The sequence below is a fragment of the Bacillus sp. ISL-46 genome, assembly GCF_018613205.1.
In genome coordinates this window covers 1-115,343 of record NZ_JAGGQR010000045.1, presented here as the reverse complement: position 1 = coordinate 115,343, position 115,343 = coordinate 1, and the positions used below count along the sequence as shown (strand labels likewise).

Genomic DNA, 115,343 nt, shown 5'->3' with positions numbered 1-115,343 from the left:
AAATAGCGGAGCAAACTTCCAACGACACCGCCCAATCCAACTAAGAAATAAATCATAGCACACACCCCTAAACATTTTCCTTTTTATTATTATCAACTTTGAACGGTTAGGATAGTTTTTTACAAAAATGGCAACCTAATTGTAGTACTTTGACAAAGGAGTGTTAATACAACATGAGAATCAGCTTTCTCGTCATTGCCACCCTCGTTTCGAGTCTTTATTTAACAGGTTGTGCAAAGAATAATATCGATGATGATATAGCAACCCGTCAACGAAATACAAATGAAATAACTAGAGTGAATTTTAATAACCCTAATCAGGTCGGACCAGCTATTTCAAGTGCAGATACTAGTGATCCGGAATTAGATCGCAACAGAAATTATAACACTATTACCAATGGACGTAATAATAAACATGTTGGAAGCAATCAATCCAATACAAGAGTAGCGGACACAGCTGCTGATAAAGTAATCAACTTAACTGAAGTAGACAACGCAACTGTCATTATAAACGATAATAATGCTTATGTTGCGGCTAAATTGGACGTTTCATCTCGTAATGAATTGACTTCAGCTATTAAAGAAAAGATTGCTCGAGCAGTTAAATCTGTTGATCGGAACATTGACAATGTTTATATTTCTGTTAACCCTGATTTTTATGATCGAATGAATGCTTATTCAAGAGATATTCGAAATGGAAGACCGGTTTCAGGTTTTATCGATGAGTTTTCCGATACCATCCGCAGAGTGTTTCCTAATGCGAAGTAATATAAAGTGGGACGGGAAGTAAAATGCCTGGCAAATTGACCAGGCATCTTACTCTTCACTGCAGTTTCAATTTAAGCTCAGTTCTTACATTGTCCCATTCATGACAAAGGATACTAAAAAAGACCGTGTCCCTAGTGTATCCATCGGAAATAATCCGATCTTTTCGTAATATTCCTTCCTTTACTGCTCCAATTCTAGCAATAGCTTGCTGGGACCTTTCATTTCGAGAGTCTGTTTTTAATTGAATACGCGTGAGGTTCCAATTTTCAAAGGCATACCTTAATAACAGGAATTTACATTCTGTATTTACCTTTGTCCGCCATACATCTGGGTGATACCATGTCGAACCAATTTCAGCACTTTTATGTCGAGGGGATATGTCTAAGAATCGGGTGCTGCCAATCACTTGATTTTCGTTATTTACAACGGTGAAAGTGTATTCTGATCCATTTTCTCTAGCTTTCAATGCTGCTTTAATCATTTGTTCCATTTCATTTTTCGATCGAACCTTGGTCGCCATATACGTCCAAATTTCATCTGGTTTGGCCGCTTCCCATAAGCCCTCTAAATGGTCCATACTGATTGGAATCAAATTTACATTTTCCCCTTGTAACGAAAAAAGGTTGTTCCACAATTTATCCATTATTTAATATCTCCCCTTTATTTGCCGTATCTTTACCACTTTTTCCATATGAAAAGACTGCGGGCTATGCTCCACAGTCCTGTTTATCTATACATCTTGGAAATATTCCTTGTAGAAGCCGCCTACTTTTCCAGTATTGTCAATAATGTAATAAAATTCTTCAGTCTCATTTTTCACATCATAGACTTTCCCAGCCGTTAAGGCGTTATTGACAAGGTATTTTTTTGCATCCGTGTGAACGCATTTTATTTTTTTTACTGTTTCACGATCACGCCATGATAGATGAATCATTGTTGCCACCGTTCCTTTCGATCAATGTCCAATTTCTAGTATAATCAATCGGGCCGGTTCTGTGCAACCATATCATGCGTCAATTCCAAAAGTATTAGTTTTTTATTTTCACCAATTCTAATATAATCTGATATTAATTTAAGAAATTTGAACTTTTTTCAAATTTTATTAATTTTGGGTTCTCAAAAAGACTGAAAACCATTACAATTATAAAAACTGAATATTCAATCCATTTACCAAGGAGGCATTCATAAAAAATGAAAATTATGAGTAATGAGCAATTGGTTGTTTCGTATCGGGATGCATTAAAGTCTGACAAAGAAAAAGAATGGATTAAGATCTTAAAGGATGAAATCAAACGGCGTGGTTTAAAACCATTTAAAAATCGTTAGCATAAACCCCATGAAAAAACCGCTGAAAGGATTCAGCGGTTTTTCAATAATAAAATTATCTTCATTTAACTTACAGCATGTATTTATTCAAGATCTCGATTGGAAATAATCTAAATTAAAGTTGGTTATTTAACTCTCTAATAGGCCGAAAGCCAAACCCCTTAAGTTTTGAAGCAATTTTGTCTGCTGCATCAACAGGGTGTTCTGCAGATATTTCAAAGAATTCCCCTTCATACTCTTGTTTTGCATGGTCATAGCGTGGATCATAATAATGTTCAAGTAAAATTCGAATCATATCAGGATAATTAAGATCTGTTAACGTTTGGATGAGTGATTTTTTAATGTCTGGATCTTTAACACGTCTTAACACCTTTTCAATACCATCAGAAATCTTTTCGAAATACCAGGGTTCTTCCTTGTATGGCTGCACATACTCGGCGACAAGATGCTTTACCCGTTGATTAATGGGGGTATTGAGATTGATGTTAATACCTTGCATTCTTTTATCCATTAATTCTTCAGTTTGAACAGCTTTTCCAATTCTTTTGCTTTCCGCTTCAACCAGAAAATAATCAGCATCTTTTATTTCTTGGAGACCTTTAAATAGAAGGGAGTCAAATGTTTTTTGGTTATGACCGTCACCAAGACCAATCGTTCCAAATATCGAACCGCGATGTCCCGCCATCTCTTCAAGGTCTAAGATTGGATATCCCTTCTTTTTCAATATCTTTAATACCTCTGTTTTACCAACACCGGTCAGTCCGTGGAGGACGACTGCTTTGTTAGGAAGCATTGTAGGCAATTGTTCAAGAATATAGTGGCGGTATGCTTTATAACCGCCTACGAGTCGCCAAGAATAAATTCCGGCAAACTCTAAAAATGTAACCACTGCCTTACTTCGCATTCCACCACGCCAGCAATGGATAATAAGTTCCGTATCGTCTGAAACGCATTTTTTTATTGTTTGAAGGAGTTCAGGAATTTTAGGCGCGACAATTTCCATTGCCTTCCATTTCGCAATCGCCGCCCCTTCTTGTTTGTAAATGGTTCCGATTATTTGTCGTTCCTCATTTGTAAATAAGGGAACATTAATTGCTCCCGGAATTGCGCCATCTTTAAACTCGATCGGTGAGCGTATATCAATGATAACTGGGTTCTTTGTCGTAAAAAGTTCTTCAACCGTCATTTCCTTCATATCATCTACGCTCCTTGTAAAAGTAATATTATCTGAAAAATAACATATCTAATGAAAACCAAACAAAACTTCCACAACGGGAAGTTTCAGATAAGTAAACATCATGGGAATTTATTTTCTTAATAAAGTATAAACACCATTATACAGGAAATATCACTAGCTATCAAGAAGCTGGGAATTACTGCTTGTTGTCAATATTTTTTCTACTAGTGAAATGGTGTACCTGTTAAATTTTCTACGGCATGACAAAACTTATTCCAATTTCCCGGAAAGCTCTCGGTTCCTTCACTCTCATAGACTTTACCTTTTGTTATAAGCTTAATAGACCAGTATTTTCCTTCAATAATTATTCCGTCTTCACTTCGATAGGTTGGCTTCCATTCCCAGATATTTAAACTATACAATTCTCTTTTAAATTCCTCGAGGTCCCCAGGAACATCAGCTTGAAAATCTGAAAAGGGCTGATAATTCTCTTTATTTCTCCATATCAAAGCAGCAAACCGATTTTTAACGAAATGAACTCGGACTTGATAAGATATCCCTCCAAAGCCTTCGAGAGATGCTATTAATGAAACTGGATATTTTTCTGGATGGATAGAAATTCTTCCGCCGTTAACTCGAAATAAATCCCTTTTCCTTTTAACAATAGACCTAATATGTGCAGGTAGGATTGGTTTTTCGCGATTTGTAACAAGAACCTGATTTACCTCATTGCAAATTGCCGGAATCGGTAATGGTCCTTTTTCTTCTAAAATAGAAAGTATCGTTTCATAAACCCTCATAATCCCTCATCCTTAATTAATGCTGTTTAGTTTAACCGCTTAAACACAGTTGTTTCAAAAAACAATTCCGTAAACTAAATTATATTGATTATAGAGGATTCACGCAGTAACAAATGACACAAACTATTAAAAAGTCTACTCTCACAATCGAGAGTAGACTTTTTACCTATACGATCTTTGATTTTGGTTTGAAGACTGACATCAACTTTTCCATCTCGGACAAATTTTGACTGTTAAATAAATCGACAATTTTACTGCCGACAATAACTCCATCACAGTATTTTGTTAGGTCCGTTATTTGTTCTTTATTTGATATGCCGAAGCCAGCCAAGACGGGAATCGGACTTACATCTTTTACAGATTTTAAAAATTGATTCAATTCCGAATCATATTCATTTCTTGCCCCTGTAATCCCCTTAATTGTAACCGTGTATAAAAATCCCTTGCCCTTGCTTGAAATCGTTTTGATCCGCTCCATTGGTGTTGTCAGCGTTACGAGTCGAATCAACTCAATTTCTGCTTCCTCAAGATGTGGCGTAATGATTTCCTCTTCTTCTATTGGCAAATCGGGAATAATACACCCATCCACACCAGCCATACGAATATCTCGGACAAATTCCTCTATTCCATAGGAATAAATGGGATTTAAGTAGGTCATGAGGAGGATTGGAACTGACACATCCTTTCGCGCTTTTCCTAGTTCTGCAATAATCCCCTTTAAGGTTGTTCCATTTTCAAGCGCCCTAATTCCAGCTCGTTGAATGGTTGGTCCATCTGCCACAGGGTCTGAAAACGGAACCCCAACTTCAATCGCAGTTGCACCAAATTTCTCCAACAGTGTTAGACGTTCAACCAAACATTCCAGCCCACCATCCCCGGCCATTATGTAGGGAACAAAAGCTTTTGTATTATTTTCTTTTAAAGCCGTAAAAGTTTTTTCAAAACGGTTCATTTCTTATCTCTCCTCTCTCAGCCGTGTTTTCACGGTATCCACATCTTTATCTCCGCGTCCTGATAGGCAAACAACAATCTTTTTTGTTTCATCCATTTTTGCAGCTAGTTTTACTGCAAAGGCAATTGCATGGGCACTCTCTAATGCGGGGATGATCCCTTCAAGCTTCGATAAGAGCTGAAATGCGTCTAGCGCTTCTTTATCGGTAATCGATTGATATGATGCTCGACCAATGTCATGCAAATAGCTGTGTTCCGGTCCTACGCCTGGATAATCAAGACCTGCCGAAATGGAATGGGCTTCTTGAACTTGACCATCTTGATCTTGTAATAGATACATTAGTGCGCCATGTAGTACACCTGGACTTCCCTTTGTTAAGGAAGCCGCATGATACTCTGTATCTACACCCTGTCCAGCAGCTTCCACGCCATAAAGACTAACCATCTCATCCTCGATAAATGGATGGAACATCCCCATCGCATTGCTCCCGCCGCCAATACAGGCAACCACTGCATCCGGAAGCGCCCCTTCGCTTAATTGGAATTGTTGTTTTGTTTCTTTGCCAATAACACTTTGAAAATCTCTGACCATTTGCGGAAATGGATGTGGTCCCATTACAGATCCTAATAGATAGTGGGTATCATCTACATTTTCAACCCAGTATCTTAAGGCTTCGTTTACGGCATCTTTTAATGTTGCACTACCAGATGTAACACTGACGACCTTTGCACCCAGCAATTCCATTCGAAAAACATTTAATGCCTGCCTTTTGATGTCCTCCTCACCCATAAACACGATACAATCAAGATTTAATAAGGCACAAACGGTTGCCGTTGCTACACCATGCTGACCTGCACCGGTTTCAGCTACAATTTTTTTCTTTCCCATACGTACCGCTAGTAGTGCCTGCCCAATCGCATTGTTAATTTTATGGGCGCCAGTATGGTTTAAATCTTCTCTTTTCAGAAAAATCTTAGCCCCGCCCGCGTGTTTCGTCAGGTTATCTGCATAATACAATGGGGTTTCTCTCCCCACATAGTCTTTTAACAATTTTCGAATTTCCGCTTGAAAGGAAGGATCCTTTTTGGCGCTTTCATAGGCTTCACCAAGTTCAATTACTGCTTTCATTAATGTTTCCGGGACAAATCTTCCCCCGAAAATGCCGAAGTGGCCTTTCTCATTTGGCAATGTATATGTGTTCATTCCCTTTACCTCCCTACAGGTGTGCTTTTGGCTATTTCAATAAATGTTTGAATCTTACTTAAATCCTTTTTCCCATCGGTTTCTACCCCTGAGCTAACATCCACCATATATGGCCTAATAATTTTTATCGCTTCTTCAACATTGTCTGCATGCAACCCGCCAGCTAGGATGACTTTTTGGCTATTAATCAAGTGAGGATTGACCTCATTCCAATTAAACACCGTTCCATTTCCGCCTCTGTATTTTCCTTTGGGACTGTCGAGTAAAATAAAGTCACTTGGAAAATCAGCCAATGCTTCTAAGCTTTCATTTCCTTGAAAACTGATTGACTTAATGACAGGCAAGGAAAGCGATTCACTGAATGATGCTGTTTCATCTCCGTGTAACTGGATATGTGTCAGGCCCACAGCGGCAGCGATTCTTTCGATATCTGCTTTTGTTTCATTAACAAAAACACCGATCTTAAACACCTCTTTAGGTATCTTAGCAATTATCTCACGTGCTTTCTCAATCGAGATCCTGCGCTTACTTTCTGCAAAAACAAACCCAATAGCATCAGCACCATATTGAGCCGCCGCAACCCCTGTTTCAACATCAGTAATTCCACAAATTTTTACTTTCATCTATTTACACCTTCATTAAGCGGCAAGCGAAAGTCTATAAAGGATTGTTTCACATTTGCACTTTTCATTAATGCTTCTCCCACTAAAATCCCATTCGCTCCTGCATTTCTAACACGTGCAACATCCTCTTGGTGATGGATCCCGCTTTCACTAATGAGATACGCACCAGTGCTTTTTACAATGGAAGCTAATGTCTCTGTCACCTCAAGTGAAACATGAAAGGTTTTTAAGTCGCGATTATTTACTCCAATCAGCTTTGCACCTGTCTTAAGTGCACTCTCCAATTCCTTCTGATTATGAACCTCCACCAGTACCTCCAAGCCTAAGTTCTTAGCATATTGAAGGAGTTCAACCAATCTCTGATCGTCTAATGCAGCTACAATCAGTAAAATGATATCCGCCCCATTGGAAGAAGCAAGATTTATTTGCAATTCATCAATGATAAAGTCTTTACAGAGAATCGGCAGATTTACCTTGCTCCGAACAGCTCTTAAATCGGAGAAAGAGCCCTTAAAAAAGGTTTGGTCTGTTAGTACAGAAATAGCAGAAGCTCCATATTCTTCATATAACCCCGCCTGATAGGAAGGCTCAATCATGTTATTAATGATTCCTTTTGAAGGAGATGCTCGCTTAAATTCAGATATAATCGATATTTGTTCTGCTGTTTTCAGTTTTTGAATTAAAGATCTTTTCGACTGATTTGTACCTTCGAATAGTTGGTTTCCCTCTCGAAGGAAGAGAACTTCTTTTTTCTTTTGGTCAATGATTTTATCTAAGATTGTTGCCACTTATATCGCCTCTTTCTGACCCGCTGCTTGAGATTTTTCAATCAAAGTAGTTAATTTTTCATAAGCAGCACCAGAGTCAATGATTTCTTTCGCAACATTGATCCCATCCTGAATGGAGTTTGCCTTACCTGCTGTATAAATTCCTAGTCCGGAATTAAGTAAAACCGTATCACGGTAAGCACCCTTTTCCCCTTTTAACACATTGATTAATATTTCAGCATTTTCCTTAGAGTCTCCACCCTTAATACAGCTGTTATCATATTGTGGGAGATTGACTTCTTCTGGGAGAAATGATTGATTAGCAATTTTCCCATCCTCTAAAATAGTTAAATAATTTTCCCCCTGAAGTGAAGCTTCATCCATGAAACCTGCGCCATTAATAACAATAGCCCGCTTGCGTCCTAACTTCAAAAGAACTTCAGCAAACACATTCAATAAATCTCTCCGATACACACCCAACAATTGATAGTCCAACTCAATCGGATTGGTAAGTGGTCCGATAAAGTTAAAAATGGTTGGTATCTTCAATTGTTTTCGAACTGTCATGACTTTCTTTAACTTTGGATGAACGTTTGGGGCGAATAAGAAGGATAATCCTATTTCCTGAAGAATTTCTTCTGTTCTTTCTGCGGAAAGATTTAAATGGATTCCTAAGTATTCCAGCACGTCCGCACTACCCGTTTTGCTCGAAACACTTCGATTGCCATGCTTGGCAACAGGAATTCCAGCACCAGCAATAACAAAAGCAGACGTAGTACTCACATTAAAACTGGAGGATCCGTCCCCTCCTGTTCCACAATTATCAAGAACGCCTGAAATTTTCTCATTAAATTTCAGCGTATTTGCCTTCATTGCTTTTACAATCCCCGTAATTTCTTCAACTGTTTCTCCTTTAGATTTCAATCCCATTAAAAAGGCAGCAATTTCAGATTCGGAAACCTCCTCACCCAAAATGAAATGCACGGCTTCTTTCATCTGGTTTTCAGAAAATGATTCACGTTTAGCTAATTGGAGTAAATAATTCTTCACTTTTATTCATCCTCTCTATCTCATATAAAAAGTTTTTTAGGATTTGTTTACCTGATGGAGTACCAATCGACTCCGGATGAAACTGAAGACCGAAAACGGGATATTGACGATGTTTTATGGCCATGATTTCCTGGTCATCATCAGAATGTGCAATACACTCAAGTTCCTCCGGAATACTACTCTTCTCAATAATTAATGAATGATAGCGCATCACTTCTAATGGGTTGGGAAGACCGTTAAATAATCCATCGCTCCGATGTGAAATCAATGATGTTTTACCATGTTTGATAAGGGCTGCTCTTTGAATCTCCCCACCGAAAGCTGCACCAATGGCTTGATGGCCGAGACAGATTCCTAAAATAGGGATTTTATTATAAAATGTTTGAATCAATTCGATACAAATTCCTGCATCCTCTGGCTTCCCTGGTCCTGGGGAAAGAATAATGGCTTTAGGATTTAAATCTCTGATTTGGTCCATGCTTAATTGGTTATTTCGTAAAACCGTAATTTGTTCACCTAATTCCCCTAGATACTGATAAAGGTTGAATGTGAACGAGTCAAAATTATCAATCAGTAAAATCATTTCTCACCCTCCAAGAAAGAATTAAGTTTATTTATTGTCTCTTGATATTCGGACTCTGGATTTGAGTCATAAACGATACCAGCCCCTGCCTGAATATATGCTGAACCCTCTTTTAAAATCATAGTTCGGATGGCAAGGGCAAAATCCATATTTCCGTCTGCTGATAAATAACCAACAGCCCCTGAATATAACCCTCGTTTTGATTTTTCCAAGGAGTTAATAATCTCCATAGCCCGAACCTTCGGGGCTCCTGAAACAGTCCCAGCGGGCAGACAGGCCGCGAGGGCATCTATTGCTGTTTTATCAGCATTTAAATGCCCGCTTACTTCAGAGACAAGATGCATCACATGCCGGTATTTTTCTACCGCCATATACTTATCTACTTGAACGGAACCAAAATTGCAGATCTTGCCGAGATCATTTCTGCCAAGGTCAACAAGCATCTTATGCTCAGCAAGTTCTTTTTCATCATTTTTTAATTCTTTTTCAATCAACAAATCTTCATCGTTTGTTTTTCCCCGTCTTTTGGTCCCTGCAATTGGGTTTGAAATAACTGTGTTGGCTCTTGTTTTAATTAAACTTTCAGGGGATGATCCAATAACGGTATAAGCATCAAAATCAATATAAAACATATAAGGAGTAGGATTATTCGCACGATGTTTACGATAAAGCGATAATGGTTCTCCGTTAAATGTTGATTTCATTCGTCTCGAAAGGACTACTTGAAATATATCACCTGCTAAAATATGCTCCTTCGCCATTTCTACATTTTTGATAAAGGCTTCTTTGTTTGTTTCGGATTCAAACCCTGAGAAATAAAATGGCTCCTCTGCTGGGTAGAAGGTAGGCTGTTTTAGCTCCTCTATCCTTTGATTGATTCTTTTTTCAATTAAAGCGGTATCGCTCTCCTTGACTAAAGGGCAACCACAAATCAAGACCTTGTCTTCAAGATGATCAAAGATAATAACTTCTTCATAAAACATTAAGTGTACATCCGGCATTTCCATTCCGTTTGAATATTCATCTCCAATTACTTCATATTGTCTGATAATGTCATACCCCACGTACCCGACCGCGCCTCCAATAAACGGAAAGGGAAACTCTTCAAAACCCATGGGTGGTATAAGTTTTTTTAATACTTCGAGAGGGTTGCCTTTTAAAACTTTCTTGTCTCCATTCCGCTGAATAATCTCATTATTATCTCCCCTTGAAATAAGTTCGAAAGCTGGGTCTGCACCAATAAATGAATATCGCCCAGAGTCATTGTACTTATGAGAACTTTCCAATAGGAACTTCTTTTTCCCGCTAATTTTTTGTAATATGGAGATGGGTGTAAGCGTGTCTCCTTCGATCTCGTTTATGAAATAACCACTTTTAATTTTCATATTTCGACTCCTTTCAAATAAGAAAAGCGCAAGCGCCTGTTAAGCGGCGTATGGACTGGAGCACTTTGACTGAGATAAAGGAAACACGGAGAGCGTTAGCGATCCGATGTTGACTTATCGTAGCGAAAAGGGCGAAGTACACTAGCCGCTAGGCGCTGAAGCTAGACAGTAATCTAAGTTCAAATTTTTATACTTTTTATTTTAAATAAAAAAAAATCGTCCTCTATATGCGCAATTAATTACGCATATAGAGGACGATTCTATGGTCGTGGTGCCACCTCCATTTGAAGCAGTGGATAAAACCTGCTTCCTCTTCAGATACGGAACAATCCGTTCGATATCCTATCCTTTTAACGGTGGAGTTCCGTGCATCCCTACTCTTACTTCAAGATGCCTCTCACAAGTCCATTCCACAAATCCTTTCTTATCGGGCTCCCACCTACCCCGACTCTCTTGGAAGAAATAAATTAGTGTACTCCTCTTGCTCAACGAGTTAATTATTTAACTTTCGTGTTGTTTGACTTTATCCTACGCAAATTCCAAGTGAAAGTCAAGTGAAAGATTTAGAAAATTTCAAATTAATTCTTTTCCATTTAAAGGATGCCTTAACTAGGGTTTTTTGCTGTGATTAAGCGAATAGTAATAATAGCAAATCATGAAGGCGGGATTGAAGATTAATGGAACATATTGAACATTTAAGCCAAAATCCAAAAGCTGTGAAAAAGAAACAATCTGCAGCCGGACAAAAGCGGTCCAATGAGATATCTAATCAAAAGTGGGCAATCATCTCACTGTCTTCCATTCCTTTAGTCATGACATTGGGAAATTCAATGTTAATACCAGTTCTACCTTCAATGGAAAAAAAATTATCAATTTCATCTTTTCAAACAAGTATGATAATTACTGTTTATTCGATTGTCGCCATTTTTTTAATACCTGTCGCAGGATACCTATCAGATCATATTGGTCGAAAAAAGGTCATTATCCCCAGTCTCATCATTGCCGGTATTGGCGGTCTAATTTCAGGATTTGCCTCATGGAAACTTGATGATGCCTATTGGATTATTTTAGCTGGCAGAGCACTGCAAGGGGTCGGAGCAGCAGGGGCGGCTCCTATTGTCATGCCATTGGTTGGTGATATGTTTAATAACGAAGATGATGTTAGTTGTTGTTTGGGTCTCATTGAAACATCCAATACGTTTGGGAAAGTATTAAGTCCTATTTTAGGGGCTTTTCTAGCGGGATTCATATGGTTTTTGCCGTTTTTTTCATTCCCTGTATTTTGTGCCATTTCCGTGGTAATGATCATATTTCTGGTCAAATGTCCAAAAACAACCGAGAAACCAATTCCTTTCAAAGAGTTTTTCATCAACGTGAAAAAAACCTTTACTGAAAAGGGCCGTTGGCTATACGGTATCTTTTTTATTGGTGGAATACTCATGCTAGTCCTTTTTGGGATTTTATTTTATCTTTCGGAAATTTTTGAAAAAGAATACAACATTAAGGATATTAAAAAGGGATTTTTTCTTGCATTACCACTAGGAGCACTTTGTCTATCCTCGTTTATAAGCGGTAAGGTGATTAAGAAAAATAAAATATTGATGAAATGGATCACGTTTGCTGGAATTGTCGCAACAGCCGTATCCATTGGTGCACTATGGTTTTCGATTAAGCTTTGGTACATGATTACCATGTTTCTTATTAGCGGAATTGGAATCGGTGCAGGCCTTCCATGTCTAGACGCTTTAATTACCGAAGGCGTTGAAAAAGAAGAAAGAGGAACCATTTCATCAATTTATAGTTCAATGAGGTTTATTGGAGTTGCTGCTGGACCTCCGATTATTGCATTGTTATTAAAGCATGCGATCCATTGGATTTTTATCCTCTTAGGCAGTCTAAGTATCATTGCTGCACTTGTCGCATTAATGGCCATAAAACCCAATGCACAAGGACAAAAGAGCTGAGGAATCCCTCAGCTCTTTCATTTTGTAATTATTTCACTGGTTTTTTTAAGAAACCGATTAATAGTGCTGATACAACTGATCCAACTAAAATAGCTAGTGCGTAAAGAAGGGCTCCATTTTCAACCAATGGGACTACAAATATTCCACCGTGTGGTGCGCGGAGACCAATTCCGAACGACATTGACAGTGCACCTGCGATAGCTGAACCAGCCATAACGGAAGGAATGACACGCAATGGGTCAGCTGCAGCAAAAGGGATCGCCCCTTCGGTAATGAAGGATAATCCCATTACATAACATGCTTTACCAGCATCTCTGTCTTGGTCATTAAATTTATTTTTGAAGAATGTCGTTGCAAGAGCAATTGCTAGCGGCGGTACCATACCTGCAGCCATAATCGCTGCCATTGGCTCATAAACACCACTCGCTAATAAACCTGTTCCAAATACATAGGCAGCCTTGTTAACTGGCCCCCCCATATCAAACGACATCATAAGACCTAGCACAATACCTAATAAAACTGCATTACCTGTCCCAAGACCTGTCAACCAATCAGCAATTGTTCCATTTAACCATGCAACTGGTTTATTCACTACATAAAGCATGATGAATCCTGTGATGGCAATTCCAAAAAGAGGGTACAGTAAGATACTCTTAATACCTTCTAAAGATCTAGGCAGTCCGGCAAATACTTTTTTCAGAAGAAGGACAACATAACCTGCGAGAAAACCAGCAACTAAACCGCCAAGGAAGCCTGCTCCGCCACTTGCCGCCATCATACCGCCAACCATACCTGGAGCAAAACCTGGACGATCTGCAATACTTAGAGCAATAAACCCTGCTAAAACAGGAACAATGAGTCCAAATGCGTTTCCGCCGCCAATCGTCATTAATGCTTCTGAGATCTGGTTATAGGATGGATCATCAGGCTTAAATGAGTTATAACCAAACATAAAGCAAATCGCAATAAGAATTCCACCGCCGACAACAAATGGAAGCATATTAGAAACACCATTCATTAGGTGCTTATAAAAGCCTGTACGTGACCCTTTTTGATCAGATCCCTTTTCACTTTGTCCGCCATTTCCTCGAAAAATAGGTGCATCCTGCTTTAGCGCTTTGTCAATTAATTGTTCTGGGCGACGAATTCCTTCTGCTACTGCTGCTTGAATGACATGCTTGCCGTTGAATCGTTCCATTTCCACATTGATATCTGCAGCAATAATGACTGCTGTTGCATTTTCAATTTCTTCCTTGGTCAAAATATTTTTTGCACCGCCAGAACCATTGGTTTCAACCTTTATATCTACACCCATTTCAGATGCTTTTGCTTTTAAGGAGTCGGCGGCCATATAGGTATGTGCAATACCAGTTGGACATCCTGTAACAGCAACAATTGAATTCTTTTTACTTATTGTAACTGTTTCTTGTTTTTCCTCTTTATCATTTCGGTTAATGGTGTCAATGATTTCTTCAGGAGTGGTTGCCTTTAGAAGATCGTATCGAACTTCCGCTTTCATTAACAAACCAGAGAGTCGAGCTAATGCTTCTAAATGTGTATTATTCGCACCATCTGGAGCAGCAATCATAAAAAATAGATGTGCCGGTTTACCGTCCAATGATTCATAATTAACACCTGCAGCTGATTTACCAAAGACAATAGCGGCTTCTTTCACTACTTTTGTTTTAGCATGCGGGATTGCGATCCCATCCCCAATTCCAGTTGTACTTTGCTCTTCACGCTTTAGAATCGCTGCTTTAAATTCATCACGGTCGGATATTTTCCCCGCATTAAAAAGTACATCAACCAGCTGATTAATCGTGGCTTCTTTTTCATTGCCTTCAATATTTAATAGAATCGTATTCTTTGATAACAATTCAGTAATTTTCATGGTTTTCTCTCCCTTAACGAATCTCTTTTATATGAACTTGTGGAAGGAGTTCTTCTACTTTTTCCTTGGTACATAAACCTAGTGAAAAGGCTGTTGCACTTCCTGACGCTACACTGTAACGAAAAGCTTCTTCAATATTTCTGGTCCGCACATAGGTAGCCAGGAAACCTGCGACCATTGAGTCCCCAGCACCAACTGAATTTTTCACTTCCCCTTTTGGAACCTCCGCCAAAAGTGTTTTTCCGTTAGTAATCAGGATCGCTCCAGCACCTGCAAGCGAAACTATAACATTTTTTGCCCCCATTTCCACGAGCTTTTTGCCATATGGGATGACTTCAGCAGGGCTTGTAATGGTGGTATCAAATAATTCCCCAAGTTCATGATGATTCGGTTTGATTAAAAATGGCTGATAAGCAAGAACCTTTTTTAATAAATCACCTTCAGCATCAACAACAAATTCTGCTCCACTTTCACTGCAAATTTTCACTAATTCCTCATAGGTTGTTTTAGGTAAGCTAGAAGGGATACTTCCAGCTAGGACTAATAGATCATCTGCTCCTAATTGGTGAATTTTTTGTTTAAGAAGTTTGAAGTTTTGTTCTGAAATATTTGGACCCTTGGCATTAATTTCTGACTCTTGACCGGTTTTAAGCTTTATATTGATTCGAGTATCTTCATCAACCTGAACAAAGTCTGTATCAATTTTTTCATCATGAAGATATCGCTCAATATAAGCACCAGTAAATCCACCAATAAATCCAAGTGCCTTACTTTTGGTACCAAATTGGTTTAATACCGTTGAGACATTTATCCCTTTTCCACCAGGAAACTTCGCCTCATTTACAGTTCGATTTAATTCTCCTAGCTCAAAGCTCTCTAATTTGACTATATAGTCCACTGAAGGGTTTAAAGTTAATGTGTATATCATGATGTCACTACCTTTATTGTTGTTCTATTTACATATTGCTTCTGTGTTTCGTCATCTACATCATTAGTGATAATAGTTGCTTCATGGATATCAACAATTTTGGCAAACGAGATTTCAGAAAACTTTGTATTATCTGCTAAAACATAGTTCTCTCTTGAAAGAGAAATTGCTTTTTGCTTCACCATTGCTTCCTCCTGGTCTGGAGTTGTAAATCCAAATTGTGGATGGATGCCATTAACACCTATGAAACATTTATCAAAACGGTAGAGGTCTAAACCGGCTAATGCTCCCCTTCCGATGAAAGCATTTGTATTCGGCTTCGCCAAACCGCCAATTAAATAAGTCGAAATGCCTTTATCTAATAATGGCTTTAAATGCATTAATCCATTCGTGACAACAACGATCTCCTTTAATGGCAGGAATTCAATCATTTCAATCACAGTGGACCCAGCATCAAGATAAATACAATCACCTTCCTCCACTAAATTCGCTGCAAATTGAGCAACCAATCGTTTTTCTTGAAGGTTTTTGGAGGATTTCTCAATCATACTTGGCTCTTGAAGTTTCCCCTGTAATCTTGAGGCACCTCCATGGATCCTCTTAAGAAATTTTTGGTCTTCTAGCAAAGAGAGGTCTCTGCGAATTGTTGACTCCGAAGACTCGGTTAACTCCATAATTTCATTAATTTTAATAACATTCTTATCTTTTAACAATTGTAGTATGATTCGATGACGTTCTGGTGTTAACAAGTCATCACCACCTATTTTTTTATTCTTCTTAAGTACATAATACTGAAAACGATTGCAAAAATCAATCATTTTCTTTCAAAATCATTCATAAATTGAATGATTTTGAACGTTATTTGAATTTTTCTACAATACATAATATATCAACTTAAAAAACAAAACTTTTCTGCTCTATAATATTTATGTATCATTTTGAAATATTGCTGGTGTGGTTTAATGGTAGAATGTCAGCTTCCCAAGCTGACGGCGGGGGTTCGAATCTCATCTTCTCCTCCATACATATTCTTTCAAAAAACTCGATGTTTTATCGTGTTTATATTAATATAAAAACCGCCAGAAATAATTTCTGGCGGTTTTTGCATGTTCCTTATTGATAAGGACTTAACCATTCAGGGTCCCTATTAATACATAGAGGACATTTTTCCCTTGCAAACTGAAAGGTAGAAAAGGACTGCCCACAATCTATGCATTTTTTTGTATGAAGAGGTTCGCCTGTATCCCTTATTTTCTTTATTTCTGGTATTATTTGAATTGCATTTTCTAAACAAATATTGGAACAATCTGTACAGTTTACACACTTTTCGCTTTTAATTTGTAAAAATGAGTCTTTTAAACTAAACACTTTTTGCGAACATAATGAAAGGTCGGGATCATATAACATGTTTCGGTAATTTCTCCCCCTGACACATGCCCTAAGTGGCGGTGTTGATAAATCGCCGTTTTCTTGCGTATCAGTACTTACCCGAACGACCATTCCATCCTTGACATGGGCTTTAATGACACAGCGACCTCCACAATTATTAATACTGCATGTTGAAACAATTTTCTCAGTACCTTTGGCACTCACTGTTTTTGTCTCTTCTTTACGATCAATGAGCATCTTTGTTCCAATTCCTCCGGCAAGAACAGGAATTCCAATTGCCCCGGACCATTTCAAAAAAGTTCGCCGCTGCATTTTATTGGATAAAAGATCCTTCAAATTATTCTTATCTGACATCGGGTAATGCCTCCTTTACTTCTTGTAAAGTAGTCAAATCAAAAGTTAATAAGTCTTCGAGAAGCATGGCTGCCCCCAGGTATAACTGGCTATTTGTATGTTCAATAATTCGTTTACAAAAATAGGGAACCCATATGGTTAAATGTTTTTCAAGAAAGTGTATCTGACGTGAAATTAATTCAACAATTCTATCAGTCATAGTTTCTTGTAAACTTAAATCGGCAAGAAAAAGCATAAATTCCAATTCGAGTAAAAGGTGATCATCAGGCTCATTATTCTCGTTTTTATATTGTAGTCCAAAGAGATGGTATTGCTCCCTGATTTGATAGTTCCATTCCTCAAATAGCAATTGCTCTCTGCTCCGATAATAAGACTCCCACGGTGGCGCTACCAGCTGCCCTGGTCCAATAAAAAGGCGTTGATATTCTTCATACTCCCTGTTGATTTGCTCATCCGTCATGTGGTCAAAAAAGTTCCAAAGTATTTTTCCACCATCATGAATTTCTTCTAATTCCCGTAAGTTACCATTGTTTCGTATTTCAAATAATAACTCGCCATTAGAAGGCACCAAAAATAGCAAATGGAGGAGCTGATAATATTTTTTCCTTGATAAGAAAAATGGCTGTAACTGAATATGTATTCGCACTGTCGTTGTTGTCATCTATTCTCTCTCCTTGATTGTGAAACATTTCACATGTTTATTTATAACCTGTCGCCCACTTTTCCTATAGCACATTTGTTTTTTACAGTTATATCTTACCTTATTCCTGCAATATAATAATCCCATTTATGGAATAATTCACATTTATTTCAAAATGGTTTGAAATTATTATGTAAAATTAACACTATTCGAGAAAAATATTAATAACAATGCTACTTCTAGTTTTTCTTGTTGATTTAAATATGTGTATAATAATTAGGATGAATAATTTGAAGAGGATGATACACTTGAACATTACTGGACACTCAGTTGAAAAATTGGAAGATCCATTCGGTTTATTATCAGGTGACCGATATGAGTTTTTCTTAGATCTTGATGTAGATGAAGAGGATGAGCTTTATTCGGATAAAGGGATTGGCCTAAGGGCCATTTTCGTCAGCGACGAAAATGGTGACAAAATAACCAACTTTTATCTTTATGAACAAGGGAGCGAAAAGGTGCTTGACTTTGATCTAGAAGAAGATGAAGAAGAACTGGTCCTTGCCTATTGTAAAGATAACGCAAAAGAATAATAAAAAGGCAGGGAGAAATGAAACCTCCCTGCTGACAATTTGATCACATAAAATTCTTACTATGATTGTGAATTACTTGCAATTCTTTAGTACTTTCAGTCATTTCACTTTTGCAGATCGGACATAGTGGCACATCAGTGCTTTTAAAATTGTCGCGAATCCAGCATTTACAAGTCTCTGAACTACATACCCAAATTTTAGTTTCTTCTAATTTGATTTCCTCATCATTTTTTCTACCAAACGCCAAAACGATCACCCCTTGTAATTAGTGCATGACTGTTTTTAAATACTTAGTTTGCTAGCTAAATAATATGGAAAATATCAAATACATCATTTAGCAGTATCCTGTTGACTTTTAAACTATTCTAATTGTGTATAAATCATATATATAAAAGGTGATGCTTAATCATGGTGCATCACCTTTTTTTAAAAGAATTAAACTGTTTGAACGTTAGAAGCTTGTGGTCCGCGAGCGCCTTCAACGATTTCAAAAGAAACTGATTGGCCCTCTTCTAAAGTTTTGAAGCCTTCTGATTGGATAGCTGAGAAGTGTACGAATACATCTTGACCGCCTTCAGCTTCAATAAATCCAAATCCTTTTTCTGCATTAAACCATTTAACTTTACCGTTGTTCATGGAAAAACCCCCAAAATATAGTTCACTTTTAATTTATCCTACATTTAAAAAAATAAAAAAGACGCACTAACACGTTTGGGCAATAGACATCACCCACTTTTTCGTGCAGTTACGACTACTTAAACCAATAAATATTTAACTAACTTAAAAGCGTACCTTTATTTTAACTCATTTCGGCTATTCAGTCAACAAAATTTCAAAAACTAGGAAATTCAGTGAATATATATCAGTTAAAAATATAATAGTTTCCTATCACTCACCAGCAATCAGATTTTTTACGTTGCGGTGAATTGTATTCCAAGAGCAATGAACCCCAAATTGAGTTCATAGCTCTTTATTGAAATTATCTTGTAAAAATATTTCCATGAAATTGACAGTAAATTTCTGTAGATCCGCTTCCATGCCAATGTAATCAAGAGTATTAACCGGTTCTTTATCAGGTTTTGGCCGGAAATCTGCAATACTTTTGCCTTTGGCATTACCAAATTCCTCTACTCTTACTCTTCTCGGGATATATTTTACGAAATCCGGTTCCGTTAATGCCATTAACGGGACCACATCATGTAGTGGTGCACCCTTAATTCCCGGCACATTCTTCTGATAGGCTTTATAGTAATAATCAAAGGCTGGTTTTAATAATGGTTTAAAGGGTGTCGGGCTGTTTTTGCTAAGGAAGTCAATAATATCAGGAGTTATGATTGCTTTATTTGTTATGTTTAAAGGAAAAAGATGAATATTATGAGCTTTTTCCATAACGGTATCTGCCGCAATTGGATCCACATAAAAATTCGCCTCAGCTTCAGCAGAAATATTTCCAGGGACCAAAAAAGCCCCTCCCATAATATAAAATGAGTTTACTCCCTTTAATGCGTCATTCCCATATAAGATAAACATCAATGCTAACTCAGTCAATCTTCCGACAGAAACAATCACAAGGTTTCCTTTATATTGAGTAACAATTTCAAGAATTTTGTTAATATCATAAACTTTTACATTCTGGATCGTATCTGGAGGCTTGATTGGTCCTAATCCCTCTTTGCCATGTATCTCTGGGTAAAACACTATTGATTCACCTGATATTGGTCCTGCTGCACCCGCTATGATTGGAATATCTGCTCTCCCACCTAAAGTTAACAGGTAAGCTGTATTCTTAACCGATTTTTCTTTCGGTGTATTTCCATAACCACTGACAATACCAACTAGGTTTATTTTCGGATTAAGTAAGGCATACATGATCGCAAACGAATCATCGATACCAGGATCAGCAATCATGAGCACATTATAAGCCATAGCCTCTCCTCCATTTTTCCAATTTTCTATATTTATTAAAATTATGCAAAGAAAATGGTTGAAAGAACATGAATAACCGACCCGAGAGAATTCGAATCGGTCGTTAGCAAATTTCTTAGATTATGCTTCCTTTTTGATTCTTGTTGCTGCTTTCTTTCTAGGAGCTGCGGCTTTTTTGGGTTTTGTGCGATCAATTGATGCCTGTAATGCTGCCATTAAGTCAGTGACATTTGACGCTACTTCCTTCGTTGCCGCTGATACAGTTTCTTGTCCACTTCTTTTAGACTCAATCAATTCCAACAATGCAGTCCGGTATTCATCAGTGTATTTTTCCGGCTCAAAATCTGTTGTTAATTGATCAATCAGTAAGATAGCAGTGTCTAATTCTCTTTTCGTCACTTTGTCTTCTGAAGGTACACTAGGTACATCACCGGCTTTACGAACTTCATCAGGATAATGAATTGTTTCCATGACTAAGACATTTTCATATACACGTATAACGGCTAATTGCTCCTTTGATCGAATGATGATTTTGGCAAGTCCAACTTTTTGAGACTCCATCAAGGCCTTTCGAAGCAAGGAATAGGCTTTTCCGCCCCCCTCACTGGGAGACATATAGTAGCTTCTATCATAATAGATCGGATCAATTTGTTCCATTTTTACAAAATCAATAATTTCGACCGCTTTCTCTTCGTTTTCTTTTCTTAACTTTTCGAGTTCTTCATTATCAAGAACAACAAATTTCCCTTTTGTATATTCATATGCCTTAACGATATCCTCCGGCTTCACTTCTTCTTCACAAACAGAACAAACCTTTTCATATTTAATCGGGGCATGACATTTGTTATGCAGGGTTCGAAGCTTTATATCTTTATCTTCTGTCGCCGTATGGAGCTTGATTGGAATGTTTACAAGTCCAAAGCTAATACTGCCCTTCCACATCGTATGCATCGTTTAATTCTCCAATCTTTTTGTTATTATTGTACGTCACCAAAACAATCACATTCCTAAAAACATATGGAAAAGGATGAATTCGACGATAATTAAACAAAATAAACTAAAAAAGAAGGGAGTTTTTAAGATGAAACCGATGCTGCCAAGTCTTACATTTGATCTACCAGTTCATCCTGATTGGTTCTATGAAGTTAAATATGATGGATTTCGCGCTATTTTGGAATGGGATTCACAAGGAATTAAACTGACCAGCAGAAACGGAAAGTCACTTCTCTCCCAATTTCCAGAAATAAAGGAATTTTTGTTAAAACATGAAAAACAATTCAAACCCTACATACCTCTTCAATTAGATGGGGAGCTCGTTTCATTAGAAAACACGCATAAAGCTAATTTCTCAATGATTCAAGTCCGAGGCCGATTAAAATCGGAACGAAAAATTAACGAACAAGCTAGCAAGTCTCCATGCCGCTTGATGGTATTTGATGTGCTTGTGATGACCGGAAAAGCATTACATTCCCTTGTTTTCCATAAACGGAAGAAGGAACTCATCAAACTGTTTCAAAAAATCGGATTGGAATTGGAGGCTGACCCCTATGATGAACAATTACTTCAGCTTGTCCAGGCTCATGATGATTTTGATTTGTTATGGGAAAAGGTTGTTTTAAATGATGGGGAAGGAATTATTGCTAAACACAAGAATAGTCTGTGGGAAGAAGGAAAACGTTCCTTACAATGGTTGAAATATAAAAATTGGAAATATGTAAGCTGTTTTATTAATGCTTATGATAAAACAAATGGTTATTTTTACGTAAGTGTCTATAAGGAAAATAAGATCCATCCTATCGGCCAGGTACTTTTCGGCTTTAAACCGGAGGAAAAACAAGCTTTGCAACAGACAATTAAACAAAATATGCTCCGTGAAGATGCACAAATGATTATTGTTGAACCTGCCATTTGTATAGAAGTAAAATATTTAGAACTCTATGAAAATCAGCTGCGTGAGCCCCATTTTGATCGGTTTCGCTTTGATTTAGAACCATCCCTATGTACATACGATCGTTTTATTTTCGCACAAAAGAACCTGCCAGAAGACTTAGATATTACCCATCCTGATAAACCTCTTTGGGAAAAACTTTCCATACGGAAAGCCGATTATATCCTGTACTTACGAGAAATATCACCGTATATGCTGCCATTATTAAAAGACCGCTTATTAACAGTCATCCGCTTTCCACACGGGATGTTCGGAGAAGCATTTTATCAAAAAAACTGTCCAGATTATGCTCCTGAATTTGTGCAGACACATTCAGCCGAGGGGATTGACTATATTCTTTGCAATAATCTAAAAACACTCGTTTGGCTTGGTAACCAATTAGCGATTGAGTTCCACGTGCCATTTCAAACCATTCATAGCAAGGGACCCAGTGAAATTGTCTTTGATTTAGACCCGCCTTCCATCGGCCACTTTCAATTGGCGATAAAAGCAGCACTTCTAATCAAAGAAGTCCTCGATCAATTAAATTTAATAGGTTTCATAAAAACCTCTGGGAACAAGGGGCTGCAAATTTACATCCCGCTACCCGAAAATGAATATTCTTACGATGATACCAGGTTATTTACAAGCTTTGTCGCTGAGTATTTAATTTCCAAGGATCCTGACTCCTTCACGATTGAGAGGATGAAAAAAAAGCGGGGGAACAGGCTATACGTTGACTATGTGCAACATAGCGAAGGAAAAACGATTGTTGCACCCTATTCGATGCGAGGAAACGAACATGCAGGTGTTGCCACCCCCCTTTATTGGGAGGAAGTAAATGAAAAGCTCGAGCTAGTATCGTTTAACATGGAAAATGCGATCAAGCGAGTTCGCCAGCAAGGTGATCCCTTTTCAAATTACTTTCAAACAAAATCAATCCAGGCGTTTGCACCTGTCTTAGAGATCCTAAAAAAAGGTACCAAAAAAGGATAGGAGAGCCCTATCCTTTTATTCGGTCTTCGAGATACCTTTTTGCTTCTGATTGTAACTTCTCATAAGAAGTCTGTTCCATCAATTCCGTTTTCGAAGTGACAGTAAACGCTCCTTGCTCGAGATCAACATTGACTGTCGCATTATAAAGATAGGTAGCATTTCCGATCAAGTCAATTGTGTATTTCCCCTCGCTTTCGTGGACTACACACTGGACTCTTCCACCATTATTATAAACATTAACAACTTTTTCGAACTCATTTAATTCTTGTAAACAAGTGACTAGCGTGGAGGCAGACATTGCAGTACCACAGGCATTCGTAAAACCAACACCACGTTCAAAGGTTCTAACATAAATTGAACCAGGTTGCAAGTGTTTAACAAAACTTACATTGACGCCGTCAGGAAACAAATCATTGGGACCATTCACCTTTTCACTAAGTTGTTTTTGGAGGTCACCTTTGAGTTGTTCCGCTTCAACAATGGCGATTAAATGCGGATTCGGTACTGCAAGAGCTGTGAACCTTAAATCCCCTGAAAGTTTTTCAATTCTTTCATTATAAAGAGTTGGTTTATTTAAATTTAATGGAAGAGCTTTTAATTCAAACAGGACCGGTGAAATTTCCACTTGGTAGGTGTTGATATCTTGTAAAAGGTCGTTTTGTTTGCTTACCTTCAGATTTGCTTTCATCGTTTCAATCACAGCGCTATTTCGCCCTTGATGTTCGCAAACATATCTAGCCACAAGACGAAGTCCATTTCCACACATTGAAGCTTCCGACCCGTCAGAGTTAAATACACGCATTCTACCATCTGCATTTTCGCTTTGCATAACGAAAAGAATCCCATCAGCACCTAAATCGGATTGACGGTTACACAATAACTTCGCGAGGTCCGCTCGTTCACTTTCCGTAAAAGCATATCCATTCGATTTTTCGTCGATTATTAGAAAGTCATTTCCCGAACCATGGCCTTTAATTAAATTGATTTGCATCGTAAAACCCCCACAAAATTGATAAACATGTTTTATTTATCATATCACTCAATGTTCATGAGGGAAACTGTCGATACTTCTATCTTTCGATAAAATATTCGTTAACTATAAATGACATTCGGAGAAGCTTGTCCTCCTCTGATAAAGTCTCCCTTAGTGAAAGGACTGGTGTATTAGGTTCTGGAAACAGTGGACTCCATTCAACCGGCATCCATCCCCTGCGAAGCCGTCCGTCCGGAAGGTCATTTTTGTTTATTACTTGCTCATCCATAAAAGTATATGACCCTTCTACAGCACCTATAAACCTGCCTTTCGAATCTAGTAATTCCTTCTTATTTGTTCTCCAATCTAGTTTCCTTTTTTCAAAGCAGCCTAAATAATGCCTTTTATGGTCAAATACCTCAATCTTTTTGCCATTAACCTTAAAATATCCGATGGCATCGTTATCTAAATTATAGAGAGCATAAATTTTCGTAATCCTAAGCTTCTTTAAGCCCTGGTTATGAAACCTTTTAATCATCCCTGCTAGATGCCCGTCAGGAAAATAGAGTAGAAGGCGTGGGGAGTTTGTGTTCAGAAATAAGACAAGTAAATGTCGTGTTTCAAATAAAGACTCCCCAATGCGCTTTGAATTTGCCATATTTCTGTCAATGGATATCGACTGCCTTATTCTAAAAAGATAGATTTGAAAACAAATCAAGCTATAAATCAGGAAAGGTATAGTTAATATCATTATTTCTTTGTTTTTAATAATAGAAAGATTGCCAGCAACTATCATAACAGCTGGAATCAGAGCAGCAATACTACCATTTAAGTTCAAATGAGCCGTATCCCGGTAATATTCATTTATTTTCATCTAGAAAACTCCTTATCAATTCCTCTAGTCTTAGTTTATTTACTATTCGTCTAAAAAATGATAGGAGATTTCGATTATAGAACAAAAAAGAAGGGACTAGTTGGTCCCTTCTCTTAATCCTTAATATAGTTAATTATCGAAGACATTGCCGACCTCGCATCCTTGTAGCCTTGATTGTATAGTTCTTCTAATCTTTGCGGGTTCCGTTCCATTCTACCGACCTTCAATGGCTGTGTGGGGCGGATAATCAAAACATTTCCTTTTTTCTCTTCCTTTTCTAGGTATTCGACTGTTTCATTATAAATTTCGTATCGGTTTCTGAGTGACTGTTGCAAACCCTTATATTCTGGATACTTACGATCAACAAGAAAATGAAATTTCGATGGCTTTTTCAAATAACCTTGATTTCTGGTTAAGATGACAATATTTTTTAAAAATCCATCCTGCTGTGCTTTCTTGATTGGGATAGGGTCGCTAATACCACCATCAAGTAATATTTTATCTTTAAAACGTACTTCAGGTGCAATAAACGGTAACGAACTGGAGGCACGCAACACAGTTAAAAGGTCATTTCCGTATTCTTGTTTTTTAAAATAAACAGGTTCTCCTGTGTGACAATCGGTCGTTCCAACGACAAATTCAGAAGGACTATTATAAAATATATCATAATGATATGGAACATGTTTATTTGGAATTTCATCAAAAATAAAATCCATGCCAAAAAATTGCCGATTTCGAAAATAATTTCTCCATGAAATGTATCTTGGGTCAGAAGCATATTCAATCGTAACGGTTTTATTTCTCCCTTTTTGCTCCGACAAATAAGAGGCAGCATTACATGCACCTGCAGAAACCCCTATTACATAAGGAAAAAATAACTGAGATTCTAAAAAGTATTCAAGGATGCCAGCAGTATACACCCCACGCATTCCTCCACCTTCTAGTACCAAACCGACTTGATTTTCCATGTTGCTTCTCCCTTTCATTGATAACATTAACCGTGATAGTTAATTGTCATTATAGTCCTTCTCTATTCATTTACAAAATGATATGACTTTGTTAAGAGGCTAGCTCTTGGATAAATAAGAAACAGGTAGTCCGCCTGTTTGGTTTCTTCTAAATAACTTTATTTTACATTTGGCCCAAAAAATCCTTTAAAACCCGACAATTTTTTTTGCCGGGTCCATTTCTCAAGATTATTTAATTAGCCTAAAAATTAACGGAAATCGATATTCATTTCCTTCAAAGGCTTTGATTGCTGCAATAATGGTGAATACAAAGAGCATTACGCCTAATATCGCTAGTGCTACAAAACCAATTAAGATGAGTGTTAATAATCCGCTAACAAAAAAGTAAACTGTATAGGAAATCAAAAAGTTAAAGTATTCCCTGCCGTGATAATCAATGAATGATGACTCATCCTTTTTTATTAACCAGATAACTAGCGGTGCGATTACTGGGAAAAATATACTTAACACATAAATACCAGCAGCAAACAACCTTTCATCTTGATTAACCATTTTCTATTCCCCCATTGGAATATATTTTTTACATTCATTAATATTTACGCCAATGGTTTTAAAAGGTTTCGTATCATTGAAAAAATTTATAGGATCAAACTTCTCCCTAGGCACGTAAATTGGTAAAATTAATAAAATAACTATTATCAACGTGCAGAAAGGTTTTATTATGACAAAAATACTTTTAAAAAACGCAACGGTATATCCAATTTCATCAGAACCAATCCATCACTGTGATGTCCTAATTGAAGCAGGGAAAATTAAAAAATTAGGCAAAAATTTAACGACAGACTTAAAAGTAGAAATAATCGATTGTGAGGATTTATTTCTTTTACCGGGCTTTATTGATGTTCATACTCACTTAGGTCTTTATGATGAAGGAACTGGCTGGGCTGGGAATGATGCAAATGAAACAGTCGAAGCCCTCACGCCCCATATTCGGGCAATTGATGGTGTTTATCCATTGGACCCAGCGTTCTCTGATGCCGTCAAAAGCGGCATTACAACTGTCCATGTCATGCCGGGAAGCGCCAACGTCATTGGCGGTACAACTTCAGTCATTAAAACTACTGGTAAAAATATAAAAAAAATGATTATCCAAGAAGTTTCAGGCTTAAAAATAGCCTTAGGGGAAAATCCAAAAAGAATTCATAGCCATGGGAATAATGATTCCATTACACGGATGGGGATTATGGGGATGCTAAGAGAAGCCTTCTACAAAGCCATCCATGCGGATAATCCCGAGGAGCCTAGAATTACTCCTATCGTGAAGGCCTTAAAAAGAGAAATTCCCGTAAGAATTCATGCTCATCGTGCGGACGATATTATTTCAGCGCTTCGTTTTGCAGAAGAGTTTAATCTGGATTTACGTATTGAGCACTGTACTGAAGGGCATTTAATAGCCAGTGAATTATCTGGAATGGGTTTAAAGGTTTCTGTAGGACCTACATTGACACGAAGGTCCAAGGTAGAATTAAAAAATAAAACATGGAAAACCTATCAAGAACTGACGAATCATGGTGTTGAAGTATCAATTATTACCGACCATCCTTATACACCAATTCAATACTTAAATATTTGTGCGAGCCTTGCTGTTCGAGAAGGATTATCCGAGAAAAAAGCACTAGAAGGAATCACCATATTACCAGCCAAAAATTTAAAAATAGACAATACCGTCGGAAGTATCGAAGAGGGTAAGGACGCAGATTTAGTGCTTTGGAGCCATCACCCATTCCATTACTTAGCAAAGCCAAAGTGGACGATGATTGGCGGTGAAATGATCTATCAATAAAGATAGATTAATGTTGAAAATTGGTAAAAAATATTATCGAAAAATACACAAAAAACCTATTTATTTTTTGGCTTTTTTCTTGTATTATACTGTAAGTGAAATGTTTTAGACCTGAATACTTTGGGGGTTTACGAACACAATTTGTTAACAAAAAAATGATATAGGGAAGGCAAATGGTGCGCCACCAGTTTTACTGGTCCTAGTGGGTTCGATTCCCACCCCGAAATTTTTTAGTAATTTTATAAAAAATTTCGAGGGTGGGCCGCTTCTTTTGACATGGGATCGGAATGCCCTAATGGAGGGATTTTCATGCTTAAAAAACGTGATCTTCATGACAGCCACACATTGTACGAATTAATGACGCACCCTGATGTCTTCCCTTTTGTACGCCAAAAAGCTGATTCTTATGAAGAATTTTTATTTATGACAAAACAAACCATAGAATCCGAAGAACGCGGTGAATTAATTTCACGGACCATTCTCGATGAATGGGGAGTGCCTATCGGAACAATTAATCTATTTGATATTGAGGACAACGCTGGTTTTTTAGGAACATGGCTTGGCAAGCCCTACCATGGCAAGGGGTATAATAGCCCGGCTAAGGATGCCTTTTTTCAAGAACTTTTTTATGAAACGGGAATTGAGACAGTTTTTATGCGCATCCGCAAGGTTAATATTCGCTCAATAAAAGCTGCTGAAAAACTTCCTTATGTAATAAAAGCAAATGAAAGTAGAAAATCTATTTATGAGCAATTAAACGCAAATGGTGAAGTATATGATTTATATGAGATTCCAAAGGATCAATACACCTTTTACCTTATGCGAAACGGTGCTGTTCAATCAGACGATTCACAATTGCTGGAGGCATAAAAAAAACAATCGGCCCTCGCCGATTGTTTTTATTTAGTTTTCAAGGAAAGAAATCTTCTTATTATTCCGTTAAATTTTGTTCCATGCTTTCGTTTACGTCATTAAGACCCATTTGGAGCAAAAATTCATCTAATTCCTCATTCGTCAATGTTTCAAAGCGGCCATCATGAAAAAATACTTGGGTTTGATTAGGGTTAATTCTGTTCATGTTAAAACTCATTTTCTTTGCTCCTTTCATAGATGATTATTTTCTATTGTCCACAAAAGAAGCTGTTTTCATTCCTGAAAATCAAATAGTTCAAAAAATTATACTAATTCTTAAGTACTTTACCTAATACGTCAAGTCCACCTGTGACAGGTATTATACTCCCAGTAATTAAATCGGATTTTTCATCCGTAAGGAAGGCAATTACTCTGGCAATATCTTCTCCTGTTCCTTGCCTTCCAATGGGGCGATCACCCATTGCTGCTATAGCATCCCCGATATTACTATCTTTCCATTCATTTATTATATCACCCGGACAAACCATATTAGCGGTTATCCCATGTTCTGCTTCTTCAATTGCAATTGTCCTTGTAAGTGACGCTACTCCTGTCTTCGCTGCAGCAAACGCAGAACGAAATATCCAACCTGGTGCGGTTTCGACTCGGTCATATCCGATTGTAATAATTCTTCCCCATTTTTGGTTTCGCATCGAAGGAATAATAAGTTTTGACAAATAAAATACAGCACTTAAGTTCCCTTGTAATATATAGTTCCATTCATCGAAGGAATAGTCTGTCAGCTTCTTTCTTTCATGTATGTATGGACCTGCATTATGAACTAAAACATCCACGGTTGAAAATTCAGCAAGGGATTCATCGACAATTCGGATACAATCCTCCATGTTCGAGACATCACCTTGAATCGCAATGTTATGCGTTCCATAATATTTAGTCAATTGGTTTGCTAAAGAAATAGCTTCTGCTTTACTATTACGATAGTTAATGACTAACTGATACCCATTTTCCGCGAGATATAAAGCAGTTTTTTTGCCAATACCAGAAGCTCCCCCCGTAATCAAAGCCGTTTTCTTTTTCACAAATCATTACCTCTCAATGTTTAGAATTTCTCTCTTAACTATATGTTAAAAAGAAACAATTATTTATGCAAATTTTAGTTCCATCTCTATAGTGAAAACTTGTTCCTCTGTAAAGGATGTAAGTTTTAATAACGAATGGGCAAATATTGGCATAGGATAAGATAGCTACAAAAGGTGGAAAGGATGAGACCATTGTTCCCTTGGGATAAATTTCCTTTTGATAACGATATGAAGGATAAGATAACAAAAATGAAGCCTGAAGAAATCAATAACTATGTTCAGGATATTATGGGGAAAATCATGCCCGCTAACATGAAAGGTGTGATGAACCCTCAAGAGATGTTTAAGGGTTTCCAATCGTCGGTATCCCCGCAGGAGCCAACGAGGAGTATATTGAATTCAACGGCCTTTGAGACCCATGATTTTGTGTATATTAGAATTCCAATCAAAAAAGAGGAATGGGTTAAACAGCTCCGTATTTTTCATACATCTAATCAACTAATTGTTGAGCATATTCCACAACATGAAGATAAACACACGATCATCCTTCCTGCAATTGTAAAAAAGAAGGGGGCAACTGCTACCTTCAAGGATCATATGCTTGAGGTGAAAATCCCTAAAAATGTTGATATGCAGTTTTCTCAAATTGATGTTACTGAAATTTCATGAACGTCATTAGAGTAAAGGACAGCCAATTTTTCTGTCCCTTAAATTTAATGACTTTCATCTTTCATCTTCATTCCATCCATGGAGTTTTTGGTGTTGGGATCCTCAGGTGCACTTGGGGTCCCAATGGTAAATTCTTTTTTAGGCATATTATGCATATCTCTTGCTGTAACGTGAGAAATGATATAATAAGTACCTTCTTGTGAGAAGGATCTTTCTAAGCGATATATTCCTTTTTCAGCATGCTTAATTTCTACCTTTTCATGCTTGTCATCCTTTGAACGCCAGATCTCAAAAATAACCTCAGCATCCTTCACTTGATCATTCCCCTGAGTAACCTTCGCTTCAAATGTAATCGGTTGATTCATTTTGCCTGGGTCCGGGTTAATGGATAACTCTACTTCTACCATTTGCGGTAGATTATCGGCTTGTTCTTTTTTATTACTGCACGAAATAACAATACTTAAACATAGAACAGTCACCAAAAAAACGAAAAGCTTTTTCAAGGTTCCTCTCTCCTAACATAATTCTTCCATTACTTCATTATGAATTTTAATTAACAATAGCTTGGCTTCTAGAGAAATCGTAGAATTAATCACTCTTTTGATTGCAGAATAGTATTTCTCATACATGTTTTTCCGGATCCTCGGGTGTGAGTTTTCATCTTGAAGCTCCCTTTTTATCGCTTCGACTAGGGTCACTTCACTACCTTTTCCTTCAGTTTCTAGTATACGATTATTCCAAATCTGCCGATATTCCTCTAGTAATTCATCGAAGGACACTCTTTCTTTCGACAAACAATCCCTCCCCTTTTATGTCTTCACTTGCATTGTTACATATTTACTAACACTATTGCAAAAAATACAATTTAACAAGTCAAAGAAAGGAGAAACCTTATGTCTACCCCTTATAAATGTCCAAATTGCAAAACGAATCGAAGCCGCTTTAATGTTATTCAACAAGTTTCCCAATCTGTTAAACTTGACCCTCAATCGGGAGCAGTAATCCGAGAGTATGGTGAAAATGATTTAGAACCCTTCCACCTCCCTTACAATGGACCAGAATTTCGAGTCCAATGCGGTGCCTGTGGTTTAATTGAGGATGAACGTACGTTTATCAAATTTGGCGAACAGCCGATATAATCTTCTTTACAAAAAAACATCCTAATTATTGGGTTGTCCAGTAATTAGGATGTTTTTTTTGTTTAGTGAAGATTATTTTCTTTTAGAAAATCCTTTGAATCCACTTTCCAAGCATCAATTGGTGAAAATCTTACCAGATGAATATCCCCTCTAAAGGATTGCCCGCCCCTGTTTTTTATAAACCAATCAATTTCGATGGGGACATCTAAACTAATTTCCTCGGTTAAATCCTCTGCTGGCAAAAGCTCCATTCGAGCAATTCTAACACTTTCTACATTCCCTAAAATCGGCTTCCAGTTTATTTTTTGTAAAGAAGCTTGGGAAGTAATCCGAACATCCTGCTGCTTCAATCCTGCAACATAGGCATTTATGACCTCATAGGGATTCGCCTTTCCTAAATACTGATTTAATTTGCCAGAAGCCTTCAAAACCATGAGCATATGTGATAAGTCCATTGAGTTGGTGCGATGAGTGGTACTCCCATAAAAATGAATACAAAAGTGACCTGGAAAGCTATTCGCTAATGCTCCAGCACCATGCGGCATTCCATGCATCGAGCCCGCTATCCATTGATCATTATGAATAACAATAATAGCTCGGCGTTTCCAACTCCATTTACCCCCGTATATTCTTTTCATTACCTTCGTGTCTTTTGTGGTTAATGGCTGTACATCCGCATGGTGGCTTCCCGCTCGTCGTTGCACCTTGAACTTTCTTCCCGTTTCCACGTCCATTACCGTAAATTTTGTGTACTTTGGCAGGATTTGATTAACTTCTTTCCAATTTAACATCTCAATTTTATAGCTGATTGTTGATGCTGCTTTTACCCCTTGGCCATTTAGGAGGATAAGAATTAACATTAAAAAAATGACTACCCTCTTCATCGTATCCTCCTTTTACAAAAAACTTTGCTACATTAAAAGAGTTACCTGAAGAGGAAATTATCATTCATTCAATCATGGTATTTTTCTTACTTTTCAAGATTTTCTAATTGTGTTTCAATCCCATTCCAATTTATACCTTCACCAATAAACACAAGGTTTAATCGCATATTCATGTCTTCTTTTAGATAAATCGGCATGCCATAAGAAAACTGAAATAAAAAAGGCAGGTCCGAATGATCAAACTTAACATAGCCCTTTATACGGTAAATTGTATCTGGTAATCGTTTTAAGAAATTCTCAAATTCAGCATGGCTAATGGCAGTTTTAAATTGATAAACAAATGTCGTTAAATTTATAGTTACTCGTTGTGACTCTTTCTTTTCCTTTTCAAAGGATACAGAAAGCTTTCTCAGCTGTTCAGTTGGCACCTGTGAATAATTAGTAAGAAGGCATCTTGCATTTGAATTAATGGATTGAATCTCGAATATTATCTTTGCTTGCTCATTCTCTTTTAATTCATTCATTTTGTTGATAATAATGAAGTCAGCATGCCTTACTTGCTCAAGGATCAATTGCTGAAGCTGGGGACTTAAGGATTTTCTTTCCATCCATCTCTTGCCATCGACTGTTGTTAGGATCCCTTTAATCAATAATTTATCTGCAAACAATGGGGAAAGGATCGCATCCAAAACCTCCACAGGATGGGCAGCACCGGTTGTTTCGATATAGATCACTTCTGGTTTTTCATCTAATAATAATCCTTGCAACTGGGCTTCAAGTTTGTCTTGGATGGAGCAGCAAATACATCCTCCTAACAATTCTTTTAAGGAAACATCCTCACCCTCAACTGCATCAGAGTCTATCGAGACCTTACCTAATTCATTCATCATGACAGCTGTTTTTCTTCCTAACCTTTGTTCATCTTCTAACAATCGTTTTAAAAGGGTGGTTTTCCCGCTTCCCAAAAATCCTGATAAAATATAAACCTCAGCTTTTTTCATCCTCAATTTCCTTTCAATGGTATTAATTGTACTCTAAAAAAATGACCCAACTCCGGGGAGTCGGGTTACTTTTTTTATTATTTCATTGTTCCCTTTAATACTTTAATCGCCTCTTGCATTTGTGTATCACTTGTTTTTATTTTGTCCCTTAATAACTCCATTAGTTTCATGGTGGAATCACCTTTTAAAATACCATTGACTGGGAGTTTTTGAGCTTTTTGGAAGGCAGTAACGGCATCTTGTGTCTTTTGATCGAAAAATCCATCTGTCCGACCTGGATCATACCCAATCGCTTTGAGCATTTTTTGGGCAGTTTGTACTTCCGTAGATGATGTAGATAGTTTCAGTTCCTTATCGGGATTAATAATTGTTAGAGTTGCATATTCAGGCAGGGCTACTGCTACATCAGGATTTATCCCCTTTTTATGAATCCAATTCCCGTTTGGTGTCAACCATTTCGCCGTGGTGAATTTAAGATTTGAGCCATCCTTGAAGTCTGAAGCAGTCTGGACTGTTCCCTTACCAAAAGACTTCTCTCCGACTAGCTTAACACCAGCAGATTCTTTTACAGCTGCAGCAAGAATTTCTGACGCACTGGCACTACCTTTATCAATTAAAACAACCAAAGGAAGATTTGGGTTCCCTTCATTTTGCGAAGGATATTCCTTAATCTTTCCCTTTCGGTCTTCTACTTTTAAAATAAGTTTCCCTTTTGGAACGAACATGCTCGAAATCGAGATGGCTTGGTCCAATAAACCTCCTGGATTTTGTCGCAAGTCTAATACTAGACCCTTCATTCCTTTCTTATTCAAGTCATTCAAGGTCTCAACTAGTTCCTTAGACGTATTACTGGAAAAGCTCGTAATTTGAACTTTAGCAACCCCGTCTCCAACCATTTCACCGTAAACAGTTTCAATTGGTATCTCATCACGGATAATTGGCACAGTCATTGGAGCTGCTGTACCAGGGCGTTGGACAGACAACTCAACCTTTGTACCCTTTTTCCCACGAATCAGCGTTACTGCTTGAGTAGAATTCATCCCTTGGAGGCTTTTTCCATTCACGGACATAATCATGTCATTTGGTTTTAAACCAGCTTTTTCTGCAGGAGATCCTTTTATTGGAGACACAATCACGATGTGCCCATCCTTTTCCTGAATTTCAGCGCCAATCCCTTCAAAAGATGAAGAAATGCTGCCATGAAAGCTTTCTGCTTCTTCATTACTCATATAGTCTGAATAGGGATCATCCAGCGACTCCACCATCCCATTTATTGCACCATTAATGACCTTTTTTTGATCAATATCCTTAAAATAACCACTTTTCAATGTATCATATGCTTCATAAAGTTTATCAAATTCTGGTCTTTCTGTTCCAACTGTAACGACCTTATCTTCTCCAAATGCTAGGGCAAACGTTGTAATTCCTGCAGATAGAAACACAACCATAAACAACAGCATGATAAAATGGAATTTTTTTAAACGTATGTGTCCTGATTTGTTTGCTGATCCTTGCTCTTGTTCAACGTTTGCTTCTTCCGCTTTGATCTGTTCAATTTTCTCGTCTTTCAAATCCTTCACCACTTTCATTAACCATAAAAATAAGAAATGATCCAGCGAAAATTTTCTTATTAGGTGCTCGATGGATTTCCAAATTTTCAAAAGCTATTATCAGATACTTTTAAAAAATAACCCTTAGTGATTAGAATAACATCTTTCGTATAAAATTAACAAAGAAAAGTTAATGAAATTATAATAAGATCACAAATAAATTTTCACAATAAACGGCACCTACCAAATGGTAAGTGCCGTTTATTTTTATCCTACATCATAACCTTGATCTTCGACGGCTTCTTTAAGCTTCCCAACTGAGGCTTTACTTAAATCATGACCAACCATAACCTTGCCATCTTTTAATGAAACATTAACTTCCGTTACACCTTCTAAATTGAGAAGTGCTGTTTTCACTGCCTTTTCACAATGTCCGCATGTCATTCCTGTAACCTGTAATGTTGTTTTCTCCATGAAAATTACCTCACTTTACATTTATATTTTAACTCGCTTCAAACGAAGGGCGTTAGACACTACTGATACTGAACTAAACGCCATGGCTGCACCAGCAACCCAAGGGGCTAACAAGCCAAGTGCCGCAATTGGAATCCCCCCTGAATTATAAACAAGCGCCCAAAAGAGGTTTTGGCGAATATTTTGCATCGTTAATTTACTTAAACCCATTGCCTTTGGAATCAAGGTTAATTCCCCGCCAAGAATCGTTATATCAGCAGCTTCAATCGCTACATCAGTACCCGTACCTATTGCAATCCCTATATCAGCTACGACAAGGGCTGGTGCATCATTTATTCCATCGCCAACCATGGCCACTTTTAGACCTTGCAGCTGTAGTTCTTTGACATGATTGGCCTTTTCCTCGGGAAGGACTTCTGCAATAACATTAGTAATGCCGACTTGATTCGCAATAGCTTTAGCCGTACGTTCATTATCACCAGTTAACATAAACACTTTAATACCTAATTGGTTTAATTGCTGTACCGCCATTTTAGCTGTCTCTTTTACTGTATCGGCAACAGCAACTACACCCATAATAGTGGAATTTATGGCAATAAACATAGCTGTTTTCCCTTCGTTCTCCAATCGGGTTAGGTCTTGGTCTCCCGTAATGCTGGGAATATTTTTTAGAGCCATAAGTTTACTGGTGCCTACAAATATTTCATCATCGCCTATTTTTGCTTCAATTCCATAACCAGGTACTGCCTTAAACCGTTTGACAGGCAGGGTACTTGATCTTTTTTCAACCCCATATTTTACGATTGCTTCGGCAAGTGGATGTTCAGAAGACTTTTCTGCTGAAACGAGGTATTGGAGTACTTTTTTCTCGTCCTGATAGGCTATAAAATCTGTAACTGTAGGATGTCCTTTTGTAATCGTGCCGGTTTTATCAAGGACGATTGCATTAATTTTATGGGCTGCTTCTAAATGCTCTCCACCTTTAAAAAGAATCCCCATTTCAGCTCCTTTACCTGTACCCACCATGATAGATGTTGGAGTGGCTAGTCCTAACGCACATGGACAAGCTATAACAAGAACAGCAATCGCTGTTTCTAATGCGGAAGGGAAATCTCCAGGATTCACAAAAAAGTACCAAATTAAAAAAGTAAACATTGAGATTGCAACCACAACAGGCACAAAATAACCTGAAATTGTATCTGCTACCCGTTGGATTGGGGCTTTGCTGCCTTGGGCTTCTTCGACAATTTTAATTATTCCAGCAAGTGCTGTGTCTTTGCCAATCTTCATTGCTTTTATGGTCAGGGTGCCATTCTTATTGATCGTTGAACCAATGACATTGTCCCCAACAGATTTTTCCACTGGGATTGACTCACCGGTTATCATTGCTTCATCAACAGAAGATTGCCCTAAGGTTACTATTCCATCGACAGGAATTTTTTCCCCTGGCTTAACTAATAAGTAGTCAGAAACTTTCACTTCCTCAATTGGAATTTGAAGCTCCTTACCTTCTCTTAGTACAGTGGCTTCTTTTGCTTGGAGACTTAACAACTTCGATATGGCAAGCGTTGTTTTCCCTTTGGCCATCGTTTCAAATAATTTCCCTAATAGAATTAAAGTAATCAGTACAGCACTTGTTTCAAAATATAGATGTGGCATATAGTTAGTGTTACCAATTGTTTTCAATCCTTCAGCAAAGCTATAAAAATATGCTGCTGATGTTCCTAACGAGACAAGGACATCCATATTAGCACTTTTATTTTTCAGGGCCTTAAAAGCACCCATATAAAACTGACCACCTATATAAAATTGCACAGGCGTTGCCAATAGTAATTGAAACCATGGATTCATCAAAAAATGTGGCATTGGTAAACCAAAATCAACAGGCAAATGGGAAAGCATCGTATATAGAAGCGGTATTGACAGAATTACCGACAGAAGAAATATACGTTTTTTCTGTTTAATTTCCGCATCTTTATGCTGCTGTTTGGTATCCCTTTGAACCTTTTCTGTTGCTTCATAACCAAGATTTTCTATTTTAGTAATAATATCATTACTTGAAACCAGTTCTGTATCGAAAGAAATAGCTGCACTTTCCATTGCCAAATTGACATTTGCCTCAACACTGTCCATTTTATTGAGGACTTTCTCGATTCTCGTTGAACAGGCTGCACAGGTCATTCCAGAAATGTCTAATTTGAGCTGCTCTTTCATTTGGATCACCTCTTTTATATACTATACCCCCGCAGTGTATATTTGGTCAAAGGATTTTTACCGAAAATAATACTAGATTTAATTTAAGCCTAATTTTGAAGTCTTTCGATGATTTTTGTCACAGAGGAGTTTTGTTTTTTATTTATTCTCCTTTTTGGTAGTGAGTTCCTGTTAATTACTAAAATAAAAAGCCTCATCCTATTTGGAAAAGGCTCCTGTTGATTATTCTTTTATCGCTGCTTCTAAAGCTACTTCTATCATATCGTTAAAGGTTAATTGTCTTTCTTCGGCTGTTGTTTCTTCACCTGTTAAGATGTGATCACTAACTGTTAGAACGGAAAGTGCTTTCCGATCAAATTTAGCGGCTAATGTATAAAGGGCGGTGGTCTCCATTTCGATCGCCAGGATTTGATATTTAGCCCATTTTTCAAGTTCAGCGTTATCATTATAGAATGAATCTGCTGTAAAAATATTTCCTACTTTCAAGTTAAGTCCTTTTGCCACCCCTGCATCATATGCCTTACGAAGTAAATCAAAGTTTGCTGTAGGGGCAAAATCGACATGACCAAACGTTAAACGATTCATATTTGAGTCGGTTGAGCTTGTCATTGCCAAAATGACATCACGAACCTTTACATCTTTTTGAATGGCTCCACATGTTCCAACACGAATTAGATTTTGGACATTATAGCTTTGCATAAGTTCATTAATATAAATAGAAATGGAAGGAACACCCATTCCAGTTCCTTGTACAGAAATTCTTTTTCCTTTATACGTCCCAGTAAATCCGAACATATTACGAACTTCGTTGTAACATTTTGCATCATCTAGAAATGTTTCTGCAATATATTTTGCCCGAAGCGGGTCCCCTGGCAGTAATACTGTTTCAGCAATTTCGTTTTCCTTCGCACCAATATGTACACTCATCTATATTCCTCCAATCAATAACTACAGCCGTATTAAAACTGTTTCATTGACAATATATCATATACAATTTCTAATGAGAAACTCTGCAATGAAACAGACATGAATTTATTATTTTGTGGGAAGCTATTTTTAAGATTGGAGGGAGATCATTCATGGGTAAAAAACATCGAAGCCGCACCAATTCACCGAAGAAAAATAATCACATCCCTGCTGAGGCCATTGTGGCTGAACATGAGGCACATGCAAAAGAGCACAATGCAACTGGTGGAAGAAAGCACTGAGCTAAAAAAACCTAAGGAATATTGTCCTTAGGTTTTTAGTTTACAGAAGAACTATTCTGTTAATAGGAAACCAACCACCAGGTTTTAATTGATAATAATGCTGTCCTCCCCTGCCTTCGTCAATTAACACAATATCCCCTGTTGAAAGAAATCTGCCTTGATAATCTGCAGGGATTCTGTCAGTAACATTAAAGCGGCTGAAAGTTTCCTCTAAGCATTGCACTCGGCTATTTGCTGGAATAGTGGTCCGAAAAACCTCTTTATGCCCTTTATTTTCACGGTATTTTGGAGTTTGAAAGATCGTCACATCATATTGTATACATGCTCTTTTTGTTAATACTTTGATCATCATATACCTCCAATTATTAGTATTAATTGCTTATTCTAATAATTAGCGATGGACATTGTCGATTCCTTCTTGAAATTCCCGCTATTTTTGTCGAATTGCACTTTTTTATCCAGCAAAGATGATTTTTATCGAATCAAGCGTTTCAATATACATAAAAACAATAGGACCAAAATGGCCCTATTGTCAGGATTTTATGAATATCGTTGAATTACACTTTGAATTTTTTGTTGTAAATTCGGGATATCTGCATTTGAAACTGACAAGCGTACATTGGTCTCATCTGCACCCATTGCCTCTGAAAACAATCCTGATAGCCCTCTTGCCCGACGGTCCACTTGGAACATGATATCAAGCATGCCATTTCCAGACGGGAAGAAAACTACTTCTAGTTCATCTAATCTGCCACGAAATAAACCTGCAGTAGGTACAAACTCAAATTCTTGAACAAACGGTAAACGTCCCCGTAATCGCCGCGGTGCTTCTTCACAATCGGCTTCTCGAATCTTAAATCCTAAATTATCAATAGCATTAAACACAGCAGACATAAGTGAGTTAGGGACAACTTTTAGATAATCTTTATCGCTTGGGTCCACACCGCCTTTAATATCTAGACCGGTAGTTACCCAAATCTTTGACCTGCCAATGGAAAGCGGCGTATCCAAAGGAAGTTGAAAGGAAAATGGAAGGTCTTTTTTCTCATTTGCACGAATGACAAAAGGAGTAGTTAATCGAAACTTTTCGATCGCAGCAGTGACGGTATACTTTTTGTCATCTGACTCTCTTAAATAGGTGGTATTTAAGGTGAGATAAATCTCATCAACCTGCTGATCGATCTTGCCTCCTTTAATTTCAACTACTCCGTTAACAGTCTCCCCCGGCATATAAGTATCTTTTTCAAGCTTTGTGTCCACTGCTGCTGACCCAATTCCTACGCTGGCAAATACTTTGTTAAAAAATGACATTTTTTCTCCCCCTAGATTAAGTACAAATTTATTATTTCAGCTCTTATTTGGGCACAGTTTTCATATGCTGGTTCAATCTGTAAGAGCTTTCTAATTATGTGTTTGGCCTGATTCGAAATTTCCAATTCCTCTTCCCAGCTTTTTTCCTGTTTGTGTTGTGGAAAAGTAAAATTTGAATACAGCAAAAACAATAGGAAATGTCCCAATCCATAAAAATCCGCTTGGCAGTTAACCTCTTTACGGATATTGTTTTCCTTTGTTGTCTGAACTGCTGTTTCAAGATTAAGATGTCTTCCTAACCCTAAATCAATTAGCCTAATCTTAGCACCATCCGAAATGACATTTGGGATTCGGATATCTCTGTGGATTATTTTATGATTGTGCAGATATTCAATCGGATTTAGTAATTCATAGACGATTTGAAAAGCTTCTTTTTCAGAGACTTTCTTTCCTTCAGCAAAAATAAGCTGTTCAAAGTTCATCCCCTCAATAAATTCCATTGTGTAAAAAGGAATGTTGTTAAAGGTACCACCCTCAAAATATCTTGGAAAACCAGGATGTTCAATCGAACTTAACAGTTCTTTCTCATATTCAAAGTCAATTCGACCTGATTGCGTTAATCTTTTATGGAGTCGCAAGGCTTTTAGAACCTTTTTTTGCTTTGATTCCAGATCATATACCAAGTAACTATGACCGTAACCACCTGCTCCGAGATGTCTAATGACCTTGTATCGATCAGCGATGAGCTTATCATTTGGGAACAGTTGTTCAAATAAATTGGAAAATAGGAATGCAATTCTTTTTATCATGAGAAGGGCACCTTGCTAGCTGCTAAAAAAACTTCTACTTTTATACTTCTTTTTATAATGATGATGTCCTAGGTTGTTGTGCTTATAATGATTTCTTCTCTTCCAGGCATCACTTGAAGAGCTATAATGATGGTGATTGTGAAGCTTACTTTTGAAAATTAATTTAAGGATTTTTTTTAACAATTCTTTCCCCTCCTTAGCTTCGTAAACATTCATACGTTTAGAAAAAATAAAGGTTTCATGATTAGCGAAATTTATTAAATATGATGATCCAATGTACTTTGGCTAAAGGTTTTTTTAACGAGAACAACAAAAAGCGAGCACCGAATGCTCGTCTTCTGTATTAATCTATATTAAAAGGAAAAGACTATTTCCTTCTATTTGATTAATTAATTTTTTATTCATCCTCTTCTTCTTCGTCGATAATACTCTTCTCAATTAAATATTCGAAAGTTATGTCTGCAATTTCCTCTAATTCTTCTTCACTAGGAACGTATCCCCTTTTTACAAGCTCATGAAAGAAAAATTCGGCAATCTCTTCAGTATCAATAAATACTTCAATTTCTCTCATAGCATCGCCCCCTTTTTAGAGAATGTATGATGTACATGGCCTTTTCATGCTATTTACTTTTAGGACCTAACTGAATATCCATTTCCAAAGTGAACGAGGATTTATTAACCCTTTAAATTTCAATAAGAGATAAGTCTTTTTTGGATTGGACAAGCATAGGATGAATGAAAAGAACTTTCCCTGAGGTGATATGATGTTAAATTTACAATTAAAATTAGAGGCATGGATAAATGATGTTAATCGGGAGGATGGTCTCACCCTCCAAACATTTGAGAAGATTCTAGATGTTATGTTTTTTCTTATTAAATGGGCTGGTATCCCGTTTGTTGTTTATTTACTATTTGAAATTTCGAGGTGGTAGTTTCTTTCTTAGACGTGACTCTTGCCATCGTTACTGACAAGACTTTCTAATTTCCTAAGAATCACACGCATTACTTGATAATATTCCTGATCCTGAAACATTTCATATAAAATCCGGTAATCATTAAATATGTCCAATAAGTTGTCAATTAATTCCTTTTTTTCCTTTTTGCGTTCAATTTCTTCGAATTCTGCTTTTCTAATAATGTTCTGGACTTTTGGATTATCGACTGCCTTTTCCTGCTTATTCACTAAGTATAGGAGACCCAGTTTTTGAATAAATGTGTCAGCATTTTCAGCATCTGCAACAAGTGTCAATTCTTCTTCACCAGCTTCAAGCCATTCACCATCACTTACCCTTGATAGCTCATAAATGACATCTTCCCAGGCATCTTCTTTATAGCGCCAAATTTCTGTACGGAAGCCTACAACTTTAAACAAGTCTGCACCATAACCGCTTACTTGAACTAAATCGCCGAAGAAAAAACTATATTCGATGTCAATTTGTTCTTGTTCCATTACAACGCCATCGAATTCTGATAGTAATTGTAAGGCGGATTCAATGAATAATCCGTCACTTTTGTTTACTTCATATACATACTTCCCGTCTAGCCACTTTACATCTGTTACCTTGCCAACTGTTCCATAGATTGTAATCACGACCGTATCACCGATCTTATACTTCGGTTTTTTTCTATTTCCCATTTCCTCCCATCCTCTCAATAATAAGTCGTGAATTTTGATTACAATAGTATATGCGCCGTTTAAATAAAAGCGCATGTGAATTGTAAAATGAAAAAATCGCCTCATTTCTGAGACGATCACATTGTTCTATATTTTGCTTTCAGTAATCAAATATTGCTGCCATGCCTCATCAAAAACGGACATTGATTCTAAGTATTGACCATTCAGTTCTAGATAAGAACTTAACTCATGATAGTCCTCGGAAGTTTTCGGAAAACTATGATCTAAATAGGCATGATTGGCAAAGTCACTAATAGCATCCTTTGGAGCAGGATGCCTATATTTCATTAAAAAATGATAAAATGATTTAATCATATATAAACGCCTTCCTCATCCAGATTCACTCTATATGTATTTCTTATGAAATACTATAACGGATACTAAGGTAAGCGTCCAGCGTTTAGAAATACCATAAAGCATAAAAGCAGCCTACAATTGAGGCTGCTTTTATTATGATGAAAAGTCAAAGTAATTTTTCTTTAATAACCTTGGAACCGCCATTAACTCTTCGAAGCTGACCACTTTTCCAATCAGTTTACAATCAATTAAATACAACTGATTCTCTATTTCTTTTACAATTGGTTCGCTTTGATAAATCATTGCACAATCAGTGCAGGAAAAGGTGGGGGTTTCCGAGATTTCAATCGCTCGCGTCCCATCTGGAAGCTCCCAAAAAACTGAAGTGGTTATTCTTTCTACATTTGTGCTTGAACACCATTCACATACGGTTTCCAATTACACTCCTCCTATTCCTTCAACGTCTCGGCTGATGTTCCATCCGTTTTTGTTTCCTGACTACCTGCTTCTTTTTGAGACAATGCTTTAAATTTCTTATCCTTTAATTCATCCCGTTTGCTGCGCTTATCCTTTAACGTCGTGTGTGCCGGGTCTTGGTAATAATCCTTACGGCGATTTAACCTTGTTAATCCCTCTGGAACAAGGTTAAAGTGTTGATCATTCATAATACCTGAGATTCCTGTAAGAGACCTTTTCGCTTCCATATCAGGGTAAACCTCTTGAAAATAACCCTCTGCCCTTCCAGGCACATAATTTTCTGGCTCTGGGTATGAGGTGATTACGCCTTCAAAATTCCGAAGGACCACTTTCTCTGGACTTTGCGAGATCAAGTAATTCGGCTGAAGGGCAATTTTACCCCCTCCACCTGGTGCATCGACGACAAAGGTCGGTACGGCATAGCCAGAAGTATGTCCGCGAAGCCCCTCGATAATTTCAAGTCCTTTGGAAACAGGTGCCCTGAAATGACCAATCCCTTCAGATAAGTCACATTGATAAATGTAGTAAGGCCGGACGCGAATTTTGACAAGATCATGCATTAGTTTTTTCATGATTGGCACACTGTCATTGATTCCTGCAAGGATCACAGATTGGTTACCAACTGGAACACCGGCATTGGCAAGCATTTCGCAAGCCCTTTTTGAGTCCTCGGTAATTTCGATCGAAGTATTAAAATGAGTGTTCAGCCAAATTGGATGATATTTTTTCAAGATATTACAAAGGTTTTCGGTAATTCGCTGCGGGAACACAACAGGTGCTCTTGTCCCAATCCGGATAATTTCAACATGATCAATTTCCCTCAGGTTTTTAAGGATATATTCCAAAATATTATCATTAATCAGCAGGCCGTCCCCGCCAGAAATTAATACATCTCTTACCTGAGGGGTTTGCCTGATATATGAAATAGCTGCATCAAGCTGCTTCTTCGGAACACCCATGCCTATTTGCCCTGAAAAACGTCGCCTTGTACAGTAGCGGCAATACATCGAACACTGATTGGTAACAAGAAAGAGGACCCGGTCTGGATAGCGGTGCGTTAACCCAGGGACAGGTGAATCTTCATCCTCATATAATGGGTCCTCCAGATCATATTTAGTTTTATAAATCTCCTTCGAAATAGGCACAGACTGCATTCTGATCGGACAACGTGGATCATCAGGGTTCATTAAGGAAGCATAATATGGTGTAATATTTAAGGGGATGGTTTTTGTAGAAATTCTTACACCCTCCTCTTCATCTGGAGTTAAATGGATCACCTTTTTTAAATCATCTAACGTACGGATCGTATTCGTTAGTTGCCAAAGCCAATCGTTCCACTGCACTGAAGTAACATCTTTCCAAAGTTCTATATCTTTCCAATCCCTTAGTGGTTTATATAAAAATTGTTTCACTGTAAGTTCCTCCCATCTTGCTTCACTAAAATAATATGCAAGATATGTGCCAATGTCATAAAAAGGCTTAGAACTTACTCTTTTAGTTTTTTGCAAAAAAAAAAGCCGAAAACTCGGCAGCTTAGTCTATTATTTTTTTCAGTTTATATTGTAAGGTTTGCCTAGGAATCTCTAAAAGCTTCGCTGCTTGGTTAATGTTCCCTTCAGATAATTCAAGGGCATTCAAAATTAGATCCTTCTCTAATGTTTCAATATTTTTCCTTAATGATAGACTTTCCATTTCTACATTATTAGTTGTGGTTGTGCTTGGAAGATGTCTTAACATGTTTGGTAAATCGTTATACTTCAACTGCTTTTCTTCACACACATTCATCATGTATTCAATCGTATGTTTCAGTTCCCTTACGTTACCAGGCCATGGATAATTCATAAAGAATAGCTCAAGCTTCTTCTCATATCCGCTAATATTTTTATAGAGTTTTTGATTAAATTCCTTGATAAAATGATCTGCTAAAAAAAGAATATCTTCTTTTCTTTCTCTTAAAGGGATGAGCGAAAAGGTAAATACATTTAATCGGTAGTAAAGGTCCGCACGAAGCGTTTGCTCTTGAAGGGCCTTGCTTGGATTGACATTCATGGCTGCAATTACGCGCACATTCACAGAAACACTATGCGAACTTCCCACTCTTCTTACCATTCCATCCTCCAAAACCCGTAATAACTTCGCTTGAAGTTCTATTGGCATCGTATGTAATTCATCAAGGAATAGCGTTCCGCCATCTGCAAATTCAAATAACCCTTTGCGGTCCAATGCCCCCGTATAGCTTCCTTTAGCCGTGCCAAACAGGATACTTTCTAACAGTGTTTCAGGGATGGCAGCACAATTTTGAGCAATAAACGGTTCAGATGAGCGAAGGGATTCATGATGCACTCCTTGAACAAATAATTCTTTCCCTGTTCCAGACTCGCCGTAGACGAGAATAGGGGAATCCGATTTCGCCAGTTTCTTAGCCTCATTTTTGATGCTCTGAAAGGGTGGATTAACCGTCAATAGATCGTTTAATGTATAGTTTACTTGCCTGTTTACCTTCTTTTTACTGCTTTTCTTTAAACCCTTTTGTAAATCTAATAGTCGTTCAGCAAGTAGTTTCATTCGGGAATAATCTTTCGCTATTTCAACCGCGCCAATAATTTCTTCCCCGAGAAAGATTGGCAGGGTTGTATTGATGGTATCAATTCTTGTCCCATGCAAATTCATATAAACCTGTGTTTGGTTGTAGATCGGCTTTCCCGTTTTAACTACTTTTAGCAAAGTACTGGACTCTTCCGTTAGGGAGGGAAATGCGTCAATTAAATGCTTTCCCTGCACTTCCTTCATTTCCATCCCATCGTGCTTTGCTGCCACTTCATTATAAAAAATTGTCTTTCCCTCAGTATTGACCACATGAATTCCTTCATCAATCCCTTTTAGTATGGCTGTCAGAACTTCTTGCGTTAAAGCGGTTAACTGAACCATTTGATTCACCTGCCCATCCTTCCAATTTAACAAGGTGCCGAAAAATTGGCACGGTAAGCCGAAATTTTAGCAGTTTGCCAGATTCTTTACCCACATATTCATATTTTCAAGCTTGTCATAGATAAAGCAATTATTCATCAGCCTGCCCCGATACGAATATCCCAGCTGAAATAAAACAGCATTCATCCCAAAGGATAACGATCTAGCAATCGAATAGGCACAAAAGATTCCCTTCCTTTTCAACTCACCTTCAAGTTCCTGAAGAATAATTTTCATAAGCCCATATTTCCGATGTTCAGATAATGTTGCACAATCCGTTAATTCTGCATTTTTATAAAAAGAATTCACTTCGGCTGAAGCTGCACTGACTATTTTTCCTTGAAGGAAAAAAGCGTAATAGATGGTCCCATCCTTGATGGTCTTTTTTATATATTCCGGTTTATGCAAAGGGGTTGGGTAAATTTGAAACACTTGCCTGTATAGTACCGCAAGTTCCACAGCACTGCTCTCGTCGACCTTTCGTAATTCATATTCCTTTGGTGGATATCCTTTCTGAATGGACGTATCTAATTGATATATACTATTGACCATCCCGTCTTCGGTCACCCAATGATCATTTTTCTTCCGGTCTGGCGTGTAATACTTTGAAAAAAAATGGGCATCTGAGCCAAGAAAATAGCGATCAACAACAGCCTCTGGCTGAAGACCCTTTTCCAAGAAACTAAGAAAGTCTTCACTTCTGACTTTGACAATTAACTTTTCAGCCTTGTGCTTTGCTGCGAGCTCTTCCGCTCGCTCAATTAGCAATTTTGTATTTCCACGATAATCATCCACACGAATACGTTTATTAAATGGATCAAGATATATTTCAAGGAAATAGCCGTTTTCCTCTAGAAAAATAGTGGATGCCGTTTGATTCATCGAGTTCACCCCATCGGTAAATGATAATTTCTCTAGCATTCTCAAAAAAATGTCTGGCCTAGATTAGCCAGACATTCCCACTAGGTCGGTATAAATCAATTATAGCAATTCTTTTGATCAATAAATGGAAAAAATCTGATGTCTACTCTGCCGCCTCACACCATTTTAATAAAGTAAGGGCAATAATCTCACTTGCGATAAACATATCTTCGAGAACAATATGCTCATTGGCGTCATGTGCTGTTTCTGTTATCCCAGGTCCGAAAATGACCACGGGAGTATTACCAATATTAGAAAGGATACCGCCGTCTGTTCCCCAAGGGCTTGCCTCGATGATAGGACTACTACCCTTTACTTCTATAAAACTCTTTGTCAATTCATTCATTAATGGATGGTCATTTTCAAGACTTCCTGGCAGCCACCTGCCGCCAAACCATTCTATCTTAAGAGGATTTTCCCTGAGCCACTCATCATTTTCACTTATTTCTCTCAAGCAAGCTTCCATTTCAAGTTGTGCTGATTGAATCGTTTCTTCCGGAGAAACTCCCATTCTCCCCTCAATAGTTGCGGTGTCAGGCACCGAAGAAGGCCATTCGCCGCTTGAAAGCTTTCCGATATTAATTGGAATAGGAATGGGGATTTTTTCAAAGAGAGGGTCAGTAATCCTAGCATTTCTATCGTTCTCTAACTGTTGTAATCTTTGAATGACTACTAGTGCTTTTTCAATTGCGCTTACACCTTTATACCTGGTTCCTCCATGGGCTGCTCTGCCTTTTACGGTAATTCTGAACCACATTGAGCCCTGCTGCTTCGGGAATATCTTCAAATTGGTCGGTTCTGGAATAATTGCCCCATCCGCATGGTAACCTCTAAGAACGGCTGCTAGGGTACCAGCTCCGCCGCTTTCTTCTTCAATGACACTTTGAAAAATAACATCCCCTTTTAGTTTAATACCATTTGCAATTAAGGACTCAATCGCCATTATCAGGGCAGCATTCCCACCCTTCATATCCGTCGCGCCTCTTCCATAAAGCTTGCCACACTCAATAGTCCCGCTAAATGGGTCATGTTTCCAGCTTAATTCATCCCCAACTGGGACCACGTCAATATGACCATTTAAAATCATCGATTTGCCGCCGCCTGTACCTTTTAACACAGCTACTAGGTTAGGATTCCCGCCGAAGTTCTGACGGTCACAACAATAAGCAGAGTGGGATTTTAATTCATCACCACCGATTTCCCAAATATCGAGTGTTAATCCTAACTGTCTGCATTTTTCAATTATAATCGCCTGGGTACTACTTTCGTTTCCCCGAGTGCTGTTTTCTCGGACGAGAATTTGTAAAAGTCTTGCCCCTCGCGCTCGATTCTCTTTTATCCATTGTTTTATGCGCATTTCATTATTGTCCAAACAATTCACTCCTTTTAGAAATGATTCAGCTTAATACGGAATCATACGAACAGTTTCCCGTATCTTAAATTCGCACCCGGTTTTGTTGACAACAGTTTCTAAACTGTAGGGCGCAAACAATTCTGTTAATAGTAAACCTTCTTCAGATACACTGAAAACAGCTAGATCAGTGATAATTAAATCGACACAGGCTGATGATGTTAATGGTAACGTGCATGATGTGACAATTTTGGGTCTACCTTGTTTATCACAATGATTCATGACAACAATGACTTTCTTAGCTTTTTGAGCAAGTTCCATCGCTCCGCCCATCCCTGGAACCTTCTTTCCTGGGACTATCCAGTTAGCAAGGTCGCCCTTTTTACTGACCTCTAGCGATCCTAAAATCGTTATATCCACTCTGCCCCGGCGAATCATTCCAAAAGAGATTCCACTATCACAATAAGATCCGCCCTTGTTTAGCGTGACTGGAAAACCTCCTGCATTACATAAGTTTTCATCTTCTTCTCCCTTTACTGGGGTAGGTCCCATGCCGGTAATGCCGTTTTCAGCGTGAAACATCACATTTGTCTCGGTTGATAGATGGTTCGGAACGAGCGATGGAATCCCAATTCCAAGGTTGACAACCATTCCCGTTTGAATTTCCTCTGCAGCCCTTTTAGCCATTTGATTTCTCATATCTACTGCCATGCCCATTTCCAATTCACCCCCTTAGATGGAATGACATAATCTACAAACACTCCTGGCGTAATGATGGCATCGGGGTCAAGACTACCAAGCGGGACAATTTCCTCTACTTCTGCTATCGTGATATCCCCTGCCATAGCAACGAGCGGATTTGTATTGCGGGCACTTTTGTCATAAATTAAATTCCCATACTCATCTGCCTTTTTCGCATAAACAATCGACACCTCAGCCGTTAAAGCTGTTTCAACAAGAAACTTCTTATCTCCTAGAGTAAAAAATGGTTTGTTTTTCGTAACCATTTCATTGTCTGTACCGATATCTGACAATATCGCTGGCAGGCCAACACCTCCCGCACGTATTCTTTCTGCTAATATTCCCTGCGGTGAAAACTCTACCTCCAGCTTTCCCTCATGCATGAACTGTCCAGCAAAGGGATTGGAGCCAATATGAGAAGCAATTACTTTCGCTGCCCTTTGTTGACTGACTAATTTCCCTATGCCAATTTGCGGGAATCCCGTGTCGTTCCCAATCAAAGTAATATTACGAACTCCTTTTTCAAGAATACCTTCGATTAATGCCGGTGGAGAGCCGACCCCGCCAAACCCGCCAAACATCAATGTCATTCCGTCATGAAAATATTCCATAACAGCTGCTAAGGTTGTAATTTTTCTGAATGGATTTTCCATTTACATCACCCCTTCCCTTCATTCAATTGGTTAGAAAGATCTTCAAATGTTTCTTTTAATAAGTGGACCAATTCCTCCATTTCTTTTTGAGTGATAGTAAGAGGAGGAGAAATAATAATAGAGTCTCCGTTTATCCCATCAATGCCAGCACCAGCTGGATAAACAAGCAGTCCTTTTTCCTTTGCAAGAGCTACAATCCTTTGTGTAATCTGGGCGTTTCTAGGGTAGGGTGTTTTGGATTCTACTTGTTGGACAAACTCTATTCCCAGTAACAGCCCTTTGCCGCGGATATCACCAATAAACGTGAAAAGTGGTTTTAATCCTTCAAGTTGTGCTCTTAAATAGGCACCTTTACTTTCAACCTCCTGCATAATATTGTTTTGTTCTAAATATTCGAGAACAGCTAAGGCAGTTGCACAAGCCTGTGGATTGGCACTTAAGGTATGTCCGCTCATGACCACCTTTGTTCCTGCCATTATCGGCTCGATGACTTTTTCGGTTGCAATAGCAGCTGCAATCGGTGCGTAGCCTGCACCCATCCCTTTTCCTAATGCGACAATATCAGGATTGATTCCCCACTGTTCACTCGCAAGCATTGTGCCAGTCCTGCCACACCCAGTCATGACTTCATCAGCGATAAAAAGAATGTCATAATCCTCACAGATTTTCTTTATGACCTTGTAGTAATCTTTTGGCGGGGCAATTGCTCCGCCTGCAGCTCCGATGACGGGTTCTGCGATAAAAGCGGCGATTTGTTCGGCGCCAATCCGCTTAATAGCTGTTTCTAATTCATGGGCACATAAATAGCCACAGTTAGGTGCCTCGAGGTTATAAGGGCAACGGTAGCAATACGGGGGATTAATGACAGGGAAATCCTCTAAAAGTGGAACAAATCTTGCTCTCCTCCCTGTATGACCTGACATCGAAAGCGCACCTAGGGTAATCCCGTGGTAGCTTACCCATCTTGATAAAACCTTGGTTTTCGTTTGAACACCCTTTTCCTGCCAATATTGAATCGCCATTTTCATGGCCGTTTCAGTTGCTTCAGAACCGCTGTTAACGAAAAAACACCAATTGAGATCTCCTGACAGCATGTTTGCAATTTTTTTCGCTAAATTTTCAGCAGCTTCACTCGTAAATTGTGATCGATACACAAACGAAACTTTTTTTGCTTGTTCATCCATTGCTTCAATAATCTCTGTTACACCATGACCAATATTGGCAGTTACAGCGCCGGAAGCAGCATCTAAATACCTTTTTCCATCCATATCAAATAAATAAATTCCTTTGCCGTAGTCAATCACAGGGTAAATGTCATCGAGTATTGGCTTTATTAGAAACGAATGATCCATATGGAAACACTTCCTTATTAAATTAGGCAGGCCTTATAGAAATTGTATGAACTTTTACTTTTCAAGATGATTAATATAAAATTACTTTTAGAATTACAGAAGGAAAGGATCCTATGAACACAATAAAAAAAATAAAGTTAAAAACGAAAGATATTTCAACCATTCAATTAATCGTTATTTTTTATTTATCCGCATTAATCGTTTCTACTCTTTTATTAAAAATCCCAATGGCTCACCGTCCAAATGTTTCGCTAAGTTTTATTGATGCGATGTTTACCTCTGCTAGTGCGATCAGTGTAACCGGTTTAAGTGTCATTTCAATTAAGGATACCTTTAGTAACTTTGGAATCTTTCTCTTATGCTTAATTCTGCAATTGGGAGGCTTAGGGGTTATGTCCTTAAGTACATTCCTATGGATTATGCTGGGTAAAAAAGTAGGCTTAAAAGAAAGACAACTGATTATGATTGATCAAAATCAATCCAACTTGGCTGGTTTGGTCCAGCTGGCAAAACGGATCCTGATTATCTTTATTTCGTTTGAATTTGTGGGGGGAATTATCTTAGGGATTCGCTTTTTAAACTATTTCGAAAGCCCATTGTCTGCTTTTAAACATGGATTTTTTTCATCCATCAGCGCCACTACCAATGCGGGATTCGATCTGACGGATGCGTCACTCAGTCCATATAGTGAGGATTATTTTGTTCAGACGATAATAATTTTGTTGATGATTGTTGGGGCAATTGGCTTTCCCGTGATGGTTGAGGTTTTTGAATTCTTTTTAAACCTAAATCGAAGGAAGAAATTTCATTTCACCTTATATACTAAGTTAACCACGATAACGTTTGTCCTCCTTACCATAGTAGGTGCATTTTTGATTTACTGTTTTGATAGTCAACACTTTTTTTCTGATAAAAATTGGCATGAATCCTTTTTCTACTCTTTATTTAATTCCGTAACAACTAAAAGTGCTGGATTAGCAACAATGGATATCAATGATTTTACTCCGAGTAACCAACTTTTCCTGTCGATATTAATGTTTATTGGCGGTTCACCGAGTAGTGCGAGCGGGGGCATACGAACCACCACGTTTGCCATCGTTATTTTAGCGATCATATTTTACGCACAAGGAAAAAGCTCGATCAAAATCTTTAGACGTGAACTGCTAAGTGAGGATGTCCTTAAATCATTTATCGTGATCGCGACCGGAGCATTTTTATGTTTGTTCTCCATTTTAATCCTATCGATTACAGAACATGGCACTGTGATAGAGGTTATTTTCGAAGTATCTTCTGCTTTTGGCACCAATGGATTATCATTGGGCTTAACACCACGACTTACTACCTTTGGACAAATACTCATCATTATCCTGATGTTTATTGGAAGAGTAGGCATTGTTACCTGTTTACTTATCTTAAGAGGCAAAGGCAGCAAGGAAAAGTTCAACTACCCGAAAGAAAAAGTAACGATTGGGTAAGGCATTAAGTGGAGGAGTAAAAATCCCCCTCATGATGCAGTTCATGCGGACAGCTATCTGAAGAATTAGGCCTTTCTTGTCCTCATGGGGCCTTCATGCGGACAAATAAAAAAAGTATTTGCAAGTTTCGCACACTCCAAAAAAAATAACCCGCAAAAATTTGCGGGTTAGACAAGAATGGTTTCCTGTGTTCGTTCAGTTTTTGCTTTTTTTATAATGTCTCGAGCAATCCAGACGCCGCATGCACTTGCTTGTGCAAGACCACGGGTAATCCCCGCTCCATCGCCACCGACATAAAGTCCGCTGATTTCCGATTCAAAACGGTCGTTTAAGCGTGGTCGCGCCGAATAGAACTTAGCCTCAACACCGTAGAACAAGGTATGCTCTGAAGCAAGTCCTGGTGTCACCTGATTCAACGCCTCGGTCATTTCTATTAAGCTTTTTAATGTATTATAGGGAAGAACTAACCCAAGATCACCGGGGACAGCCTCTTTTAATGTCGGCTCAAGGAAACCTTCCTTAACCCTTTTTGCAGTAGATCTTCTGCCCTTTAAAATATCTCCGTATTTTTGGACGATTAGTCCGCCATTTGAAAGGCTGTTTGCTAAGCGGGAAATTTCATGTGCATACTCATTCGGCTTATCAAATGGATCTGAAAACGTATGGGAAACAAGTAAGGCAAAGTTTGTGTTCGGACTGCCAAGTTTCGGATCTTTATAGGCATGTCCGTTGGCAAGCATAATCCCGGAATGATTTTCAACCACCACATGCCCAGATGGGTTACTGCAAAATGTTCGTACAGTTGTCCCAACCGATGTATTAAAAATAAATTTCCCTTCATACAAATGCTCATTGATTTCCTGCATGACAATATTGGATGTTTCAACACGAACACCTATATCTACTTGGTTACTTATCATGTGTAATCTGCGCGATTTTAAGATACCAGAAAGCCATTTAGAGCCATCTCGGCCTGGTGTAATGACCACCTTATCCGCATAAATATTTTGGTCCCCTTTTAGATTAATTCCTTTCACCACAAGCCCATCTGTTGTTTTTTCAGTTATTAAATCCACAACTTCTGTTTTATAAGACATTTCAATCTTTGTCTTTAAGTATTCGTAGATACTTTTCATGATTTCAAGATTTTGTTCAGTCCCTAGATGGCGTACCTGTGCACGTAACAACTTTAATCCAGCAGCATAACCGCGGCGTTCGATGTTTTTTACTTCATCTGTTAATGGGTCAGTAATGCTCGTGGTTGCACCATGCTGTAAGTTGATTTCATCAACATAACGAATTAACTCAACTACCTGAGAATCCGGAAGATAATCTGTCATCCAGCCGCCAAATTCACTTGTGATATTAAACTTTCCGTCCGAATAAGCACCTGCTCCACCAAAACCATTTGTAATCGAACATGCAGGAAGACACCCAGCAAATTCTTTTCTCCCAGCTGCCGGTGGACATTTCTCAATTTTCTTTTGTAAAATCGGGCAATTTCTCCGATAAATATCATGTCCTTTATCCACTAATAGAACCTTTGCGTTCGGCATTTTTAGTGTCAGTTCATAGCAGGCAAATATCCCTGCAGGGCCAGCACCCACTACTATCACATCATATCTCGTATCCATTGTCCAATTACCTCCAAAGTCATTTTACTCAACATTTGTAAATATATCAGACTATTTTTGTCTCGTCAACAATAAATACGAACTATTTATCAAAAAAATATTCCATCGTTCGGATTTCACTCGTTTGTCAGAAAATTATATAAAATAGAAACGGCTGACTCGTTTTGAGTCAGCCTTTATTTCATAATTTAATAGCCCCAGCTTGCCCCGATAATGATTAATAAGATAAACAGGACAACAATTAACGCAAATCCACTGCCGATTCCGCAACCTCCTACAGGGTATGCAGGGTAACCACAACCACCATGTCCGTAATACATACACTTCACTCCTCACGAAATTGTTTCTTAACACTGTTACTTTATGTAGTAGGTACTTGACCCGTATGTGCATTCGCCTATATTATGTAATACAATGATAAAAATTGTAGGTGAAACGATGAAATCCATTTTGAAAAACTTTATTAACGGTATTTTAACAATTGTTCCTATCATCCTTGTGATCTATGTCATTTACAAAACGTTTCTATTCTTAGACGGTTTACTAGGTAACACACTGAAGCCTTATTTAAAGGAAGATTATATCCCTGGGATTGGCTTACTAACAACCATCATTTTAATTACTGTTTTAGGCTGGCTATCTACGAAATATATATCGGGGAAAATCATCCGCTTGATCGATATTCTTCTAGACAAGATTCCAGTTGTCAAAACCATCTATTCTGTTATTAAAGACACCGTCCAATCCTTTCTTGGCGAGAAAAAATCTTTCTCTAAGGTCGCCCTGGTTGTTATCCCAGGAACAGAAATGCGCAGCCTGGGGTTTATTACTTCTGAACAATTAGAGGAATTTTATTCTCCTCTAAAGGACCATGTGGCTGTCTATATCCCGCAAACATTCCAGGTGGCCGGGTTTACCTTTCTTATACCAAAGGAACAAGTAGAAATTATCGACGTCAAACCCGAGGAAGCAATGAAATTTGTCTTATCGGGCGGAATGACTTCAAGCTCAAAACAAAAGGTAAAATAAAAAAGCCGCAATCGCGGCTTTTTATTTTTCTCCGAAAAGTTTCGTGAATTCCTCGTATCCTTCCTTTTCGAGTTCATCTTTTGGAATAAATCGTAACGCAGCAGAGTTGATACAATAACGCAATCCAGTTGGGTCTGGTCCGTCATTAAAGACGTGACCTAAATGGGAATCGGCTGATTTACTCCTTACTTCTGTCCGAGTCATATAATGACTGAAATCAGCTTTTTCAATCACTTCTTCGTCTTGAATCGGTTTAGTGAAGCTTGGCCAGCCGCAGCCGGCATCGAATTTATCCAACGAACTAAACAGCGGCTTCCCAGAAACAAGATCTACATAAATCCCCTCTCTCGTTTCATTCCAATATTCATTTCGAAACGGGGGTTCTGTGCCATTATTTTGTGTGACTTCATACTGGATCGGTGTTAATTCCTTTGTTAACTGTTCTACATCCTTATTTTTCATTTTTCTCCCCCCAATGACTTTGAATAAAGCCGGCGCGACCCGAGCCTACATGATAGGATTCATAATGGGTCCGATTTTTCTTATAGTACTGTTGATGATATTCTTCAGCCGGATAAAAGGTCTGTGCTGGCAAGATTGGTGTAACAATCGGTTTGTGAAAACGGCCGCTTTCTTGTAGTTCTTGCTTGGATTGTTCGGCAAGCCTTTTTTGTGTGCCATCATGGTAGAAAATTGCCGTTTGATACGATTGCCCTCGATCATAGAATTGGCCGCCCGGGTCGGTTGGGTCAATTTGCTGCCAAAATAACTCCAATAGTTTTTCATAAGGAAAAATCTCTGGATCATAGGTGATTTGGACGGCTTCAAAATGGCCCGTAGTATCCGTACAAACTTGTTGATATGTCGGGTTTTCTACGGTTCCCCCTGTATAGCCTGAAATAACACTTTTAATTCCGGGCTGTTCATCAAATGGTTTCACCATACACCAAAAACAGCCGCCGGCAAACGTTGCAACTTGATTTGTTTTTTCCAAGTTCCCACACCCCTTTAACTTTATTTCACTTTGAGTATGAGTATACAGAATGTTTTAGGAAAAATAAAATCTCTTGACTGAAAGAAGGGCGGAGTCCTCTAAACGCTGGGCCTGGAGCTAGACAATAATAAAAGGCTAAACAAGTCACGGTCGACATCGACCTAACTTGTTCAGCCTTTCCTATTTTAATAGCTCTTTCGCTGCTTCATCTGTTTGTTTATATTTTTCCATTGTTTTTTAACTTCTGCTTGTGCACGTTTATCAGCTTTCCTTTCGATAAACGCCAACTCCTTTTGCAGCTTGTTGTAGCTTGCCAGCCGCTCAGCCGCAACCACTCCTTCTTCAATTGCCTTCACCACAGCACAGCCGGGCTCATTCTTATGCTGACAATCTCGGTAGCGACACTGGGTAGCTAATTCTTCAATTTCTGAAAAGGTCTCTGTTAAACCGTCTGAGCTTTCCCAAAGCTGCAGTTCCCTCATTCCTGGGGTATCAATCAAAACACTGCCATTCGGGAGAAGGATTAGTTCACGGTGGGTAGTTGTATGACGCCCTTTATCATCTGCCATTCGAATATCCTGAACTAGCTGTTTCTCCTCACCTAAGAGACGATTCGTTAAAGTCGATTTCCCAACCCCTGAAGAACCAAGCAAGGCAATTGTTTTTCCTGGCTTCAAGAAAGGTCCTAGTTCCTCAAATCCGGTCATCGTTTCGGCACTTACTGCAATAACTGGAACCCCACCAAAGCTAATCGCTTCAACCTCAGCCAGCATATTATCGAGATCCTGACAAAGGTCTGCCTTACTTAAAACAATAACTGGGTTTGCCCCACTTTCCCAAGCAAGCAAAAGGTAGCGTTCGATTCTTCTTAGATTCAAATCTTCATTCAGTGAATTTACGAGAAAGACAGTGTCGACATTGGTCGCAATGATTTGCTCTTGTGCGGTAAGACCAGCTGATTTTCTCGAGAACTTACTTTTTCGCGGCATGATGGCCAAAATGGTGCCTTTTCCTTCGTTACTCCTCGGCATTAGCGCAACCCAATCACCTACAGCTGGGAAGTCCTCTCTGTTAAGGGCATTGAAGCTAAACCTGCCCGATACCTCACATAATAATTCACCCTGTTCTGTCCACACCCTATACACTCGTTTGTGCTCGAGTGCCACACGGCCAAGAATCATCTCATCATTTGTATTTAATTTATGAAAATCATTTTTTACAGTTTCATTTAAACCCATTGCTTCTAAATTCATCTTTATTCCTCCAGCGAATCATTATTTTTTCATAATAAAAAACCATAGGCACACACAGCCCATGGTTTTATTCGCATAATGGAATATAGGGTACAAAGGGTCCCTAACAGGAAAATCTTTGGGCTGTGCAAACAACAATATTCAAATTACGGTTTGGAATCATCGATTCAATTGCCATTGCACTTCACCCACTTTCAATCATATTTGTTATCAGTATATGTGTAATATTCCCATTTGTAAATAAAAAATGAAAAATTTCCAAATTACTGCGATATAAGTTAGACACCTACCTATTTAAGCTTGAATAAATTATGGTGTAATCCATTAGATAGGAGTTGATAAAATGTCCGAGAAAAGAACTCATTCCGATTATCTTCAAAAAGCGGCGATGTATGAATTGTTAGCTCAATTTTATAAATACTCATTTCCAAACTTACACATGCAGTATTATTTAAAACATATAAAATACATGAATAAAGCGATGAACTTCATGCGTACCAATTCCCAACCAATACAATTACAAGCGAAGGTGCGTTTCCTTCACACCTCCCCAGATTCCCCGAACATTGATATTTATATAGACGGGAAACGAGTGATAAGGGACTTACCATTTAAAAAGGTAAGTATGATTCTGTCATTACCTGCTGGAAAACATCATATTGACATTTACCCAACGGGAAACATGGTGGACAGCGTTTTAAATAAAACGATTACTGTTGAACCTGGAAAATCCTATACACTTGCTGCAATTGACTCTGTTAAGAAATTGCGCCTGCTCGTGTTTCAGAATCAACCATCAGTACCAAGAAATGAATCGAAGGTTCGCTTTATCCACTTATCACCAGATACTTCGCCACTAGATATTGCAGTCAAAGACCGAGATGTGATTTTCCCAAATGTTTCTTATAAGCAGGCAACCCAATATTTAGGGTTAACACCGATGACAGTCGATTTGGAAGCAAGGGCAACTGGCAGTAAGACCATACTTCTACCCCTGCCGAAGGTTCAATTTATGGCGAATGAAAGCTACACAATTGTTTTTATTGGCTTAGCCAATGGTCAACCAGAATTCCAATTCATCACTATCAAGGAATAAAAAACAGGTGCCTCCTAGTGATGAGGCGCCTATTTCACTGGTACTAAAATCGTAAAGGTAATATCATCCTTCTTTAAATCAAATATATCTGCCTTTATTCTTATATCACTTTTTTGTTTTAACTGTTGCATATTAACATAAATAAGTTTATCTTTAGGTCTTATGTCGACTCCCTTTGGAATCTTATAATTTTTGCTAATAAAATTTAGGACGTACGAAATGGGGAGATGTAAACTGCCGATTGTCATTGATTTCTGACTTAAAACCAAATCACCATTTTCAAGTGCCTTAGGCTCGAAGGTTAACCTCATATTCAATTCCTCACTAAAGAAGGGCAAGGTACCATATAATTCAACCTCATCTCCCAAAATGATTCGATAATCAATCGGTGAATCAGCGGCCTCTTCCTTTAAATAATGATTGATGAGTTTATTTAAATCATTCTTATTTGAATTAACATGAAAGGAAACATGTTCACCCATTGGCACATTCAATTTGCTCGTTTGCCGGCCATCCGACGGGAACATGACCAGCGACAACATAACAATAGCGAACAATAGGTTGATTCCTATCAACAGCAGGAATCCAATTTTCCATTTGTTTTTCATCTAATTCTCCTCTGTATTGACCATATATGGCGTTTTGTCCAATTCAGGTAATACTTGTTCTTCTAATGTCTTGTTCAACCTTTGCGCAATCAACTCATAGCCTTTGTCATTTGGATGAAAATTATCTGTAAATAATAAATTTTCGTTAGAATTTAAAAACATGTCTTCTATCGAGACAAAATAGGCATTGGGGTAATTAGCAACCACCCTTTGACCAGCCTTATTCCAATCAGCAACAATCTCATCCAACTCTTTAATTTCTGAAAACCATTTAGAAAATGGATTATATAACCCCACTAATACAACCTGGGTATGGGAATTTTCCTCAATGATAACCTCGATAATTTGCTTTAAATGAGTTCGATAGGATTCTTTTTCGGTGGTAAACGTGGAAAGTTGAAGGTTTTCAATATTGTCCTTGACGACTTTCATTATGTCGTTTCCACCTATCGTTAGAATAACAAGATCTGTCTTTTGTATCACAGCTTTCATTTCTGGCGTTTTCAATCGTTTTAAAAGTTGAGTTGTCCGATTACCTTTTACGCCATAATTATAGAAATCAACTTCTTTTATACCTTTTTCTTTTTCAAGCATTGTTTCTAAATATGGCAAGTAGCCGCCTTTGTTTGTACTATCACCTACCCCTTGGGTAAGTGAATCGCCTGCTGATAAAACTGTTAATTTGCGGGGGACGAAGTCAGCGGGAACTTGTGCAAATGCCTGTGCAGCTGTTTTCTTTTCAGAATGTAACGCCCATTGGTCAACTTGATTACAAGAACAAAGGAATAATACCGTGAGAATTAGAAGGGGGAAGAGCTTTTTCATCTTAAATTCACCTGCCTTCTAAATTATAATTATTATAACACGGCTTGAATCATTCAAAACAATATGTACTATATCCTATTCCTGCCAAAAAAAATAGACCTGTCCGAAGGTCTATTGTAATGCTTTCATATCATGAATTATTTCATCAAAGGGAACATCCTTGTAACCATCATAGGATTTTTTAATATGTCCTTCTTGGTCTACTAAATATAGAGAGGTCCCATGAATCACTTGATTACCCTCGACAGGTTTTTTGACAAGTGCTTTATAATTTTTCAGGGCGAAGTTTTCAATAAACTCCTGCGAGTATCCAGTCACAAAGGTCCAATTTTTAAAATCCACTTGGAATTGTTCCCCATAACGGGTTAATACTTCAGGGGTATCGACAACTGGATCGACACTGAAGGAGACCAATTCAACATTCTTCAAGCCTTCATCCTTGACCATTTTTTGTAATTTTGTCAAGTTAGAAGTCATCGGGGGACAAACATCTGCACAGCTTGTAAAAATAAAGTCTGAAATCCATACCTTACCCTTTAAATCCTTTAATCCAAAGGATTTATTGTCTTGATTTGTAGCTGTAAAGTCCTTAATTGGCCAGTCGACGGAATTTTCTATTTCTTTTTGTCCACATGCCGACATAATGAGTGTTGTAAGAACTAAGACCACTACTAAAAACCGAGCTTTCATACCATCACCTGCAACCTTTTTTCTATTCCATATCGTGAATAGTTTAACAAAGATTTGAAAAAGAAGAAAGGAATTGGTTTGTTAATCGATTACACCTGTTCGTTCAATCGTATTCTTTACATGGACATCGAAGGTAACGTCCTTATATTTCCTGTCCCACTCCTCCTTCGTGATCGTTTTGCCTCTTAAATGGGCTTCGTATTCATTTCCAAAACCGATTGGGTCAATATCTAGTTTCTTAAAATGAAGAAGTAACCCTTCTATTTTCTTTTTCATCGTCTCATCGAACTTTTTTTCAAGAAACTTTACTGATTCTGGTTTACCTAAATCTAAGGCTTCGGTCATTTCTAATACCCTTGAATCTAATTCTACATCCACTCTAAAACGGAGGTTTTTTTTATCGACTAATTTAATTTTAGTCTTACTCCGAATGTTATCAATGCTGACATATATTTTACTGAAAATTGGTTTGTTAATGTAATTTTCATTTTTTAAGATAATTTTTTTTAATTGATCTGTCTTATACCCCATTTCTTTTGTACCAGCTTTATATTTATCAACTAATATTTTTAAATAAAAAAGATCCCCTTGCTTTAATTCATCAACTAAACGGTCATCTTTAAAAAGACCCACACCAGAAATAATAACATCTTTCCCCTTAATTTTAAGGATAGGAAGAACAGGATCCTTCCCAATATCATAATAATTATGGTTAAACTCATGCAGGGTCGGGGAAATAATTTGTTCACCCTCTACATTTTGTTTAATTAAATTATACATATATGTACCAAGGTTTAGTCTCCCTTTATTATTAGTTTCTATTTCCATAATTTCTGAAGCGGATTTATCAGCAATCGTTAAATAGACCATGTTCCCAATGGCGGCATCACGATTCAACGTGTCGACAAGCTGGATAATTCCTTTTTTGGCAAGCTCTCTACTGTAGACAACCGAACGGAGCTGACCAGAAACAAGCTTTTGGTTTGATTGAAGATTTTCTTGTTGTCTTAATCCTTTGCTTGTTTTTGCCACAGAAGTGATTACTTTTGTGGCAGATTGGGTCATCGGATCAAATTTTTGAACGACTACCGTTCCTCTAATTTGATTTGTCCCTTCCATATCATACCCTGAGGTTGTAATTAGTCCTAATTTTTCAAGAGGCTTTTGTTCAACACAACCAGCACTGATAACTATCGTCATCGACCAAACCAACAATAGTCTATGTCTGCTATTATGAAGCTTCCGCACTTGATTTCTTCCTCCTTAGGAACCATTTTTTAACCAAAACGAGCACTGAAAGAAGTACAGGATAACAGAAGGCAGATAAAAAGCCGAGATGAGCAACAAAATCAGTCATTTCACCCATTTGATACCTTGCTTTGATAAAGAATGAACCCACCCAAACAAGGAAGCCAAGGATCCATATCCCATGATTTTGTTTCCAATTTATGATCCGCTTAAATCCCTTAGATGCAGCCCATAAATAACAGCACATGTTAGGCAAGATGACTAACATCCAAAAAGAAACGGCAATAAATTCAAACCGTTCTAAGTTTGGTAACCTAACGATTTTAAACATTGATAAGACAGGCCAAATAGTCCGAGCCAACCCATTTTCAGCAAAGAATGTTATGGATATCATTGTAATCAACGTGAAAAGAATTGTTGTAAATAAATTCCCTAATTGCGAGTACAGAAAAACCTTTTTTTTATCTTTCACATATGGATATAAGAACATAAGTAGTTCAAAGCCCATTAGCGAAAAGGATGTTTTATGTATACCATTCACAATATGCTTCAAATCTGTATTTAAAAGAGGAAGCAGATTCTTAGGGTCTGCATACTGCATCGGCACGATAAGGATAAAGATCATCCAAAGAGTCCCTACTACAGAAATAAAAGCAACTCCGACTATGATACGAATGCCGCCATTAACGGCATAGATTGTTAAAAGGATTAGCGCAAGAGAGAGTTGCCATGTTGGTAAGTCAGGAAAAATCCATACTTGAACAATTTCAATATAATTCATGTGGATGACAAAAAAACTTAAGGTCATATAAAGCATATAAAAAATGTTCATGGCATTCCCAAGCCATTTTCCAAGTACATCTACCTGGATTCCATATAAATCAGCACTATCATATTTTTTCAGCATTAAAACTATCATCGCTAAGACAACGGCTGATAAGACTCCCCCGAGAAAAACAGATATCCAAGCATCATGTTTTGCTGCCAAGAATACAATCCTCGGTAATCCAACAATTCCTACGCCAGTTTGAGCAGCATTAATAAAAAACATGACTAGGAATGCATTAATCAATAATCCTTCCTTTGGCTGCAAATTCACTTTCATCCTGACCGCCCCTATTCATCTACATCCTTTTTTTCAACACCTTTTCGTTTTGGAAAAAGTTCGTTGTCAACCGGACGGTTCGTTAATGGCCTGTAAGATAAAAATTGAGCCGGAAATTTGATAATACTGTATCCTAAGTCCCTCCACCTAAAGGGATAGACTGGCATGAGATAGGGTCTCCCAATTGTAGTTAATCTTAAAAGGTGAATGAGAACAAAACAAAATGATAGCATAATTCCAATTCCCCCCCATATACCTGCTAAAACGATAATTGGAAAACGAATCATCCGAACGGCGGTACCCATTATATAGCTTGGTGAAGTAAAGGAACCTAGCGCACTAAGTGCGATGATGATTATTAAAATATTACTTGTAAACCCTGCTTGTACCGCTGCCTGACCAATTACAATACCACCAACAATACCCATTGTTTGACCTACTTTGGTTGGCAGCCTTGCCCCGGCTTCTCTTAAAAGTTCGATAACAAATTCTAAAAGAAGGGCTTCTAGTACTGGTGGGAACGGAACATTTGCCCTCGATTGACCAAGCGAAATTAGCAGTGCTGATGGAATGACTTCATAATGATAAGTCAATACAGCCACATAGGCCGGGGTCAATAATATCGATAAAAAAATAGAAATAATTCGAAGCATTCTTAAGAAAAAACCCATATTCCAACGCATGTAAACATCTTCGGTTGATTCAAAGAAACTAAGGAAGGGTGTTGGTCCATAAATAGCAGATGGAGAACGATCCATCATTACGGCAACCCTCCCCCTCATTAAGGATAGGGTGACTCGATCTGGTAGTTCAGTTGACATGATTTGCGGGAATATCGTCCAACTATTATCCTCTATCAATTGGCCAAGAACCGTAGTATCCGGGATGTAATCATACTCTAACTCTGAAATTCTTTGGCGAAAGGTATTCACATTATCTTCATCCGCAATATCCTTAATATATACAAGCTTTCCAGGTGTTTTCACCCTTTTTCCGATCGTGATATCCTCCATGCACAATTGTGGATCTTTCAAATTACTTCTAATAATATTTAAATTACCAATAAGTGATTCTGTAAAAGAAATCTTTGGACCATAAACAAGGGACTCGGTTTCTGCCTTTTCAAGGGATCTTTCAACAGTTGTTCCGACATTTGCAAGGATCCCGTAAGGTTCACCATCCACATAAATGTACGTTTTTCCTTCTATTAAGGCTGAAACGATTTCTTTTAATTGATTGGCTGCAGAGATTTCTGCAATCGGCAATATTTGAGCAAGACTCTCGGTGGTCCATTCAACTTGTGTATTTTGTTGAACGGGTAATAATGCAAATTCATCAAAGCTTGTTTTATCAATAAGGCTGCTTAAAAAGCAAAAGATAATCTTTTTACCATTCTTTTTTAAGGTCCGAAAATTCAGATCTGAACAATCGCCTATCTCTGCTTTCAATTCTGATTTTAGATCGTCCACATTTAAACTATGAGGTTTTTTATCTTCAGACTGTTTATTTTCTGATCTTCGCTTAAACATTGGCAACACCTTAACCATTCAGTTTTTTTTATCATTACCAAAAACGCTAATTTTAACCAAAAGAAAAGAAGGGTGTCAGGCACCATGTGAAAACTTCACATGGTGCCTGACACCCTTCGTCTGATAAATTTATTCAAAATAATACATGAGGGCAATTGTCCCCGGTCCAGTGTGAGTGCTTATCGTAGGACCCGTGTAATCAATCGAAATATCTTTATACCCAGTTAATTCAGTAATTGCCTTTTTCAGTTTAGAGGATAATTCGTATGCTTCCGCATGAACAATGCCAGCACCACATATCGTTTTTCCTTGGACATCCTCCGCAAATTGCTTGGCCATATATTTAACCACCTGTGTATGGCTGCGAACCTTGGCGACAGGATTGTATTCCGCGCCTTCAAGCGAGGCAATCGGCTTGATATTTAATAATGAACCAATAAAGGCTTTGCCCTTACCAATCCGTCCACCCTTCACCATGTTCTCAAGGGTATCTATCATAATATACAATTTTGTATGTTCGCGCACCCTATCAAGCCGGTTAAGGATTTCGTCCATACTCTTACCCTGCAAGGCCATTTCCGCTGCTTCCTTTACCTGGAACTGGAGGGCTATCGAGATAAACATCGAGTCAATGACTGTAACTTTCGTTTTCGTCATTTGGGCTGCACTCTCAGCAGATCGAACCGTTCCGCTCATTTTGCCTGTCATATGGATTGATAATACCTCATAGCCTTCTTCCCCAAGCCGGTTGTAAACTTCAAGAAAGGTACCCGCAGAAGGTTGGGAACTTTTCGGTAATTCCACGGATTTTTTCATTACTTCTATGTATTCAGCTGCATCAATTTCCACTCTGTCTAAGTAAGATTCACCATTTATCGTTACGGACAATGGCACAACCACTATACCCAGTTTTTCGGCCATTTCTAGCGGCATGTCCATTGTTGAATCGGTTACAATTTTAATTTTGTTCATAACAATCACTTCCCTAACAGTACTGCTATGTATTATACCGTTAACTACTATTGAAAGGAATAACATCCATCACTTTTCATGTTTTTTAAAATAAAAGAGCACCGCTGGGGGATACCCTGCGGTGCTCGAATGGCATTAAGCGTTATTCTTTAATTCTCCAACTTTAAACAATTGTTCATAATCTGGCCACTTCATGACCTTTTTCAAATAATCTTTAAAGGAGTAGCATTTTTTCAAGTTTTTTTCGTTGTAAAGCGACGTAACATACGTCTGTAAACGGACTTGGATCATAAATTTATAAGTGCTATCTTCCTCCAATACAGGAATGTCCATGACTTTAACCTTCTGTCCAACAACATTTTTGAACTCTAGGCTTTTGAATAACAAAATATCAATCCTCTTTTTCACCCGTTTGAGTATATTATACACTCTTTGGTCCTCGAAATGTGTCTAAATATGCTTGGATTAAAAAAATATTTATGAATTATTAATATGTTGATACTTAAAATACATAAAAAACAGGTCTTTCATCTAGTTAGTTAAATATATTCGTACAACAACAAAAAAAGACCCTAAGGTGTTTTATCTCTTAAGGTCTTTTTGCATTCCATTTATGCTTCGACTACCTCATCTTCTTTGTCTTCTTCCTGCAGCTTTTTCAAGCGTTTGCGGTAGACAAACTTCGATAAATTAATACTAATTTCATAAAGGAGCAAGAGTGGCAAGGTTACCACAAAATCAGACATAAAGTCTGGTGGTGTAATAACGATTGCAATAATAATCAGAACGAAATACGCATATTTACGAATTTTTGCTAAAACAAACGGATTAATGATGCCAAGTGAAGTCAAAAACATAACGACGACTGGAAGCTCAAACAGTACCCCGAATGGCAAGGTCATATTCATGATAAAGCTAAAATATCTTTCGGCAGTGAAGTTTGTGACAAACATATCTTTTCCCATATTCACCAAAAAGTCTAGAACCATCGGAAAGATAATAAAATAGCCGAAGGCAAGACCAATGATAAACAAGAAAAATAAAGCCGGAACATAAGAAATCGTTATTCTTCTTTCTATCGGTCTTAATGCTGGTCTAACAAATAGCCAAATTTGCAAAGCGAGAACTGGAATAGTACCCGCCACAGCTACAACAGTTGCCAGCATGAAATAAATCCACATTATATCACTTGGTCCGAGAACCATCAGTTTTGTATTTCCAACAAACCATTTATAGATATCGTCTACATAAATAAAACCGGCGATAAAAAAGACTACAAACGCAAGTGCAGATACAATAATTCTTTTGCGTAGTTCTTCTAAATGATCAACTAAATTTAATTCTTTATCATCCATGTACTTCCCCTGCCAATTTCAAAAGGTTAAAGATGTGCACGTATATATCGCTCATAGAGTTGACTCTAAACGAAATGGTGCCATTGTTTTAATAAGATGAACAAGTTTTCATGCGCTTTTATAGGTTAAACCCTGAGAAGAAAAAGGTGTAAGACTTAAAATCTCACACCTTATTTAATCAAATTTTTCTTTTCTTCATCAATGTCTTTCATAACATCGTCTGTTAGTTCACGGGTTGACTTTTTAAATTCTTTTAATGTTTGTCCGAAGGCGCGGCCAATTTCCGGAAGTTTCTTAGGTCCAAAAATAATCAATGCAAGTGTTAAAATCAAAATCAATCCTGGTATACCGATATTAGAAAACATGGATTTACATCCCCTTTAATTGTTGTATTATATCTACTATGATTATAGTACCGAAAATTCGTTTTTAGTTAGTTATATGCAATAATTCATAGTAAATTCACAATATCTAGAAAAAGTAAAACAATAGTGATATATAGCATTTTCGTATCACATTATTAATTACTAATGACAATTTAACAATTACAACTAACGAAGTCAATGATTAAATGCGTTTATAGAATTATTAAAATATTTTGATAACTTTCTTTTATTTGAATATAATTGGATCATTAATAACATATATTTTTCAAAATGACAAATAATAAGGATAGGATGTGATGAGGATGGAATTTTCACTTTGCAGTTATGATGGGGCTCTTCCTGTGGAGGTAACACTTGATGATGATAATGGAAGATACACCATTCGTAAAAGCGATCGTAGTGGGGAATATTTTAATAGCCCACTGGAACTAATAAGCTGGGTTAAAACACATTTCAACGAAAGAGAATTTTGCCATCCACATGAATTTAGGGGTATGCTAGCTAAATTAGCAGATTACGAATTAAATGGATCCTATTTCTAATATCAAACAAAAGAAAGCACCAGCGATGCGCTGATGCTTATTTTTATGAGTCCAAACCTGATCAATCCGAGCTACGATTTTCTTTCATATATTTTGAATTCATAATCGTACGGATTCTTCTCATCCATTAAGCCCTTTTCACTAGACACTAGTTCCCATTTGCTACGATCAAATTCAGGAAAAAACGTATCCCCTGCAAATTTTTCATGAATAAGCGTGATGTATAGACGATCCGCAAACTCAAATGTCTCGTTAAATATTTCTGCTCCACCAATGACGAAGATTTCTTCGCTTTGCTTTTTGCTGTACTTTACAAAATCCTCAATGGAATAAAAAACCGTACAATCTTCACTCTGATAATTAACCTGGCGGGTGATCACAATATTTTCTCTGCCAGGAAGGACACGACCAATGGATTCATGCGTTTTTCTTCCCATCGCAATTGGATGGCCCATCGTGACCCTCTTAAAGAATTTTAAATCCTCCGGCAATCGCCATGGTAATTGATTATCTTTCCCTATTACTCTATTTTCGTCCATCGCGACAATAAAAGAAATCATACACTCACTACTCCTTTAATGTGAGGGTGTGGATCATATCCCTCTAGTGTAAAGTCTTCATACTCAAAAGAGTAGATATCCTTGACTTGTGGATTAATTTTAAGAGTCGGCAACGCTCTCAGCTCTCTCGCCATTTGCAACTTTACTTGTTCGAGATGGTTTTGATAGATATGAACATCCCCAAAGGTATGGATAAATTCACCTGGCTCCAAGTCGCACACTTGGGCAATCATCATTGTTAGCAGCGCATAGGATGCGATATTAAACGGGACGCCAAGAAATACATCGGCTGAGCGTTGGTAAAGCTGGCAGGACAGCTTCCCATCTGCCACATAAAATTGGAACATACAGTGGCACGGCGGTAAAGCCATATTATCAACATCAGCAACATTCCAGGCATTGACAAGTAGTCTTCTTGAGTTGGGATTCGTTTTAATCTGGTTGATAAGCTCTGTGATTTGGTCAACGGTTTTTCCATCCGCACCTGTCCAAGAACGCCATTGGTGACCATAGACAGGACCTAATTCCCCATTTTCGTCTGCCCATTCATTCCAAATGCGGACCCCGTTTTCCTGTAGATACCGAACATTCGTATCCCCATTTAAAAACCAAAGCAGTTCATAGATAATCGATTTTAAATGTAATTTTTTGGTCGTCACGAGTGGAAATCCCTCTGCCAAATTAAATCTCATTTGATAACCGAAGGTACTAATTGTACCGGTACCAGTTCGGTCGCCCTTTATGTTTCCACTTTCTAGTACATGCTTACATAATTCTACATATTGCTTCACCGTGGACACTCCCTTATCTGCACATATTTATCTATTTTATCAATCAAGGACAAATTAGTGAAGCGATAGCTGTTTCAAAAATTCAAATGTTTTTGGTGCTTTCTTCCGTAATAGTTCTTTTGTACCATCATTTAAATAGTACATTGCGAAGGTCTCTGCAAAATATTCTTCCGGATATAAAAAATAGCTGTTTCCCGGAAATAATTGTTCATGTTCCTTTTCCCATACGCTCATAAAGTCCTTGGAACCACTAATTTCCCCATACACATAGCGATCGATCGAATGGGCCAACTCATGTAATTCTAGATTTACAGAACTATGACCCTTTCCTGATTCACTGGAACCAATCTTAGCAAGGACCACCTTCGATCCTCCAATCCCTGGGACATCATCCCAGGTTACGTTAGATGTATAACCCCGCGGAACCTGCCCTTCTAATTGCCTTGCAGTGGGATTATCCGTTAGCTTTCCATTAAAAAGTTTCAGGTTAATTCCCTGATTGTTTATTTTTTTCAAAAGGGAGAAAGGTAAAGAATTGATTCTGGAAATCATAGCAGCCGCTTCTTGTTGATCAAAGTGCTCCTTTGGTAATACAATTATTTGATCTAAAAGTGCTACTGACCGATCATCTTCAAGAGATTGGTAGATTAGCGAATTTCTAGGATAATCTCCAAGCAAAATACCATCATAAGAAGCTTGTGATGTAGTTATGGATGATAGAAACAAACCAGCGATTAGTAGAGTAATTACCGATTTACGCAAATTATCATCCCCTAATAATTCAATATATTAATTGAATTATAACATAGGACTTAGTTAGTTAATTTGAATTTACAAGCCAAAAGTGGGGAATAAAGGCAAAAAGCTGCCGAATCCGGCAGCTTCACAATTTTAATAAATTTAAACTTCTAATCCATAATTTCGGCAAAGGGAGGCTAATCCACCTGCAAAACCACTGCCGATCGCGTTAAATTTCCAATCACCGTTATGGCGGTAAAGTTCACAAATAACAACCGCTGTTTCGACCGAAAAATCCTCGCCAAGGTCAAATCTTAAGACCTCATTATTAGTATCTTCGTCAACCAAGCGAACAAAGGCATTAGAAACTTGGCCGAAATTCTGGAATCTTGCGTCCGCATCATGAATGGTCACAGTAATCGCAATTCGATGCACATGCGTGGGAACTTTACTAAAGTCAATCTTGATTTGCTCGTCGTCTCCGTCACCTTCTCCGGTTCGATTATCACCCGTATGTTCAACAGAGCCTGAAGAGTGAATCAAATTATTGTAAAAAATAAAGTCGGAATCCTGGATAACTCTGCCATTCGCATCTGTTAAAAACGCGGATGCATCCAAGTCAAAGTCATTTCCACCATGATAACGATTCGTATCCCAGCCGAGGCCAACAATTACCTTGGTTAGCCCAGGGTTCGTTTTTGTTAAATCAATTCTTTGTCCCTTTGCTAAGTTAATACCCAAACGTATCACCTCTATTTGAACTTTATTAATTACCTAACTAAAGGAACGAACAACTTCACTAAGGCTGGCAGCATTTGTACCACTGCCGATTGCCGCAAACTTCCAGTCATTGCCGTGACGATAAATTTCTCCTGTCACAAGGCATGTTAGCCCGCTATAATCATCTGATAAATTATAATGGATGAGCTCTTGATTGTTTCCAGGATTCACGACTCGGATAAAAGCATTTTTCATCATCCCAAAGTGCTGCTTTCTCTTCACACAGTCATAGATATTAACAACGAAAACAAGTTTCTGAATATTGGACGGTACTCTGCTTAAATCGATCATTACCTGCTCGTCATCACCGTCTCCGTCGCCTGTTAAATTATCTCCTGAGTGTTGTACACTGCCGTCATTGCTCTTTAAGTTTCCAAAATAAACAACGTCCTTATTGTTTTGCAGCTTGTCGTTTGCACCAAGCATAATAACGGAAGCATCACAGTCTATATTAGCTGAACCACCGCCACTGAATAAACCGCCGAATAAGCCGCCGCCCCCGCTGCTTTGTACTGGATCCCAGCCCAAACCTACCATGATTTTAGATAATCCTGGATTACTCTTCGTTAAATCAACACGTTGCCCTTTTTGTAAATTAATAGCCAATTCAATCACCCCAATAAGAAATTTAGTAAATCAAAAACTATTTATTAACTAAGATTGTTTCAACTGTTTAAAGTTATTTTGCAGTTGTTCTAAACGTTTGGTGCCTTCAATCCGCATCCGTTTATTTTCATCTTCGATAGCCCTTGTTTCCTGCATGCCTTTGATGATAATATTCCAAGATTCTTCAATCGTCTCGATTTTTATACTTGGACCTCCGGCAAGCCTAGCAATATCTGTGCTTTGCTGGGAGATGTTTTGCGCATTTTTCAGAAGCATTTCATTTGTCCTGCGGTCAAGTTCACTCATTGAATCAGCAACCAGCTTTTGTCTTTTCGCCGCCATCGCTTGAATCAGACCATTTTTAAAAATCGGGATGGTCGTCACAAATGCCGAATTGATTTTTCCAATCAGTTTCGTATTTCCTCTTTGCAAAAGACGAATCTGAGGAGCAGTCTGCAGGGAGACCATTTTGGCCATTTCTAGATCATAGATGCGTTGTTCTAATAACTCAATGACATTTTTCAGCGAGTCCAATTGCATGGAGGCAAGTTGATCACCTGCTCCAGCTCGGGATTCAAGCTGGGGAAGTTGATTATTTTTTAGCTCCTCAACTTTTATCTCACCCGCAACAATATACTTTTCAAGCGTTAAATAGTATTGATAGTTTTGCTCATACATTTGCTCGAGCATATTTGTTGCATCAACCATTTCATGCTGATATTTCGATATTTCTATGTATACCTTGTCGATCTCGGAGCCCATGGTTTGGTATTTCCCGAACAGCTTTTCGACCACTTTTCCACCCTTTTTAAAGAGCTTACCAAAAAATCCACCTGAAGTTTTTTGAAAGTCCTTAGCATCAAACTTATCCATAATCCGGCCCAGTTGTTTAAGCAGTTCACCAGAATCCTCCACTTTTGAAGTCTTCATATTGTTTAATATCTGATCCGAAAAACGGGAAATTTGGACGGCTGGTTCCTTCCCAAACTCTAAAACTTGGATTTGGTCACGCTCATCAATCGTACGGGCTAAATTTTGAATTTCTGGTTCTTTCCGAAGTGCAAGTTTTATGTCAGAGACTTTTGTTTCTGTTAGGATGTCATCCGTACCTGCTGGCTTTAAACCGCTTGATGGATTCGGCGTAAGAGTCACTAATTAATCTCCCCTTAAATTTTTTAAGATTCCTTGAAAAAGCCCTTTTTTAAAAATAGACGGTTCTTTAAATTCTAAATCAAAAACAACGTCTTCAAGCCAATGCTTATCAAATAAACGTTCGTCCAAGAAATTTTCAATATCATTATGACCAGGAGGATTATACAGGATGATATCAATACCAAATTGATTTAATAGCAAGATAAGTGCTGCATCTGACCTTGAGAGTATACCTGCTAATTCATTATTGAAAATGATTAATTTAGGTATATGTTGCGAGTAGTCAAATCTTTCGATTAACTGAATGATGGGTTTTGGCATAAACAAGGCCTGTGTAAATAAATACATTTTTACTTCTTCTATACTTTCCTTCGGGAAGGGCTTTAAACCTGGTTTTTCACAGATTCTCCTAACGGCATTAGCGATTCCTTTTTGTAATCCTGAAGATAAAAAGGAATATGGCCAGTAATGTGCTTGCATCATAGTAGCCGGATTAATTAAGCGATCCTTATCAAGGGCATTTCGATAATGAAAGCGAAAATCACTTGTGCTTGTCATCGTGATTGGCAAACGGCGAATCAGTAAACTATGCTCTAATTCACTGAGTGATTGCAGACGGTCCCAGTACTCTTTGCGATTTTTACTAACACCCTGTACTTTAGCAAAGATAGAAGGTATTTTGACTTGTCCGTTCCCCACCTCAAAATCTGGTCTGACCATCGCCATTTCTTTCCCAAGAATAAATAGTTCATCATAGGTCGTTTTTAATGTAATCGAGGACGGAGTATAGTCCCTTAATTGCCATGGTTTATAAAGACCTGAACCCTCTTGGTTTAAAATCGTTTCAATTTCTTTTGAGGCTCTATATGCAACCGTTGCCTTACGACTGCGCTTTTCCTTCGGGAACGGTTCCGCAGGCAGCTTATTTTGGAATTGATGCGAGAAGATTGGGTCCTCCATCATACCTTCTAAAATATCCTTACCTTCTGGATGGAAAATAACAATATCACAGGCAAGCCTGCTTAAATAATATAAAAAATATTGGTGGCTTTTCTTAAAGTCGCCGTACCACAAAAATTTAGGCATTTCGATTTGTGGATCAGCCCTTTCCAAAACGGGCTGTAAATGATTGATGGACCATTTAACAATGTCAACAAGCACCCGCCTAAGCTCGTGGTTCTTTAACCCGTCCCTTTCAAGTTTTGCGTACAACTCCAGTGTTGCGATCATCGCTTCTCTTATCTTCCTATGGATTACCGGTACCTTTGATTTCAACAATAACTGTTCCCCATCTAGAAAAGCCGTAAATCGGTTGATGGACAGCTTTTGTTCACGATTAATATTTATGACTTTTTGAATGGATTGAAAGTGAGTGTTGTTAATTGTTTTATCTAGTGATTCCTCACTTAGCAAATGAAGTCTCCATTCCTCATTATTAACATAATCAAAAAGCTGGTTATAATAGGTATCCGTATCAATTGGTATCCCAAGGAACTTTCCAAGTACTTGCCCAATGTTAATTTTTCCATTTTCTAATGAATAATTTGGCCGTTCAGGTAGCTGTTTTTTCAGCAATCCGTGCCAATTTTCATACGAAAGGGATACTGGATGGGCGATTAGCTGATTTAATGATGGATGCATTCATAATCCCTTCCTCAAAAAAGAAAGCTATTTTTCTAGCGCTAGAAAATTATGTAAGGTTTCCATAACATCATATCATAGTTATTTAATTGGTTCATTTGTTTATACGAATGTCATAAAAAAATGTTTCGTCTTTTTCACCATTTCCTCATTTTTCACCTTTTTCCTTGTCCTTACATACTATTTGAGTACTGACGTTAAAGTAGGTGACTCGAATGAGATTTTTATATAAGCGGCCTAGGATAGAACACATTCAGGAAGAATTAAATACCGTGATGGAAGTGATGGTTTCCGATGTTTTTATTTACCTAGATTTATTTGTGTTTAGCTTAATCTTTACGATGCTGCTTTCTTCAACATTGCATTCACTAGCCATGTCGATTCTATTCTTTTTTGGATGCTATAGTTTATTTTCTTGCGTATACTTATTTGTTTTTAACCGAAAAGTGAAATAGATTAAACTATAAGTTGTTGCAGCTGTAAAAATTGTTGGGTAATCTCCTCCCCTGCACTAACACCATAATTTTTTGTAAGTGTAAAATCACTAGTGCCTGACACCCTTGCAAGCTCACCATGGGCTGGGACAAATCGATATTGGCAGTTTTTCAGAAAGTCCCAATCTAGTACGGAGTCCCCCGCACCCGCAATGACTTCCATACCTTCTCGCTTAGAGATAAATTCAAGTGCATCCCCTTTGCTGATCGCAAGAGGGATAAAGTAGAGCTTTCTCCCCTGTACGGAGATCCTCCAACCATACGATACAGCCAAATCATTAATCGCTTTTCGATCTGAAGCAGGTGGAAGACTGTTTAAGATGAAATAGAAAAATAAATTCTCCGCCTGCTTTATTTGCCCATCAAAATGAAAGCCTTCTCTTTTTAAAATCGCAAGCAACTCATTTTGGGGAACCGATTCCGCGTTCATACGCTGAAAAATATAGGTCGACCAATCTTTCATTATTTCACCTTCATTAATAATATTGGCCCCATTTGAAGTAATTGCATATTTTAGCTGTATGTCCTCCTTAAAAATGTAGAAACGGTTAAATTGCTCTGTTGTCCTCGTTGTAACCGGAACAAAAAGACTAGTTAGTGATAGCTCTTTTAAAGCAAAAAAGGATCGTTCTGTCATATAGGCAACCCAATTATTATCTTTTTTTTCAACGGGTTTTATGACTGTTTTATCTAGTTCTCCTAGTTCTTCTATAGCCCGTTTCGAATAAACCAATGTACGATCAAGGTCAGATGCAAAGATCATTTTTTAATCCCCTTAACCGACTTGATTAAGCCGCAGCATAAGTACTTTAAATTTGGATATGGTACAACCTCTACACCCTTTTCTTCGGCAAGCATTAGAATATGTTTGACAAAGGGACTTGAAGGATCGCGCATTAGTATCTTCCATGGAACCCTGCGAAGCAGAACTCTTGTTGTTTCTCCGACTCCTGGTTTGATATAATGGGTACTTTCAATTTCAAACTCAGATTGAATTCGCTTGACGTCCTCCATCCCCAAGAATCCAGTTTCTATTTTCTCAGTTTCCTTATGTGTAGCCATCTCCGCCGCTTCGCTTGCAATGTTTACAAATTCATTGCTAATCAAATCAATATATTCATTGGAAACATCAACAGGAATCAATTCCTCGTAATACTTAGCTCCATGGAATTCATCCTTCCCGATATATTGATCATTTAAAACCGTCCTGCTTACCAACCCAGATACAGTTGAGTTTAAACATGCACTAGGAATTAAAAAATCCTCGCGAGTTCCGAACAAAGTGGTACAATAACCTGGATCTGCGATGACTGCTAATGTGTCGTCGAGGTTTATCCCATTTTTTTGTTGATAATCATGACAGGCTTTGGTCAATTCAAGCGAAATTGCCCCTTTACCTGTCCACCCATCAACAAATTGAATATCAGCCTCTGGATGTTGGCTAAGAATATATTGAAGTGCATTTTCGTCAATCCCTCTGTCGCGGATAATTGAAACACTGTAATGCGGCAATAATACATGGTAATGCATGTGAATATACCTTTTTATTAATATCCCCACAGGCGTTCCTGCACGAGCCAGAGAAACAAGTACGGCCCTATCACCCTTAGATTGATAGATTTGTTCAGCCACAACACCAATACATAGGGCAACTTTTTGTTTGTATTCCTGTAAGGTTTCCCAAAATAAATCCACATACGCCTTTGGCGGCTGGTACTCAATTGGCAGTGATTCGCTGTAGTGAACACCTGATTGAACCATCAATTCCCGATTTTCAGTCGAATCCTCTAGCTGTATATCACTTAAATCCTTTAATAGAAATTGAACATCCTCCGCATTATAGCTTCCGATCTTTGCCGGTTTATTGATTCTGGTTTTCAACTTGTTCACCTCGATATTCAGAAAAAAAGACAAGTCTTATCATCTTTATTTGTAATTTATTTAGTTCTTTCAGTAATGGTTGAAGATTCTCTAACTTTACTGTTCTTTCAAAAAAGATAAATATTTCATCGTAGAATCCTGGTGGAATATTGTAAAAAAAGTGAGTAATATCTTGGTCTTCAGGATTAGGAAAAGACGCACCATACCTCGCTCCGTATCCTACTTTGTCTTCGATAAAAATCGGGCTTCGGGTTGTGGATTGATAATAAACACCTTTACCCATTTCGGCAGCTAATTTCATCGGAAGATACATAAACTCTCCAGTTCCTAGGCAAAGCGTCCTTTTTCCAATCCTTTTTTTGTTTAAAACGGCCGCAGCTGCAGAGGTTTTCTGTTGAAGACTCCTATTTTCCGTACTGCTTAGGCCGAATCGACCTGTCTCTTTAATAAATGCTGCCTTATTCATCGGGTTATTGGATGAATAGAGGGTCATGGTAAAAAAAGGTGATAGGTCTATTTGTTCGACAGAGGACTCGACGCGCTTGTTCGATTCCTCTTTTATTGACCAATTATTCATTTCATTATGCTGTTTAACCTGTACTGTACCAGCCAAAAGGCTTACCACATTAATTTTTATCCCCAGGTCCTGTTCAAGACGGATAAAACCATATCGATTTTCTTCTGAACGCCAATCCAAAATGGAAACAACGGTATAAACATGTCTTGGGAATTTAGCATGGATTGATTGGATAATATTTAAAGCGGTTTTACCCGTTGTCAGTTCATCATCAACGAGGATGATTTCTCGTTCATTTTGTATCATTTCTAACGGAATAAAACAACGATGTGATGTCGCATGGGAATGCTCTTCTTCAAAGGTAATTTTTGGTTTTTCCTGTTCGAGTTCTTCTCTAGTGGTATGAAAGTATTCAGCCGATTTAAAGCAATCAAAGAAAGCATGCCCAAGTGAGGTGGCGGTTTCAGCAAATCCTATCACTACAGGACGAATATTGTCAGGGATAAAGTCCTTACTCTGATATGATTCTCCATTTTTAAAGGAGGTTAATAGACTCTCAGTTTCTAAACATTTTATCTCCTTTACCGTTTCAAGGAATCTCGCACCAAGAAGTGCTCCAGTTTGCAGTCCCTTATTGGGATCAATTGGTAAGTGTTTACCGAGCACTTTACTTACAAACAAAAACGACCGTTTCTTATTTATTCTGGCTGCCATTGTAAATAATTCTTCTAGTGGCAAATCATACGGATTTTCAGAAACTTCTATCTCTGTTTCAATCGAGTCTAGGATATTATACATATACTTCTTTTTTGATAAGGTCAATGGTTGTGAATTCTTCATGTAACACCCCGTACAGCTGTGATTTTAAGATGGTTTTCTTTGCCCAATAATAATGAGGTTTTATCTCATTCATTTTATTAGCAAAATTACTTTTCAAAACGCCAATATCCCCATTTGCCGCATTTATGATATTGCTAGCATCAATGAATTCCTCGTAAGAAACGACATTTAGGGCTTGCACTACTTTGATATGTGAAGGATGAATAATCGTTTTTCCTGTTATTCCGTTTGCAATATCCATTAAGATTTCCTGGATTAAACCATCCATATGTTCATTGATTAATTTTGCTCTCCATTTCAACCCTTCATCCCCGTACCGTTCGCGGAACGGTGTTTGCCTAAGCTGCGGCTTTAACATTCTCTTTTTCGCAGAAAAATACTCCCAAACTGGACCCGATACAACGTAGGAACTATCAAAGCGTTGAAAGACATTGATAATATCTGAAATGCAATCTCTTAAGACAGCGATATCATAAACGGTAGTATCCGCACTACGGCGAATTCCATATAATCCACAAAAATCAGTAGCCCCAATCCGAACATTAAGAATAATGTCCTTGTAGCGATCAAGAAGATTCTTTATACTCATTAATTCTTCCATTCTCGTTTCTTTTTGAATGACCTTTGCTGTCTCCAAGATCGGCATAGCATAAAATGGGTGCTCCTTTGTATGTAATCGGTGTACTTCCATTAATAATTCTTCTCCAATTTCAGCGCTGAATTTTGGAAGCACGACCCCAGTAAGCAGACTTATTGCATCCCCTAATTGTTCGGTAACCCGTTTTAACTGCTCAAGGTTTCGGATTCGGATAAACATAAGCGGTAGATCTGTATAGCTCAAAAAGCCTTTATTTAATTCAAAAAATAACTTTAATAATTCACTGATAAGCATAGCCTCAGCATCAGTTACCTCGTTATCACCAACAGCATCTTCTAAGTCGATGACAAGGGAGGTTAAACCTTCATGCTTCTTAGAGAGGATTTCTTGATGAATATTAGGGCGTGTGGCAGGCATATAAAGCGTGGCGCCTAAACCATAGGACAGTAGTTCACGGTGAGAATATTTAGTATAAGCCTGCGGTTTTTGAAAGAAGAATCGTTTAATTTCATTTTCGTAAAAGTATGTAAAAAATTCCATAACCACTTTCTCCTCTTTAAAGGTAAAAAATAGAGGAGACGGACTCTCGTCAGCTCCCCTTTTTAGTCAACAATTTTTAGTTTTCTTTGCTAGTTTCCTTTTTCTTATTCATGAAGTGAACAATAAAGGTAGCTCCAAATGTTACGGCTAGAATAATAAAGAAATGTAATGATTCAATATGGATGTTGAATAATGGTAAGGTTAGTGCCATCTTAATAGAAATGATTAGGATTAAGATATAAGCCGTAGTTTCAAGTTCAGGAATCCTGTCAATTAGTGTAAGAAATACTCCGGCAACGCCACGCATCATTAACACGCCAAGGATCCCACCTACAAATAAAATCCATACCTGATTGCTGACACCAAATGCAGCCAGTACGCTGTCTACTGAGAATGCAATATCCATTAATTCAACGGCAGCTACCGTTCCCCAAAAGGTACCAAATAAGCGTATTAGCAAGCCGCCTTGGTTAATTCCTTCTGCTTCCTCATCATCGTGACCATCATCACCTTTACGCTTATCGATGAAATACTTAATCGCTAACCAAGCAAGATACGCGGCACCAAGGGCTTTAATGACCCAAAACTTGATTAAGTATACTCCGATTCCAATCGCAATAAATCGGAATATATATGCTCCTAATAAACCATAGAACAAGGCTCTCTTACGCTTTTTAGGTTCCAAATGTTTAACCATAACGGCTAAAACAAGCGCATTATCAGCAGAAAGTAATCCTTCTAAAATAATAAGTGTCCCAATAAGTCCCCAGCTGACTGGATCGGCTAATATTCTACCCCACATATTCAAATCAAAAAATTGCGCATAGGTGTCCAAGATATGATTCAAAACTGACATTAAAGTAATTCCTCCTAGAATAGAAAAGCGGATGCGCCTTGTTCAGGGGCGACAATCATAAGACGACCCGGCGTGAAGGTTATTCTTTAACCTTCACGACGGATTGGCTGTAGACCATAGAGCCCCTAGGCGCAGCAGCTAGACATATTGTTAACAAAGCTTTTGTAAAAAGACCCATTATTGATTGGGTCTCTTCATTTTGAAATATTAACCTATAGATAGTCCAAAGTCAGTTGCAAGTGCAGCTAATCCGCCTTGATAACCACTGCCGATGGCACTAAATTTCCATTCACCATTGTGGCGATACAATTCACCAACAACAATTGCTGTTTCAATCGAGAAGTCCTCACCTAAATCATAGCGAATCAATTCTTCACCGTTTGCCTCATTGTAAATGCGGGCATAGGCATTTGAAACCTGTCCAAAGTTTTGATTTCTGCTTTCTGCATCATGAATTGTAATTGTAAACGCAATCCGCTGAATATTGGCTGGAATAGTTGTAAGACTTACTTTAATGCCTTCATCATCACCATCACCAGCACCTGTGCGATTATCTCCGGTATGTATTACAGCTCCATTTGCTCCTTGTGGATTATTATAGAAAATAAAGTCACTTTCATTCGAAACTTTTCCATTTTCTCCTAATAGGAAAACAGATGAATCTAAATCAAAGTCATTTCCACCATCATATTTGTTTGTGTCCCATCCTAATCCAACCACAACATTTGTTAAACCAGGATTGGTTTTTGTTAAATCAACTTTTTGACCTTTTGATAAACTTACTGCCATTTTTCATTCCTCCAATTTAGGTAATAGTCTATTTACGAGTTTGTCATAAAAAGGTTTCATTTATTATAATAAAATTTTTTCCTGCCAATAAGCAAATTCACATTAACTCATCCATTTAGGTGGTGTATTTTTAGCCCAAAAAATGGACCCTAACTCATGATGGCTCTGGAAATTATCATGGTAGGTGTGGTAATGAAAATTGAACCAGTAGCCTGCTTGCGGTGGATTATCTCGTCTTACATGAAAACGAAGTATATCTTTACCGATAGCGCGATTGTTAATATTAAAGATTTTTTCAGAAAGCCCGGCACCAGGATGTTCGGTTATGGTGAGATTTTTCAAATCTTCTTCAGGAAATTGGACTGCAATTTCTTCAAGTGCAGTTTCGATATTTGGTAAAATAATTTCCCTGAATTCATTTTCGATGACTGGTTTAATCTTTGGACCAAATTTTTGATATGACTGGAATTCTGCTTGTTTTATTAATTCTTCAATAAACTTTTCTTTATCAAAATCTGATTCTTCAATAAACGTGTTTGTTTGTCCAAAGTGACTTTCGGTCGATGGCGCTTCAAAGGCATCACGATCGGCTAGATTCTCTGCATTTACCGTATTGATTAATTGTGTGGGGGTAACAAGTCCAAAAGTTAAAACAGATACTAATACAAATAACGTTTTACGAAGCCAATTGTTCATTTTTCATTTCACCTTATTCTTAGCAAGATTATGTATAATCTATTTTTTTCTAAAATTAGTTATTATACAAAATATTATACTTCTTTTTTCTTGTAAATGGAAAAAAACAGTTTAAATATCACAATTTAATCATAGAAAAAGGATGTCGGCTGACATCCTAATTAGCAGTGGGCTTCAAATGCCCCAAGTAAATTATGCATAACTGTTTCCATCGGCATTCCTTCAATATCATGTCTAGGAATGAAATGAACGACTTTTTTATCTTTTAATAATGCCATTGATGGTGATGATGGTTCAATTCCTTCGAAATACTCACGCATTTTCGCTGTAGCTTCTTTATCCTGTCCAGCAAAAACTGTTACTAGGTGGTTGGGCTTTTTTTCGCTATTTAGCACCGCTTGCGTTGCAGCAGGACGAGCCAATCCAGCAGCACATCCGCACACAGAATTTACGACAACCAGCGTGGTTCCGCGGACATTTTCCAAAAATTGTTCTACATCTTGTGCAGTAGGTAGCTCTTCGAAGCCAGCTCTAGTTAATTCTTCGCGCATCGGTAAAACCATTTGTTTCATATATTCATCATAAGCATTTGACATTTTATATCACTCCGTTTCGATTCATCCACTTTAGAATACCTAATCTATTAGCTATTTGCAATTTTATTCGGTCGCTTTCCTTGATTCAGTCATTTGCTTCCAAACAGAACCTTTAGCTTCTTTACCGCCTTCAATTCTTTCAATCGCCATTTTTATTTGCAAACTGACTTCAAATTCCGAATCATTTTCGGCAGCTTTTAACGCTGGAAGGGCCTTTTCATCGCCTGCTTCATATAAAAACATAGCTGCCCGCCATCGAACTAACTTGCTCTTATCCTGCAATGCTTCCATCATCTCGTCGGCAGCTTCTGGAAACCCTAAATCTGATAGACAATCTCCCGCGGTTCTTCGAACGGTCACAGTTTTATCTTTCAGTGCCTGGTATAAAAGCGGAAGTACCTCTTTCTCTTTGATCATGCCTAGGTACACTGTTGCAAGCCTTCGAATCGAAGCCTTTTCATCAGATAATGCTTTTTCAAGCACGGGTAAATCCTCTAGTTCCGGATCATCCATTTGCTCGAGGAGTTGATAGCGAATCTGCCAATCGGGATTCTGTAAATCCTCCAATGTTACCTTTTTGCGAGACAGATTAATTTTTGGTTCTGAAGTAGATTCTACTGATTGAGCATTTGTAACTAATTCTTCTAATCGTTCCAGTGGATACGCGGCAATGAGTTCATCGACTACCTCCTTGCCAATTTGGTCAAAATCTCCATAGCGGACGCCCTGATTTTGCCACTTTCGCAAGAAGATATAGTTATCATCAGGAAGCTGTGCCCTTTCCCTTGCCTTTAAAAAGTGTTCCGCCAATCCAAACCGTCTTTCAATTGTGCCATCGGTAAGCTTTACTTGGAGTGGAATATCCTTAAACATTTGGATTTCAACCTTAATTTCCCCAAAATGTTCATCTATTTTTGCTGTGTTTGCAGTTTCATTCGCTTTTTCTCCAAATGCCTGGCGAACTTGAGGTAATAATTCCTTCCAATCATATCTTGCATTCCGCTCGACAGCAAGAAAGTCTGCGACATGGTACACGCCTTTGATCCCTTCGATTTGAAGGATGGATTGGATAACGGCTGGCGCATCTGTTGCTGCTTCTTTTTTATAATTATGGCTTTTCCCCATAGGAAGTTCTTCATCTAAATTAATTTTCATTGTATTCGGACTTGGCGTTGGTTCAATCGCCTTAATTTTCAACAAGATCACCTAATTCTTATGATTTCTTTTTCAATTTTATCATATTGGATAAGTTTCAATCACTGGTTATGCTTGAAGAAAAATAGAGTACGTCCATGGACGCACTCTTATTCCTTTTCAGCCAGCTCTGCCAGATATGACCAGCGTTCGATTAAGTACTCAAGCTTTTCGTTTAATTCGGTTTCCTGCTTCATCAAATCCTGTGCTTTCGTAAAATCACTGCCTGTTTTCGCCATTTCAACACCTATTTCTTCAATGCGGGTCTCTGTATTCGCAATGTCCTCATCAATTGATTCCCATTCTTTTTTCTCTAAATAGGTCATTTTTTTCTTTTTTTCTTTCTCAACCGGTTTAGATGGCTTGGCCGAAACCGCGACTGTTTTTTGTGCTTCAAGCGCTGATTCCTTCTCAAGATACTCTGTATAATTCCCAAAGAATGAATCTATTGTACCTTCCCCTTGTAGGACGAGAAGCTGTTCAGCCACCTTATCTAAGAAATAGCGGTCATGAGAAACAGTGATTACCACTCCCGGGAAATCTTCCAAATAATCTTCAAGAACCGTCAGTGTCTGGGTATCGAGATCATTGGTTGGTTCGTCCAACAATAACACATTGGGTGCAGTCATCAATATTTTCAACAAATATAAACGTCGTTTTTCCCCGCCCGATAGCTTTCGAATCGGGGTACCGTGCGAAAATGGAGGAAATAGAAAGCGTTCAAGCATTTGAGCAGCAGAGATCGTTTTCCCGTCCGATGTTTCGACAATCTCGGCCGTCTCTTTAATGTATTCAATCATCCGCTTATTTTCATCCATATCTTCGCTTTCCTGTGTGTAATAAGCGATTTTCACCGTTTGCCCCATAATGAACTCACCCTCATCAAGGGGGATATGTTTTGCGAGGATATTTAATAAAGTTGATTTCCCGGTTCCGTTTTTCCCGATAATGCCAATCCGATCCCCCGGCTTCACAAGTAAATCAAAATGATATAAAATCGTTTTTGCTCCGTATCGCTTGGAAGCATCCTTCAGTTCAAATACCTGCTTGCCAAGCCGACTGCCATTTAACGAAATATCCATCTTTTCAGAAGATGACTTCCCACTCGAAACCTTTTCATCGAGCTCATCAAAACGTTGAATCCTCGCCTTTTGTTTTGTAGACCTGGCTTTTGCACCACGCCTAATCCATTCGAGCTCCCTGCGGAACAGATTCTTACTTTTTTCAAAGGTAGCTGCCTCATTTTCTTCACGAATCGCTTTTGCTTCTAAAAAGGCGGCATAGTTCCCTTTATAACTGTATAATTGACCACTATCGAGCTCAAACATCCGATTCGCAACCCGATCTAAAAAGTAGCGATCATGTGTGACAAGCAAAATCGAGCCATTGTATCTACTTAAATAATCCTCTAACCATTTTACCGAATCAAAATCGAGATGGTTCGTAGGTTCGTCTAAAATAAGTAAATCCGGCTCGGCAATTAATACTTGAGCTAATGCGACGCGCTTTTTCTGTCCGCCCGAAAGTTCACTGATTCTTTTTGTAAATTCCACAATCCCTAATTTCATTAAAATCGACTTTGCATTGGTACTGGCATCCCAAGCATTTAAAGCATCCATTTGCTTTTGTAATTCAAAAAGGTCTTCTTGGACTTTCGTGTCATTTGGAGAAAGATTCAGTTCTAATAAAGTTTTTTCATAAGCACGCATTAGTTTTAGGATGGGAGCATCGCCATGGAAGACTTGTTCAAGGACCGTTTTGTCACCGTCTAACTCCGGCTGTTGGTTTAAAAATGTAATGGAATAGTCTTTACTTGTGATGATTTTTCCTTCGTCAGGAGTATCCAGTCCTGCAATAATTTTTAATAATGATGATTTACCGGTCCCGTTGATCCCGATTAATCCCACACGCTCTTTTTCTTTAATCGTGAACGAGATATTGTTAAAGAGCTGTTTTTCCCCATACGTTTTCGAAACATTTTCTCCTGTGAGCATTTTCATTCTTGTCCATCCCATTCTTGGTAAAATTGTTCTAAAAAGGTTTCCATCATTTGTTGACGGCTTTCTGCCATTTCTCGGGCAGACTCTGTATTTAGTAAATCTTTTAATTTAAGCAACTTTTCATAAAAGTGGTGAATACTTGTAGATTTACCTTTTCGATACTCTTCTAAGCTCATTTCGTTTCGAACCTTAATGCCGGGGTTATAAATAGGTTGTCCTTTTTTACCGCCATAGGCAAACGCCCTCGCAATCCCGATGGCTCCAATCGCATCTAATCGGTCTGCATCCTGGACGATTTGGGCTTCAATCGTTGAGAGCTCACTGTTTATGCCGCCTCTATAGGAAATCGTTGCGATAATTTGTTTTATATGTTTTTTTTCATTATCTGTTAGCGGAATTGTTTGCAAAAAGGTTTCCAGTTTTTCTTCACCTTTTTCGATACTTTCATTCAACTTTTCATCAGGGATGTCATGGAGTAATGCAGCCATTTCAATAATGAACGCCTCTCCTGTCTTTTCTTCCCTGCAAATATGTAAGGCATTCCGTCGAACGCGGTCGACATGGAACCAATCATGGCCTGTCGCATCTTCAGCTAATTCATTACGGACAAATTCTTCTGTTAGCACAATTATCGGATTCTTCATTGCTTGAAAGCACCTACCTTTATCCTTGCTATTTTAACATGAAAAACAAACAAAAAATAACCCCGAATGTTCGGGATTATTTTTTGTTAGCTTGGCGTCCGCTTTTTTTCTGACTTTGCGACTTGCTATTACCAATTTGAAACTCGCTTCCAAGTTCAATATCATTTCGTTTGTCTTGCTTTTCAATTTGTTCTCTTGTTTGGTTCGGATTTTGTCTTCCTTGCTTACTAATGGCGCATCTCCCTCTCATTTAAGATTTAATTGCAATTTTAGTATGCTCAGTTTGGGAGTAAGTTATTTCAACTCATTATGCCAGCTGATGCCAAGGGTATTTTCACCTGCATGCACGCCGATTACCGCGCCTAATGGACAACAGTTGATTTCAAGTTGAGGAAATTCCTTTCTTAATTCATCCTTCCAATTAGCTGCGTGACCCTCGTGCAAACCATATAAAATATATACCTCTTTAAAATGATGCTGCTCGTAGGATGACCTTAAGTAATCCAATATTTTTTCCTTTGCCTTTTTCTCACTTCTTGCTTTTTCTTTCACACTCAGCGCACCATCTTCGATCGAAATAATTGGTTTAACGTTAAGCATACTGCCGAGAAAGAATTTCAAGCCTGACATTCTGCCGCTTCGGTGGAGCTGTTCTAAACTGCCAACAAGAACATAGGTCTCGTTGGTTTTCTTAATTCTTTCGAGTTGACTGATTACTGAATCAAGACTAGCGCCTGCTTCAAGCAGCCTTATTCCTTCTTTAAGTAAAGCCGTCATTGGATAGGTTAGGATATTGGAATCAAAGGTCGTTACCGGAATCTCAACAAGCATTGCAGCTTGCTCACTCGAGGATACCGTGCCACTTAATTTTCCTGATAAAAGAACGGCGACAACTTGGTCGTAATCCTTAGACAGTTGTTCGTATAATGTTTGAAAAGCTCCAATGGAAGGTTGTGATGTTTTAGGTGGATTTTTAAGTTGCTTTAATCTCTCGAATAATTGAGCAGGGGTTAAGTCAATCCCATCAGAAAATTCCTCACCATCAAGTAAAATCGTTAGTGGAATGGTATATACATCTGGATGATTTTTTAATTCTTCGTCTAAATAGGCTGTACTATCTGTGACCCAAGCCGTTTTGACCAACGTCATCTCCCCTTTTTTATAAAAAAATGAACAGATATGTAAATTAATCGTACATAAAAATTTGAATATTGTAAATATTTTAAAAACCTAATTAAAACCAGCTTTGGATGAAAAGCTGGTTTCGCTTCATATTACTAAAATTCCCTGTTCAGTTGCTTAAGAGTTGTCATGATAAACTCAGTCATTTCAACCAAATCATCCACTTGGTCTTCCCGAATCAATCGATCAAAATCAACATTAATCACATGAGTATGCTTTCGTACAATTTCAAGTGGTTGATACTGAACAATTTGAGTTATCTTTCTCGTGGACCCCCATACGTTTAGTAGGATGTTTTCAACCGCATGAAAGTCTATTTCCATGTCTTTATGTTCAATTAAAAATTGGAGCCTTAAATGACACCCTGCCTTCTGTTCTGATTGTAAGGCCGGTAAAAGCTCTGCTGCTAGATTAACTAGGTTTGATGTCATTTCAATATTCGCTATTACACTGCTTTTAGGTAAACGGAAAGATACATCAAATTTCCGAGACATCTTAGCCATGTTGATTAGATCGTTTCGGTCCGTAATAACAATCTCACCGATAATATCTAAATCATAAAGAGCACCTTCAATCACCACTTTCATGTTATCAAAGGCTGTCGGATCAAACATATCCCATCTACTCTCCTCTTAAGAAAAGCGCAAGCGCCCGCTCGGCCGCTTGCGCTAGACAGTTATCTAAGTTCATAATTCTTTTTTGATTTAGAAAAGCCCAACTGCATTCCCGTTTTCATCCACATCCATATTTAAGGCAGCAGGTTTTTTCGGCAGCCCTGGCATGGTCATAACATCTCCAGTTAACGCGACGATAAATCCAGCCCCAATCGAAGGTTTAAACTCCCTGACCGTCACGCTGAAATCCGTTGGTCTACCTAACTTTACAGGATCATCAGACAAGGAATATTGAGATTTCGCCATACAAACAGCTAAATTAGACCAGCCGAATTTTTCAAAATCAATCAATTGTTTTTTAGCCTTTGAAGAAAATTCTACATCTTTTCCACCGTAAACCTTTTGGACAATTGTTCTAACTTTCTGTTCAATCGGATCAGATAGGTCGTATAAAGGCTTAAAATTGTTTTCATTCTTGTCAATGACAGCCAAAAGTGTTTCAGCTAGCTCGATGCCTCCTGCTCCGCCTTTTTCCCATACTTCGGTTAAGGCAACAGGAACATTCTCTCTTTCACACCATCCAAGTAATGTTTTTACTTCGAGTTCTGTATCAGTGATGAATTTGTTAACTGCAACAACTACTGGTAATCCAAAGCTATTGATTGTCTCGATGTGTTTTTTTAGATTTGCAAAACCAAGTGTTAGTGATGGAATATTCTCTTTAGCTAACTCACTTTTTGCTACTCCCCCATGCATTTTTAAGGCACGAATAGTCGCAACAATAACAACTGCTTCTGGTTGAATCCTCGCACTTCTTGATTTAATATGTAAAAACTTTTCTGCACCTAAATCTGCTCCAAAGCCAGCCTCAGTGATCACATAATCCGCTAACTGAGCCGCAGCTTTAGTTGCTATGACGCTATTACACCCATGGGCAATATTTGCAAACGGACCGCCGTGAATAAGAGCTGGCGTATGTTCAATCGTCTGAACAAGATTTGGTTTGACCGCATCTTTTAACAATAACGTTAATGCGCCTTCCACACCTAAGTCACCGACCGTTACCGGCTCCTTATGATAATTATAGGCAACAACCATCCGTGATAATCGTAATTTTAAATCCTTTAGATCTGTTGCTAAACATAAAACCGCCATAATTTCCGATGCGACCGTAATATCAAAGCCATCTTCCCTTGGAACACCTTGAAGGGGTCCACCAAGACCGATAATAACTTTTCTTAATGCACGGTCATTTAAATCAAGGGACCGTTTCCAGACTATTCTCCGTTGATCTATGTTAAGTTCATTTCCTTGTTGGAGATGATTATCGATTAACGCAGCGAGGGCATTATTTGCAGTCGTAATCGCATGCAAATCTCCAGTAAAATGTAAGTTGATGTCTTCCATTGGCAGGACTTGCGAGTATCCACCGCCAGTCGCCCCACCCTTAATACCCATAGTTGGGCCTAGTGAAGGCTCTCTGATTGCGATCATTGTTTTTTTACCTATCCGATTAAAAGCATCTGCCAGTCCAACTGTCACAGTCGATTTACCTTCGCCTGCTGGTGTTGGATTAATGGAAGTGACAAGGATAATTTTTCCGCTATCCTTCGTTTTGAGTTTAGCAAGAGCTTCATTTGAGATTTTAGCTTTGTATTTACCAAAAAGTTCTAGATCATCCTCTTCCAAACCAATTTTTTCGGCGATTTCAACAATTGGCTTCATCTTTGATTCTTGTGCAATATCAATGTCTGATTTCACTTCTGTTTTCAATACCACCTTTATCCCCCGCATTCAGCATTTAGAATTGGACTTACGGTTTCATTGTATCAAATAAGCGCTTTCATTCCGAAAATTAAATATGACAAATTAATTAATACTTTTCTGAATTTACAATAATGTTTATAATATAAATATCAAATATTTCAAATATTCATTGACTCCTTATCGTAGGTAGTTATATAAATGGATGTAGTAATTAGAAATTCGCCTAATTAACCTAAAAAAGGGGCTGATCACTTGCCAATTAACATTCCAAAACTCCTTCCAGCGAGGGAAATTCTCGAACACGAAAATATTTTCATTATGGACAATGAACGTGCAATTGCACAGGACATCAGACCATTAAATATCCTCATTCTGAATTTAATGCCTGAAAAAGAAAAAGCAGAAACACAGCTTTTAAGACTATTAGGAAACTCGCCTTTACAAATAAATGTCAATTTTCTAAAAACCAACTCCTATGAATCCACCCATACGAGTAAACAGCATCTTGAACAGTTTTACACCACCTTTTCCCAAGTGAAAAACCTAAAATTTGATGGGATGATTATTACTGGTGCCCCAGTAGAGCTATTAGAATTTGATCAAGTTAAATATTGGTCGGAATTAACTGAGATTATGGACTGGGCCAATCAAAATGTCACTTCGACGTTACATATTTGTTGGGGTGCGCAGGCTGCTCTTAACTACCATTATCGGATTGGTAAATTTGAGTTACAGCGAAAATGCTCAGGTATTTATCCTCACCGGATTTTTGAACCTAATGACACTTTGCTGCGAGGGTTTGACGACCAGTTTTATGCTCCCCATTCTCGCTATACTGATGTATCGATTGAAGCAATTAAAAAGAATCCAGAATTAACATTATTAGCCGCCTCTGAAGATGCAGGTGCCTTATTAATTGCCTCTCGGGATAGAAAGCATGTCATGATTACCGGACATTTGGAATATGAATCAGATTCGCTGGCCCAAGAATATGAAAGAGACTTGAATAAAGGCCTTGAAATCCATATACCGGAGAACTATTTTCCAAACAATGATCCAACCCAGCCGCCAATTAATCGCTGGCGTTCTCATGGTCATTTATTCTTTTCAAACTGGCTTAATTATTATGTATACCAGGAAACCCCTTTTTTTTGGGGTTAACACTAAGCATCGGGTAAATTCCGATGCTTTTTTTATATGATTGTTTGTTTATTATTTGTAAAAATAGAAAGAATATAGGAAAAAGCAAGGTATTGCTTTTAAAAATAATCTTAAGAGGAGAATTTTCATGGAATCAATTGTGGCACTTCACCGTAATTCCTTTGGGGAAATTATCAACTTTGTCACTTCTGAGGGACGAATCATTTCTTATCGAAAGGCAATACTAGAGGCAGAAAATGGTGTAATTCAAGGGGTTCAGGCTATTGAGGAAGAGCATGGTAGAATGTCTTTAATCCCAGAGAGCAACCAATCTTTTGATCAATACCCAGATTTATATTAAAAGCACCTAGCAATTGCTGCTAGGTGCTTGTTTATTATTCACTTTCATTCTGTTTTTGTATTTCATTTAATGCCTCTATACGCTTTTGGTCTTCTTCAAAAAACTGAACCAGGTCACCAATTCGATCAATTGAATCCCAGCTTAAATGGTGTTCAATCCCTTCGACATCGTTATAAATATTTTCATTTTTTACACCGATAATTTTGAGGAACTGTTCAAGTAAATCATGTCTAAAGACAAGGCGCTTGCCAATCTTTTTCCCCTTGGCTGTTAACACAAGTCCTCTATATTTTTCGTAGACTAAATATTCATCTTTATCAAGTTTTTGCACCATTTTCGTTACTGAGGAGGGATGTACTGACAGCGCTTCGGCAATATCTGAGACTCGAGCGTATCCTTTTTCTTCAATCAATATATATATTTGTTCAATATAATCTTCCATACTTGGTGTTGGCATCCCATACCCTCCAAAAAATTACTCAACTAAAAGTTTACTATAGAAAAAAAATAGTGACAAGGCACTTTATCACTTATATAAAATAACAATTCTTTATTTTGCTGCTGTTTCTTCGAATAAAAATTTTACCTTTTTTTCAGTTTGGTCTATAAAAAGCCGGGCATTAAAGGTTTTTTCTTTATTGGTAAAACCTTCAATAAGCTCGGTTTTTCCTTCTGATAATAGCAGCTTAATGTTCTTCTGGGTAATATTTTTACCTAATATTTTCTTTGAAATAGTGAAATCGCATTGATTTTTTTGGTAATTTGAACAACCGTAAAAACTGCCCTTATCTACGACTGAACCATCACATTTTTTACAAGGACCCAGCTTGGTAAAAGCCTGCTTCCTCCCTTTTTGCTTCCCAGGTGCAAAATTTTCGCGAATCTCCTCCGAGAACGACCAGTTAGTAGCTTGACCAATACTTGAAGAAATTAAGTGAATGACCATCTTTTTTGTTTGCTCCATAAATTGCTTTGGTGCAGCAGACCCCTCAGATATTTCCTTTAGTTTCTGCTCCCACTTTGCGGTCATTTCAGGTGAAGCTAAAATTTCTTTCCCAATGGCCTCAATGAGGATTTTGGCTTTAGCTGTAGCATAAACTAAATTCTTAGTAACCTCAATATATAGACGGTCCTTTAGCATAGTAATGATGCCTGCTCTGGTTGCTTCTGTTCCAAGGCCCTCGGTCTTTGTCAGAATTTTTTCGAGTTCTTTATCATCTATATGCTTACCGGCCGTTTTCATTAACGTAATTAATTGACCTTCAGTATAGCGTTTTGGCGGCTGAGTTTTGCTTTCTTTGACTTCCACTTTATCCGACCGACCCTGCTCACCTTCTGCTAGCATTGGTAGTGCAGGTTCGTCTTCATTATCTTTTGGATTCAGTACTTTACGCCAGCCTTCTTCAATTTGAACCTTCCCCTTCGAGATAAACGCTGCCCTTCCATCCACCAATGTTGTCACAGTAGTATATTCAGCTATGGCCTTATTGTAGTGTGCGGCTATCAAACTTGTTACAACTAAATCGTAGATTTTTTTCTCATCTGGGGTGAGCCGCTCCACATTTGGGATTTGTTCCGTCGGAATAATCGCATAGTGGTCTGTGACCTTCTTTTCATTCACATAGCGTTTGTTTTCTGAAATCGAAGCAAATGGTAACGGGAAGAAACTTTCGTAATCTTTAATATGACTTAATTTGTTTAAGACGTCCGGGAAAGTATTCGCTTCTTCTTTTGTTACGTACCGTGAATCTGAACGAGGGTACGAGACATTTCCCTTTTGATAGAGCTTTTGCATAACATCGAGAGTTTTCTTCGGTGAGAATTTAAAGCGTTTATTTGCCTCGGCTTGGAGGGCGGAAAGATTATATAAGAGTGGAGGAAAGAACTCTTTCCTTTCTGATAGAACCTCGCTGACTTCGGCAGGTTTATCCTTGCAAAAAGCAGCAACTTTTTCGGCTAACTCTTTTGTATTCACTCGGGTTTCCCCATCGTTCTGCCATTTTCCAGTATATTTTTTTCCATTCATTAAAAAATGTGCGAGAACCTCCCAAAAGGGTTCCGACTTAAAGTTCTCTATTTCTATTTCTCTTTTAACAATAAGTGCTAAAGTTGGTGTTTGTACTCTACCAACTGAAAATACATCGGAAAATCCTTGTTTTTGTAAAAGTAAGCTATACAAACGTGAAGCGTTCATACCAACCACCCAGTCAGCACAAGCCCTTGTGTAGGCTTCAAAAAATAAGCTCCGTGTTTCTTGCTCGTCCAACAGCTTTTTAAAACCCTCTCTAATGCTATTAGCTGTTAACGACGAGATCCACAGCCTTTTCATGGGTTTGTGACATTTTGTTAACCTGAGGATATTGCGGATAATCAGTTCACCTTCGCGCCCCGCATCACCCGCATGAATAATTTCAGTTACATTAGAATCAGACACTAACTTTTTTATGACTGCAAATTGTTTTGCCTTATCTTTCGTTACTTCGTATTCAAACTGTTCAGGGATAATTGGTAAATTATCTAACGACCATTTTTTCCAGCCTTGCTGATATTTTTCGGGCGAGACTAATTGGCATACATGACCAATTGCCCAAGTCACATAGGCTCCCTTAGGAAAAATATCATTTGGATAAATTTCGATAAAACCATTTTGTTTTTTATGTTTAAAGATTGATGCTAAGGTTGACCCTTGATCCGGCTTTTCGGCAATAATTAATTTCATTATGATTGCTCCCTTTTTACAAAGCATCCCGAAATCCATTTTACCCATTAAATCCATTGTTCGTAAAGAATAAATAATCACCACATCAACCAATTTCCTTTCCAATTTTATGATAGAGGATGATCGAGACTATATAATCGACTGTATCATTCTTCACTTTTCAGTAATTGTAGATTCATTCAATTTCTAAGTACAGTGGTAATAATGATAATAATTATTTTTAGAATTACTCTCAAAGTTCTTACTATTAAAATAGCAGACTACGTCACGAAATCTCCTTAGTATTTTGTCTTTTATTTGACAAATAGACTAAATAATAAAAAAGAGTGATCAAATGATCACCCAGATTGTCGAGAAAGGGTATTTTTCTCGGCAATTGTTTATTTTGCCTAAATCTAAAAATACCCATTTTTATTAAATTATTTGTCCCTGCTACCAGGCCTGTTGAAAAGCCAATATATTTACTGATATTATAACAAATTAACGCGGTGAATTGTTAAAGAAAATGAATATATTAAAAGGCTGTCGAAGGTTTTTCGACAGCCTGAGTGATCAAATTATCACCCTTAATGCTTGCTATTGTTAACTCAACGGCTTTATTGAAGGAAGATCCTGACTATACCAATTATCCTCGGGGATAATATTCGAAACTGTTAAAATTAAGGATGGAATTCTCTCCACATTGAACACAATTGCACCAATTTTCTTTGTAAAAATGATAAAGGCATTTCCATGTGAATAATTATCTAGGTCTAATCCCATATGGAGCAGTGCAAATAAAATGGTCTGCTTTTCATCAGAATCAATATAAACTTGGGGTGAAAATCTTAATATCCATTCATCACCTTCAATGGAAAATCGGTACATCCTATCCCCGCCTCTGTAAATAAATTGATTAATATAAGATATGATGCAGAGGTATTTTTCATGTTAGGAGTACGGACAAAATCAGACACTTAAATATTTTCATAGAAACTACCATAATTTCAATAAAAGAGACAAGTCATTCCTTGACTGTAAATTTTCATTATTGTATATTTAAAGCATCATGTAACTATATATGCATAGCAAGTGGCTGCATGATAATATTTATCTTTGGCACCAATAAGGGTGGCTTGAAAGGCTTAGGAGGAAGAAGTAAATGCAAAACGGTAAAGTAAAATGGTTTAACAATGAAAAAGGTTTTGGTTTTATTGAAGTAGAAGGCGGCGACGATGTATTCGTACACTTCAGCGCTATCACTGGCGAAGGCTTCAAATCTTTAGAAGAAGGCCAAGAAGTTTCTTTTGAAATCGTTGAAGGAAACCGTGGACCACAAGCAGCTAACGTTGTAAAACTATAATCTAAATTAATTAATCAAGGGCTGACGTTTTCGTCAGCCTTTTTTATAGGCGCTAACAGGACTTAGGTGAATTTTCAACTCAGCTTCTTCCCATACACCTGAAGTTGTTCTCCCACTGTACATTTTGAAATGCAAAACCGGTGTGCTGCTCTCCGCCCACCTTCTTTTTTCAAATGCTGGTGTAAAAAGCAGCCTTCACAGTATTGAACCATTAAGGATTCTACATGAACCAATAATTGCCTTTTGTTTAAGTCCTTCACAAGAGTTTCACACCCATTTCCTAAAGAATCAATGTTTTTGCAAAAATTTCTTTTCCTTCTAATGCTTGTGTCGCCAATTTATCAGCTTCTTTGTTATCTTTTCTAGCAATGGACGTATATTTAGGGACTAAACCAAGCGTTTTAATTTTTCCCTCAATTCTGTCAAGCCAGCTATTAAGCGTATCTTCATAACAAGGCCAATCCCCTTCCAGCTGTTTTAAAACCACTTGGGAGTCACCTTTAAATTCACAAGATAAATGATGAACTCCTAAATCCTCTAAAATATTTAATGCATAATAAAAAGCAGCATACTCTGCTTCATTATTTGTTTCCAATTCATCAATCCGTTCATTGGCTCTGATACGGTATTTCTTCTTCCCCTGCTTAAAAAAGATAACAGCCCCAAGACCTGCTTGATTTGTTTCCTTTTGAAACCCTCCATCAAAGTAAACAGTTATTTCATGAGGATCATCTTCAATTTCGGTCATCAACTTTTTCATTTCCTTTAAGATCCATGATGTTCCCTTTTCATCATAAAAAAACAAATCAGATACTTTCCCAGTCATTTCAAGCTCTTCACCAATTTGTATAGCCGTTTCACCTGATACCATTTCAGAGGAAAACTGTACCTTTTCATTACTTTTTATTTTATACATCCACTCTAACCTATAGTTCAATGTCCTCAACCTTTCTAAAAAGAATTCAAGGGCTTTTTAAATAACATATTCCATCCCACTATATCGACCACATCATTCTAACCTATTCTGATATATATTCTTATCATACCCACTTCTTCATAGTAGTTATAAGAATAAATATTTTCTGACTTAAAAGAAATATGATAAACTTTCAATATTACGTTTATGGAGGAAACAGAATTGATTGAGGTTTATATTGACGGGGCTAGTGCCGGAAATCCTGGACCAAGTGGGGCCGGGATATTTATTAAAGGAAACGGCATTACAGAAAAATATTCGATTCCATTAGGAAAAATGACGAATCATGAAGCAGAATATCATGCATTTATTAAGGCATTGGAAATATGTTTAGAAAAGGGATTTGAAAATTCAGTCGTGTCATTTCGGACCGACTCTCAATTAGTTAACAATGCGATAGAAAAAGAATTTGTAAAAAACAAACTATACTTACCATTATTTGAAAAGGCATTACACTTATCAAAGAAGTTTCAATTATTTTTTATGAAATGGATCCCAAGTGCTGAAAATAAAGCGGCGGATGAACTAGCAAGGCAGGCAATTAGAAAAAATATTCCCGAGGAGCAATGATACATCATGAAAAAACCTATATTTGCCGATTTAAGTTTGCTCCTTGTAACGATCATCTGGGGCAGCACTTTTGTGTTAGTCCAAAATGCGATTGATTTTCTTGAACCGTTTTCCTTTAATAGCATTCGCTTTCTTGCAGCAGCGATTTTATTGATTTTCTGCCTTGTAATATTTGAAAAAAAACAGTTAAAACAATTGAATTTAAAGCTGCTTTTATCAGGTGTATTTATCGGATTTTGGCTTTTCCTTGGTTATGCTACCCAAACAATCGGCCTTTTATATACAACTTCTTCCAAAGCCGGCTTTATTACAGGGTTAAATGTTGTCCTTGTTCCAATATTTTCAATGATGTTATTAAAGCAGTTTCCGAACAGGAATGCTGTCTTGGGCGTGTTAACTGCGACCATTGGCTTATTCCTATTGACGATGACTGATGTTACTTCATTGAATAGAGGTGATGGTTTCGTTTTCATTTGCGCCATCAGTTTCGCACTACAGATCATCTATACAGGTAAGTTTAGTAATAAATATCCAACCTTGCTGTTAACAGTCATTCAAATTTCAACAGTTGCCCTTTTATCGATTTTATCCTCTTTCTTTTTTGAAGATTGGAAAAAGACATTTAATCTACATATATTACTCAAGCAAGATGTTCTAGTTGCCCTTGTAATCACAAGCATATTTGCAACAGCACTGGCATTTTTGATTCAAACAAATTTTCAAAAATACACTTCTGCAACACGAGTTGCGTTAATTTTTGCAATGGAGCCGGTATTTGCCGCGATTACAGGTTTTTATTGGGCAAATGAACGACTTTCCTATAGTGCCTTAGTTGGGTGCTGCCTCATTTTTGCAGGAATGATTTTTGCTGAGATGCCAACAAACAAAATCCCTTTACTTAGAAAAAACAAGCCCTTTGAGGATAAGGTCTCATAAAAAACTCCCTTTCAGAGAAGGGAGTTTTTTCCTAATTATATCGCTAACAGTTCCTTTTCTTTAACGAACCTAATGGCATCTTTCCTTGAGTTGATCCTGTTCGAAATTAATGTTTCCAACAATGATACATAAAAACTGCCATCAAAACTTTTTTGTGCTTTTAATGTCAGTTCAATGGCTGTATTAATCATTTCATCAGAAGCATTTGTGTAGTGTTTCCCAAAGAATATAAAGCCAATTGCATCCTCTTGGAATTGAAATCCTTTTCCTTCCAAGTGGTGCAAATAATCTTCGACTGTTGCCAATGACTTTGCCCATCCCTCTCCCAACAAACTTTGAACATCCCTTAGAATCTTAACTTAAATTTCGATAATTTTCTATTCTTTTTTGTACATAGATGACCTATGACTCCGACCAAAACACCTAGAATTGCCCCTCCAACAACTTCTTCGGGCTCATGGCCTAACATTTCTTTTAGCTTTTTTGGAGAGTCCTGTCTAAATTCAACACTTTCCTCTTTATGAATTTTTTCAATTAATTCATTCATTGAATTCACCTTTAATGTTAGCTCCCCTGTTTGCCTTCTTACCCCTTGCGCATCATACATGACAATTAATCCGTAGATGAGGGAAAGGGCAAAATCAAAGGTTGGCAGTCCACGCTGCATTGCAATGTATGTTGTTAATGTAGAAACCCCTGCTGAATGTGAGCTAGGCATCCCACCGGTACCAAAAAACAGCTCTGGACGCCATTCTTTCTTTTTATAATAATGTATAGGAATTTTCATCCCTTGTGCTAGTCCCATGCTGAAAAGTGCTAAATAAACACCCTTGTTCATCATATCACCCCTGCTAATATTGTTCGAAAGCCCGTGTTTTATTATTCCACATGGAAATACTAAAAAAGTGGGAGGTGAACGTAGATGGGTAAAAATGGTCAAACTAATCGAGGTGTCAAAGCTCCAGGGGTTAATCCTCAAGGATATGGTCAAGATGCGGAGTTCGCTGAAGAACCAAAAAGTAAACTAGAAAATGCAGCAAAGAAAAAAAACACTAAATAGACGCAAACATAAAAACTGGCTGTCACTTGTCGAGACAGCTAGTTTCTATTTAAAGCTTTTGCCTATTCGCAAGATAGATGCAATAAGGAATAAGCCGCCTGGCCACTTCAAATTCCCTATTCTTACAACCTGGCCTCCAATTGACTTCAAATAACCATAGCCTTTGCAGTTGATCCATTCCAACATCAATACCCAGTTCATCAAAGGAATGTTCGTATAATGTGTCGAAATGAGCAGAAAATGTTAATGCAAATTGCTCTAGAACTGTTTTTATTCGATCTGACTCTTCCCCAAATTCATCTAAAAGAAAAGTTTCTAAGTCACCGCGGTACCCTCCGCTACTAATATTGCTAATCAATTTGGCGTTACCGCTGATCCGTGGATAAATTAAGGTAATTTCCCAAAACCCACGTCCATTTTTTTGAACATGCAAGCGAAAATCATAGGTTAATCCGGCTTTTGTTTTACATTCAATAAAAGGCTGAAGCAAATATTTTTGCTCAAGGACCAGCCCTTCAATTAGATCCTCCATTTCCTTTTGGTTAAATACGCTAACTTTCTGACCGTCGGTTAATTTGAACAGTTGCTTTTCATTAAGTTTTTCGATAAATAATATTTTTTTACCTTGATTACCGGTTAATGGTTTGATTACAACTCGAGAATGTTTCTGGAGAAAAGAGATAAATTTTTGTGGATGATTTAATTTTGTGGAAGGAATCAAATAACTGGAGAATTCTTTCGCATTAAAGATTTTTTTGTATACTTTGAACTTATTTCCAACAGGATAACTTGTAAAAATAGCATATTCCTTTAATTTTTTCAAAATGGCGGATTGTCTTTTCGTTTTAGGGTTGCAGCTGTTAATGATGACTGTTGGAAAGTCGATAACTTTTTGTGTCCATTCACCATGTTGATACACCCAGCCATTAATTTTCAAATGATTAAAATCAACATTGTTGTAAGAAAAATAAAAAAAGGGGATTCCCTCCATTTTTGCGACAGCAGCAAAGGGATAAGCTTTTTTAACTTCTAGCGGATTTTTTCGATAGTGAAGCATCCCAATCGACTTCAAAATCAACACATCCTTAAAATGGATCTAAGTAAAACTTGATTTCTTTCGAAGCTATTAATGCAATCTCCTTGGCCTGTTCAGGTGTATCAGCGCTGGCAATCACATAGGCATAGCGATCACCGAGTGAATACGGCTTTGTTAAGATCGCCCCTTTTCTTGGTTTCACATAAACTTCCTTTACACCATCATAATTTAAGGCTTTAGTTTTTCCTGTTACTTTTATGAGTCGGCCCCGTGAATTAACAGTAAGAAATTTTGCATAAACATGCGTCTTTTTCGTTGCTTTTAAGACGGGATCTAGCCCTAAGAATAGTTTAAGTGTTTCTTTAATTAAATTGATTCCAGTACCCTCTTCAATAATTTTATTCATTGCTCCGCCCGACATTCTTGGATTTATTTCTATTAACTTCCACTTCCCCTCAATAAGCCTCATTTCTAAATGACAAGTTCCATTTTCTAATTCAAGTGCTTGAATAATACTTGCAACTGCAACTTCTAATTCCTCTAAAGTCTCATTTTCTAGTACGGCCGGATAACAATACCCGGTAATGATAAAGCGATCACCATTTAATACCTCTTGTTCGATTACTGCCACCATAGCAATCAGCCCATCCTTAACGATGACTTCGATTAGGTACTGCGTTCCAATCAAATATTCTTCAATTAGTACCGGAATAGAAGGGAATTTTTTATTTAAGTACTCCAATCCTTCTTTTAACTCAGAGCAGGTTTCAACCAATAATACATCCTTTGACCCATTAGATACAGGAGACTTTAATATTAGTGGTAAATGACATTGATTTTCCTCAACAAATTTTTGAATAGACTGTTCTCTTTGAAAAATTGTAAACTTTGGTGTAACAGGCAGTGTTTTAAGGTGTTCACGAAAATGAGTTTTCTCCTCCATGATTGCCAAAGCATCTGTGGACATTTGAAAAAGTCCTAATTTTTTCGAGATTCGCGCCGCAAAAGAGACAAATGGATCAATGAAACTAATAACAGCACAGATTTGTTTTCTATCCTCCTCAAGGTTATTAATTATTGAAAAAATCATCTCCTTATCCATTAAATTTTCGACATATACCATCTGATGAACTTCAGGGAATTCTTTCTCTTGCTTTATAAATTCTCTTCTGTTCGTTAACAAAACAGTATAATAACCCATAGTTGTTGAAATACTCAGCGCTTCTCGGCTCGTTCCTGATTTGTTACTTCCAATAAAGACAATTGTTTGCATACCAACCTACTTCCTCTTTTTTTTTTATTGGCCATTTCTTTTAGTCAACAAATATCTCCCATAGCATATTGGGGTAATGTAGGTTTTTCGCCATGTTTCGAACATTAAAGCATGACGAAACGTTAACCTTAGATCTCGGGCATTACATTCAATAAACATGGGAAAACCCTCTGCTGTAATCCCGACATCAAGCCCAAGATCTGCTAGGTTATCAATTTGATTGCCCATCTGTTTGGCAACCATTAGTGATAACTTTTCCACGTCAGCTACGACCTGTTTTTCATCAAGGTATGGAAGGTTTCTAAGGATATCTTCAAGAGAAATGCAGATACCTCCTCTAACCACATTTGTAACAAAGCTGCCTGTTTTTGCTACTTTCCCCACCATCCCTGTCACTTGCCATTCTCCATCCCCATTTCGTTGGACGGATACCCGAAGGTCAAATGGGTTATTATGATATTTACCAAGTTGAATCCTCTCTTGGATTATATACACCCCGCTTGTTACCAAAGATTCTATTGTCAAAGGTAATTGTTCCGTAAGATACATTTCATCCAGCCATGTGTCTTTTTGGGGATAGGATAATAACCATTCTGTATCGTTAAGGCGTGTAGCTCTCATGTTTCGTTTTCCAAATGTACCATTGCTTGGTTTTATGATTAACTCTCTATGTTTTCCCATCATTTCGACCATATTACCAAGATTGAAGCGAACGGTTTCTGGGAGATGTGGTCTAATATCTTCACTTTCCATTAATAACTTATGAGTTTTGTATTTCCCATATTGGTTCCATTCATTAAAAATGACTAAGCCTTCAGCTAGTAACATTTTAATCTGTTTCTTTGCATCCTTCGTCCAATGATAGCCTCTGTTATGAATCACGAATGGTTTAGGAATAGTCTTCTTCTGATACTCACCTTTAGGATTCATCACATAACCCGTTGTCTCTGGTTCGCCAGGCTGTAAATCCTCCAAACGAAGATATACAGGAATTAAATTATTTATATCCCCTCCTTCCTCATAGAAAGCCAGGATTTCTGGTTGTTTACCGAGGTTAAGTTCTCTATATAATTGCGAGCTGATAATAATTCCAATATATTGCTGTTTCAAGCTATTTTCCCCGCCTTATTAATAGGGTTTACGTTCAGTTAACATAAATAAACTGCTTTCTTACTATTAAATGCAAAAGTTATGTATTTGGAGAGATAAAAACCCGAATTAATTTGAAACATTCATTAAATACGTGAATACACTAACTTACATTAATCTAAGAGGTGTTTTGCTTTATGAGATCTAAACCAAAGGTAGCCATTATTACCCCTGGTTCCTTCCCTATTCCATCCTCTCGTTCAAGTTCAGTTGAAACAGTTGTAGAAATGCAAACAAACATTCTTCAAAACGATGTTGATTTCACGATATTTGGAAAAAAGGCTAAAGGAATGGCCTCTACTGAAAACCAAGGAAATATTTCTTTTATCCGGTTTACTTATCAAAATTGGACAAGGTATCTCACAAAGGTCATTACTAAGTTATCTAAACTCAATCCTGATATCATCCAAATTGAAAATCGCCCTAAATATATTCCCATCATTCGGAACAAGTTTCAAAAAGTTCCAATTTGGTTGTCACTGCACTCGACCATGTTTATTTCAAGTCCACATATTGAAAAGGAAATGTTAATTAGTTGTCTTCATCAAGCTGATAAGATCATTGTTAACAGCCATTTTCTTAAAAACTTTTTAATTGTTCAAACCGGTTGTGAGGCAAATAAAGTCATTGTAAATTATTTAGGTGTGGATATAAGACAATTTCAATCGAAATGGTCCATTGATCAAAAAAGTAAAATAGAGAATTTTATTAAACAATTGAACCTCGAAGGTAGGAAAATCGTCTTATTTGTCGGGCGTTTAAGAAAAATAAAGGGCATTCATAAAATACTTCAAGCGATGCCTTCCATTATTCAAGCGGTGCCTGACACCATATTAATTATTGCTGGAAGCGCATTTTATGGTTCAGATAGAAGAACGAGCTATGTTGATAAATTGTATGGGTTAGCAAAGGATTTCCCAGAGCATGTCAAGTTTATGTCGTTTATTCCACATGCGGAAATCCACGTTTGGTTTGAGGCGGCAGAGATTGTATTAGTACCCTCAATTGGACCTGAATCATTTGGATTAGTGAATGTGGAGGCAATGGCATGTGGTGTCCCCGTGATCGCAACGAATATTGGGGGAATGCCAGAGGTTATTGAACATGGCAGGACGGGGTATTTGATCAATACACAAAACATTGAAGCGGAACTATCCAATTGTGTTATTCAGCTCTTAAACAATCCCAGAAGAATTAAAAGGTTAGGTCTTAACAGTATTGATCGAGTGAAGGAAAATTTCACATGGGAAAAAAGTGCTAACCGTATCCTCCAATTGTATAACCAAATTGTATCTGAAAAATAATAGAACGTCCCTTTATGAATGAATCAAAAGGGACGTGAAGGACTATAAATATGCTCTTTTTTGAAAGTGACGAGTATTTCCAAATGCATCTTCATCAAGAATTTGAAACCCTTGAATTTGAACTGCATAAAACATTGGTTGATTACGAATTTTTAAATACTTATCATAATCCAATTTCTTAAAGCCTTTGAAGCTTGGATATATATTTGCTTCAAGAATCCATGGGAAGCCAACCTCATCTAAGGCAATATCTATACCAAATTCGGCGAAATGGTCATTTCTTTGATCCATGATGCGGCAAAACCTTTGACAAAGGTTTACTATATTCCGATAAACAAGCGAATAGCTGAGGTCTTGAGAAGACTTCTTGATAACTGTTTCTAATGTCATCGCTTCTCCACCCCGAGCAATATTAGTTAGATCCTCATGTTCTCGAGCAACCCTGCATTCAATTCCAGTGCATTGCCACTTCCCTTTGTTATATTTCTGCATCACAACCCTGACATCAAGGGCTCGATTATTTACCTTTAAAAGCGGAATGTAGGTTTGAAATAAATACTCCTGTTTAAAAATTCCAAACTCCTTTAATAATACTTGTAAACCTTCTTTATCCTTCAATCTGTGTTGTACCTTTGTCAAATTCCGATAATCGTATAAACTAAAACCTTCTGTTTCGTCATTTAATTCTAGTATGAAAATTCCGCGTCCTCTTGATAAGCTAACAGGTTTTAAAATAATCTTCTTATTTTCTATTAAAAAGTCAATTAATTCTTCCATGTTATTTAAAAGGAAAGTTGCAGGTAAGTGTTGTTTAATTTCTGGAGTATTTTTTAATAAATAAAGATCTGATTTTTTAAAGTGGTAGGAGTTAAATAAATTCTTATTGGTTATTTCCACTAGTTGTCTAATATTATCTTTCTTTTGATGGAAATTTCTACGGTATATAGTAGAGGGAATCGGAGTAGAATCATAGCGCCAATGTTTTTTTACTGGGTCATAGATCATTCCATATGCAATTCTCTTTTCCCAGTCGACTGACCTTGCTGAAAAGGCGATCGTTACTCCGCCATAGCGATGGTATTCACCAAAACGGTCATTGAATTTCTCCATATAATCCAAATTATAATCGTGATTTTTTTCACCCAATAGTAAGCCAATTGTTGGACCGATAATTGCCTTTCTCTCTGAAAATTGGATTTGATAAACTAGGTCAACAGGAAGATGCATGGATTCTACTAGAGTGTCGGAAACAAACAGCTCTAAGGGATTTTGATAGGAATTATGTCTTAGCGGAATTGTGTCTTCGTAATTTACAAAGTGACACGGCTGCTCATTTACCCCAAATTTTACAATTTCAGGTTGTTCCCTCCAGCTTTCTGTAATTCGGTTAGGTAATTTCATTATCATTTCATTGTCTCGAAAAACTTTAAATTTCACCCAAACATTCTCAAAAAGCTGACTTGATTTCCTGATAAACGGCGTAATATTATCGTCGTGTAATTCTCCACTACTTACCTGAAAGGTTGCCTCAGTTTCCCCACTATAGGTATGCATTGTCTTATCATCGTTTTTCAATTCCCTGATTTCATTTGCTAGATCAATCGGCCACTTAAGAATCATACCCGCTACTTTTTTGTTGCTATAACTTATGTCTTTCACAATGGTCACGATAGGACAAGTGGAATGAATTCGAAATTCACCAGTTTCCATCCCCACAAATTGAAGACCAATTTCATAAATTCTTGGATAATAATAGTGAAGAATTTCTAAAATACGGTGGCTTACTTCATAAAGGTATTCTTGTGTCTCTTCTTGCATTTGGTGATCACCGGTAAGTAGCAGATAGGCTTCCTTAAAGGTTAACACTTGGTCATTATTCTTGGCATAAATAATCGGAGTCGTCCATTGATGATGGCAATCTTTTTGTCCTAAAACGTAAAAACTAAATGAAGTCGGAATTTGATTTTCCGCTATTAAATTAATATCCTTTAGTGCAGGGTGTGTTGCTATCAATTCTAGGAAATGCTTATTCTTAATATTATTCTTTTCATTTATGAGAGTTACACCTGTTTGCTGTGCGAGTTCAAAGATTGTCCGATTGTTTTTCTTACGATGATAATTTGTGGGATTATAGATAATTGACGGAATATCAACGAAACCTAGTAAAACGATCTCCTCATCCTTTATCATAAATGCATTTCCCTTACGCTCGTTTACCATCAATCCTTCGATATTAAAAAATAGTACGTCAAAATTTAACTCTTCGCCCGCTTTTGCATATTGTAAAACATAGGAATCATCATCGTTTAATTCCTCTTGGGCCAGCCTATTCCATTGCTGTTTTGATAAAATAATGCCCATAGACTTTTCATCCATTACTCATTCACCTTCAATCATTTCAGGTCATTTTTAATATTTCTATTCATGATTCTATGAAACTGTATAGGCATATGGGAGTCCGCTGATATTAGTCTTTTATTTTCAACGATTTCTTCCATTGTTCATAGAGGTCAGGCTCTTGATTATTTACATGCTCTAAAAACGTTACTAATAAACCCAATCGTTTTAAGTCTTTGAAAAGTCGTTTTGGAAACGACCTTTGAATTTTAAAAGAATTAACATGATCTATGATTTTCAACTTTCTATTCTTATCATAGATGGTGTGTCGTAAGGAGAAATCAATTCTCATAAACTGTAAACTTCTAAGTTCTTTTATTAAATTGATAATTTCAATTGTTAAATCCTCGGAAATTGTATTGGATTTTTCAAGATATTCTTGTAAGGAAGGTCCAGTAAGGTATTCCATAATAATATAATTTTCTCCCGCTTCATAAACCTCTGGTAAAATAGCTGTTTTTTCACCGGTTTGTTGTAGTACCTGCTTTTCTCGAAGGCAATATATTTGTTTTGAATAAATTTTCACACAGCGGTCTTCGGATAGTTTAAACACTGCACCTTGTAATCCTTTTCCAATGAGTGGATAGGCGGTTGGATTGGTTTGAACCTGAACTGGTTTTCCCGGCGTAACGACAATTTGGGTAAAATCATTCAACTTGTATTATCTCCTTTAATGGAAATTATTATTGTGTTGTGCTTCCTGTTAAATCATATCCAGAGACTACTTTTTATGAAAATGGGCGAAGTGCATCAATAAATTCTTGTGCCGATTGATACCGTTTGAGTTTATTCTTTCTTGTTGCTTTCCTCAAAACCTTTTGTAATTTCTGATTGGGAATCTGTTTGCACGCCTGTTTTTTTCGATACGGTGCAAAACCAGTTAACAGGTACAAACATACACATGCAGCACTATATACATCTGAGCAGTAGTTTAAATTAGCTGTAAAGATATGATTTTGTTTCTTAAGCTCCGGTGGTCGATACCATCTCGTTGCCCCTCGATGATTTCCAATATATTCACCAGAATCATTTGTGCGGACAGCAGAGCCGAAATCGATGATTTTTACTGTTTGGGGGTCATCATTACAAATTAAAATGTTATGTGGAGTAATATCGCAATGGAGAATGCCATGTTGGTGGATCACCTTTAACCCTTTAAGGATGTTAATTGTTATTTGAACGGCTAATTTTTGATCATGGATGATCCCTTTTTTGAAATACCCCAGCTTTCCCCCTTCGTGATATTCTAAAACAATATACCCTTTATGTTCATCCACAAAAAAATCTAGCCAGGTGATGATATGTTTATGAACCGGTAAGCTTTTTAGTATTTCGCTCTCTTGTTCTGCTTCTCTTCTGCTATCAACCTTTTTTATTACTACCCTCTCATTTCGTTGATTCAGACCAAAAAAGACAAGGCTTGTCGCACCCTTACCTAAAGTTTGATGATCCAGTGTATACTTTTCGAATGTAGCTCCCCCTTTGTGACACCTGTTTTTTATATCTTATTATTAGTAAGACAAGAATTCCTGTATGTTTATCCATAAAAAAATAAGGTTGTCTCTAATGGACAACCTTATTTTTTCAGGAAACATACGCTTCGTCTATTGGCAAGAGCCGTTGCAATCCACGAAGTTCTAATTCCATTAACTTATTCAATGCTTTTTCTTTTTCAATACGAAGTCCTGCATCATCCAATGAACAGCTCACTGGAACATCGCATTTTATTTCGGCAAGCAGTCTCGACAAATGGAGCATGTCTAAATCCTGCTCAATTTTAGTCTTATTTGACTTTGATAATCGATCTAAATTAGAGATAATGCCCTCAATATGTTCAAACTCCTGTAGGAGCTTTAGAGCTGTCTTCTCTCCTATCCCTTTCACGCCAGGATAATTATCGCTTGGATCCCCCATGAGGGCTTTTAAATCAATCATCTGCCGAGGTGTAATTCCTTTTTCTTCAAAGAAGGAATCGGGTGTATGAACCAGGTAATTTCCATAACCTTTTTTCAACAAAATAACAGAAATACTATCATCAAGCAGCTGCAGCATATCCTGGTCACCAGTTAGGATAGATACATGGGCAAAGTCCTTTGATTGCTTAGCGATTGTTCCAATGCAGTCATCTGCTTCATAGCCTGCTAATCCAATATTGGGAATATCAAAGGAAGTAACCACTTCTTTTACTAAATCAAATTGTGGGATAAGCTCTATCGGAGCATCACCGCGATTACCTTTATAATCTGAGAATAATTCAGTACGAAAGGTCTTACTGCCCATATCCCAACAAACAGCGAGATGGGAAGGTTTAAATGATGAAACTGCCGTGAATAAATGCTTAACAAAGCCATGAATTCCATTGGTCGGTGTTCCATTTGAATTTATCATAAATTGTCCTGTAACTGCCGTAGCGTAAAAAGCTCGGAATAGCAACGCCATTCCATCAACAAGCATAAGTGAAGGCTTTTGATTAGTCATATTGGACCTCCTTATTGGTGTCGTTTAAAAACAACACGCTTTCCATTATAACATAAGTTGGCCTGAAAGATTATTCTATTTTATGATCCGCATAAGAAATCCAATCACTAAAGCTTCCGACATAAAGCTTTACTTTATTAAATCCAGCGTCCTTTAATGCCAAGTAATTAGGTGTGGCCGTGACCCCAGATCCACAGTAAACAATAATATCCATATTAGGTTCGATATCTGAAAACCTTTGTCTCTGTTCCTCAGCTTGTTTATATCGCCCGCCACTAATCCCCTCCATCCACGGCTTATTTATGGCACCAGGGATGTGACCGGCTTTTTTATCAATCGGTTCTTCTAGCCCTAGATATCTTCTTGATTCCCTTGAATCGATTAATATCTTGTTTTCCAGCTGTTTTTCGACTGCTTCTTTTACTTCTTCTGTAGTTGCTAATAATTCCGGCTTTAAGTTGCAATGGAATTTTACCTTTTCAAATGAAGGAATATCTTTTGTTACTGAATAATTTGCTGCTGCCCATCCATTAAATCCCTCATCAAGTACATATACATTTTCATGACCAAGGTATTGAAGCAGCCACCAAAAGCGGGCTGCATACGCCCCTTCACCATTATCATAGGCGACAACGACTGTGTTTTCATTAATCCCCTCTTTCTCAAGTTTCATGATAAATTCCTCAAGTCTAGGCAAAGGATGCCGTCCGCCATGGACTTGAACTGGACTTGATAAATCTTTTTCTAAATCAAAGAAAACTGCGCTAGGTAAATGACCTTTTAAATATTCCTGTCTTCCTTTTTCTGGTTCAGCTAATGAAAACCGGCAATCGACAACCCTGACATTGCTCTCGGTTAAGCTTTTCAATAACCATTCTTTGTCTTTAACAAATTTCACGCAGCTTCCTCCTTGTCATTGATTAATACTTTATAAGTTTTTTTGTATTTCCCTTAAATATTCAATAGAAATTCCGCCATCTAAGGCTGAAAGATAACTCAAATAAAAATCATTTACTTGTTCGTTCATTTGTTCTAATAGGCGATTGAATTCCTTTGTTATTTCATCTGAATAATGTGTTTTTAAACGGTGAGCTCCATGCGATAGATATTCATCCGCAGGCAAATTCAGCACTTGATACAGTTCATCACTCATGAATTTTTTTTCATTTTTTTCAAAAAATGATTTTGGACTTTTAAAGTACGACAAGGCTTTAGCAAATAATTGTTTATTCATATCTTTAAAAGCGATAGGAAATTCGATTGCTTGTTGATGCTTCACTTCAAATGCTGAAAAGGAAAGGTCTTGATTGATTTCTTGTAAATTTCGGATGAGACCTGATTGGTAATCAGCCAATTGCTTTTCGGCAAATCTTTCCAGGCGAACTGTCGTTGCCCGCAATTCCTGAGCAAAATCAAAGCCTAGACTTTCGAGAAATTCATCCAGTGCAGCTAGTAATACTTTTTTCAAATGACGGCCATCATCCTTTAGTATGGCGGGATTAAATGACTCCCTAAAGAAATCCCCAAAGCGGAGGAAGACTCTTTGTTTAATGTAATAAACTAACTCTTCTGCTTCCTGGTACAAACGATTTTGCAAGTTTTCAATCGTTTGGTTTTTCAATGACACTAAGATAACTGCTTTTTGTTTTTCAATAGTCCCGCGTTTTCTCTCTTTTACAGTTTGGTCTTCCTGTGAACTTTTGATAAGTTTATCAATTAAATCATGAACCCGGGTTATTTCTTTTTCTGCAGAGGAAATAGCCATTTCCGTTAGTTCATTAGTAATAAAATGATAAAAGGCCTGCTCAAAGTTAGCCATTCCAGATTCCGAAATAGGATTTGGTGTCTCCTTTTCTTTTAACGCCAGCAAGCTTGATACAGGATAGAGATGAGGATTTCTTATTCCATATTTGCTAAGCTGCTCCTCGACATATTCAATAACGGTTTCCTTTTCTTCTTCATTCTCAGCAAGGTCAATGGCATTAATAATAAAGAACATTTTATCCATTTGAAAGGATTCCTTTACACGTCCAAGCTGGATTAAAAATTCACGATCTGCTTTCGAAAATGCATGATTGTAATAGGTAACAAAAAAACATGCATCCGAATTTTTAATGTAATCAAAAGCGACACCTGTATGGCGGGCATTGATTGAATCCGCTCCGGGTGTATCAACCAGAGTAATTCCTTTATTGGTTAACTCGCATTCGTAGTAAAGCTCAATCCATTCTACGTAGCAGGATTTTTCTTCATTAGCAACGAAATCGGTAAATTCACTTAAGTCTGTTTCAAGAACGATTCCTAAAGAATTACCAAATGATTGATAACCTCTAGTAAATGCCTGTAAGAAAGCAATATGTGTTTTCTCCAAGACACCGCCTTCTTGCTGTTTTTGAAGCATAACCTGGTCAATTTTTTTGACCGCACCATCAAAATCATCTGCTTGGAGTTCAAAAACCCTTAATGAGCGATTTACATCTTCAAGCATGGCTGACGCTTCCTTAAACTTAACAAGCACGGTGCCATGCGGATGTCTTTCCGTAACAGGTTTAATTTTGTTAATGGCTGCAGTCGTTGGATTGGGTGAAACAGGCAGGATCTTAGCACCCATAAGTGCATTGGCAAAAGAAGATTTGCCTGCACTGAATGCTCCAAATAATGCTACGGTAAATCCCTTGTTTTCGAGTCTTTCCGCTTTTTCGGATAATTCTTTAGAAAGCTTATAAAAACCAGGGAGGTCTCTAATTAAGGATGAAGTCTTTACTAGACGTTCGACGGTTCTCTCTAAATGATTGCCTGATGGAAGTACCTTTGGATCATTTTTCGCACCCTCAATCACTTTGCCTTTCAAATCGTTTTTCATGTTGCTACTTCCGTTTTCAGACTTTAGCTGTGTTTTGACCACTTCATATTCTTCTTCGTCCTGACTAAAAAGATGATAAATATCTTCTTGTAAAATATCATCTTGTGTTAATAACTCTTCGATCTTTGTTTTCTTCAACTTAGCATTCTGCTTAACCTTTTCTAGTTCTGACAAGGCATTTAGGTATCGATCGTTTTTGCTCAGTTCCTGTTCATACTGTCCAATTAATTTAGCTGTTTGTTGCTTTAATGCTTTTAGGAACTCTTCCTTAAAAATAGCCAGTTTTTGTCGTGCGATTTTTTTAATTTCATTAGCCACGTCTTCTGTGTAATGTAAGACATATTCACCTGATACTCGTGCACCAGTTTTAACAGTTTCGGATAAAAGGTTTGCCTGCACATCGATTGAATAAGACTGCGCCAAGCCCTGTAAATCTCCCCCGTCAAGACCCGTTTCCTTTAAGGTGCGTAGTAAATATTCGCGTACGTGCCACTCGAGCTGAGATTTTGTTTTATCATGAATATCATGATGAAAGCGTTCAAGCCTCACATTCTTCTCATCCAACGTCTTTTGCTTGGAAAATATGAATCCAACTTTGAATTCCGGTTGACATGATTCCAAATAACTCTCCGCTAACTCTCTGGTTTGAAATGGCATGAGGTATGCGTTTTTTAGTATTTGGGCAATTTGATGATCAAATTCCTTCTCTGTTCCGATTACCCCCTCTTTTAAAGTCTGGAGGTTTCCTTCCATTTCTCGAGAACTATTGGATAATTCACTTCTTTCTTCCTCAGTTAATTCATTCAATACCTCAACGATAGGTCTTAGCTCACGCTCATCTAATTTACTTAATTGAGCAATATGATCTTGGGTAATTTTTTTTAAGGAATGAAAAACCGATGGTATTAATAATTGGTCTTTAGAGGCCAATTTTTCTGTAATAAATTCCTGAAGATCATTGAATTCATTGAAGGCATGGCTTTTATTTTTCAAAGAAGTATAAAAAATTCTTGCTGGTTTCACTCCCCAAGATGCAAACGAATCAACCACACTTTTTTGAAACTCATCGAAGCTCAGTTCTTCATCATTGTGTTTATCAATTTGGTTAATTACTAAATAAACTTCTTTTCCAGCTTGGGTTAATTCCTTTGTAAATAAAAAATTCAACTCTGCTTGGACGTGGTTAAAATCCATGATATATAGAACGATATCGGCAAGATGAATTGCTGATTCGGTTGCAATCCGGTGGGCATCATCAGCAGAATCAATACCAGGTGTATCCATGATTACCGTATTATCGGGTAAACCTGTTTCACTGTGACTAATTTCAATTTCTTCAATTTGATCGCCGTCTTTGCAATAATTTTTGACTAATTCATAATCATACGGAGCTAAATAGATGCGAGGCTTTTCATTTTTGAAAAAGACCTTTGCATATTCTTCTCCAGCTTTTACTTTCACTAAGTTTGCACTTGTCGGAATTGGACTAGATGGAAGTAAATTCTCTCCAACCAGTTGATTGATCATTGTCGATTTCCCTGCAGAGAAATGGCCACAAAATGCAATCATAAACTCTTTGTTCTTCAGCTTCTTTGCTAGTTGTTTTATTTTTTCCGCATTTTCATAATCTTCTTGTTCGTTTATATATTCAAATACTGAAACGATTTTAGTTTTTAGTGTTTGTATAGCTTCTTCTTGATTGACTGTTTTCACCATTAACTTATTCCCCTTAGCAACATTATAATATTTTTTATTTTATACGATAATTCAAACTTTTCCTATCTTGACACTTCTTTTACTTAAAACAAATTTCTTCCTAAAACGACAAAAAGCCACGGTGCAAGACCCTGGCTCCCAAAATACACTATTAATTTAATGTGTAACGTTTTTTAAGACGTGCTTCATGACAAATGCATAAATAATAACCGTTCCACCAACTAAAGCAAAAGTCAATTGTAACACCTTCCTTATAAGACTTTCATTGAGAATGATTTTCATCGATAACCAAAGTTTAACATAGGTGATAATCATTTTCAATAGCCCATTTCTAACTGTCACAATTATTTAACAACTTTAGGTAGGAAACGATTACAATCCTGAAATGTCCCTTCATATTCCGTCAGCTCCCTAAGCGCCTTTTCCTCCTCAGGTATACGAATCCTAAGCACGATGATATTTAATATCGTAAATAAACTAGCTGTAAAATAAGCGTTGAACAACAATGGAACAACAGCCAGTTCAACCGCAACAACAAAATAATTGGGATGTCTGATAAAACGGTATGGTCCCTTTCTAATCACATTCGCATTTCTTAAGACAATAATTTTTGTATTCCAAAACCTTCCTAGTGATGCAATCGCCCATATTCTAAATAGCTGGGCTATAAGAAAAACAATTATTAGGATGCCCCATAAAGGAGATAGACCCAAATTCATGAAAATTTTTTCACAACTTAAGAAAATAAAAAACAGCGCATGCATAGTCACCATATATCGATAATGCTTTTCGCCAAATTCAATGGCCCCACGTTTCTTCATCCACTTTTCATTGCTTTTTGCTATTTTTAGCTCAACAATCCGCTGAAGGCCGATGAATCCAATTAATATCAGAAATGAGATACTATCTTTCATTTTACTCCCACCTAAATAAAAGCAGTTCGGAACTGAAACCAGGTCCAAGCGCGGTACCAAGTCCTAAAGCATCCTGAGGAATATCCATCTCCATGTAACGTTTCAGCACATAAAATATCGTTGTTGAAGACATATTCCCAAATTGTTTTAACACTTCAAGTGAAACGTCAGTCATGGATGGAGGTAACTCTAATGATTTTACATAGGCATCTATCACTTTTTTCCCACCCGGATGAGCAATAAAATAGTCTATTTGTTCAAGATTGATTTGATGTTCACCTAAAAATCCACTTACATTCGGCTTTAACCAATCCTCTATGATCTGGGGGATATCCCGAGAAAATACCACAAACAGCCCCGTGCTCCTAATAGCCCAGCCCATCACATCTAAAGAGTTCGGCATCAGCGTGGACTGTGTAGCAATGATGGAGGGGGAAGTCTGCTTCTTCCTGAAATCTGAAGAGTATGAATCATCACCGCAAACTAAGGCACAGGCTACACCATCGGCAAACAAAGAAGTTCCGATTAAATTACTTTTCGAAAGATCGTTGCGCTGAAACGTTAGGCTGCAAAGCTCAACTGAGAGTACTAGGGCCTTTGCTTTTGGAAACGCAAGACAATATTCATAGGCTCTCGATAGACCAGCAGCACCGCCTGCACAGCCAAGTCCCCAAATAGGTACTCTCTTTGTGTGTGAATTAAACGGAAGGTGATTCATGATTCTCGCTTCGATACTTGGTGTGGCCATCCCCGTGGTTGAGATAAAAAAAATGATGTCAATTTCTTGATAGTTAATATTACGATTTAAGAAATCCTTATTATTTAAACACTTCTCGATTGCTTCCTTTCCAAGGGTCAGCGCGGACTCAATATAAGCAGAATTTTTTTCTTCAAAAGTATGTTCTTCTTTAAACCAATCAAGATTTTTAACAAAATGCCTTTTTTCAATTTGGCCGTTTTGAAAAGCCCTTAATAGTCGTTCAATATCCTTAAAGGAATCAGAGAAAAGCTCTCGTGCAAACTCCAAAGCTTGGTTTTGGTTAACTTCAAAATGTGGAGTAACCTCTGCAACTGAAATAATTGTAGGCATGTTTTTTCTCCTTCAATCTATGTAAGGGTATTTTTTCCAGTTTCATGGTTATTATTCACAAGTTTCGGTAAGCAAAAAAAAAGCTTCCCTGTAGGAGAAGGAAACCAAAAGTTTCCCCTCTGGGAAGCAAACGTTTTGAAGGTTGTTGCTGTGCTCTTAAATTATATAATGGATACTGATTTCATTCATTAACTAATGATTTCCAGTTCCGAAATCCTAAATAAAAAGCAAGTAAATTGCTTCAGATTGTAGACAAAA

The 115,343-nt window shown here is 37.6% G+C and carries 124 protein-coding genes, 1 pseudogene and 1 other annotated feature (1 of these 126 running past the window's edge); of the genes and pseudogenes, 21 read left to right on the top strand and 104 right to left on the bottom strand.

Annotated features, from left to right (window positions below):
* Positions 1–56 carry the start of a fluoride efflux transporter CrcB gene (gene crcB, locus J7E67_RS21150; RefSeq protein ID WP_214712598.1) on the bottom strand. It extends 337 nt beyond the left edge of the window, so the window shows 56 of its 393 coding nt (coding positions 1–56); it begins with the start codon at positions 54–56; its stop codon lies beyond the left edge, outside the window.
* 117 nt (positions 57–173) lie between these two features.
* Between crcB and J7E67_RS21145 the strand changes: the two genes are divergently transcribed.
* The gene (locus J7E67_RS21145; protein WP_214712597.1) at positions 174–767 is read left to right on the top strand and encodes a YhcN/YlaJ family sporulation lipoprotein; all 594 of its coding nucleotides are present in this window, start codon (positions 174–176) and stop codon (positions 765–767) included.
* A 55-nt stretch (positions 768–822) separates the two neighbouring features.
* On the opposite strand, the gene J7E67_RS21140 is transcribed toward J7E67_RS21145, so the two are convergent.
* Both J7E67_RS21140 and J7E67_RS21135 read right to left on the bottom strand, forming a co-directional pair.
* The gene (locus J7E67_RS21140) at positions 823–1,410 is read right to left on the bottom strand and encodes a GNAT family N-acetyltransferase (RefSeq protein ID WP_214712595.1); all 588 of its coding nucleotides are present in this window, start codon (positions 1,408–1,410) and stop codon (positions 823–825) included.
* Positions 1,411–1,497: 87 nt separating this feature from the next.
* Complete coding sequence (locus J7E67_RS21135) at positions 1,498–1,701, bottom strand: DUF6501 family protein (RefSeq protein ID WP_168244777.1); 204 nt, start codon at positions 1,699–1,701, stop codon at positions 1,498–1,500.
* A 257-nt stretch (positions 1,702–1,958) separates the two neighbouring features.
* Between J7E67_RS21135 and sda the strand changes: the two genes are divergently transcribed.
* A complete protein-coding gene (sda, locus tag J7E67_RS21130) occupies positions 1,959–2,093 on the top strand; it encodes a sporulation histidine kinase inhibitor Sda (protein WP_088088631.1) in 135 nt (44 codons plus the stop codon).
* A gap of 115 nt (positions 2,094–2,208) precedes the next feature.
* Here sda and mnmH read toward each other — a convergent pair whose 3' ends face one another.
* The 9 genes from mnmH to trpE form a co-directional block, all read right to left on the bottom strand.
* Positions 2,209–3,288 carry a tRNA 2-selenouridine(34) synthase MnmH gene (gene mnmH, locus J7E67_RS21125; RefSeq protein WP_214732781.1) on the bottom strand — a complete coding sequence of 360 codons (1,080 nt, stop codon included), beginning with the start codon at positions 3,286–3,288 and terminating at the stop codon, positions 2,209–2,211.
* A 206-nt stretch (positions 3,289–3,494) separates the two neighbouring features.
* Positions 3,495–4,070, bottom strand: coding sequence for a hypothetical protein (locus J7E67_RS21120; protein ID WP_214712586.1), 576 nt, complete (start codon positions 4,068–4,070; stop codon positions 3,495–3,497).
* 166 nt (positions 4,071–4,236) lie between these two features.
* Entirely contained in the window at positions 4,237–5,022 is a 786-nt protein-coding gene (gene trpA / locus J7E67_RS21115; protein WP_214712583.1) for a tryptophan synthase subunit alpha, read from the bottom strand.
* Positions 5,023–5,025: 3 nt separating this feature from the next.
* Positions 5,026–6,225, bottom strand: coding sequence for a tryptophan synthase subunit beta (gene trpB, locus J7E67_RS21110; RefSeq protein WP_214712582.1), 1,200 nt, complete (start codon positions 6,223–6,225; stop codon positions 5,026–5,028).
* Between the two features lie 5 nt (positions 6,226–6,230).
* Positions 6,231–6,848 carry a phosphoribosylanthranilate isomerase gene (locus tag J7E67_RS21105; protein ID WP_214712580.1) on the bottom strand — a complete coding sequence of 206 codons (618 nt, stop codon included), beginning with the start codon at positions 6,846–6,848 and terminating at the stop codon, positions 6,231–6,233.
* Positions 6,845–7,636, bottom strand: a complete 792-nt coding sequence (gene trpC / locus J7E67_RS21100) for an indole-3-glycerol phosphate synthase TrpC (RefSeq protein WP_214732780.1) — start codon at positions 7,634–7,636, stop codon at positions 6,845–6,847. Before trpC ends, J7E67_RS21105 begins: the two co-directional genes overlap by 4 nt.
* Positions 7,637–8,665, bottom strand: coding sequence for an anthranilate phosphoribosyltransferase (trpD, locus tag J7E67_RS21095; protein WP_214712577.1), 1,029 nt, complete (start codon positions 8,663–8,665; stop codon positions 7,637–7,639).
* Positions 8,637–9,248, bottom strand: coding sequence for an anthranilate synthase component II (locus J7E67_RS21090; protein ID WP_214712575.1), 612 nt, complete (start codon positions 9,246–9,248; stop codon positions 8,637–8,639). The genes trpD and J7E67_RS21090 overlap by 29 nt, the downstream gene beginning before the upstream one ends.
* The gene (trpE, locus tag J7E67_RS21085; protein WP_214712574.1) at positions 9,245–10,633 is read right to left on the bottom strand and encodes an anthranilate synthase component I; all 1,389 of its coding nucleotides are present in this window, start codon (positions 10,631–10,633) and stop codon (positions 9,245–9,247) included. The genes J7E67_RS21090 and trpE overlap by 4 nt, the downstream gene beginning before the upstream one ends.
* A gap of 247 nt (positions 10,634–10,880) precedes the next feature.
* Positions 10,881–11,131 (bottom strand) — a binding site (T-box leader).
* 179 nt (positions 11,132–11,310) lie between these two features.
* On the opposite strand from trpE, the gene bcbE reads away from it, so the two are divergent.
* Entirely contained in the window at positions 11,311–12,597 is a 1,287-nt protein-coding gene (gene bcbE / locus J7E67_RS21080; protein ID WP_214712573.1) for a bacillibactin exporter BcbE, read from the top strand.
* 28 nt (positions 12,598–12,625) lie between these two features.
* On the opposite strand, the gene J7E67_RS21075 is transcribed toward bcbE, so the two are convergent.
* From J7E67_RS21075 to J7E67_RS21055, 5 genes are all read right to left on the bottom strand, one after another.
* Positions 12,626–14,488, bottom strand: a complete 1,863-nt coding sequence (locus J7E67_RS21075; RefSeq protein WP_214712571.1) for a PTS fructose transporter subunit IIABC — start codon at positions 14,486–14,488, stop codon at positions 12,626–12,628.
* Between the two features lie 13 nt (positions 14,489–14,501).
* A complete protein-coding gene (gene pfkB / locus J7E67_RS21070) occupies positions 14,502–15,416 on the bottom strand; it encodes a 1-phosphofructokinase (RefSeq protein WP_214712570.1) in 915 nt (304 codons plus the stop codon).
* Positions 15,413–16,165: a DeoR/GlpR family DNA-binding transcription regulator gene (locus J7E67_RS21065; protein ID WP_251026904.1), complete on the bottom strand. Its 753-nt coding sequence runs from the start codon at positions 16,163–16,165 to the stop codon at positions 15,413–15,415. The genes pfkB and J7E67_RS21065 overlap by 4 nt, the downstream gene beginning before the upstream one ends.
* 364 nt (positions 16,166–16,529) lie before the next feature.
* Entirely contained in the window at positions 16,530–17,159 is a 630-nt protein-coding gene (locus J7E67_RS31450; RefSeq protein WP_251026903.1) for a hypothetical protein, read from the bottom strand.
* On the bottom strand, positions 17,149–17,820 hold the full coding sequence (locus tag J7E67_RS21055) for a TorD/DmsD family molecular chaperone (RefSeq protein ID WP_214712565.1): 672 nt from the start codon (positions 17,818–17,820) through the stop codon (positions 17,149–17,151). The genes J7E67_RS31450 and J7E67_RS21055 overlap by 11 nt, the downstream gene beginning before the upstream one ends.
* A 278-nt stretch (positions 17,821–18,098) precedes the next feature.
* Here J7E67_RS21055 and J7E67_RS21050 point away from each other — a divergent pair, with 278 nt between their 5' ends.
* Positions 18,099–18,392, top strand: coding sequence for a DUF6509 family protein (locus J7E67_RS21050; protein ID WP_088090517.1), 294 nt, complete (start codon positions 18,099–18,101; stop codon positions 18,390–18,392).
* A gap of 43 nt (positions 18,393–18,435) precedes the next feature.
* Here the strand turns inward: J7E67_RS21050 and J7E67_RS21045 are convergent, their stop codons facing one another.
* The 4 genes from J7E67_RS21045 to ku form a co-directional block, all read right to left on the bottom strand.
* Entirely contained in the window at positions 18,436–18,639 is a 204-nt protein-coding gene (locus tag J7E67_RS21045) for a cold-shock protein (protein WP_179195903.1), read from the bottom strand.
* A 188-nt stretch (positions 18,640–18,827) separates the two neighbouring features.
* Complete coding sequence (gene cspD / locus J7E67_RS21040) at positions 18,828–19,028, bottom strand: cold-shock protein (RefSeq protein ID WP_214712564.1); 201 nt, start codon at positions 19,026–19,028, stop codon at positions 18,828–18,830.
* Between the two features lie 324 nt (positions 19,029–19,352).
* A complete protein-coding gene (locus J7E67_RS21035; RefSeq protein WP_214712563.1) occupies positions 19,353–20,318 on the bottom strand; it encodes a nucleoside hydrolase in 966 nt (321 codons plus the stop codon).
* A 120-nt stretch (positions 20,319–20,438) separates the two neighbouring features.
* Complete coding sequence (gene ku, locus J7E67_RS21030; protein WP_214712562.1) at positions 20,439–21,269, bottom strand: non-homologous end joining protein Ku; 831 nt, start codon at positions 21,267–21,269, stop codon at positions 20,439–20,441.
* A 130-nt stretch (positions 21,270–21,399) separates the two neighbouring features.
* On the opposite strand from ku, the gene J7E67_RS21025 reads away from it, so the two are divergent.
* Entirely contained in the window at positions 21,400–23,241 is a 1,842-nt protein-coding gene (locus J7E67_RS21025) for a DNA ligase D (protein WP_214712561.1), read from the top strand.
* Between the two features lie 7 nt (positions 23,242–23,248).
* Here J7E67_RS21025 and dapF read toward each other — a convergent pair whose 3' ends face one another.
* The 4 genes from dapF to J7E67_RS21005 all read right to left on the bottom strand — a co-directional run bounded on the left by dapF (position 23,249) and on the right by J7E67_RS21005 (position 26,608).
* On the bottom strand, positions 23,249–24,232 hold the full coding sequence (gene dapF / locus J7E67_RS21020) for a diaminopimelate epimerase (protein ID WP_214732779.1): 984 nt from the start codon (positions 24,230–24,232) through the stop codon (positions 23,249–23,251).
* Positions 24,233–24,311: 79 nt separating this feature from the next.
* Positions 24,312–25,088: a hypothetical protein gene (locus J7E67_RS21015; protein WP_214712556.1), complete on the bottom strand. Its 777-nt coding sequence runs from the start codon at positions 25,086–25,088 to the stop codon at positions 24,312–24,314.
* Positions 25,089–25,201: 113 nt separating this feature from the next.
* Complete coding sequence (locus tag J7E67_RS21010) at positions 25,202–26,056, bottom strand: patatin-like phospholipase family protein (protein ID WP_214712555.1); 855 nt, start codon at positions 26,054–26,056, stop codon at positions 25,202–25,204.
* Between the two features lie 228 nt (positions 26,057–26,284).
* Positions 26,285–26,608 carry a DUF4870 domain-containing protein gene (locus J7E67_RS21005; protein ID WP_088088653.1) on the bottom strand — a complete coding sequence of 108 codons (324 nt, stop codon included), beginning with the start codon at positions 26,606–26,608 and terminating at the stop codon, positions 26,285–26,287.
* A gap of 169 nt (positions 26,609–26,777) precedes the next feature.
* On the opposite strand from J7E67_RS21005, the gene J7E67_RS21000 reads away from it, so the two are divergent.
* Together J7E67_RS21000 and J7E67_RS20995 are read left to right on the top strand one after the other, a co-directional pair.
* A complete protein-coding gene (locus tag J7E67_RS21000; protein WP_214712553.1) occupies positions 26,778–27,899 on the top strand; it encodes an amidohydrolase in 1,122 nt (373 codons plus the stop codon).
* 309 nt (positions 27,900–28,208) lie between these two features.
* A complete protein-coding gene (locus J7E67_RS20995) occupies positions 28,209–28,769 on the top strand; it encodes a GNAT family N-acetyltransferase (protein ID WP_214712551.1) in 561 nt (186 codons plus the stop codon).
* A gap of 61 nt (positions 28,770–28,830) precedes the next feature.
* On the opposite strand, the gene J7E67_RS20990 is transcribed toward J7E67_RS20995, so the two are convergent.
* Together J7E67_RS20990 and J7E67_RS20985 are read right to left on the bottom strand one after the other, a co-directional pair.
* Entirely contained in the window at positions 28,831–28,989 is a 159-nt protein-coding gene (locus tag J7E67_RS20990; protein ID WP_179195904.1) for a hypothetical protein, read from the bottom strand.
* 91 nt (positions 28,990–29,080) lie between these two features.
* A complete protein-coding gene (locus J7E67_RS20985; RefSeq protein WP_214712550.1) occupies positions 29,081–29,851 on the bottom strand; it encodes an SDR family oxidoreductase in 771 nt (256 codons plus the stop codon).
* A gap of 183 nt (positions 29,852–30,034) precedes the next feature.
* On the opposite strand from J7E67_RS20985, the gene J7E67_RS20980 reads away from it, so the two are divergent.
* Positions 30,035–30,520 (top strand): Hsp20/alpha crystallin family protein, encoded by a 486-nt coding sequence (locus J7E67_RS20980; protein WP_308160392.1) that lies wholly within the window; start codon positions 30,035–30,037, stop codon positions 30,518–30,520.
* 44 nt (positions 30,521–30,564) lie between these two features.
* Here J7E67_RS20980 and J7E67_RS20975 read toward each other — a convergent pair whose 3' ends face one another.
* Both J7E67_RS20975 and J7E67_RS20970 read right to left on the bottom strand, forming a co-directional pair.
* Positions 30,565–31,023 (bottom strand): FixH family protein, encoded by a 459-nt coding sequence (locus J7E67_RS20975; protein WP_214712548.1) that lies wholly within the window; start codon positions 31,021–31,023, stop codon positions 30,565–30,567.
* A gap of 12 nt (positions 31,024–31,035) precedes the next feature.
* Positions 31,036–31,314, bottom strand: coding sequence for a hypothetical protein (locus tag J7E67_RS20970; protein ID WP_214712546.1), 279 nt, complete (start codon positions 31,312–31,314; stop codon positions 31,036–31,038).
* A gap of 99 nt (positions 31,315–31,413) precedes the next feature.
* Here J7E67_RS20970 and J7E67_RS20965 point away from each other — a divergent pair, with 99 nt between their 5' ends.
* The gene (locus tag J7E67_RS20965; protein WP_168244799.1) at positions 31,414–31,659 is read left to right on the top strand and encodes a DNA alkylation repair protein; all 246 of its coding nucleotides are present in this window, start codon (positions 31,414–31,416) and stop codon (positions 31,657–31,659) included.
* Positions 31,660–31,721: 62 nt separating this feature from the next.
* On the opposite strand, the gene J7E67_RS20960 is transcribed toward J7E67_RS20965, so the two are convergent.
* The 6 genes and pseudogenes from J7E67_RS20960 to deoD all read right to left on the bottom strand — a co-directional run bounded on the left by J7E67_RS20960 (position 31,722) and on the right by deoD (position 38,709).
* Positions 31,722–32,543 carry a hypothetical protein gene (locus tag J7E67_RS20960; protein ID WP_214712545.1) on the bottom strand — a complete coding sequence of 274 codons (822 nt, stop codon included), beginning with the start codon at positions 32,541–32,543 and terminating at the stop codon, positions 31,722–31,724.
* An 86-nt stretch (positions 32,544–32,629) separates the two neighbouring features.
* Entirely contained in the window at positions 32,630–33,544 is a 915-nt protein-coding gene (locus tag J7E67_RS20955; protein ID WP_214712543.1) for a CobW family GTP-binding protein, read from the bottom strand.
* A gap of 77 nt (positions 33,545–33,621) precedes the next feature.
* A complete protein-coding gene (locus J7E67_RS20950) occupies positions 33,622–35,004 on the bottom strand; it encodes a lmo1851 family serine protease (protein ID WP_251026915.1) in 1,383 nt (460 codons plus the stop codon).
* A gap of 357 nt (positions 35,005–35,361) precedes the next feature.
* Entirely contained in the window at positions 35,362–35,568 is a 207-nt protein-coding gene (copZ, locus tag J7E67_RS20945; RefSeq protein ID WP_088088662.1) for a copper chaperone CopZ, read from the bottom strand.
* Positions 35,569–35,589: 21 nt separating this feature from the next.
* Positions 35,590–37,776: pseudogene (locus J7E67_RS20940) on the bottom strand (heavy metal translocating P-type ATPase); the annotation flags it as partial.
* A gap of 228 nt (positions 37,777–38,004) precedes the next feature.
* On the bottom strand, positions 38,005–38,709 hold the full coding sequence (gene deoD / locus J7E67_RS20935) for a purine-nucleoside phosphorylase (RefSeq protein ID WP_168244803.1): 705 nt from the start codon (positions 38,707–38,709) through the stop codon (positions 38,005–38,007).
* A gap of 152 nt (positions 38,710–38,861) precedes the next feature.
* Between deoD and J7E67_RS31885 the strand changes: the two genes are divergently transcribed.
* Positions 38,862–38,990, top strand: a complete 129-nt coding sequence (locus tag J7E67_RS31885; protein WP_088088665.1) for a hypothetical protein — start codon at positions 38,862–38,864, stop codon at positions 38,988–38,990.
* A gap of 40 nt (positions 38,991–39,030) precedes the next feature.
* On the opposite strand, the gene J7E67_RS20930 is transcribed toward J7E67_RS31885, so the two are convergent.
* The 14 genes from J7E67_RS20930 to J7E67_RS20865 all read right to left on the bottom strand — a co-directional run bounded on the left by J7E67_RS20930 (position 39,031) and on the right by J7E67_RS20865 (position 51,544).
* Positions 39,031–39,342, bottom strand: a complete 312-nt coding sequence (locus J7E67_RS20930) for a YodL domain-containing protein (protein WP_214712540.1) — start codon at positions 39,340–39,342, stop codon at positions 39,031–39,033.
* A gap of 188 nt (positions 39,343–39,530) precedes the next feature.
* Positions 39,531–40,301, bottom strand: a complete 771-nt coding sequence (locus J7E67_RS20925) for a sporulation protein (protein WP_214712539.1) — start codon at positions 40,299–40,301, stop codon at positions 39,531–39,533.
* 11 nt (positions 40,302–40,312) lie between these two features.
* A complete protein-coding gene (locus J7E67_RS20920) occupies positions 40,313–41,110 on the bottom strand; it encodes a serine/threonine protein kinase (RefSeq protein ID WP_214712537.1) in 798 nt (265 codons plus the stop codon).
* 397 nt (positions 41,111–41,507) lie between these two features.
* On the bottom strand, positions 41,508–41,681 hold the full coding sequence (locus J7E67_RS20915; protein ID WP_066256754.1) for a YozD family protein: 174 nt from the start codon (positions 41,679–41,681) through the stop codon (positions 41,508–41,510).
* 369 nt (positions 41,682–42,050) lie between these two features.
* Complete coding sequence (locus J7E67_RS20910) at positions 42,051–42,746, bottom strand: hypothetical protein (protein ID WP_088088670.1); 696 nt, start codon at positions 42,744–42,746, stop codon at positions 42,051–42,053.
* A gap of 126 nt (positions 42,747–42,872) precedes the next feature.
* Positions 42,873–43,097: a YozE family protein gene (locus J7E67_RS20905; protein ID WP_210427180.1), complete on the bottom strand. Its 225-nt coding sequence runs from the start codon at positions 43,095–43,097 to the stop codon at positions 42,873–42,875.
* A gap of 138 nt (positions 43,098–43,235) precedes the next feature.
* Positions 43,236–43,520 (bottom strand): YokU family protein, encoded by a 285-nt coding sequence (locus J7E67_RS20900; protein ID WP_214712535.1) that lies wholly within the window; start codon positions 43,518–43,520, stop codon positions 43,236–43,238.
* Between the two features lie 11 nt (positions 43,521–43,531).
* Positions 43,532–44,971 (bottom strand): lysine 2,3-aminomutase, encoded by a 1,440-nt coding sequence (gene kamA / locus J7E67_RS20895; RefSeq protein WP_214732778.1) that lies wholly within the window; start codon positions 44,969–44,971, stop codon positions 43,532–43,534.
* 121 nt (positions 44,972–45,092) lie between these two features.
* Positions 45,093–46,487 (bottom strand): sigma-54 interaction domain-containing protein, encoded by a 1,395-nt coding sequence (locus tag J7E67_RS20890; protein ID WP_214712637.1) that lies wholly within the window; start codon positions 46,485–46,487, stop codon positions 45,093–45,095.
* A 66-nt stretch (positions 46,488–46,553) separates the two neighbouring features.
* The gene (gene ablB, locus J7E67_RS20885) at positions 46,554–47,408 is read right to left on the bottom strand and encodes a putative beta-lysine N-acetyltransferase (RefSeq protein ID WP_214712532.1); all 855 of its coding nucleotides are present in this window, start codon (positions 47,406–47,408) and stop codon (positions 46,554–46,556) included.
* Between the two features lie 142 nt (positions 47,409–47,550).
* Positions 47,551–48,804, bottom strand: coding sequence for a peptidase (locus J7E67_RS20880; protein ID WP_214712629.1), 1,254 nt, complete (start codon positions 48,802–48,804; stop codon positions 47,551–47,553).
* Between the two features lie 45 nt (positions 48,805–48,849).
* On the bottom strand, positions 48,850–49,515 hold the full coding sequence (locus J7E67_RS20875; RefSeq protein ID WP_214712531.1) for a 3-oxoacid CoA-transferase subunit B: 666 nt from the start codon (positions 49,513–49,515) through the stop codon (positions 48,850–48,852).
* Positions 49,500–50,192, bottom strand: a complete 693-nt coding sequence (locus J7E67_RS20870; protein ID WP_214712529.1) for a CoA transferase subunit A — start codon at positions 50,190–50,192, stop codon at positions 49,500–49,502. Before J7E67_RS20870 ends, J7E67_RS20875 begins: the two co-directional genes overlap by 16 nt.
* A 5-nt stretch (positions 50,193–50,197) precedes the next feature.
* Positions 50,198–51,544: an aspartate aminotransferase family protein gene (locus J7E67_RS20865; RefSeq protein ID WP_214712527.1), complete on the bottom strand. Its 1,347-nt coding sequence runs from the start codon at positions 51,542–51,544 to the stop codon at positions 50,198–50,200.
* Between the two features lie 122 nt (positions 51,545–51,666).
* On the opposite strand from J7E67_RS20865, the gene J7E67_RS20860 reads away from it, so the two are divergent.
* Entirely contained in the window at positions 51,667–53,019 is a 1,353-nt protein-coding gene (locus J7E67_RS20860) for a TrkH family potassium uptake protein (RefSeq protein ID WP_374102944.1), read from the top strand.
* A gap of 167 nt (positions 53,020–53,186) precedes the next feature.
* On the opposite strand, the gene J7E67_RS20855 is transcribed toward J7E67_RS20860, so the two are convergent.
* Both J7E67_RS20855 and J7E67_RS20850 read right to left on the bottom strand, forming a co-directional pair.
* A complete protein-coding gene (locus tag J7E67_RS20855) occupies positions 53,187–54,653 on the bottom strand; it encodes an NAD(P)/FAD-dependent oxidoreductase (RefSeq protein ID WP_214712524.1) in 1,467 nt (488 codons plus the stop codon).
* Between the two features lie 188 nt (positions 54,654–54,841).
* Positions 54,842–54,973, bottom strand: coding sequence for a YjcZ family sporulation protein (locus J7E67_RS20850; RefSeq protein WP_214712521.1), 132 nt, complete (start codon positions 54,971–54,973; stop codon positions 54,842–54,844).
* Positions 54,974–55,091: 118 nt separating this feature from the next.
* Here J7E67_RS20850 and J7E67_RS20845 point away from each other — a divergent pair, with 118 nt between their 5' ends.
* Positions 55,092–55,682: a DUF502 domain-containing protein gene (locus J7E67_RS20845; protein WP_214712520.1), complete on the top strand. Its 591-nt coding sequence runs from the start codon at positions 55,092–55,094 to the stop codon at positions 55,680–55,682.
* A 21-nt stretch (positions 55,683–55,703) separates the two neighbouring features.
* Here J7E67_RS20845 and msrB read toward each other — a convergent pair whose 3' ends face one another.
* The 3 genes from msrB to rsgA form a co-directional block, all read right to left on the bottom strand.
* The gene (msrB, locus tag J7E67_RS20840) at positions 55,704–56,144 is read right to left on the bottom strand and encodes a peptide-methionine (R)-S-oxide reductase MsrB (protein WP_214712519.1); all 441 of its coding nucleotides are present in this window, start codon (positions 56,142–56,144) and stop codon (positions 55,704–55,706) included.
* A complete protein-coding gene (msrA, locus tag J7E67_RS20835; RefSeq protein ID WP_374102943.1) occupies positions 56,134–56,625 on the bottom strand; it encodes a peptide-methionine (S)-S-oxide reductase MsrA in 492 nt (163 codons plus the stop codon). Before msrA ends, msrB begins: the two co-directional genes overlap by 11 nt.
* Positions 56,626–56,861: 236 nt before the next feature.
* Entirely contained in the window at positions 56,862–57,929 is a 1,068-nt protein-coding gene (rsgA, locus tag J7E67_RS20830) for a ribosome small subunit-dependent GTPase A (protein WP_214712517.1), read from the bottom strand.
* Between the two features lie 343 nt (positions 57,930–58,272).
* Here rsgA and J7E67_RS20825 point away from each other — a divergent pair, with 343 nt between their 5' ends.
* A complete protein-coding gene (locus J7E67_RS20825) occupies positions 58,273–59,025 on the top strand; it encodes a DUF4397 domain-containing protein (protein ID WP_214712516.1) in 753 nt (250 codons plus the stop codon).
* Positions 59,026–59,054: 29 nt separating this feature from the next.
* On the opposite strand, the gene J7E67_RS20820 is transcribed toward J7E67_RS20825, so the two are convergent.
* From J7E67_RS20820 to J7E67_RS20775, 10 genes are all read right to left on the bottom strand, one after another.
* Positions 59,055–59,633 (bottom strand): YpmS family protein, encoded by a 579-nt coding sequence (locus tag J7E67_RS20820; protein WP_214712513.1) that lies wholly within the window; start codon positions 59,631–59,633, stop codon positions 59,055–59,057.
* Positions 59,634–60,458 (bottom strand): SGNH/GDSL hydrolase family protein, encoded by an 825-nt coding sequence (locus J7E67_RS20815; RefSeq protein WP_214712512.1) that lies wholly within the window; start codon positions 60,456–60,458, stop codon positions 59,634–59,636.
* Positions 60,459–60,569: 111 nt separating this feature from the next.
* Positions 60,570–61,148 (bottom strand): SCO family protein, encoded by a 579-nt coding sequence (locus tag J7E67_RS20810; RefSeq protein ID WP_214712508.1) that lies wholly within the window; start codon positions 61,146–61,148, stop codon positions 60,570–60,572.
* Between the two features lie 81 nt (positions 61,149–61,229).
* On the bottom strand, positions 61,230–62,396 hold the full coding sequence (locus tag J7E67_RS20805; protein WP_214712506.1) for a Ger(x)C family spore germination protein: 1,167 nt from the start codon (positions 62,394–62,396) through the stop codon (positions 61,230–61,232).
* The gene (locus J7E67_RS20800; RefSeq protein ID WP_214712504.1) at positions 62,380–63,501 is read right to left on the bottom strand and encodes a GerAB/ArcD/ProY family transporter; all 1,122 of its coding nucleotides are present in this window, start codon (positions 63,499–63,501) and stop codon (positions 62,380–62,382) included. Before J7E67_RS20800 ends, J7E67_RS20805 begins: the two co-directional genes overlap by 17 nt.
* Before the next feature lie 11 nt (positions 63,502–63,512).
* Positions 63,513–65,030, bottom strand: a complete 1,518-nt coding sequence (locus J7E67_RS20795) for a spore germination protein (protein WP_214712503.1) — start codon at positions 65,028–65,030, stop codon at positions 63,513–63,515.
* A gap of 129 nt (positions 65,031–65,159) precedes the next feature.
* On the bottom strand, positions 65,160–66,002 hold the full coding sequence (locus J7E67_RS20790) for a DegV family protein (RefSeq protein ID WP_214712501.1): 843 nt from the start codon (positions 66,000–66,002) through the stop codon (positions 65,160–65,162).
* A 135-nt stretch (positions 66,003–66,137) separates the two neighbouring features.
* Positions 66,138–66,389: a DUF2535 family protein gene (locus tag J7E67_RS20785; protein ID WP_214712498.1), complete on the bottom strand. Its 252-nt coding sequence runs from the start codon at positions 66,387–66,389 to the stop codon at positions 66,138–66,140.
* A gap of 224 nt (positions 66,390–66,613) precedes the next feature.
* A complete protein-coding gene (gene tatC, locus J7E67_RS20780; protein WP_168244829.1) occupies positions 66,614–67,357 on the bottom strand; it encodes a twin-arginine translocase subunit TatC in 744 nt (247 codons plus the stop codon).
* A gap of 170 nt (positions 67,358–67,527) precedes the next feature.
* The gene (locus J7E67_RS20775) at positions 67,528–67,722 is read right to left on the bottom strand and encodes a twin-arginine translocase TatA/TatE family subunit (protein ID WP_098931751.1); all 195 of its coding nucleotides are present in this window, start codon (positions 67,720–67,722) and stop codon (positions 67,528–67,530) included.
* 323 nt (positions 67,723–68,045) lie between these two features.
* On the opposite strand from J7E67_RS20775, the gene J7E67_RS20770 reads away from it, so the two are divergent.
* The gene (locus J7E67_RS20770) at positions 68,046–68,285 is read left to right on the top strand and encodes a hypothetical protein (protein ID WP_088088697.1); all 240 of its coding nucleotides are present in this window, start codon (positions 68,046–68,048) and stop codon (positions 68,283–68,285) included.
* A 71-nt stretch (positions 68,286–68,356) separates the two neighbouring features.
* Here the strand turns inward: J7E67_RS20770 and J7E67_RS20765 are convergent, their stop codons facing one another.
* The 21 genes from J7E67_RS20765 to J7E67_RS20665 all read right to left on the bottom strand — a co-directional run bounded on the left by J7E67_RS20765 (position 68,357) and on the right by J7E67_RS20665 (position 89,788).
* A complete protein-coding gene (locus J7E67_RS20765) occupies positions 68,357–68,845 on the bottom strand; it encodes a dihydrofolate reductase (RefSeq protein WP_214712497.1) in 489 nt (162 codons plus the stop codon).
* Positions 68,842–69,636 (bottom strand): thymidylate synthase, encoded by a 795-nt coding sequence (locus J7E67_RS20760; RefSeq protein WP_214712492.1) that lies wholly within the window; start codon positions 69,634–69,636, stop codon positions 68,842–68,844. The genes J7E67_RS20765 and J7E67_RS20760 overlap by 4 nt, the downstream gene beginning before the upstream one ends.
* Positions 69,637–69,690: 54 nt before the next feature.
* Complete coding sequence (locus tag J7E67_RS20755; RefSeq protein WP_214712490.1) at positions 69,691–70,398, bottom strand: anthrax toxin lethal factor-related metalloendopeptidase; 708 nt, start codon at positions 70,396–70,398, stop codon at positions 69,691–69,693.
* Between the two features lie 138 nt (positions 70,399–70,536).
* On the bottom strand, positions 70,537–71,115 hold the full coding sequence (locus J7E67_RS20750; RefSeq protein WP_088088701.1) for a TerD family protein: 579 nt from the start codon (positions 71,113–71,115) through the stop codon (positions 70,537–70,539).
* 33 nt (positions 71,116–71,148) lie between these two features.
* Complete coding sequence (locus tag J7E67_RS20745; protein ID WP_214712486.1) at positions 71,149–71,760, bottom strand: TerD family protein; 612 nt, start codon at positions 71,758–71,760, stop codon at positions 71,149–71,151.
* Between the two features lie 48 nt (positions 71,761–71,808).
* Positions 71,809–72,912 carry a toxic anion resistance protein gene (locus J7E67_RS20740; protein WP_214712485.1) on the bottom strand — a complete coding sequence of 368 codons (1,104 nt, stop codon included), beginning with the start codon at positions 72,910–72,912 and terminating at the stop codon, positions 71,809–71,811.
* Between the two features lie 3 nt (positions 72,913–72,915).
* Positions 72,916–74,553, bottom strand: coding sequence for a YceG family protein (locus J7E67_RS20735; protein WP_214732777.1), 1,638 nt, complete (start codon positions 74,551–74,553; stop codon positions 72,916–72,918).
* Positions 74,554–75,009: 456 nt separating this feature from the next.
* Entirely contained in the window at positions 75,010–75,810 is an 801-nt protein-coding gene (locus J7E67_RS20730; protein ID WP_214712482.1) for an HAD family hydrolase, read from the bottom strand.
* The gene (locus J7E67_RS20725) at positions 75,807–76,928 is read right to left on the bottom strand and encodes a cysteine protease StiP family protein (protein ID WP_251026902.1); all 1,122 of its coding nucleotides are present in this window, start codon (positions 76,926–76,928) and stop codon (positions 75,807–75,809) included. The genes J7E67_RS20730 and J7E67_RS20725 overlap by 4 nt, the downstream gene beginning before the upstream one ends.
* Positions 76,909–78,285, bottom strand: a complete 1,377-nt coding sequence (locus tag J7E67_RS20720; RefSeq protein ID WP_214712481.1) for a phosphoribosyltransferase family protein — start codon at positions 78,283–78,285, stop codon at positions 76,909–76,911. The genes J7E67_RS20725 and J7E67_RS20720 overlap by 20 nt, the downstream gene beginning before the upstream one ends.
* Entirely contained in the window at positions 78,236–79,423 is a 1,188-nt protein-coding gene (locus J7E67_RS20715) for an HpcH/HpaI aldolase/citrate lyase family protein (RefSeq protein ID WP_214712480.1), read from the bottom strand. The genes J7E67_RS20720 and J7E67_RS20715 overlap by 50 nt, the downstream gene beginning before the upstream one ends.
* Positions 79,424–79,499: 76 nt before the next feature.
* Complete coding sequence (locus J7E67_RS20710) at positions 79,500–80,279, bottom strand: TerC family protein (protein WP_214712475.1); 780 nt, start codon at positions 80,277–80,279, stop codon at positions 79,500–79,502.
* Positions 80,280–80,486: 207 nt separating this feature from the next.
* Entirely contained in the window at positions 80,487–81,068 is a 582-nt protein-coding gene (locus J7E67_RS20705) for a TerD family protein (RefSeq protein ID WP_214712470.1), read from the bottom strand.
* Positions 81,069–81,170: 102 nt separating this feature from the next.
* Positions 81,171–81,764 carry a YpjP family protein gene (locus J7E67_RS20700; protein ID WP_214712468.1) on the bottom strand — a complete coding sequence of 198 codons (594 nt, stop codon included), beginning with the start codon at positions 81,762–81,764 and terminating at the stop codon, positions 81,171–81,173.
* Positions 81,765–81,925: 161 nt separating this feature from the next.
* The gene (locus J7E67_RS20695; RefSeq protein WP_214712466.1) at positions 81,926–82,360 is read right to left on the bottom strand and encodes a BrxA/BrxB family bacilliredoxin; all 435 of its coding nucleotides are present in this window, start codon (positions 82,358–82,360) and stop codon (positions 81,926–81,928) included.
* A 63-nt stretch (positions 82,361–82,423) separates the two neighbouring features.
* Positions 82,424–83,557 (bottom strand): conserved virulence factor C family protein, encoded by a 1,134-nt coding sequence (locus J7E67_RS20690; RefSeq protein WP_214712465.1) that lies wholly within the window; start codon positions 83,555–83,557, stop codon positions 82,424–82,426.
* 107 nt (positions 83,558–83,664) lie between these two features.
* Positions 83,665–85,554: an ABC-F family ATP-binding cassette domain-containing protein gene (locus tag J7E67_RS20685; protein WP_214712464.1), complete on the bottom strand. Its 1,890-nt coding sequence runs from the start codon at positions 85,552–85,554 to the stop codon at positions 83,665–83,667.
* The gene (locus J7E67_RS20680) at positions 85,551–86,198 is read right to left on the bottom strand and encodes an HD domain-containing protein (protein WP_214712463.1); all 648 of its coding nucleotides are present in this window, start codon (positions 86,196–86,198) and stop codon (positions 85,551–85,553) included. The genes J7E67_RS20685 and J7E67_RS20680 overlap by 4 nt, the downstream gene beginning before the upstream one ends.
* Positions 86,199–86,492: 294 nt before the next feature.
* Positions 86,493–87,341, bottom strand: a complete 849-nt coding sequence (locus tag J7E67_RS20675) for a DegV family protein (RefSeq protein ID WP_214712460.1) — start codon at positions 87,339–87,341, stop codon at positions 86,493–86,495.
* A 134-nt stretch (positions 87,342–87,475) separates the two neighbouring features.
* Positions 87,476–87,994 carry a hypothetical protein gene (locus tag J7E67_RS20670; protein ID WP_214712459.1) on the bottom strand — a complete coding sequence of 173 codons (519 nt, stop codon included), beginning with the start codon at positions 87,992–87,994 and terminating at the stop codon, positions 87,476–87,478.
* Between the two features lie 90 nt (positions 87,995–88,084).
* A complete protein-coding gene (locus tag J7E67_RS20665) occupies positions 88,085–89,788 on the bottom strand; it encodes a formate--tetrahydrofolate ligase (protein ID WP_251026901.1) in 1,704 nt (567 codons plus the stop codon).
* Positions 89,789–90,013: 225 nt separating this feature from the next.
* Between J7E67_RS20665 and metA the strand changes: the two genes are divergently transcribed.
* Together metA and J7E67_RS20655 are read left to right on the top strand one after the other, a co-directional pair.
* The gene (gene metA, locus J7E67_RS20660) at positions 90,014–90,922 is read left to right on the top strand and encodes a homoserine O-acetyltransferase MetA (protein WP_214712457.1); all 909 of its coding nucleotides are present in this window, start codon (positions 90,014–90,016) and stop codon (positions 90,920–90,922) included.
* A gap of 127 nt (positions 90,923–91,049) precedes the next feature.
* Positions 91,050–91,262 carry a DUF3892 domain-containing protein gene (locus tag J7E67_RS20655; protein WP_214712456.1) on the top strand — a complete coding sequence of 71 codons (213 nt, stop codon included), beginning with the start codon at positions 91,050–91,052 and terminating at the stop codon, positions 91,260–91,262.
* Between the two features lie 34 nt (positions 91,263–91,296).
* On the opposite strand, the gene mntR is transcribed toward J7E67_RS20655, so the two are convergent.
* From mntR to J7E67_RS20640, 3 genes are all read right to left on the bottom strand, one after another.
* Positions 91,297–91,719, bottom strand: a complete 423-nt coding sequence (gene mntR, locus J7E67_RS20650; RefSeq protein WP_088088719.1) for a transcriptional regulator MntR — start codon at positions 91,717–91,719, stop codon at positions 91,297–91,299.
* 93 nt (positions 91,720–91,812) lie between these two features.
* The gene (locus J7E67_RS20645; RefSeq protein WP_214732776.1) at positions 91,813–93,981 is read right to left on the bottom strand and encodes a DNA topoisomerase III; all 2,169 of its coding nucleotides are present in this window, start codon (positions 93,979–93,981) and stop codon (positions 91,813–91,815) included.
* Positions 93,982–94,563: 582 nt separating this feature from the next.
* Complete coding sequence (locus tag J7E67_RS20640) at positions 94,564–94,848, bottom strand: hypothetical protein (protein ID WP_214712452.1); 285 nt, start codon at positions 94,846–94,848, stop codon at positions 94,564–94,566.
* Positions 94,849–95,122: 274 nt separating this feature from the next.
* On the opposite strand from J7E67_RS20640, the gene cspD (J7E67_RS20635) reads away from it, so the two are divergent.
* A complete protein-coding gene (gene cspD, locus J7E67_RS20635) occupies positions 95,123–95,323 on the top strand; it encodes a cold-shock protein CspD (protein ID WP_026563856.1) in 201 nt (66 codons plus the stop codon).
* A 74-nt stretch (positions 95,324–95,397) separates the two neighbouring features.
* On the opposite strand, the gene J7E67_RS20630 is transcribed toward cspD (J7E67_RS20635), so the two are convergent.
* Positions 95,398–95,583 (bottom strand): zinc-finger domain-containing protein, encoded by a 186-nt coding sequence (locus J7E67_RS20630; protein WP_214712450.1) that lies wholly within the window; start codon positions 95,581–95,583, stop codon positions 95,398–95,400.
* A 20-nt stretch (positions 95,584–95,603) separates the two neighbouring features.
* Entirely contained in the window at positions 95,604–96,260 is a 657-nt protein-coding gene (locus tag J7E67_RS20625) for a reverse transcriptase-like protein (RefSeq protein WP_214712448.1), read from the bottom strand.
* Positions 96,261–96,461: 201 nt separating this feature from the next.
* Between J7E67_RS20625 and J7E67_RS20620 the strand changes: the two genes are divergently transcribed.
* Positions 96,462–96,869 (top strand): reverse transcriptase-like protein, encoded by a 408-nt coding sequence (locus J7E67_RS20620; RefSeq protein WP_214732775.1) that lies wholly within the window; start codon positions 96,462–96,464, stop codon positions 96,867–96,869.
* 6 nt (positions 96,870–96,875) lie between these two features.
* Positions 96,876–97,805 carry a DMT family transporter gene (locus tag J7E67_RS20615; protein WP_214712446.1) on the top strand — a complete coding sequence of 310 codons (930 nt, stop codon included), beginning with the start codon at positions 96,876–96,878 and terminating at the stop codon, positions 97,803–97,805.
* A 35-nt stretch (positions 97,806–97,840) separates the two neighbouring features.
* Here J7E67_RS20615 and J7E67_RS20610 read toward each other — a convergent pair whose 3' ends face one another.
* The gene (locus J7E67_RS20610; RefSeq protein ID WP_168246228.1) at positions 97,841–98,110 is read right to left on the bottom strand and encodes a DUF6123 family protein; all 270 of its coding nucleotides are present in this window, start codon (positions 98,108–98,110) and stop codon (positions 97,841–97,843) included.
* 41 nt (positions 98,111–98,151) lie between these two features.
* A complete protein-coding gene (locus J7E67_RS20605) occupies positions 98,152–98,643 on the bottom strand; it encodes a divergent PAP2 family protein (RefSeq protein ID WP_214712626.1) in 492 nt (163 codons plus the stop codon).
* A gap of 84 nt (positions 98,644–98,727) precedes the next feature.
* Between J7E67_RS20605 and sspL the strand changes: the two genes are divergently transcribed.
* The gene (gene sspL, locus J7E67_RS20600) at positions 98,728–98,865 is read left to right on the top strand and encodes a small, acid-soluble spore protein L (protein WP_088088727.1); all 138 of its coding nucleotides are present in this window, start codon (positions 98,728–98,730) and stop codon (positions 98,863–98,865) included.
* Between the two features lie 49 nt (positions 98,866–98,914).
* On the opposite strand, the gene J7E67_RS20595 is transcribed toward sspL, so the two are convergent.
* Genes J7E67_RS20595 through J7E67_RS20585 form a run of 3 tightly spaced genes read right to left on the bottom strand, consistent with a single transcriptional unit; the run spans position 98,915 to position 102,284 of the window.
* A complete protein-coding gene (locus tag J7E67_RS20595; RefSeq protein ID WP_214732774.1) occupies positions 98,915–99,937 on the bottom strand; it encodes a YheC/YheD family endospore coat-associated protein in 1,023 nt (340 codons plus the stop codon).
* 13 nt (positions 99,938–99,950) lie between these two features.
* A complete protein-coding gene (locus J7E67_RS20590; RefSeq protein WP_214712441.1) occupies positions 99,951–101,174 on the bottom strand; it encodes an ATP-grasp domain-containing protein in 1,224 nt (407 codons plus the stop codon).
* A gap of 24 nt (positions 101,175–101,198) precedes the next feature.
* Positions 101,199–102,284, bottom strand: a complete 1,086-nt coding sequence (locus J7E67_RS20585; protein WP_214712440.1) for a YheC/YheD family protein — start codon at positions 102,282–102,284, stop codon at positions 101,199–101,201.
* Between the two features lie 176 nt (positions 102,285–102,460).
* Between J7E67_RS20585 and J7E67_RS20580 the strand changes: the two genes are divergently transcribed.
* The gene (locus tag J7E67_RS20580; protein WP_214712438.1) at positions 102,461–103,627 is read left to right on the top strand and encodes a glycosyltransferase family 4 protein; all 1,167 of its coding nucleotides are present in this window, start codon (positions 102,461–102,463) and stop codon (positions 103,625–103,627) included.
* A 42-nt stretch (positions 103,628–103,669) separates the two neighbouring features.
* On the opposite strand, the gene J7E67_RS20575 is transcribed toward J7E67_RS20580, so the two are convergent.
* The 9 genes from J7E67_RS20575 to J7E67_RS20535 all read right to left on the bottom strand — a co-directional run bounded on the left by J7E67_RS20575 (position 103,670) and on the right by J7E67_RS20535 (position 115,085).
* Positions 103,670–106,003 carry a YheC/YheD family endospore coat-associated protein gene (locus J7E67_RS20575; RefSeq protein ID WP_214712436.1) on the bottom strand — a complete coding sequence of 778 codons (2,334 nt, stop codon included), beginning with the start codon at positions 106,001–106,003 and terminating at the stop codon, positions 103,670–103,672.
* Positions 106,004–106,094: 91 nt separating this feature from the next.
* On the bottom strand, positions 106,095–106,679 hold the full coding sequence (locus tag J7E67_RS20570) for a hypothetical protein (protein ID WP_214712435.1): 585 nt from the start codon (positions 106,677–106,679) through the stop codon (positions 106,095–106,097).
* Between the two features lie 73 nt (positions 106,680–106,752).
* Positions 106,753–107,478 (bottom strand): serine/threonine-protein kinase, encoded by a 726-nt coding sequence (locus J7E67_RS20565; RefSeq protein ID WP_285290477.1) that lies wholly within the window; start codon positions 107,476–107,478, stop codon positions 106,753–106,755.
* A gap of 130 nt (positions 107,479–107,608) precedes the next feature.
* On the bottom strand, positions 107,609–108,502 hold the full coding sequence (locus J7E67_RS20560) for a 5'-3' exonuclease (RefSeq protein WP_214712434.1): 894 nt from the start codon (positions 108,500–108,502) through the stop codon (positions 107,609–107,611).
* A 70-nt stretch (positions 108,503–108,572) separates the two neighbouring features.
* The gene (locus J7E67_RS20555; protein WP_214712433.1) at positions 108,573–109,400 is read right to left on the bottom strand and encodes a sulfurtransferase; all 828 of its coding nucleotides are present in this window, start codon (positions 109,398–109,400) and stop codon (positions 108,573–108,575) included.
* A gap of 30 nt (positions 109,401–109,430) precedes the next feature.
* Entirely contained in the window at positions 109,431–113,081 is a 3,651-nt protein-coding gene (locus tag J7E67_RS20550; RefSeq protein ID WP_214712432.1) for a dynamin family protein, read from the bottom strand.
* A 156-nt stretch (positions 113,082–113,237) separates the two neighbouring features.
* Positions 113,238–113,396, bottom strand: coding sequence for a hypothetical protein (locus J7E67_RS20545; protein WP_214712431.1), 159 nt, complete (start codon positions 113,394–113,396; stop codon positions 113,238–113,240).
* A 29-nt stretch (positions 113,397–113,425) separates the two neighbouring features.
* Positions 113,426–113,995 (bottom strand): isoprenylcysteine carboxyl methyltransferase family protein, encoded by a 570-nt coding sequence (locus J7E67_RS20540; RefSeq protein ID WP_214712430.1) that lies wholly within the window; start codon positions 113,993–113,995, stop codon positions 113,426–113,428.
* Position 113,996: 1 nt separating this feature from the next.
* A complete protein-coding gene (locus J7E67_RS20535) occupies positions 113,997–115,085 on the bottom strand; it encodes a type III polyketide synthase (protein ID WP_214712428.1) in 1,089 nt (362 codons plus the stop codon).
* Between the last annotated feature and the right edge of the window lie 258 nt (positions 115,086–115,343).

What these genes read in the sequence shown, in the direction of transcription:
- J7E67_RS20960 (WP_214712545.1), bottom strand. Translation starts at nt 32,543, where the DNA reads ATGAAGAGGGTAGTCATTTTTTTAATGTTAATTCTTATCCTCCTAAAT.
- J7E67_RS20680 (WP_214712463.1), bottom strand. Translation starts at nt 86,198, where the DNA reads ATGAAGAATCCGATAATTGTGCTAACAGAAGAATTTGTCCGTAATGAA.
- J7E67_RS21145 (WP_214712597.1), top strand. Translation starts at nt 174, where the DNA reads ATGAGAATCAGCTTTCTCGTCATTGCCACCCTCGTTTCGAGTCTTTAT.
- J7E67_RS20790 (WP_214712501.1), bottom strand. Translation starts at nt 66,002, where the DNA reads ATGAACAAAATTAAAATTGTAACCGATTCAACAATGGACATGCCGCTA.
- J7E67_RS21135 (WP_168244777.1), bottom strand. Translation starts at nt 1,701, where the DNA reads ATGATTCATCTATCATGGCGTGATCGTGAAACAGTAAAAAAAATAAAA.
- J7E67_RS20775 (WP_098931751.1), bottom strand. Translation starts at nt 67,722, where the DNA reads ATGTTTTCTAATATCGGTATACCAGGATTGATTTTGATTTTAACACTT.
- J7E67_RS20870 (WP_214712529.1), bottom strand. Translation starts at nt 50,192, where the DNA reads ATGGAAAATCCATTCAGAAAAATTACAACCTTAGCAGCTGTTATGGAA.
- J7E67_RS21140 (WP_214712595.1), bottom strand. Translation starts at nt 1,410, where the DNA reads ATGGATAAATTGTGGAACAACCTTTTTTCGTTACAAGGGGAAAATGTA.
- tatC (WP_168244829.1), bottom strand. Translation starts at nt 67,357, where the DNA reads ATGGATGATAAAGAATTAAATTTAGTTGATCATTTAGAAGAACTACGC.
- J7E67_RS20550 (WP_214712432.1), bottom strand. Translation starts at nt 113,081, where the DNA reads ATGGTGAAAACAGTCAATCAAGAAGAAGCTATACAAACACTAAAAACT.
- J7E67_RS20865 (WP_214712527.1), bottom strand. Translation starts at nt 51,544, where the DNA reads ATGGATCATTCGTTTCTAATAAAGCCAATACTCGATGACATTTACCCT.
- J7E67_RS20545 (WP_214712431.1), bottom strand. Translation starts at nt 113,396, where the DNA reads ATGATTATCACCTATGTTAAACTTTGGTTATCGATGAAAATCATTCTC.
- J7E67_RS20615 (WP_214712446.1), top strand. Translation starts at nt 96,876, where the DNA reads ATGAAAAAACCTATATTTGCCGATTTAAGTTTGCTCCTTGTAACGATC.
- mnmH (WP_214732781.1), bottom strand. Translation starts at nt 3,288, where the DNA reads ATGAAGGAAATGACGGTTGAAGAACTTTTTACGACAAAGAACCCAGTT.
- J7E67_RS21000 (WP_214712553.1), top strand. Translation starts at nt 26,778, where the DNA reads ATGACAAAAATACTTTTAAAAAACGCAACGGTATATCCAATTTCATCA.
- J7E67_RS20735 (WP_214732777.1), bottom strand. Translation starts at nt 74,553, where the DNA reads ATGCATCCATCATTAAATCAGCTAATCGCCCATCCAGTATCCCTTTCG.
- J7E67_RS20700 (WP_214712468.1), bottom strand. Translation starts at nt 81,764, where the DNA reads ATGAACAATTGGCTTCGTAAAACGTTATTTGTATTAGTATCTGTTTTA.
- J7E67_RS20850 (WP_214712521.1), bottom strand. Translation starts at nt 54,973, where the DNA reads ATGTATTACGGACATGGTGGTTGTGGTTACCCTGCATACCCTGTAGGA.
- J7E67_RS20825 (WP_214712516.1), top strand. Translation starts at nt 58,273, where the DNA reads ATGTCCGAGAAAAGAACTCATTCCGATTATCTTCAAAAAGCGGCGATG.
- J7E67_RS20685 (WP_214712464.1), bottom strand. Translation starts at nt 85,554, where the DNA reads ATGAAAATGCTCACAGGAGAAAATGTTTCGAAAACGTATGGGGAAAAA.
- J7E67_RS20880 (WP_214712629.1), bottom strand. Translation starts at nt 48,804, where the DNA reads ATGCGCATAAAACAATGGATAAAAGAGAATCGAGCGCGAGGGGCAAGA.
- J7E67_RS20820 (WP_214712513.1), bottom strand. Translation starts at nt 59,633, where the DNA reads ATGAAAAACAAATGGAAAATTGGATTCCTGCTGTTGATAGGAATCAAC.
- J7E67_RS20560 (WP_214712434.1), bottom strand. Translation starts at nt 108,502, where the DNA reads ATGACTAATCAAAAGCCTTCACTTATGCTTGTTGATGGAATGGCGTTG.
- J7E67_RS31885 (WP_088088665.1), top strand. Translation starts at nt 38,862, where the DNA reads ATGGGTAAAAAACATCGAAGCCGCACCAATTCACCGAAGAAAAATAAT.
- J7E67_RS20915 (WP_066256754.1), bottom strand. Translation starts at nt 41,681, where the DNA reads ATGAGAGAAATTGAAGTATTTATTGATACTGAAGAGATTGCCGAATTT.
- J7E67_RS20720 (WP_214712481.1), bottom strand. Translation starts at nt 78,285, where the DNA reads ATGAAGAATTCACAACCATTGACCTTATCAAAAAAGAAGTATATGTAT.
- J7E67_RS20695 (WP_214712466.1), bottom strand. Translation starts at nt 82,360, where the DNA reads ATGTCAAATGCTTATGATGAATATATGAAACAAATGGTTTTACCGATG.
- cspD (WP_214712564.1), bottom strand. Translation starts at nt 19,028, where the DNA reads ATGAACAACGGTAAAGTTAAATGGTTTAATGCAGAAAAAGGATTTGGA.
- J7E67_RS21015 (WP_214712556.1), bottom strand. Translation starts at nt 25,088, where the DNA reads ATGAAAATAAATGAATATTACCGGGATACGGCTCATTTGAACTTAAAT.
- J7E67_RS21055 (WP_214712565.1), bottom strand. Translation starts at nt 17,820, where the DNA reads ATGACAACAACGACAGTGCGAATACATATTCAGTTACAGCCATTTTTC.
- J7E67_RS21075 (WP_214712571.1), bottom strand. Translation starts at nt 14,488, where the DNA reads ATGAAAATTACTGAATTGTTATCAAAGAATACGATTCTATTAAATATT.
- J7E67_RS20920 (WP_214712537.1), bottom strand. Translation starts at nt 41,110, where the DNA reads ATGATAAAAAGAATTGCATTCCTATTTTCCAATTTATTTGAACAACTG.
- dapF (WP_214732779.1), bottom strand. Translation starts at nt 24,232, where the DNA reads ATGCAAATCAATTTAATTAAAGGCCATGGTTCGGGAAATGACTTTCTA.
- J7E67_RS20645 (WP_214732776.1), bottom strand. Translation starts at nt 93,981, where the DNA reads ATGAAATTAATTATTGCCGAAAAGCCGGATCAAGGGTCAACCTTAGCA.
- J7E67_RS20845 (WP_214712520.1), top strand. Translation starts at nt 55,092, where the DNA reads ATGAAATCCATTTTGAAAAACTTTATTAACGGTATTTTAACAATTGTT.
- J7E67_RS20705 (WP_214712470.1), bottom strand. Translation starts at nt 81,068, where the DNA reads ATGGCAGTAAGTTTATCAAAAGGTCAAAAAGTTGATTTAACAAAAACC.
- J7E67_RS20770 (WP_088088697.1), top strand. Translation starts at nt 68,046, where the DNA reads ATGGAATTTTCACTTTGCAGTTATGATGGGGCTCTTCCTGTGGAGGTA.
- J7E67_RS20890 (WP_214712637.1), bottom strand. Translation starts at nt 46,487, where the DNA reads ATGGTTCAGTTAACCGCTTTAACGCAAGAAGTTCTGACAGCCATACTA.
- msrA (WP_374102943.1), bottom strand. Translation starts at nt 56,625, where the DNA reads ATGGTGAAACCATTTGATGAACAGCCCGGAATTAAAAGTGTTATTTCA.
- rsgA (WP_214712517.1), bottom strand. Translation starts at nt 57,929, where the DNA reads ATGAATTTAGAAGCAATGGGTTTAAATGAAACTGTAAAAAATGATTTT.
- J7E67_RS20710 (WP_214712475.1), bottom strand. Translation starts at nt 80,279, where the DNA reads ATGTCAGTTTTGAATCATATCTTGGACACCTATGCGCAATTTTTTGAT.
- J7E67_RS21025 (WP_214712561.1), top strand. Translation starts at nt 21,400, where the DNA reads ATGAAACCGATGCTGCCAAGTCTTACATTTGATCTACCAGTTCATCCT.
- J7E67_RS20980 (WP_308160392.1), top strand. Translation starts at nt 30,035, where the DNA reads ATGAGACCATTGTTCCCTTGGGATAAATTTCCTTTTGATAACGATATG.
- J7E67_RS20995 (WP_214712551.1), top strand. Translation starts at nt 28,209, where the DNA reads ATGCTTAAAAAACGTGATCTTCATGACAGCCACACATTGTACGAATTA.
- J7E67_RS21005 (WP_088088653.1), bottom strand. Translation starts at nt 26,608, where the DNA reads ATGGTTAATCAAGATGAAAGGTTGTTTGCTGCTGGTATTTATGTGTTA.
- ku (WP_214712562.1), bottom strand. Translation starts at nt 21,269, where the DNA reads ATGCATACGATGTGGAAGGGCAGTATTAGCTTTGGACTTGTAAACATT.
- sspL (WP_088088727.1), top strand. Translation starts at nt 98,728, where the DNA reads ATGGGTAAAAATGGTCAAACTAATCGAGGTGTCAAAGCTCCAGGGGTT.
- J7E67_RS20765 (WP_214712497.1), bottom strand. Translation starts at nt 68,845, where the DNA reads ATGATTTCTTTTATTGTCGCGATGGACGAAAATAGAGTAATAGGGAAA.
- J7E67_RS20540 (WP_214712430.1), bottom strand. Translation starts at nt 113,995, where the DNA reads ATGAAAGATAGTATCTCATTTCTGATATTAATTGGATTCATCGGCCTT.
- J7E67_RS20590 (WP_214712441.1), bottom strand. Translation starts at nt 101,174, where the DNA reads ATGCAAACAATTGTCTTTATTGGAAGTAACAAATCAGGAACGAGCCGA.
- J7E67_RS20875 (WP_214712531.1), bottom strand. Translation starts at nt 49,515, where the DNA reads ATGGGCATGGCAGTAGATATGAGAAATCAAATGGCTAAAAGGGCTGCA.
- J7E67_RS20715 (WP_214712480.1), bottom strand. Translation starts at nt 79,423, where the DNA reads ATGGAATTTTTTACATACTTTTACGAAAATGAAATTAAACGATTCTTC.
- bcbE (WP_214712573.1), top strand. Translation starts at nt 11,311, where the DNA reads ATGGAACATATTGAACATTTAAGCCAAAATCCAAAAGCTGTGAAAAAG.
- J7E67_RS20990 (WP_179195904.1), bottom strand. Translation starts at nt 28,989, where the DNA reads ATGAGTTTTAACATGAACAGAATTAACCCTAATCAAACCCAAGTATTT.
- trpA (WP_214712583.1), bottom strand. Translation starts at nt 5,022, where the DNA reads ATGAACCGTTTTGAAAAAACTTTTACGGCTTTAAAAGAAAATAATACA.
- J7E67_RS20810 (WP_214712508.1), bottom strand. Translation starts at nt 61,148, where the DNA reads ATGAAAGCTCGGTTTTTAGTAGTGGTCTTAGTTCTTACAACACTCATT.
- J7E67_RS20800 (WP_214712504.1), bottom strand. Translation starts at nt 63,501, where the DNA reads ATGAAAGTGAATTTGCAGCCAAAGGAAGGATTATTGATTAATGCATTC.
- mntR (WP_088088719.1), bottom strand. Translation starts at nt 91,719, where the DNA reads ATGCCAACACCAAGTATGGAAGATTATATTGAACAAATATATATATTG.
- J7E67_RS31450 (WP_251026903.1), bottom strand. Translation starts at nt 17,159, where the DNA reads ATGTCAGATAAGAATAATTTGAAGGATCTTTTATCCAATAAAATGCAG.
- J7E67_RS20955 (WP_214712543.1), bottom strand. Translation starts at nt 33,544, where the DNA reads ATGAAAAAAGCTGAGGTTTATATTTTATCAGGATTTTTGGGAAGCGGG.
- J7E67_RS20950 (WP_251026915.1), bottom strand. Translation starts at nt 35,004, where the DNA reads ATGCTGTTGTTTATGGTTGTGTTTCTATCTGCAGGAATTACAACGTTT.
- J7E67_RS20925 (WP_214712539.1), bottom strand. Translation starts at nt 40,301, where the DNA reads ATGTCATTTTTTAACAAAGTATTTGCCAGCGTAGGAATTGGGTCAGCA.
- J7E67_RS21120 (WP_214712586.1), bottom strand. Translation starts at nt 4,070, where the DNA reads ATGAGGGTTTATGAAACGATACTTTCTATTTTAGAAGAAAAAGGACCA.
- J7E67_RS20640 (WP_214712452.1), bottom strand. Translation starts at nt 94,848, where the DNA reads ATGTACCGATTTTCCATTGAAGGTGATGAATGGATATTAAGATTTTCA.
- J7E67_RS20930 (WP_214712540.1), bottom strand. Translation starts at nt 39,342, where the DNA reads ATGATGATCAAAGTATTAACAAAAAGAGCATGTATACAATATGATGTG.
- J7E67_RS21050 (WP_088090517.1), top strand. Translation starts at nt 18,099, where the DNA reads ATGATACACTTGAACATTACTGGACACTCAGTTGAAAAATTGGAAGAT.
- J7E67_RS20670 (WP_214712459.1), bottom strand. Translation starts at nt 87,994, where the DNA reads ATGTTTGATCCGACAGCCTTTGATAACATGAAAGTGGTGATTGAAGGT.
- ablB (WP_214712532.1), bottom strand. Translation starts at nt 47,408, where the DNA reads ATGAATCAAACGGCATCCACTATTTTTCTAGAGGAAAACGGCTATTTC.
- J7E67_RS21035 (WP_214712563.1), bottom strand. Translation starts at nt 20,318, where the DNA reads ATGGCTTATAATGTGCTCATGATTGCTGATCCTGGTATCGATGATTCG.
- J7E67_RS20655 (WP_214712456.1), top strand. Translation starts at nt 91,050, where the DNA reads ATGGAATCAATTGTGGCACTTCACCGTAATTCCTTTGGGGAAATTATC.
- copZ (WP_088088662.1), bottom strand. Translation starts at nt 35,568, where the DNA reads ATGGAGAAAACAACATTACAGGTTACAGGAATGACATGCGGACATTGT.
- J7E67_RS20535 (WP_214712428.1), bottom strand. Translation starts at nt 115,085, where the DNA reads ATGCCTACAATTATTTCAGTTGCAGAGGTTACTCCACATTTTGAAGTT.
- sda (WP_088088631.1), top strand. Translation starts at nt 1,959, where the DNA reads ATGAAAATTATGAGTAATGAGCAATTGGTTGTTTCGTATCGGGATGCA.
- J7E67_RS20815 (WP_214712512.1), bottom strand. Translation starts at nt 60,458, where the DNA reads ATGAAAAAGCTCTTCCCCCTTCTAATTCTCACGGTATTATTCCTTTGT.
- J7E67_RS20795 (WP_214712503.1), bottom strand. Translation starts at nt 65,030, where the DNA reads ATGTTTAAGCGAAGATCAGAAAATAAACAGTCTGAAGATAAAAAACCT.
- J7E67_RS20910 (WP_088088670.1), bottom strand. Translation starts at nt 42,746, where the DNA reads ATGGGAAATAGAAAAAAACCGAAGTATAAGATCGGTGATACGGTCGTG.
- J7E67_RS20605 (WP_214712626.1), bottom strand. Translation starts at nt 98,643, where the DNA reads ATGAACAAGGGTGTTTATTTAGCACTTTTCAGCATGGGACTAGCACAA.
- trpB (WP_214712582.1), bottom strand. Translation starts at nt 6,225, where the DNA reads ATGAACACATATACATTGCCAAATGAGAAAGGCCACTTCGGCATTTTC.
- J7E67_RS21010 (WP_214712555.1), bottom strand. Translation starts at nt 26,056, where the DNA reads ATGGAAAATCAAGTCGGTTTGGTACTAGAAGGTGGAGGAATGCGTGGG.
- J7E67_RS20855 (WP_214712524.1), bottom strand. Translation starts at nt 54,653, where the DNA reads ATGGATACGAGATATGATGTGATAGTAGTGGGTGCTGGCCCTGCAGGG.
- cspD (WP_026563856.1), top strand. Translation starts at nt 95,123, where the DNA reads ATGCAAAACGGTAAAGTAAAATGGTTTAACAATGAAAAAGGTTTTGGT.
- J7E67_RS21090 (WP_214712575.1), bottom strand. Translation starts at nt 9,248, where the DNA reads ATGATTTTACTGATTGATAATTTTGACTCGTTCACATTCAACCTTTAT.
- msrB (WP_214712519.1), bottom strand. Translation starts at nt 56,144, where the DNA reads ATGAAAAATAAGGATGTAGAACAGTTAACAAAGGAATTAACACCGATC.
- J7E67_RS20730 (WP_214712482.1), bottom strand. Translation starts at nt 75,810, where the DNA reads ATGATCTTTGCATCTGACCTTGATCGTACATTGGTTTATTCGAAACGG.
- J7E67_RS20665 (WP_251026901.1), bottom strand. Translation starts at nt 89,788, where the DNA reads ATGCGGGGGATAAAGGTGGTATTGAAAACAGAAGTGAAATCAGACATT.
- J7E67_RS20965 (WP_168244799.1), top strand. Translation starts at nt 31,414, where the DNA reads ATGTCTACCCCTTATAAATGTCCAAATTGCAAAACGAATCGAAGCCGC.
- J7E67_RS20575 (WP_214712436.1), bottom strand. Translation starts at nt 106,003, where the DNA reads ATGGATGAAAAGTCTATGGGCATTATTTTATCAAAACAGCAATGGAAT.
- deoD (WP_168244803.1), bottom strand. Translation starts at nt 38,709, where the DNA reads ATGAGTGTACATATTGGTGCGAAGGAAAACGAAATTGCTGAAACAGTA.
- trpE (WP_214712574.1), bottom strand. Translation starts at nt 10,633, where the DNA reads ATGAAAATTAAAAGTGGTTATTTCATAAACGAGATCGAAGGAGACACG.
- J7E67_RS20580 (WP_214712438.1), top strand. Translation starts at nt 102,461, where the DNA reads ATGAGATCTAAACCAAAGGTAGCCATTATTACCCCTGGTTCCTTCCCT.
- pfkB (WP_214712570.1), bottom strand. Translation starts at nt 15,416, where the DNA reads ATGATATACACATTAACTTTAAACCCTTCAGTGGACTATATAGTCAAA.
- J7E67_RS21105 (WP_214712580.1), bottom strand. Translation starts at nt 6,848, where the DNA reads ATGAAAGTAAAAATTTGTGGAATTACTGATGTTGAAACAGGGGTTGCG.